Source organism: Salinarchaeum sp. Harcht-Bsk1 (genome assembly GCF_000403645.1).
In the GTDB taxonomy this organism is placed as follows: Archaea; Halobacteriota; Halobacteria; order Halobacteriales; family Salinarchaeaceae; genus Salinarchaeum.
Genome location: NC_021313.1, coordinates 280,369 through 391,500, shown reverse-complemented (window position 1 = coordinate 391,500; position 111,132 = coordinate 280,369). Strand labels below are relative to the sequence as shown.

Below are 111,132 nucleotides of genomic sequence, written 5' to 3'. Positions count from 1 at the left end.
ATGATGTCGTCGTGGATCAGCGTGAACGACTGGATGACCTCCACCGAGACGGCCGAGGACAGTACGTCGATTTCGGGGACCTCCGCGGAGAGCGTCGGGAACGTCCGGTAGTCCGTACTCCCGGGTTCGACGTCCGCGAGCGCCTCGGCGACGAGGAGCGAGATGGTCGGACGCAGTCGCTTGCCACCGGCGTCCAGCAGGTAGCGCGAGGCCTCGTAGAGGCGTTCGGGCGTCTGGATCGGGATCTCTTCCGGGATGGCCTCGTTGACGATCTCGCGTCGCTCGCGGATCGTCGCGAGCACGGCCGCCTCTCGTGCCTCCGGGTCGGACATCGCTAGTCGACGAGCTGGATGAGGTTGCCGTTGCGGGAGATGTGGAGGTCCCGGTCCATGCGGTAGCCCTCGTCCTCACAGAGGTTCACGTAGTCAGAGAACCCGCTGAGGTCCTGGTGAGCGGGGATGACGTTCTGGGGCTGGAGCGCGTCGAGCATCTCGTAGTGGCCCTCCTTGTTGAGGTGGCCGGAGACGTGGATGTCGTCGTAGATCCGGGCGCCCTGCATGCCCAGCAGCTTCTCTGCCTGGTAGCGCTGGCCCTCGTTGGTCGGCTCGGGGATGACGCGCGCGGAGAAGACGACCTTGTCGCCGGCGTCCAGTTCGTAGGGCGTCTCGCCACGGGCCATCCGGGTGAGCATCGCGCGGGGCTCGCCCTGGTGACCGGTGACGACGGGCAGGTAGTCCTCCTTGCCCTCGTTCATGATCCGCTTGAACGTGCGGTCGACGGACTTCCGGTGACCGAACATCCCGAGGTCTTCGGGGAAGTCAACGAAGTCGAGCCGCTCTGCCGTGCCGGAGTACTTCTCCATCGAGCGGCCGAGCAGCACTGGCTGCCGGCCGATGTCTTTCGCGAACTCCACGAGGGAGGTGACGCGGGAGATGTGCGAGGAGAACGTCGTGGCGACGATGCCGCCGTCGTAGTCTTCCATCGAGTACAGCGCGTCCTTCAGGTGTTTGCGTGCGACGGACTCGCTGGGCGTTCGGCCCTTCTTGCCAGCGTTCGTACAGTCCTCGATGTAACACAGCACGCCGTTGTCCTCGCGACCGATCTCGCGGAACCGCTTCATGTCGATCGGGTCGCCGATGACGGGCGTGTGGTCCATGCGCTTGTCCAGCCCGTAGACGATCGACCCCTCCGGCGTGTGGAGGACGGGGTTGATCGCGTCGATGATGGAGTGGGTGACGTTGACGAACTCGAGTTCGACGCCCGAGTCGCCGATGGACATCGTGCCGCCCGCGTCCATCTTGACGAGGTCGTTCTCGACGCCGAACTTCTGCTCGCTCTCGATCTGCTGCTTGACCAGTTCGATCGTGAACGGCGTCGCCACGACGGGGGCGTCGTAGCGATGGGCCAGCTTGGAGATGGCGCCGATGTGGTCGAGGTGACCGTGCGTCGGCACGATAGCCTGCACGTCGCCCTCGAGGTCGCTCATGATGCGATCGTCCGGGATCGCACCCATGTCGATCAGGTCGAGGCTGTGCATCCGCTCGGTCTCGACGTTGTCGTGGATGAGGACCTTCGACAGGTTCAGGCCCATGTCGAAGATAACGACGTCGTCGCCTGCTCGCACCGCAGTCATCTGGCGGCCGACTTCCTGGTAGCCGCCGATCGTGGCAATTTCGATTTCCATGATTGGTGTCCGAGGCGGACACCCCGTGCGAGCGACCGGCGCCCTGCAGCACGGTTGGCTCCGCCAACCGACCGCGGGTCCCGACTGCGTCGAGTCGTCCGCCGTCGGCCGACGTGGGCAGCGGTGCCCGACGCCGACGTCTCCCGGCGGATCGCCGGTCGCCCACGTGTGCCCGGGGCGACCGTTTGCTCGGTTACCCAGATCTATTGGGCCGAGCGTGATAAAGGGCGTGGATATTCGCGTGTGAACGGTTAGCGACGCTGGCGTACTGCTGCCCGCTCAGCATTCGATTCCCGTCGTTAGATCTCGACGTCGGTCTCGTACTTCACATAGTTGCCGAGCCACCCGCCAATCGCCGCCCCGCCAACGAAGTAGAGCACGCCGAACGCGAGGGCGACGACGAAGAAGATCGTACCGGCGATTCCGGGGAGTACCTCGCCGGCGAACAGGCCGAACAGGCCGAAGAGGCTCGAGACGAGGAAGGCGAAGACGAGGACGGGAATCAGGGAGATCAGGCCGGCGTAGACGCCGACGCGCACGCCGTCTTCACGCGACCCGCCTTCGAGGTAGCCCGCGATGCCACCCCCGACGACCGGCGCGAGCGGAATGAGATTCCCAGTCACGATCGTGAACCCGCCACCAATCACCGCGTTGAGCAGCGTATCTCCTTCGCCCATACGCGAGCCTCACCCCCGTTCCTGTTAGGCGTTACCCACTCCGCCGAGCGACTGACGTGCGTCTCGTCGAATCAGCATAGTCGCTGCGTCAGGTGGAAGGAGGCTACCACCGAAACTGGACCAGGAAGAGGGCTGTCAGCGCCCCGCGCGACGGTACCGGACCACCGCCAGTAGGGAGCGTTGCCCGCGTAGAACCAACCTGACCACACAACGTTACTGCTCGCCGTAAACCCGGATTTCAACCGACGGTCGTCCCGGGCCGATCGCCGGCGAGGAACGCAGGGAGGTCGTCGAGGCCGAAAATCGAGGCCGTGCCCTCGAGCGCGAGTAGTTCGCGGACTTTCGCGGCCATCCCGCCGCTGACGTCCGTGGCCTCGCTCCCGCCGAGGAGATCTTCGACGGCGTCGTAGGCCGGAATTCGATCGACGACGTCGTCTTGCTCGTCGAGCACCCCCGGGACCGTCGAGCAGACGCCGACGCGCTCGGCACCGAGCGACTCGGCGAGCGAGACGACGACCTCGTCGCCGCTGAGCACGGAGACGCCCTCCCCGACGTGGGCGACGCCGTCGCCGTGCAGGACGGGCACGAACCCCTCGCCGAGCAGGGTCGCGACCTGCCCGGCCGGCAGGGTGAGGTCGCCGGCGCTGTTGCGGTGCCCCGCGGAGGAGGGGTGGACCGGCACGGCGGGGACCTGCTGCTCGCGGAGGCGCTGAACGACGAAGCGGTTCAGCGTCGTCATCGCACCGTGAATCGCGAGGACGGCCTCCGGATCGTGGGTCCCGCTGGTCGTCGAGACGCCGTGCGCTTCGGCGTGGTGGTGGCCGAAGCTGCCGCCGCCGTGGACGACGACGAGGTCGGCCGGCTCGAGGCTCTCGGGATCCGACGGACGGACTGAGGCGGCGACCTCTCCGATCGCCGCCGCGGCAGCGTCGAGCGCGGGACCGTCGAGCGTTTCGGGGCGGTCTTTGTCCGTCACGACACTCCCGCCGAGCTTCAGGACGGCCGTCACGGCGACCACCTCCGCCCTGGCGCGGCGTGGTTGGAAGCCAGTCGCGACCGCCGATCGCTCGGACTCACTTCCGACGCACCCCTTCTTCGGCCAGCTCCGCGCGGAACGCCTCCTCGCAGCCGGGCGTATACTCGAGGGCCGTCTGGCTCTCGTCGCTCTCGTCGAGTGCGACGATGCAGCCACCGCCGCCGGCACCCGTCAGCTTCGCACCCATCGCGCCGGCGTCCCGGGCGGCCCAGACCATCGCGTCGAGCGATCGCGACGAGACGCCGAGCGCCGAGAGGAGTCCGTGGTCGGCGTTCATTAGCTCGCCGAGCGTCTCGACGTCGCCGTCGTCGAGCGCTCGCTCTCCCTCGTCGACGACGTCGCCGATCGTCTCGACGGTGTCCGCCGCGAAGCCGTACCGTTCGCGGAGGGAACGGACGTCCGCCACCAGCTTTCCGGTGTCCCCCGCCCCACCGTCGTACCCGATCACGAGCGGTAGCTCCGGTGCCGGAATCGAGTGACCGCCGTCGCCCTCGACGCGGACGACGCCGCCCATCGTCGACGTGAACGTGTCCGCGCGGGAGGCTTGCCCGTCCTGGACGGCGTGTTCGACCCGGTACGCGCGGTCGGCGATCTCCTCGCGATCGAGTTCGACGCCCAGTTCTCTCGTCGCCGCGTCGATCGCTGCCGCGACCACTGCGGCCGAGGAGCCGATCCCCGCCCCGAGTGGAATCTCGCTCTCGATCGTCACCTCGAAGCCGGCGTTCGGTGCATCGGCAGCGTCGCGGGCCTGCGCGACCGCCTCGTCGACGTACCCCGTCGCCGCCTCGAGGAGGTTCTGTGGGACGTCGACGTTCGGATCCGTCGCCGCGTCTTCGCCATACTCGATCGTGAACCCGTCCAGCGTGAGGTCCTCCGAATCCACCCGGAGCCCGCCGTCGGACCGCTCCTCGACGGTCACCCGCGCGCGCCGCTCGATGGCGGCCAGCAGCGCGGGCTCCCCGTAGACGACTGCGTGCTCCCCGAGGAGGAAGACCTTCCCTGGGGCGCTCGAGGTTGCCATGGGGCGCGTTTGTGGCGGCGAGGGTATGAGGCTTTGCGATCGTCCGCAGCCCCGTCCTCGGAGGGTCGGTACTACGCACCGCAACCCACGGACTTTCGGTCACGGCCGCCCCAGTCAGCATCATGTCGCTCCCGATCGACCCGTCGCAGATCGACCCCGCGGACTACGGCGAGCACCAGACCGTCCTCGAGATGGACCACGATGAGGCGATCGAGCACGTTCGCGAGGTCTGTCTCGACGTCGGCTTCGGCGTTCCCGTCGAGTTCTCGCCCTCCGAGTTGCTCAACGAGAAGGTCGACGCCGACCGCGATCCCTACTACGTCCTCGGGGCGTGCAATCCAGCAGTCGCGGATCGCGTGCTCGACGTGAGCAAGGAAATGGGCGGGCTCTTCCCCTGCAACATGGTGATCTGGGAGGAAGCACCCGGCCAGCAGCGCGTGTACCACGTCTCCATCATGAAGATCGCACGGCTGCTCGGGATCGTCCCGGACGACGACGAGATGCAGGCCATCGTCGACGACACGGGCGAGATGGTCGCCGAGACGTTCGAGCGCCTGGAAGCGGCCTGAGCACGCGAATCCATCGTCACTCGTCGCCCGCCTCAGAGCCGCCCGTCGAGATTCCAGCCGAGCCACTCCTTCAGCAGGAACTCCACCGCGTTCACGACGTAGTGAGCGATCACGACGAGCACAAGACTGTTCGTCAGGACGAAGGCCACGCCCAGCACCCCGCCGAGCAACCCGGTCACGGCGATGCCGCCCTTGCCCTGGACGCCGTGTCCGAGCGCGAACGCGATCGAGGAGAGTACGACGAACAGCCAGGGCGATAGCCCGGTCGCTGCGGCAGCGCCACCGATCAGGACCGCGCGGAAGAGCAACTCTTCGAAGCCGGCCACGAGTGGGAGGATCAGGAGGAGCAGGACGCCCCACCCGAGTGCCGAATCGGGCGCGAGTGCGGCCCGGAGCGCCTCGCTGTAGTCGACGCCGATGCGGTCCAGCGATGCGGCGAGCGCGACGTTGAGCGCTGCGAGCGCGCCACCGAACGCCAGTCCACCGCCCACGGCGAGCGCGCCGGTACTCCAGGCCGAACCGTCGACGCCGAGCGTTGCGGCTGGGATGCCTGTCAGTGCAGCAGCGCCGAGCACCAGCAGGCCCAGCCCACCGTGGGTCAGGAGGACGTTCGCCAGCAACGCCGCTGTCGGAATGGAGTCGAGGCCGTCGCCGTCCGCGGGCCCGCTACGCACGGCGGCAGTCTCGATCGCTCGGTCTGGCTCCGTTCCCGCGGAATCTGACTGGGTCGTCCCGGAATCGGGTTCGAAGGTCCTGGCATCGGACTCGGTCACTCTGGCATCGGGCTCTCTCGCCCTTGCATCGTCCTCCGACGTTGACGCTGGGCGTTCGTTCCTTGCCGAGCGATCGTTCGGTGGCGCGCCTCGGTTGGTGGATCCCCACTCGTTCTCTTCGCCACGTTCTGTCGATGCAGTCCCGATCGATGCGGTATCGTTCGATGCAGTTCCGGTCGGTGCTCCATCAGTCTGGGACGATACATCCTCACTCGGCGCTTCGTCCGCGCTCGGTCGACCGTCGTCCTCGACCGGTCGTCCGTCGGCGTCGTTCGACGGCTCCTCGCGCTCGCTCCGTTCGGGTTGTGTCCACTCCTCGATGCGCGGGTCTCGACGACCGATGCGACCGCTCGTGAGCCACGAGAGACCGAGTACGAGAAACAGTACGAAGCCCACGACGGCCCAGAAGGCCGTCCAATCGGGCACGCTTACTGCGGGCTGGGGGAGCCGGACCCGCTACCGACCTGCTTGTCCAGCGCGCTCCCAGTGATCGACTTGAGGCGTTCGACGAGGCCGTCCTTCTCGGTCTCGCCGATGAGCGCCACGTCGAGCACCTCGCTGATGTGCGAGACGGGGATGATCTCGATCATCTCCTTGTACTCGTCCTCGATCATCACGTCCTGCTCGTTCGCGGCAGGGATGATGACGCGGTCCATGCCGGCCTTCGCGGCGGCCTCGATCTTGTGGGTGACGCCGCCGACGGGCAGCACGTCACCGCGGACCGACAGCGAGCCGGTCATCGCGAGGGACTGGTCGATCGGCATGTCCTCCAGCGCGGAGATCACTGCCGTCGCGACCGTGATCGACGCGGAGTCGCCGTCGACGCCCTGGCGACCTGCCTGGACGAACTGGATGTGCACGTCCTTCTCGGAGAGGTCCTCGTCGGAGAACTTCTTGATGATCGCGGAGACGTTCTGCACCGCCTCCTGGGCCATCTCCTTGAGCTGGCCCGTGGCGATCGTCTCGCCGGCACCGTGTGCGGGCGTGACCTCCGCCATGACGGGGAGGACGATCCCGGAGTCCCCGCCCATGACGGCGAGGCCGTTGACGCGCCCGACGACCTCGCCTTCGGAGACGCGAAGCTCGTAGTCCTTGCGGCGCTCGATGATCTCGTCTGCGAGCTGCTGCTCGATCGAGCGCGAGCGCTTCTTGGCCCGGAGTACGTGCTCGCGGGTGACGACATCGGCGTCTTCCGCGCGTGCGATGTCACCTGCGACCCGCACCAGTCCACCGAGGTTCCGCAGCTTGAGCGTCAGGTGGTCCTTGCGACCAGCCCGGCGCTTGGCCTCGAGGACGACCTCCTCCGCGGCTTCGCGAGTGTAGTGGGGCAGACGGCCGTCCTTCTCGACCTCCTGGGCGATGAAGCGGCCGTACTTCCGGCGCATCTCCGGGGTGTCCTCGATGGTGTCCTCGAAGTACACTTCGTACCCGTAGCCCTTGATTCGCGATCGGAGGGCAGGGTGCATATTCTCCATCGCGTCCATGTTCCCCGCGGCGACCATAACGAAGTCCGTCGGCACGGGCTCCGTCTGGACCATAGCCCCCGAGGAGCGCTCGGACTGGCCCGTGATCGCGAACTCGCCCTCCTGGATGGCCGTCATCAGCTTCTGCTGGGTCCGGATGTCCAGGGTGTTGATCTCGTCGACGAACAGGACGCCCTTGTTCGCCTTGTGGATCGCCCCTGGCTCGACGCGGTCGTGGCTGGGCGTCTCCATCCCGCCGGACTGGAACGGGTCGTGGCGGACGTCGCCCAGCAGCGCACCGGCGTGTGCGCCGGTCGCGTCCTCGAAAGGCGCGACCGTCTGGTCCGCGTTGTTGACGATCATGTTGGGGATGTTCGCGTCGGATCCCCGCTGCATGTAGCGGAAAACGAAGTAGACCGCGATCGCAGCGATCAGGCCGAGGAGGATGTTCGTCGGCGTCAGGATGGTGTACCCGAGGATGATCGCGACGATGATCAACATCAGGAACATCCGCATCTGATTCCGCTTGTTCGCCTCCTCTTTGTGGGCGTCGATGATCTGGTCGCCCTTGCCCGCCGGGACCGTCCGGACCTTCGGCTCGTTGCCGTCGTCGGGGTTGTGGTAGACCAGGACGTCCTGGAGCTCCTCCTTGGGGAGCAGCTGGCTCATCGCCTTTGCCAGCATGGACTTCCCGGTGCCGGGCGGCCCGATCATCATCACGTGGCGGCGCTGCTTGGCCGCCTTGATGACGATGTCGCGTGCGTCGTCCTGTCCGATCACCTGGTCGACCAGGCGGTCGGGGATCGGGATCTCGTCGGTGGATTCGATGTCGAGGCCGCCGAGCAGATCGTCGTCGTCGGGATCGAACTCGTCGGCGATGAGGTCCTGCTCGACGTCCTTGCCGAGAGCCTCGCCGCCGGCTTCGGACATCTTCTCGGGGCCTTCCTCTTGCGGGAAGGCGACGCCCTCTTCGAGATCTGTATCGTCGGCGTCGCCGAAGCGCTCTTCCCACGTCGGGAGGTCCGAATCCTCCTGCCCGTGGTTCGTCTCGTCTGTCGCTCCGCCGTCGCCGTGTTGCGCTGGCTGGTCGGTGCCAGGGGCATCGGCGCCGTCGCTGGTGGGGGCCCCGCTGCCCTCGCCGCGCTCGGCCTCGCTCCCGTCACCGCTGGGACCGTCGGCCTCCTCGGCGCGATGCTCGTCACCACCTCCGTCCGGTTCGTCGGCGACTGGGGCCGCTCCCCCGTCGTCTGCCCCGGGATCGGAGGGCTCGTCCTCGGGTTCCGTATCCTTGCTCATAGACCGTTGTCGCTAGATCGGAGGAAGGTAGCGCGACTGATATACTTTCTCCCCCAGTGCGCTATTTGCGACCGAGTGATTACGGGCGGGAGAGGCGGTCTGGCGGCCGATTCGGCCGACGACACCCTCTCGCCACCCTTATAAATGCAGCGTGCACACACGGTACACATGCCACGCGGATTCTACGTGGGTCGGTTCCAGCCCCTGCACGAGGGCCACGAGGCCCTCCTCCGCGAGATCGCCAGGGAGCGGGACGAACTCGTCGTCGGGATCGGGAGCGCCGACAAGTCACACAGCGTCGATAACCCCTTCACTGCGGGCGAACGCCACGTCATGCTCACGCGCACGCTGGAGACGATCGACGTCGATGCGTACGTCGTTCCCCTCGTCGACGTCGATCGGAACGCACTCTGGACCAGCCACGTGCGTAGCCTCTGCCCGCCATTCGACGACGTCTACTCGAACAACCCGCTGGTCACACGGCTGTTCGAGGAGTCGGGGACCGACGTACACGACCTTCCGATGTTCAATCGGCAGGAGTACGAGGGTACCGGCATCCGCGAGCGGATGCTCTCCGGCGACCCCTGGGAGGACCTGGTGCCGGACCAGGTCGTCGACGTGATCGAGGAGGCCGACGGGGTCGGCCGCCTGCGCGACGTCGCAGCGGACGACGTGGCCGAGGACTGACCGCGACCCGCTTTCCCACGGTCACTTCCAAGTATGCTCACGCTCGCTTCGGACTTCGGCTCGCCCTACCCCGCCGCGATGCGCGCCGCGGTTCGCCAGTACAGCGACTGCGAGATTCTCGACGTCGCACACGACTTCCCCCGCCAGGACGTCCGAACGGCAGCGTTCTGGCTCCGCGAGGTTTTGCCGTACGCTCCTGCCCCGGCCGTTCACTGTGCGGTCGTCGATCCAGGCGTCGGCTCCGATCGTGCAGCGGTCGCACTCCGCGTCGGCGAGCACGCGCTGATCGCACCCGATAACGGACTGGTGGTGCCGGCCGCACGACGGCTGCGCGAACGAATGCCCGCCGCAGGAAGCGGCCTCCGCGGCGTCGACCCATCCCCGGACGGCGACGAGATATCAGCTGTTGCCGAACCAGCAGCCATCGAAGCCTTCGAGATCGCCGTCGACGACCCGGCGAGTTCCACGTTCCACGGCCGGGACGTGTTCGCACCTGCAGCGGCCCTGATTCACGAGCGCGGCGTGGCCTCGATGGAGACGTGCTCCTTCCTCGACCCTGTCGACGAATTCGTCGATCTGCAGTTCCCGGTGCCGATCGAGCGTGGCGACGGCGCCGACGGCGAGGTACTCGTCGTCGACGGGTTCGGCAACGCGATCACGAACGTACCGGGCGACCTGCTCGACGGTCGGGATCGAATTCGCGTCGATGGCACGGCCTGGCCGGTCGCCGATCACTACGCCGCGGTCGACGTCGGAGACGGCCTCGTTACGGTCGGCAGCCACGGCAACGTCGAACTCGCCGTGAATCGCGGCCGCGGCGCCGACCGCTTCGAGGTCGGCGTCGGCGACGACGTTGCGATCCGCTTCTCGTGACTCGGTCGGTGCCGATCTGGACTGTGGCCGACCAGCCTGCTCGTCGACGCATTCCGTCAGTCGCACCCCAGCCGCGAGAGTGAACGCGACCGGAACGAGCAGGGCGCCAGCGACCGCGGCGAACGTGCTGTGCGCTATCGACTCGTCGCCCCCGGACGTCGGCCCCCGAGGGGAAGAACGGAACCGGACCAGTACGAACCGTGCTACCCGTATGAGGGTGTCGAAAACGAAGTGCTCGCAGGTCGCTACGACGTCGATTAGCTCGCGGAGATGACGTCGTCGATGCGGACGATCATCGTCGCGGCCTCGGTCGCGCTCTCGACGGCCTCCTGCTTGACGGCGGCGGGGTCGAGGACGCCGTGCTCGACGGGGTCACCGACCTCCGCTTCGCGGTCCTCGGCGATCAGGCCGGCGCGGCCCTCCGAGTCGTGGAGGGCGCGGAGGTCCACGAGCGTGTCGATCGGGTCGGCGCCAGCGTTCTCGGCGAGCGTACGGGGGATGGCGTCGATGGCGTCGGCGAAGGCGTCGACGGCGAGCTGCTTGCGCCCCTCGACGCTCGCGGACTCCTCGCGAACGCGGTCCGCGATGGCGATCTCTGCGGCACCGGCACCGGGAACGACCTCGCCGGACTCGGCGGCCGCGGTGACGACGTCCAGCGCGTCCTCGATGGCGCGCTCGACCTCGTCGACGACGTGCTCGGTGCCGCCGCGGCAGAAGATGGTGACGGCCTTCGCGGCTGCGCCGCCCTCGACGAACGCGAGCTCGTCGTCCTCGTAGGTCTCGGCACGGACGGTCTCGACGTGGCCGAGGTCGGGCTCCTCGAGGTCGTCGAGGTCACCGACGCGGGAGGCGCCGGTGGCGTTGGCGACTGCGGTCGCGTCGGAGCCGCTGAGGCTCTCGAAGGCGAGGATGCCCGCGCGGCCGAGCTGTGCGGCGACGCGGTCGTCGATATCTTCCGTCGTGAACACGACGTCGACGCCGGCGTCGGAGAGCGCCTCGACGTGCTTGCGGAGTTCGCCTTCCTCGGCTTCCATGGCCTTCGTGAGCTGGTCGACGCTCTCGACGGTGTACTCCGCGTCGACGTCGCCGGTCCGGACGCCAAGTTCGACGTCCAGGACGGCGACGCTCGCGTCCTCGACCGTCTTGGGCATCTGCCCGTGGGCAGCCTCCTCGTCGAGGACGATGCCCTCGACGAGTTCGGTGGCGGCAGAGGAGGCCCCGGCCTGCGTGTGGACCGTGATGTTCTCGCGGGAGACGTCGTCGCCGTCGCGTACCTGCGTGACGGCGTCGACGACCACTTTCGCGAGAGATTCGGCGGTGACGCCGCCGGTGCCCTTGCCGGTCATCGAGGACTCGGCGACCGTCCGGAGCACGTCCTCGTCGATCGCGGCGTCGATCGCCACGTCGTCGATGGCCTCGGCCGCGATTTCGGCGGCCGCGTGGTATCCTTCGACGATCGTCGTCGGGTGGACGTCGTCGTCGAAGAGGTCCTCGGCCTGCGCGAGCAGACGTCCCGTCAGGATCGCGGACGTCGTCGTGCCGTCGCCGACCTCCTCCTGCTGGGTCTGGGCGACCTCGACGATCATGTCCGCGGCGGGATGCTCGATGTCCATCTCTTCGAGGATGGTGGCGCCGTCGTTCGTGATGACGACGTCGCCGTCGCTGACGAGCATCTTGTCCATGCCGCGCGGGCCGAGTGTCGTCCGGACGGCCTCTGCGATGGCCTTCCCGGCGGAGATGTTTGCCTGCCTGGCGTCCCGACCGCTCGTTCGCGAACTGTCCTCGTTGAGGATGAACAGGGGCTGTCCGCCCATGCGTCGCTGCTGTGATTCGGCCATTGTGAGTCGGTAGAATGTACTTAGCAATTCTATATAAATCTTTCTCGTTCGGTGGCACGACGCCCGACTGTGACGCGATCGCAGGATTCGGACGCGGCGGGTACAAGAGGGGAACTCGGCAGCGCTTCGCGGGCGTGCGGGGGAGCGAACGGCTGATTCGGCGCTGAAACTCGTGGCGGATTCTCCGACGGAACTCGTTGCAGATCCGGTGGCGAAACTCGTGGCAGATTCGCTCCTTGCTCCAGCGCGCGCTGAAGCCTCCGGAACTGTTGTATGGGGCCACGACGAATCACCTGGCAATGCTGCTGGTCCTCTGCGTGGACCTCGACGACGACATCGGCCGGAAGACCGGGATCGAGACCCCTGTCGTCGGTCGGGAGTGCGTCGAAGAGGCAGCGGTTGCGCTCGCGACCGCCGATCCGGAGGACTCCGACGTGAACGTCCTCTTCAAAGGGGTCAACGTCGACACGGAGGTGACCGACGAGTCCGTCGTCGTCGCAGCCGTCGCTGGCGAGAACGGCGACGACGTTCGCGCAAATCGCCGCGTCGGTGAGGAGGTCGACGAGATTCTCGCCGGCCTCGAGACGGGCGAGGAGGTTCGCGCGCTCGTCGTCACCGACGGCGCCCAGGACGAGAGCGTGATGCCGGTGATCCGGTCGCGCGTGCAGGTCGACGGCGTCCGCCGGGTCGTCGTTCGCCAGGCCCAGGACCTCGAGTCGATGTACTACACGATCAAACAGGTGCTCGACGACCCGGAGACGCGTGGCACCCTGCTCGTTCCCCTCGGAATCCTCCTGATGATCTACCCGCTCGCGGTCGTCGCGAGCTACTTCGACATGCCCGGCGTCGTGCTCGGACTCACGAGCGGGCTCATCGGGCTCTACCTCCTCGGCCGCGGGCTCGGTCTCGGCTCGACGCTCGATCGCACGGTGGATCGGCTCCGGACCGGCCTCTACGACGGGCGCGTGACGATCGTGACGACGATGGTGGCCCTGGTGATCATGTTGGTCGGTGGCATCAATGGGCTCGAACAACTCGACGCGACCCGCGCCGACAGTGACACCGCGCTCGGTGCGATCGAGATCGGCGCTGCGATCGCCTACGGCGCGATCACGTGGTTCGCAGCCGCCGGATTGACCACCAGCTTCGGCCAGATCACCGACGAATACCTCGCCGGGACGATGGAGTGGCGCTATCTCAACGCGCCCTTCTACGTGGGCTCGATCGCGATCGTGCTCTACGCTGCAAGTGGCTACGTGATCGACCAGGTGAGCCTCTCCTTCCTCGCCGTGGCGCTCGCGGGCGGCTTCTTCCTCGGCGTCGCGAGCACGCTGACGTTCGCCATCGCCGAGTCGCGGTTCCCACGCGACGCAGATCCAGCGTCGTAGCCACCATTCTCGGGACGACGACGGCACCGGATCCTCGTCGCAATCGTTGCTATTTCCTAGCCAGTGCAGTGCAAAAGCAGTCGGCGGTGAGTGACGCGGGGCTACCGCTCCCGGACGACCACGAACTCCGCGAGATCCCGGAGGTAGCCCTCGGCGGTGTCGTTCTCCAGTTCGACCCGGTCGAGTGCCGCGAGCGCGAGGTCTGCCTCCTCGCGAGCCCGGTCGTTGGCCGCCTCCGGATCGAGGTCGGTGACGTGGACGATCGACGGGCGGTCCATCGCCGCGTCCTGGCCCGTCGGCTTGCCGAGGTCGTCCGCGGCTGCCGTCGCGTCGAGCACGTCGTCGCGAATCTGGAAGGCGACGCCGACCCGCTCGGCGTACTCGCCGAAGGCGTCGATCGCCTCCTGGTCGGCGTCGGCGGCGATCGCTCCGAGCTCCGCGGCGGCCCGAAAGAGGGCGCCGGTCTTTCGGCGAGCGAGTTCGAGGTATTCCGCCTCGCCGTCGGGGATTGCTTGCAGCTCCGTTGCCTCGCCCTCGCCGAGTTCGACCATCGCGGCCGTCACGACTTCCGTCGCCTGCCCGTCGTTGGCGAACTGTGCGAACGCCTCGCCGAGCAACCCGTCGCTCGCAACGATCGCCGGACCGTGTCCGAACGCGAACCACGCGCTGTCGGTCCCGCGGCGCACCTCGGAGCGATCGATGATGTCGTCGATGACGAGCGAGGCGTTGTGGACGAGTTCGACGCCGACGCCGAACTCGACGGCGTCCTCGGGCTCCCCACCAGCGGCTTCACAGGCCAGAATCGTGACCATCGGCCGGACGCGCTTGCCACCGGCGAGCGCGACGTGCTCCATCTCGGCGGAGAGTTCGGCTGGGTCGACCGCCGAGACGACCTCGGTAAGTCGGTCCTCCACGAGTGACCGGCGACGCTGGAGGAACTCCATCTACAGTCGCTTGGGGCAATTCAGGCAAGAGAGTGTCGAAAGGAGATCGGCGCTCGACCGAGGGACCTGCTATCCTTCAGGACCCGCTCGGAGGCTGCGGACCGAAGCGGAGTCGTCAGGGCGCCTCGCCGCCGAACTCCTCGATCAGCGCTGGCACGACGTCGAAGAGGTCGCCGACGATGCCGTAGTCAGCGATGTCGAAGATGGGGGCGTCGGGGTCGGTGTTGATCGCGACGATCGTGTCCGAGCCCTTCATCCCGGCCACGTGCTGGACGGCGCCGGAGATACCGATCGCGATGTAGACGTCCGGCGTGACGGTCTTCCCGGACTGTCCGACCTGTCGGTTCTTCGGGAGCCACTCGTTGTCGACGACGGGCCGGGAGGCCGACAGCGTCGCGCCGGTGGCCTCCACGAGGGCCTCGATCAACTCGATGTTCTCTTCTTCCTCGATTCCGCGGCCAATCGAGACGATGAAGTCGGCCTCCGAGATGTCGACGTCGCCTGCGCCGACCTCCTGGAAGCCGGTGACGGTCGAGCGGATCCGAGACTCGTCGATCTGAGGATCGAAGGCCTCGATCGCGGCGTCGCCGACGCCCTCGGCTGGCGGCCACTCGCCGTCGCGGACGGAGACGACCGCTCCGCCCTCGGCTTCGACGTCAACGGCGATCGTGGTCTCGACCTTGGAGCCGTACCGTTCGCGAGTGACCTCGAGCCCGTCGTCGAGGGAGACGTCGATCGTGTCGGTGACGAGCGGGAGGTCGAGGCGCTGGGCGATCGCAGGGACGTAGTCGAGGCCGTTGACCGAGTTCGGCGCGAGGAGGTAGGTCGCGTCGAGGTCGGCCCAGAGCGCGTCGAGGCTCTCGACGGTGAGGTCGTGGTTGAATTCCTCGCCGTTCGCGATCGTGTGGATCGCGTCGACGCCCTCGCGGTTCAGGTCCTCTGCGTACTCCTCGACGGTTCCGCTGATGACGGCGACGTGGAGGTCGCCACCGCTCGCATCTGCGACCTCGCGACCGACGGTGAGCAGTTCGTGGCTGACCGGTCGGAGTTCGCCTCGTCGATGCTCGGCGACTGCGAGGACGTCGCTCATCCCTCGATCACCCCCGAATCCCGCAGGAAGTCAGCGAGCTGCCCGGCGGTCGCCTCGGCGTCGCCCTCCCAGAGTTCGGCGTCGCTGCTGGACTCGGGCTCGTACATCGCGGTGGTCACCAGGGAGCCAGCGATGGCGTCGGCCGGGACGCCCAGCTCCGCCAGGTCCAGGACGTCCAGCGGTTTGGACTGCGCCTGACGGATCCCCCGAAGGCTCGCGTACCGGGGCTCGTTGATCCCGGTCTGGATGGTCAGTACTGCGGGAAGTTCGACGTCGGTGAGCTCCTCGATGCCGCCCTCGAGCTCCCGGTGGACGGAGGCCGTACCTGCGTCTGCGTCGATTTCGAGGTCGTTGACGACCGCTGCCCACGCGGTGTCGATGGCCTCTGCGAGCGCGACGCCCGTCGAGCCGAAGGTGGCGTCTGCGGACTGGACGCCCGTGAGGACGAGGTCCGGCTCCTCGCGCTCGACGACTGCGGAGAGGAGCTCCACGCGGGTGCGCGTGTCGAGGAGTCCGTCCCCGTCGTCGTTCGCGATGGCGTCGTCCCAGATGCGGACCGCCCGATCTGCGCCCTTCGCGAGCGCCATCCGGATCGTCTCCTCGCTGCGCTCCGGGCCGATGGTCGCCGTCACGACCTCGACGTCGTCGAGCGTTTCGGAGAGCTGGACGGCGGACTCGAGCGCGTACTCGTCCCACTCGTTCAGGTCGTACTCCAGGGCCGATTCGGCGACGTCGCCGTCGTCGATGACGACTTCGTCGCCGAGCTGGCCGACCTCCTTTACCGTGACCAGAATCTGCATACTGGATGGTGGACCGGTTACAAGATAAATCCTTGCGGAACTACTAGCAACGCTCCGAGAGTTCTCGCTTCGCAGAGAAATCGAGGAATATCGAGGGGTTGCGCCCGTTACAATCGCCCGGTTGGTTTGAGTAAACTCGCGTTCTGTTGCTTACTCGTCGTCAGTCACGTCCACGTCCGGCAGCGTGATCAGGTTCTCGCGACCGATCCGGAGTTTGTCGACGCGGTCCTCCTCGTCGAGTCGCGAGAGCAACTGGGAGACTTTCGCGTTCGACCATCCCGTCTCCGTGACGATGTTCGCCTGTTTCATGCGTCCCCCGTTCGCTTCGAGCAGGTGTTCGACGCGCTCCCCGTCGCTGAGGAGTTCGGGGTCGACCGTCTCCTCGCCATTCGCAGTGTCCGCCGACGGGGCTTCGTCGGCCGCGGATGCAGCGGCCACGTCGGCAGGAACTGCGGTGCCCTCGGAGGCTGCCGAGCCGCCGGTGCTCGTGCCCCCCTCGGCGTCGGGGACGTCGTCTCGCTCGTCGTCCGACGTCGAACTGCTGGCAGCGACGAGCGTCCCGATCCGGTCGCCGATCGACGTCTCGTCGGACTGTCGATCGGCGATACGCCAGCCGACGACGGCGAGGAGTCCTGCAAGAACGATGCCGAGGACGGCCAGCAGCGCCGTCATCGGGAACGCCGATCCGCCCTGGGACTCCTCGAAGGTGGCCTCGAGATCACCGGGCCCAAAGGTCGCCGGTCCCCTCCAGATGAGGGAGTCGTCGACGATCTCAGGTCCGGAGGGGCTCTCCGCGACGGTGTATCCGTCGGGCGCTTCGATCACGAGGCGATCGCCGTCGCCCAACCCGTCGAGCCAGAGGCCCTCACCAGTCCGAAACGCGTCTCCCACGGTGACGTTGTCGCTGTTGACCTGTGCGAAGTTCGTCCAGGTGAACCGGTACTCGAGTCGACCGACGTCACCGTCGACCGTGGTCGCGGGCCCAGCGTCGGTGAGGGTCATCTCACGTCCGGTTTCGGCGGCGACGTCGTCGACGATCGACTCGAAGGTCCCGTACCCGAGTCGACCGTACTGACCGCTTTGAAAGTCCTGAGCGAGGCGCTCGAAGGCCGCACGTTCACTCTCAGTACCCGCAGGGAACGTCTTCGAGAGCACGAACCGCGCGTCACCGTCGTTCTGGATGGTGATCGTGATCGTCTCCGGACTCGAACCGTTGAACTGTTGTGCCGGTTGGGTGTCAACGAGGTCGGCCGTGGCGTCGCTCGCGCCGGGGGCCTGCGTGGAGGGCGTCCCCGAGACGGCCGCTGCCCCGGTGAGGGCCGCGACCAGGAGGAAGCAGGTCAGGGCGGCAGCGGTCGTCCGCATACCACGGCTTCCACGATGCGGGGAGAAAATGTTTTCTATGCCAGATAAAACGTCTCAGGGCATTTGAAACGGTTTCGACGCTTCTCGTGGCCGCTCTCTGGCGTGAACAGTCTGTGCGGGTTCGGTCGAGCCTCGCTTCGACTCGCCGTCGGTTAGCTTATAGTGGGAGTCTACATACGTGCCGACCATGCTGCCCTCCACTCGGCTCTCCCTACCCCTCGCACTTTGCCTCGCAGCGCTACTGATCGTGACGGGCGCTGGGGCGGTTGGACTCCAGTCTGCGGGCCAGAACGATACGGCCCAGGACGTCCAGCCACAGCCGGCGCCTGGCGATCTCGCGCTTCCCGAACGCGTCGTTCTCCCGGGGGATCTGCGATCAGGAACGACGGTGGTCGATACGAACGTTCGCGCCTCGGTCGATCGATCGGGAAGTCGTCTCGACGGCGCTTACGATCGGTACCTCCTCGACGCGCAGCTAGCGCAGGCCGACAACGATACCCGACGTCAGCAGCTTCTCGCGGAGACGGTCAGCGGGATGAACCGATCCATCGAGCGCCTCCACGCACGCGAAAAAGAAGTACGGAGAGCGTATCTCAGAGGTGGAATGAGCACACAGACGTTCCTCGCTGAACTTCGGGCGATCGACGAGGAGGCGCGACAACTCGAACGGTTGGCAGACGACATCGACCCGATCGATCCACAGAGCGACGGCCACGCAGACGTATACTCGGCGTCAGATGCGTCGATCGAACTCGGTACGCTTCGGGGCGACATCATCGCACTCCGGGGGCCCGTGCGACAGCAGGTCGGCGACGCGATGACGGGTTCGAGTTCCCCACAGCGGCTCTACGCGTTCGCGTCGGCCAACGGAACCGTTCTGTCGACGATCGACGGTGACACGTACCACCGCGAAGCATATCGGAGCGACCTGCTCGTGGGCGGTTCCGAGCGCGGCATCTCACCGACGGAGGTCGCCGATCTCACGGTCGAGGAGCTGTACCCGGTGTACCGGTCCAACTACGACTTCGGGTCGGTTGGCCAGGGCGTCTCCGGTCAGTTCTATCTCGTCCTCGGCGAGGGTGCGCTGAATTACGAACACGGCGCACTCCGTAGCTACGTCGACGCCGTCTCGGAGAACGTCTTCTGGGAGTACCAGCGGATGGCACTCGACGAGACGCTTCCGGTGGGCGCCGCCAGCACGAACGAAACCGGGAATCTGACCGTCTCGGTCCGGCCGACGTACGACACCGGCCCCGCACGCGTGACCGTCACCGAAGGTGGAGAACCAGCGTCGAACGTAACGCTCGCCGTCGAGGGCACCGTCGTGGGCGAGACGAACGCCGACGGCACGGCGTGGGTCGTCCTCCCGCGAAACGGCTCGGACGTATCGGTTTCGACGGGGGACGCATCGGCGAGCGTGTCCGTGACCTGGGCGTAACGACGTTGTCAGGAACGCGACGTTCGTCCTTGGACCCGAATCCCGCCGTTCCCTGGTGCTATAACGACGGAATCTGATGCAGTAGCGGGAGAAGCGAATGGACGGGCAACGGATTGTCGGGGGTTACTCGGGCACCTGCGCCATCGAGATGACTGCGACGTCCGGCTTGTGTGAGGGGCCGTCCGTCCAGTGCTCGACCGACTCGTAGCCAGCGGCCTCGAACATCCGATCGGCCTCCGCCGCGCCGTAGAAGAGCATGATCGCGTCCGCAAGTGCCTTGCCGATGCGAGATTTCGGCTCGTTGGGACCGACGACGAGGACCGTGCCACCGGGTTTGCAGACGCGCCGCATCTCCCGGAGCGTCCGGACTGGTTCGGGCCAGTACTCGATCGAGCCTGACGACCACACGGCGTCGAAGCTGTCGGTCTCGTAGGGAAGCCGCTCGGCGTCGCCGAGGTGGAACTCCACGCGGTCGTCGTCTCCGAGCTTGGCGAGCGCCCGTTCGAGCTGGTGGGGACTCTGGTCGAGCCCGTAGACGTCGTCGGTCCGTTCGACCAGTGCCTGCGTCGCGAATCCGGTGCCACAGCCGACGTCGAGCACCCGGTCATCGTCGTCGACGTCAAAGCGGTCGATGGCGTCGTCGCGCATCGTCTCGGTCCAGACGTAGGGATTGATTCGATCGTAGATCCGCGAGAGGTACTTGTAGAACAGGCGCGCGCGGGCCTTGTCCTCTAAGAATCCCATTTGACGGAGGTTCGTACGTCGCTGGCATAACGCTGGCTATGCACGTTCGTCCATCGGGCGGTTTCGCAACCGGTTTAAGCAGGTCCTGACAACTCTCCGCTGCGTATCGCATATGCCGAGGCCAGAAGTTCTCGAACGTGTCAAGGAGGCCGAGCGGGAGGCCGACGATATCGTCGCGGAGGCCGAGGCTGATCGCGAGGAGCGCCTCGCGGAAGCCCGCGAGCGTGCCGAGGAAATCCGTGAAGAAGCGGAGACGGAGGCGCGCGATCTGCGCGAACGACGACTCGAGGCTGCCCGCGAGGAGATCGAACAGGAACGCGAACAAATTCTCGAGGACGGCCGCGCCAACCGGGAGGAGCTCGTTGCCGACGCCGAAGAGCACCTCGACGACGTGGTCGATGACGTCCTCGAACTCGTAGAGACGGCGGTGCATGCTCAGACCTGAGCGAATGAGCAAGGTCTCGGTGACCGGCTCCAAGTCCATCTTGGACGAGGTCATCGACGCCCTGCACGAGCTGAACCGGGTTCACCTCACGGACTACGACGGGTCCTGGGAGGCCTTCGACAACGGCGACCCAAGCGAGGGAGCCGACGAGGCCTCCGAGCGGCTCGTCACCGTCCGCGGACTCGAGAGTACGCTCGACCTGGACGACGAGGAGCTGCCACCCGAGCGCGGATTCGACCCGTCGACGCTCGGCGAGCGCCTCGCAGAGGTCAGGTCGTCCGTCAACGATCTGGACGACCGCCGCCAGGAGCTCCGTCAGGAGCTTCGGACCGTCGAGGAGCGAATCGGCTCGATGGCGCCCTTTGCCCGACTCGGAATCGACCTCGACCTGCTCACCGGGTACGACGCAATCGAAGTCGTGGTCGGTGAGGGGGACGAGGATTCGATCCGGTCGGCGTACGAGGCGTCCGACGACGTCCGCGCCGTCGAACTGTTCGGCGGGGACGGGGTCGTCGCAGCAGCAGTCGCCCCTGCAGAGGGGGTCGACATGGAGGACGCCGCCGCGGATCCACTCGTCGGCGTCGACTTCACCCGCATCGAGGTACCCGACTCGGAGGGCTCCCCCGAGGACGCCGTGGAGAATCTCCGTACGGAGAAGCGTCGACTCGAAGCGGAAATCGAGAGCCTCAACGCCGAACTCCGGGAGCAGAAACTCGAGGTTGGCGGCTTCCTCCTCGCTGCAGAGGAGTACCTGACGATCCAGGTCCAGAAGGGCGAGGCACCGCTACGCTTCGCAACGACGGAGAACAGCTTCGTAGCCGAGGGGTGGATCCCTACGGCCGAACTCGAGACGGTCGAGGCATCCATCCGCGACGCGGTCGGTGACCACGTCGAGTTCGAAGAACTGGAGCGTGCGGCGTACGACCGCCACGGTGAGGTCGCTCACCACGACGACGTCGCCGAGGAGTCCGGCGGCGACGGTGTGGCAACCGCCGGCGCGTCCGCCGGTGCGGAAACGACGGCAGACGCGGCCGAGGAATCCGACGAGCAAGTCGCGGCGGACGGCGGTGTCGTCACCGTTCGGGACGACCCGCCGACCGTCCAGCGCAACCCCGAACCGACGACGCCGTTCGAGGTGCTCGTCCAGGCCGTCGGTCGCCCGAACTACGGCGAACTCGACCCCACGATCGTGCTCTTCCTGACGTTCCCCGTCTTCTTCGGCTTCATGATCGGGGACGTCGGCTACGGCGTGATTTACGCCCTGATAGGGCTGTTCGCCATGCGCCGGTTCGACAGCGACGCCATCCAGCAGTTCGGCGTGGTCGTCGTCTGGGCCGGCATTCTCACGATCGCCTTCGGCGTGTTCTACGGCGAGATATTCGGGCTTCACCAGCTCGGCGAGTGGATCTGGGGCGGCCACCCGCCGCTCCGGAAGGGACTGAGCTACGGCGAGTGGGCAACGGGCTGGCTCGTCGTCGCGGTCCTCGCCGGCTGGGTCCACCTCACGATCGGGTGGGCGCTCGACTTCGTCGACAACTACACGCTCCACGGCCTGACGGACGCCGTCCTCGAATCGGGTTCGTGGATCGCGATGCTGACGGGCATCTGGCTGTGGGTGTTCAGCACTCACCTGGAGGGCACCAAGCCGGAGCTCCTCTTCGCCACCTTCGACGGCGAGCCGTTCGCGTTCGGGTTCGCAGGATTCTCGCCCACGGTGGGCTTCCTCGGACTCGGGCTGCTCGCACTCGGGATCGCCCTGCTGATCGTGGGTCCCGTCTACGAGCTGCCGGAGGTCGCACAGCCGTTCGCGCACACGCTATCCTACACCCGGCTAACTGCAGTACTGCTCTCGAAGGCCGGGATGGCACTGGTCGTGAACATGCTGTACTTTGGCGCGTATCAGGACGAGAAAGGTGCCTACCACTACCTCATCGATCACGGCCCCCACTACGTCGAGACGCACGAGGGCGCGGAGATGGTGTTCTCCGGGCTCTACCACACCGGCCTCGCCGGCCAGATCGGCGGGCTGCTCGTGCTGCTAATCGGCCATCTCGTCGTACTCGCGATCGGCGTGAGCGCCATGATTCAGGCGGTTCGCCTGGAGTACGTCGAGTTCTTTGGGAAGTTTTATGAGGGCAGTGGGAAGAGATTCGACCCGTTCGGTTACGATCGAGACAACACCACAGAGGATTAACTAAACTCAACAATGTTCGACATTGCAGCAGACACGGCGAGTATCGTACTGCAGCAGGAAGGCATCCAGAAGCTCATGCTGAACAACTCCGGTGCAGCGGCCATTGCCGTCGGCCTGGCCGCGATCGGTACCGGGTACGCCCAGCGTGGGATCGGGTCGGCCGCCGTCGGTGCCGTCGCCGAGGACGACGACAACCTCGTCCCTGGGCTGATCTTCACGGCACTTCCGGAGACGCTGATCATCATCGCGCTGGTCACCATCTTCGTCGTATAGCCGTCCTCTTCCACAAATGAGTCTTGACACGGTCGTCGAAGACATCAAGGGGCAAGCCCACGCGCGCGCCGAGGAGATCGAAGAGGAGGCCGAGGAGCGCGCGGAGGAGCTCCTCGAAGCGGCCCGCGAGGACGCCGATCGGATCCGCGAGGAAGCCGAGGCGTCGGTCGAGCGCGAGATCGAGCAAGAGCGCGAGCAGCGCATCTCCGCAGCCCAGCTCGAGGCCAAGCAGGAGCGTCTCGAAGCCCGACGAGAGCTCCTCGAGCGGGTCCACGACCGCGTCGAGGCCGAGCTGGCGGAGCTCGAGGGCGAACGCCGCGAGGAGCTGACCGCCGCGCTACTCGAATCGGCAGCGAACGAACTCGACGTCGACGACGACGTCGAGGTCTACGCACGCGCTGACGACGAGGCACTCGTCTCCGAACTCTGTACGGAGTACGACGGCTTCGCATACGCGGGCGAGTACGACTGCCTCGGTGGCGTGGTCGTCGAGAGCGACGCTTCGAGAGTTCGCATCAACAACACGTTCGATTCGATCCTCGAGGCCGTCTGGGAGGACAACCTACAGACCGTCAGCGAACGACTGTTCGAACAATGAGTCCAACCAGCACGACTCGCGACTCCACGGGCAGCTCGAACCCCGAGTTCGTCAACGCCCGCGTCCGGTCGCGTCGTGCGGCGCTGTTCGACGACGAGGACTATCGGAAGCTCGTCCGCATGGGCCCTGGCGGCATCGCCCGCTTCATGGAGGAGTCCGAGTACGAGACGGAGATCAACGCACTCGCGTCCCGCCACGACGGGGTGGACCTCATCGAGTACGCACTCAACCGAAACCTCGCGAAGCACTTCGACGACCTCCTTCGGTGGGCGGAGGGCGAACTCCACGAGCTGATCGCGAAGTTCCTGCGGCGCTATGACGCCTGGAACGTAAAAACCGCCATCCGTGGCGTCTACTCGGGCGCGTCGCCCGACGAGATCAGGGTCGACCTGATACAGGCCGGCGCACTCGACGACGCGACCCTCGACCGGATCGTCGAAGCCGACTCGATCGAGGAAATCGTCGAGACGCTCGAGGGAACGATCTTCGGCGAACCACTCGAAGCGGCCTACGACGAGTTCGAGAGCCGTGACGTGCTGGTTCCACTCGAGAATGCCGTCGACCGCGCGTTCTACTCCGACCTGCTGGCCGGCGTCGAGAAGGGCCAGCAGCGCGAGGGGCCGACTGCGCTGTACGAGGAGTTCCTCGTCGCCGAGATCGACTTCCTCAACGCGCGGAACGCACTGCGGGTCGCCCGCAGTGGCGCAAACATCGATCCGGAAGAGTACGCAATCGAGGGCGGCGAGCTGTTCGGCGCTGACGAACTCCGTGCGGTCGGGGGCGACCTCGACCAGCTCGTCGAGTTGCTCCGCGAGAGTGACTACGGCGACCAGCTCTCAACAGCTCTCGACGGGCTGCGAGACGCCGACAGCCTCATCCAGTTCGAACACGCGCTCGACGCGGCGCTGCTCGAATACACTGACCACCTCTCACACGTCTACCCCGTATCGATCACGGCGGTCATGTCCTACGTCCTCGCGAAGACTCGCGAGGTCGAGAACATCCGCGCGATCGCCCGGGGCAAGGAGGTCGGCCTCGACCAGCAACAGATCGAAGACGAGCTGGTGATCCTATGAGCCAGGAGATCGCTGTGATCGGCAGCCCCGAGTTCACGACCGGCTTCCGGCTCGCTGGCATTCGACGGTTCGCGAACGTCCCCGACGACAAGAAGGAGTCCGACCTCGACGACGCCGTCGAGGACACGCTCGCCGACGACGGCGTCGGCATCGTCGTCATGCACCAGGAGGACCTCGAGTACCTCTCGCGGGACGTGCGGGAAGCCGTCGAGACGAGCGTCGAACCGGTCGTCGTCACCATCGGCGGTGATGCGGGCGGCGGCGCGCTGCGCGACCAGATCAAACGAGCCATCGGTATCGACCTGATGGACTAACACACTATGAGCACGACAACTGACACTGACACCGTTCGCGAGGACGGGCAGATCGAGAGCGTCAGCGGACCGGTCGTCACAGCGACCGGACTCGAGGCCCGGATGAACGACGTCGTCTACGTCGGTACCGAGGGCCTCATGGGCGAGGTCATCGAGATCGAGGGCGACGTCACGACGATCCAGGTCTACGAGGAGACCTCCGGCGTCGCCCCAGGCGAGCCCGTCGAGAACACGGGCGCACCCCTGTCGGTCGACCTCGGTCCCGGTCTGCTGGACACCATCTACGACGGCGTCCAGCGCCCGCTCGACGAGCTCGAGCACCTGATGGGCTCTGCGTTTCTCGACCGCGGCGTGGACGCTCCCGGGATCGATCTCGATCGAACCTGGGAGTTCACGCCGGTCGTCGAGGAGGGTGACGCGGTCGAGCCCGGCGACGTCCTCGGAACGGTTCCCGAAACCGAGAGCATCGAACACAAGGTACTGGTCCCGCCCCGATCCGAGGGCGGCGAGGTCGTCTCGGCCAAGTCCGGCTCCTTCGACGTCGAGGAGACCGTCGTCGAACTGGACACGGGCGAGGAGATCTCGATGCGCCAGGAGTGGCCGGTCCGCCGCCAGCGACCGGCCGAGGAGAAGCGCACGCCCCGCGAGCCCCTCGTTTCGGGGCAGCGGATCCAGGACGGCCTCTTCCCACTCGCCAAGGGCGGGACCGCCGCGATTCCCGGGCCCTTCGGCTCCGGGAAGACCGTCACCCAGCAGCAGCTGGCCAAGTGGGCCGACGCGGACATCGTCGTCTACATCGGCTGTGGCGAGCGCGGCAACGAGATGACCGAGGTAATCGAGGACTTCCCGGACCTCCAGGACCCCAAGACAGGGAAGCCCCTGATGGCCCGGACGTGCCTCATCGCGAACACCTCGAACATGCCCGTCGCGGCCCGCGAGTCCTGTATCTACACGGGGATCACGATCGCGGAGTACTACCGTGACATGGGCTACGACGTCGCGCTGATGGCCGACTCCACTTCCCGGTGGGCCGAGGCCATGCGCGAAATCTCTTCCCGACTGGAGGAGATGCCCGGCGAGGAGGGCTACCCGGCCTACCTCGCGGCGCGGCTCGCGGAGTTCTACGAGCGCGCCGGCAAGTTCGAGACGATCGGCGGCCGGGAGGGCTCAATCTCCGCGATCGGCGCGGTGTCGCCGCCCGGCGGTGACTTCTCCGAGCCGGTCACCCAGAACACGCTCCGTATCGTGAAGACGTTCTGGGCGCTGGACGCCGACCTCGCAGAGCGCCGCCACTTCCCGGCGATCAACTGGAACGAGTCCTACTCGCTCTACCGAAATCAGCTCGACGACTGGTTCGTCGAGAACGTCGACGAGAACTGGCCGGACGTGCGCCAGTGGGCGATCGACACGCTCGACGAGGAGGACGAACTTCAGGAGATCGTCCAGCTCGTCGGTCGCGACGCACTGCCGGAAGACCAGCAGCTCACGCTGGAGGTCGCCCGGTACCTGCGCGAGGCGTTCCTGCAGCAGAACGCGCTCCACGACGTGGACACGTTCTGCCCGCCGGAGAAGACGTTCCGCATCCTCGAGGGGATCAAGGCGTTCAACGACGAGGCCTTCGAGGCGCTCGACGCAGGCGTTCCCGTCGACGAGATCACCGAGATCGACGCCGTGAACCGGCTGAACCGCATCGGGACGACCCCCGACGACGAGGCCGACGAGTTCGTCTCGGAGATCGAAGACGACATCGCTGCGGAACTCAGGGAGCTGTACTAACCATGAAGGAATACCAGACGATCACCGAGATCAGCGGACCGCTGGTCTTCGCGGAGGTCGACGAGCCGATCGGCTACGACGAGATCGTCGAGATCGAGACACCGGAAGGCGAGACCAAGCGCGGCCAGGTCCTCGAGAGCAGCACGGACCTCGTGGCGATCCAGGTGTTCGAGGGCACGGAGGGCATCAACCGCAAGGCCTCCGTTCGCTTCCTCGGCGAGACCATGAAGATGCCCGTCACCGAGGACCTCCTCGGACGGGTGCTCGACGGTTCCGGCCGACCGATCGACGGCGGCCCCGACATCGTCCCCGACGAGCGCCGCGACATCGTCGGCGAGGCGATCAACCCGTACTCCCGGGAGTACCCCGAGGAGTTCATCCAGACCGGCGTGTCCGCCATCGACGGCATGAACACGCTGGTTCGCGGCCAGAAGCTGCCGATCTTCTCCAGCTCCGGTCAGCCCCACAACGACCTGGCGCTTCAGGTCGCGCGGCAGGCCAGCGTGCCGGAGGAGGCCGACGGCGAGGGTGACGGCGACTCCGAGTTCGCAGTGATCTTCGGCGCGATGGGGATCACTCAGGAGGAGGCCAACGAGTTCATGCAGGACTTCGAGCGCACGGGGGCACTCGAGCGCTCTGTCGTCTTCATGAACCTCGCGGACGACCCCGCAGTCGAACGGACGGTCACGCCGCGACTCGCGCTCACCACGGCGGAGTACCTGGCCTTCGACAAGGACTACCACGTCCTCGTCATCCTCACGGACATGACGAACTACTGTGAAGCGCTCCGCGAGATCGGTGCCGCCCGCGAGGAGGTCCCGGGTCGCCGGGGCTACCCCGGGTACATGTACACCGACCTCGCCCAGCTGTACGAGCGCGCGGGCCGGATCGATGGGGAGGACGGGTCTGTCACGCAGATTCCGATCCTCACGATGCCGTCCGACGACATCACCCACCCGATCCCGGACCTCACCGGGTACATCACGGAGGGGCAGATCATCGTCGACCCCGACCTGAACTCTCAGGGCATCGAGCCCCCGGTCAACGTCTTGCCCAGCCTCTCACGGCTGATGGACGACGGGATCGGCGAGGGCCTCACCCGTGAGGACCACGGCGACGTGTCCGACCAGCTCTACGCGGCGTACGCGGAGGGCGAGGACCTGCGCGACCTCGTGAACATCGTCGGTCGCGAAGCACTGAGCGAACGGGACAACCGCTTCCTCGACTTCGCGGACCGCTTCGAGGAGGAGTTCGTCCAGCAGGGCTTCACGACTGACCGCGACATCGAGGAGACGCTCACCATCGGCTGGGAGCTGCTCTCGATGTTGCCTCGCGACGAGCTCAACCGGATCGACGAGGAGCTCATCGACGAGTACTACGAGGAGTCCGCAGCCGAGGAAGTCGCCGCGGACTGAGGAGTTCGCCGTCGTCGGTTTTTTTTTTTTCGTTTCGATCGTATGCTGACGGCGATCGTCCTCGAGTCGATTCTCTTCAGCGACACCGATCGATAGCGTGGACGTCGACGCCCGCCAGTCGGTCGCCGAGTCACCGGCGTCGGGTGCGGCCCGCCGTCGACCGGCATCGGGCCGTTCGGCGGCCAGTTCGTCGGAAGGAAAAATCAGCCGATAGAATCGCCAGCCAGCTCCGTGGGGGACGATTGATAATGCCGTTTTTCCTGCGAGCTACTCGAGAGTAAACTATAATACGGTCCCTGTGAATCGTTCGCGTGATGCGAAGCCGAACGGAGGCGCTGCGCGAGTACGTCACCTACACGCTCCTCCTGTGGGTGGTGATCAATTTCGTCGTGTTCCGCTTCCTCGTCGGGAGCGACCTCTTCGTCGAGTCCGCCGCCTCGCTCGCGCTCGCCGGGCCGCTCGGCTACCTCGTCTTCGACTACAGCAACTCGCGGCTCCCTGACTGCGAACCGACGTCGCGGCGCCGATAAGCGATCCGGGCGACGACCGGGTCGTCACTCTTCGAAGTCTGCCGTCGGCGCTCGCTCCTTCCCGGGCAGCTCGATCACGTTCTCGCGCCCGATCCGGAGCTTCTCGACCCGGTTCTCCTCCGCCATCCGGGAGAGCACCCGCGAGGTCTTTGACTTCGACCAGTCGAGCTCCTCGACGATCTGGGACTGCTTGCACCGGCCGCCGTGGGCCTCGAGCACCTCCCGAACGCGATCCTCGTCGGTCAGCGGTCCGGGCTCTGCGGCCGTGGCGTCGCCGCCTTCGGGCTCGTCGCCGGCGGACGCTGCGGCAGTTTCGGACTCGTCCGCCCGCCCGCCGATGCTCCCGCGGCGCCACGCGATCGCGAGTGCGAGGAGTGCGGCCAGGACAACGATCGCGGCGACGAGAATCCACACCAGCGAGAGGCCGTCGTCGCCGGTGGTCGTCACAACCCGGGGCTGGCCGTCTCCGAAGCTGGCCGGACCCTCCCACTGCATGGTTTCGCCGGATCGGCTATCGGGGGACGGCGAGACGGTCTCGACCTCGTGGCCCTCGGGGAGGACGAACTCGAGGACGCTGTTCTCCTCGATGAAGAAGTTGCCACCGAAGACGTCCCCGACGACCAGCCCGTCCCCCTCCGTCGCCGCGAAGCCCTCCCACCGGAAGGTGTACGTGACGACGCCCCACCGCTGGGGCGCCTCCTCGATGCTGGTCGACGCGGAGAACGCCGTCGCACGCATCGGCCGGTCGAGGGAGCCGTTCGCGCTCTCCACGACGCCGGTCATCCGCGCCTCGAACTCCTCGCGGAACCGGCTCCGGTTCGAGCGGAACCGCTCCTGGAAGGACTCGTAGGCCGCGACCTCCTCGGCGCTGGTGAGCCGCGTGCGGACCTCGATCGTCCAGATCGCGGAGCCGTTCTCGTGGAGGACGATCCGCGTCACGGTCGCGTCGGCCTCCGGCTGGTCCTGGAGGGAAACGAAGGAGACGTCGTCCGATTGGGCGGCCAGCGTGGAGGCTGGCGAGTGCTGCGGGAGCGTGGAACCGTCGGCAGCGGTACCGACGGCCGGAAGACCAGCGACGGAACCACTAGCGAGGGAACCGCCAGCGACGGGACCGCCGAGCGCCACGAGCAACAGGAGGACGACCGCGCACGCCGGAACGGTTTGCAGCCTGGGACCCCCGCGTCGCATTAGCGGTAGGAATCGGCGGCTCGTTGATAAAGGGGCCGGTCCCGGCCAGCGCGTCGTGGTCGGGCTGTGTGTCGCGTCGCGGTTGGGCGGTGGGTCGCGGTCGCGTTTCGCGGGCGAGCGCCGAACGGTGAGCGCGAGCGGGACTCCGACGGTTCGACGGCTCACGATCGTTCGGTCGGTGCATGCGGGTGTAATCGAATCGCAACGAGTGCGAGTCCAGCCCCGGTGCGGCCCCTCGATTTCACCCGCACAACGGACTGCAACGGTTCGGCCGAGCCGTGCAACGGTCCAAAATCGAGCCACAACTGTTCGCAACGGTCCGCAACGGGCCGGGAGGGTCTTCCCCCTTTACGAGGGAGCGGGGGAGAGGAGTGATCGATGTCAGTGCGCAACTCGACCACCGTGCTGCTCGCGCTGGTCGCACTCGTGGCGCTCGCCCCGATCGTGGGCGTCGTGGGTGCGGCTGATGTGGGCGTCGGCACGCAGGACAGTTCGGCGAACGACGGTGCGGCGACCACCAACGCCTCGACTGGCGCGCAGCTCGCGACGGTCATCCAGGTGACCGACGAGGAGGTCCGCCACGACGTGGAGGTCGGGTCGCTCGAGGCGGAGCTCGACGCGGAGAACGACTCCGAGCGGGCGGCCGCGATCGCGAACCTCTCCGCGACGCTGCAGGACCGGGCGGGCCAGATCGCCGCGGACTACGAGGCGGCGACGATGGCCTACGACGAGGGTGAACTATCGGCGGCCGAGTACGGGCAACGGCTCGCGGTACTCCACGCCCGCGCTGACGCCATCCAGAACGGGTTCGACCGCGTCTCGGTCGCCGCGGCCCAGACCTCGCCCGACGCGCTGGAGGCTGCCGGCTACAACGCCGCCGAAGTCGCGGAGGCCCGTCAGCAGCTCCGGTCGGTCTCCGGAAGCGGCACCGCCGCACTGCTCGCGCAGTTCACCGGGCAGTCCGACGGCGAGTTCTCCGTCGAGACCGAGAACGGCCTCGAAGTCGAGGTCGAGTCCGAGGACGGCGAGTACTCCCGCGGGTTCGAGGGCGAGGAGCCCGAGCACGGTACCTTCGAGGTGAACCGGAGCGAGGCGCAGGCCACGGCCGAGGCGGCGCTGTCCTCGCCTGACGACAACGGGACCTGGACCCTCGACGAGGCCGAGACCGAGGACGACGGGTACTACGAGTTCGAATTCGAGTACCAGGGCCCGTCCTCGAGCGGGGAAGCAGAGGTGAGCGTCGACGCTCGCGAGAACGCGGTCTTCTCGCTGGAGGAGGAGATCGAGCGCGAAGCCGAGGACGACGGTGACGACGAGGAAGACGACGAGTCCGAGGGCGAGCTCACCATCACCGTGGTCGACGGCGACCCCGCCACGGACGACACCGTGACGATCCGCGTCACCGACGCCGAGGGTAACCCCGTCGCTGGCGCCGACGTCGAGGTAGACGACGGTGCGGGCGGCACAACCGACGAGAACGGCACCGTGACGGTGCAGGTCGGCGAAGACGGGTTCGACGTCGAGGTCGAGCACGGCGACAGCGAGGGCGAACTCGAGATGGAGTTCGAGGGCGACGACAGCGACGACTCGTCGGACGACTCGGGCAGTGATGAGGACGACGGCGACGACAGCGACGACTCGTCGGACGACTCGGACAGTGATGAGGACGACGGCGACGACAGCGACGACTCGTCGGACGACTCGGACAGTGATGAGGACGACGGCGACGACAGCGACGACTGATGCGAGCGACGCTACGCGCCGCCGCGACGCTCGCCGCGGTGGCAACGCTGATCGCGCTGGTCGGGGCGACGGGTGCGGTTGCTCAGGACCGTCCTCAGGAGCGGGTGAACGTCGACTTGCAGGCGGACGGTGACGCCATCGTCACCACCGTCTACACGTACGACCTCGAAGACGACGCCCAGCAGCAATCCTTCGCCAACCTCGAGGACGAGCGGGAGAACCTCTCCACCAGATACGAGGCCCGACTCTGGGGCGTCGCAGAAAGCGTGAGCAACGAGACCGGCCGCGAGATGGCGATCCAGGACGTCGAGGCGACGTTCGACCGACGCGACGGCGTCGGGGTCGTCCGGCTCTCAGCGACCTGGACGAATCTCGCTGCCATTGACGGCGACGAACTCGTGCTCTCCGCGCCCTTTGACGACGGCTTCGATTCGGGCCGACCCCTCGTCGTGCGGGCCCCGGAGGGCGAGGAGATCGTCGACACGTCGGTGACGCCCACGGAGCAGGCGGACGGTCAAGCGACGTGGTCGGCGGAAGCGGATCTCTCCGGATTTGAAGTGACGATGACGACGTCCGGCGGCGGTGGCGACGGGCAGCTGGCACCCTCGGCGGTCCTCCCCGGGATCGCGCTCCTCGTCGCGGGCGGACTGCTTGCGGTGCGCCGGCGATCCGCTCGCTGATCGCCGCGGCCTTCCTTTCCACGCGGTCCGTTCCTACGACCCTCCAGAGCCACACGTCCCCCGCCACCAATCGTAAGGACTACCCCCATCCGTGGGCAAGGCTCCGCCAATGGCCAAGGACGTCAAACCCACCCGGAAGAACCTCATGGAGATTGAGGACCGGATCGAGCTCTCCGAGCGTGGGCACGACACCCTCGAGAAGAAGCGCGACGGGCTGATCATGGAGTTCAAGGAGATCCTCGATCAGGCCCAGTCCGTTCGGGAGAACGTCGAGGCCGACTACGAGCAGGCCCAGCAGACCATCGACATGGCTCGCGCCATGGAGGGCGACGTCGCGGTCCGTGGGGCGGCGTCCGCGCTCAAGGACCACCCGGAGATCACGACCGAGGCCAAGAACATCATGGGCGTCGTCGTGCCCCAGATCGAGTCCTCCAGCGTCCAGAAGAGTCTCGACCAGCGCGGCTACGGCGTCCTCGGCACTAGCGCGCGCATCGACGAAACTGCGGCAGCCTACGAAGAACTGATCGAGTCGATCATCCTCGCCGCAGAGGTCGAGACGGCGATGAAGAAGATGCTCGACGAGATCGAGAAGACCAAGCGCCGCGTCAACGCCCTGGAGTTCAAGCTCCTGCCCGAACTCCACGAGAACAAGGAGTACATCGAGCAGAAGCTCGAGGAACAGGAACGCGAGGAGATCTTCCGGATGAAGAAGATCAAGGCGAAGAAGGAAGCGGCAGAGAAGGCCGAAGCCGCTGCTGAGGAGGCAGCCTCCGAGACCGAGGAGGCCGTCGCTGCCGGGACGTCCGATTAGCGTTCGCGCTGCTCCGATTTTCTCTCTTCGCTGCCCCCAGTCGGATCGCCGTCGATCCATCTCCTGGCCCTTTTCACTACCCCTCCCGACTCGGCGAGTATGTCATGTACTCGCTGTGACGAGCCGACCGTCGATCTCGTCGTTCCGGAGTCGCTGCAGCCCTACGCGCAAGGCGCCACTGTCTCGGTCTGCACGAACTGCTTGACCGTCGAAGCTGGGGAGGGAGGCAGCGGTCACGATCTCGACGCGATCAGCGAGGACCTTCCGGAGGGCGACGCCGGCGTGGGTACGCTCCTGCTCGTCGATCTCCTCGACTCGCTGGCGACGAACCGCGCCGACATCGAGGGGCTCATCGACGAGATAGAGGCCGACGGCGCCGACCCGATGCTCGCGCTCGATCGGCTGGCGAACGATCCGGGACTCGACCCGGCAGTCGACATCGATCGGCGGCGGACGCAGCTGGAGCAGCTGGTGTTGTAGTTCCGTACGTCGACGTCGTTCCTCTCTTCACGTCCGTTCCTATTCCTGGCGGTCGTCGTCCGGATGACCCGATACGCTCGGTATAGTATTAATTCGCATAGCATCTCGTTTCCACTCCTCGCCCGACTGTTGTAACGGAAGTTGTCACTCGTGGAATCTGTACTGACCAGATAGTATACCACTACTACCCCGGCCGAAGACGGATTATTACAAACACACATTTGTTGGTAGAGAACAATGTATGTCGACCGACATACCACGGCTCGATCGACGGACAGTGATCAAGGGAGTCGGCGGTGCGGGCGCTGCAGGGGTAGTCGGCGGCCTGGGTCTGTTCGCCTTGAGCGGAACGGTTGCAGCAGCCGACACCAGCCTCGAGGCGTCGAATCCGAGCGCGGTTACGACCGACGACGGCGAGATCCAGTACGTGGCCTTCGGCGGCCGACTCCGCTTCGAGTGGGACGGACTCGACGAGGAAGCCACCTACGGCTGGTACCGGGTCGAATCCCGCGTCAACACGGGTGGTGGCTGGAGCAACTGGCGGAGCCACGGTTCCGACTACGGCGAACTCGGCGCTAACTGGGGCGGTTCCAACGATTACACCCAAGACACTGGGACCGACGGCATCTTCCAGTTCAAGTACGGCGCACCCTACGGACAGCAGAGCTACGCGATCGCTGGCAGTGGCAGCAACCTGCTCGACTCTGCCAACAAGTACGACGTCTCGGTATTTGAGGCCGACTCCGACGGTGGCACGCAGGAGACGGACGTTCACATACGCATGACCTGCCGTGTCTACGATGGCGAACCCGGCAGCGGTGGGAGCGTGCTCATCGAACAGGCCGACGGGGCGACGTTCACGGTGACGGTCAACAACCGGACCGCGATGGCCACGACGGGCGGCGAAATCACGCCAACCGTCGGTGCCGACGAATCGTAGTCCGATTCAGCGGCACTCTTCAGACGGTCTGCCCCTTCACCGCTTCCAGCTTTTCCACTCCTCACGTCCGTTTCTCGCGGCAGGAAGGTCCGGGTGCGAGAATCGAACCTGAGGAAGACGGTCCGACTCGCTCCCTTCGGTCGCTCGTGGGCTGCGTCTTCCAGGGTTCGATTCTCGCCTTCCGGCGTCACCGCTCGTCACTACGTTCCTCGCGGCAGGAAGGTCCGGGTGCGAGAATCGAACCCGCGTCTCAGCCTCCACAAGGCTGAAGGATAACCACTACCCCAACCCGGACGCGCATTCGATTGTACCCCGCGGTGCGGTGTTATAGGTTACGACTGTCCCCGACGCGTGCCACGGATTCCCGTCCGCGATACCACACGCTCGAGCGTCGACCGCGGCTGCGGCAACGGGACGAGTCGCTTTTTGCGCTCCTCCGTCTATCCGCTTCCAACGTGGCGATCACCGACAAGATCTACGTCAAGAACCACCGGCAGCTCTCGAGCCAGCTCGAGACCTCGATCCCGCGTGGTGCCTTCTCCGGCGCGACCCTCGACCTCCTCTTCCAGGGCGACGGGCTGGAGAAACTCGACGAGGCGACGCGCGAGAAGGTGCTGGACTTCGCGCAGGACTTCCTCGATTGTGACTGCGATTCGAATCCCTACTGCGGCTGCCCGGAGGAGAAGTTCCTCGTCTACCTGCTGGAACTGCGAGAAGAGGGGCACTCCCCGGAGGCCATCGTCGACGTCATGTCCGCCGAGTACATGGTCTACGCGTACTCCGGCGACGTCCTATCCTTCCTCGATCGCGCGGTTCGGATTCTGGAGGCCGTCGAAGACCTGGCCGTCGTCGAGGGGAACGACGACGCCCGCCGTCGGGCAGCAGCCGCGATTCGTCGGCTCGAGGGGTAGTCGAGGTTCGGTCCGCTTCCTCGGAGCGACGCACGTCGGAGCGATCCTCCTTCTCGGAGCTGTCTCCAGCGAGACGGCCACCGTAGCCGCCCGCCTCAGCCGAGACGAAAGGGCTCCTCTGACTCACCTCGGTCCTCGTCGAGCTCTTCGAGGTGGATGACGTCGTCGGCGTCCGCCGAGGAATCGAGCTCCTCGCGCAGCGCGGTCACGTACTGCTTGTGCTCGTCGAGCTGCTCGCGGAGGTGTTCGGCCTCGAGTTCGAGGCGCTCGTGTTCGCGAACGAAGCTCTTCGGCACGGTGACCTTCGGCGGGAACTCCGCGGTCGCCTCCTCCGCGCTGTCCCGCACCTCGTGCTCGGGAACGACCTCGACCTGCCCGTCGTGTGCGACCAGCATGTCGACGTAGTCGCGGAACACGGCGGAGAGGGAGATGTCGCGCTCCTCGGCGATCTCCCGCAGGGTCTCGAAGGAGTCCTCGTTGACCCGGAAGGAGATCGTCTTGTTCTTGTTGCCCATGGTGTCATCGATATGGGTAGTGCTCGTACTTAATCGTTCGTCAGACGCGCGTCTAGCGCTTGAGAGGTTCAGCATCGCATACGCAGCAGATCAATTTTCAAATTGTAGCTTAGCATGGATCGCCTTGGAAGCTCATTCGTTTGGCTATGGAGGGCTTCCAGAGAACCGACTAAGGGCCTAATCCTCTTATCTCTAAACTGACCCGTTCACATGCAGCCGTTTTACCGGTCTGTTCTCTCGGTAGTTTCAGGAAGAAATCACGAGGGCTACTGAATACCGGGATACCGAACTGTCCGGACTCCACAAAATATATCTGTAATAAATATGAATTAACTATGGCGACAATGGATTGTGACGGCGACAGATGTACGGTGGATCTGTCTGTCGGACGGCGTCGGTTTCTTTACGGAAGTGCTTCGGCGGGCAGCCTCGCGGTTTCCGGTTGCACAGCATTACCGTCCTCAAGCGATGAGGACGTTGGCGACACGGAAGCTACCGATGCCAATGACGAGTCCCCTTCCGATGACCGGGGCGTCGCCCTATTCGACGCGGCATTGGAAGATCTCCCCGTCACAGCCTACGACTTCAACCCCTTTGTGGATGTCCGGCCTGACAGCAGCCGTGGAGTGTTCGCCCAATGGACGCAGTACCTCGTTGGCGCTGATCGGTTTCACCCACACCTCGTCCAGTCCTGGAGACACAGCGAGGGTCAGCTCAACATGGACCTTGCCGAGGGGTTCACGTGGTCAAATACGGGTGAACCAATCACGGCTGATAACCTCGCGTTCCAGTTGGAGGTCTACGAAGTTGCCGAACACGCCGCGACGAGGTTTGTTCACGATGTGTCCGTATCAGGCGATTTCAAACTCTCTATTTCCTACCCCACGGATCTGAATCCCGACCTTGTAGAGTACACCCTCCTCCCGCTACTCGCAGATATCCCCCCGATTCCTGGGAGGGCCAAGACTGGAGGGACGACCCGAGTGCTGTTGAGGTTACGTCACCTGATGCATCTGGTCCTCTCGCTGTCACCGAATTGAGCCGCGACGATGTGAGGTTCACCGTCCGGAACGACATCAATGAAATCTCCGATCATACACTCGCACGCCACTACAACTGGTCTGGATATGAGGTCAGCTCGGGCTCCAGCGAGGTCAGCGTCTATGACCTCCTCATCGCGGGCGAGAGTGACGGCATTTCCGACCTCTTTACGACATCTGAGACCCGGGAGCAGTTCCCCGAAACGATGCGGGAAATCACGTTTCCGGCGGGCACCGGCCTGGGTCTCTGGTTCGATCCCGACAGCGAGCCCTGGAACCATCGTTCGGCCCGACAGGCGTTGCTCCACGCAATCGATCGGGACGCGGTCCTCGACGAGATAGGCTCATCCACGAGCCTCGTGGATCCGACGCCAACTGGGCTCTCTGCAGCGACCCGTTCGAACTGGTCACTTCCCTCCGACGAGTCGTCGTTTCTCACGTACGACGGCGGGATGCAGCGGGCAGAATCACTTCTGACGGAGATCGGGTACGAGCCTGACGAGCTCGACGTGACGATCGCGTTCCCTGAGCAGGAGACTTCGTGGGGACTCGCTGTGCGGTCGATCGAGGACCAATTCGATGATACGGATTGGACGGTCACCGCCGAGGCGAAGCGAGGAGATCCCGCCGACCTGATCGCTCTCGACGGTGTCGACCTCGTCGCGGCACGGACTGGTCCAGAACCACGAGTGCAGCGCTATCACCCGTTTTTCGCCTTCGAGTTTCTCATCCGTGGCGATCCCGACGCCGACGAACACTTCGCCGGGTACGAGGCCGAGACTGTTGCAGTCGACGATACCGAAATTGACGCGAATGAAGAGCTTTCCCGACTGCGAACAACGGCCTCGCGCGCCGAGCAGCGGCCGATCGCAGAGCGCCTCGCACTGACCGTTAATCGCGATCTCCCGTGTGCGTTCGTATTCGAGGACCGGGTGCAATCGTTCATCGACACCGAGCGGTTCGCAATCCCGGACTCGTCCGAGCATCTCCACTGTCACTGGCCGCAGTGGTGGCTCCCAAAGGTGTCTGAAACGCTGCCCGAGTACGAAACTCCAGGTCTGCTGAAGTACCAGCGGAGCTGATTGAGCACGATCGCAGCTGAGCAAGAGGCTTCATGGGTACTGTATGCCGGGAACCGGTCCCGGCGGAGCGTGTGAGAATCGCGGGGACCTAGGGCGTCGGCGCGGGCTCGCCTTCGATCGTCTCGAGCGCCTCGATGGCGGCCTCGAGGTAGTCGCTGGTGTCGTCACCGTACTCCTCGCGGGCCATCGTGGCGTACTCGCTGGTCTCGTCGTCGAAGGCCTCGATGCGCTCGATGGTGCGCTCGGCGGCCTCGACGACCCAGCGGTCGCGGGTGCCCTCGTCGACGACGGTGATCGACTCCGGTCGTACGGAGACGTTCACCTGGCCCTCCTCGGTCTCGTAGGTCCGGGGCTTCCCAGCGACGGCGACGTACTCGGGAGCTTCGAGCTCCCGGAGCATGGACGCCGCCTCGGGCTGGTACTGCCCGGCGTAGACGAAGAACGTGCCGGAGGGGTCGACGATGCGGCCACGCCAGTACTCGCTGTCGTCGCCGACGTCCTCCTTCTCGGTGAGGGTGCCGACGAAGAACACGCGATTGGCGCGTTCGCCGGTCGGCAAGAGCGCGTAGTTGGGCGCGCGCTCGTCGTCGGACTCCTTGAACGTGTAGCTGGCGTCGTTGAACTCGCGCGCGAAGACGCGGCGGGCGACCTCGCGGGTGGGTGCGCTGGACATTCAGATCGACCTCGCTTTGATGAGCGTCTCCTCGATTCCGTCTGGCGCTCCGAGGCGCTCCATCTCGTCGACGAGCAGGTAGCGCCCGAAGGTTGGCCCGGAGACGCGGTAGTAGCGCCCGAGCACGTCGGTGGTCATCTCCTCGGCGACGACCTCTGTGTCGAGGGCGTCCATGGCCATGTCCTTGGCCTCCTCCAGCTCGATGCCGGTGAGGTCCTCGGTGGCCTCCTGGTTGAAGATGACCTCGCGGGCCTCGTTGCCGTCGTCGAGAACGCCCTTGATGCGGAGGTCGAACTCGCCTTCGACGTCGCCGTGCTCCGAGCACCGCCCGTTCTGGAGGACGCGGGTGCAGTCCTCCTCGGGACAGCGCTTGATCAGGCCGGAGCCGGACTGGACGTCGATGAGGGCGCCCTCGATCTCCTCGGAATCGTCGCCGACCTCGATCTCCTCGTCGAGTGGCTGGATCGTGGTCGTGCGATTCAGTTTGACGGAGAACTGGCCCTCGTACTCGTCGGTGACGACGTTGCCGAGCCGGTAGGACTGGCCCTCCTCGAGTTCCTCGAGGTCGGAGGTGTCCCACTTCGTGAACTTGATCGTGCCGGATGGGTCGCCCAGCAGCCCGACCTGTGCGATCGAGTCGCTGCGGGGTTCCCAGAGGTCGGCGACCGTCGCCTCGACGGTCACCCACTCCTCGGGGGCGTCGATCGCCGCGAGTTCGACGAGGTCGCTGGACCCGCCAGCGACGTCCTCGCGCTCGATGCCTGCTTCCTCGCGATACGTGCTCTCGACGCTGCGTCGGGCTTCCTCGACGGGGACCGCGTACTGCTCGACGAGCGTCTCGAGTCGTTCCTGTACCTCCTCGACGTCGACATCGAGGTGATCCTCAAATCGGTCGCGGATTTCCTCCGCGTGCTGGCGTAGATCTGCCATGGTTGCGTTCGCCTCCTCTTGTGTTTGGGGTGGGAGGCACGCAGGGCTAGGTCGCTATCGTACTTAAACCAGAGGCATGCTCGGCGGAAGTGAAGCGAGAGCGTTCGACCATCCGAGCTCCTCGAATTTGGGTGCCTACAAAAATACCCACTACGGGGGCGCGGTCAGTAGTCGTACTCGCTCTCGACGGTCAGTTCGGCCTCGAGGTCGTCAACCCGGAGTTCGAAGACGCCATCCTCGACGTGGTGAGGCGTGTCCGGTCCGACGACGCCGAGCTCCTCGCCGGAGAGTTCCAGCGTGACGGTCGCCGTGTCGCCAGCGTCGACCTCGACGCGCTGGAAGCCTTTGAGTTCACGAATCGGGGTGACGCGCGTGCTCCACTCGTCGGTCACGTACAGTTGGACGACCTCACTGCTCGCCCGGTCACCGACGTTCTCGACGGTGACCTCGACGTCGACGGTCTCGCCAGGGCCGATCGCATCGGCGGACAGCGAGAGGCCGGTCGTCTCGATCTCGGAGTAGCCGAGTCCGTGACCGAACTCGAACAGTGGGTCGTAGGAGTCGGTGTGCTCGTCGTCGCCGATCGGGCGCGGGTGGCGGAGGTAGTTGAAGTACGTGGGCAGGTGGCCACTCGACTTCGGAATGGATACCGGAAGCCGGCCCGCGGGCTCGATCTCGCCGGTCAGCGCTTCGGCGACGACCTCGCCGCCCTCGCTGCCAGGGAAGTAGGTCATCATCAGCGCGTCGAGGTGCTCGGCCATCCACGGGATGGCGAGTGGTCGGCCGGTGACGAGCAAGCCGATCGTCGGCGTACCGGTCTCCTGGATCGCCTTCACCAGTTCGATCTGGGGATCGGGCAGTTCGAGTTCCGTCCGCGTCGGGAACTCCCCGGTTGGGTGGCCAGCGTCCTGCTGGGGCCCGAACTCGTGGATGTACCAGTCTTCGCCGACGGCGACGACGGCCACGTCGGCCTCGGCGGCCTTCTCGGCGGCGGCTTCGACGTCGTCGTACTCGGCGACGCCGGCGCCGCGCTCGTACGTGATCTCCGCGTCGGTGACGGACTCGAGCCCCTCGCGGATCGTCTTGCCGGGCACGCCCTCCTCGTCCATGATCGACCAGCCGCCGATCTGGGCGATGAGGTCGTCGGCGTTCGGACCGCCTACGAAGATCTCGTCGGGATCGTCCAGGGGCAGGACGTCGCCGTCGTTCTGGAGCAGGGTGATGGACTTCTGGATGCTCTCGCGGGAGAGCTGGACGTGTTCCTCGTCACGGAGCGTCGCTTCTGCCTCCTCGGGATCGGCGGTCTCGCCCTCGAAGAGTCCGAGTTCGAACTTCGCGCGGAGCACGCGACGGACGCTCTCGTCGATGCGGTCCTCGGAGAGTTCGCCGGACTCGACGAGGTCGACCGTGTGCTCGGCGTGACGGCCCATGCCGACGGAGATGACGTCGAGACCGGCCTGCCGGGTCAGCCGCGAACTCGCCTCGTCGTCGGGCGTAACTTTGTGGTCGTTCTGCAGGTGATCGACGCCGCCCCAGTCCGAGACGACGTGGCCGTCGAAGCCGAGTTCCTCACGGAGGAGTTCGGTGAGGAAGCGTCGGGAGCCGTGGACTGCCTCGCCGTCGATCGAGTTGTAGCAGGGCATCACGGACCAGACGTCTGCTTCGACGGCTGCCTCGAAGGAGGGGAGGAAGACCCGACGGAGCGTAGAGTTCGAGATCTCGACGGGTGCGGCGTCTTCGCCGCGACGCGGTTCACCGTAGGCCGGGAAGTGCTTGGCAGTGGCGATGACGGACTCGTCGTCGACGTTTCCGTGCTCGCCCTGGAGGCCAGTGACTTCGGCACCGATCAGTTCCTTCACTAGGTAGGGGCTCTCGCCGTAGGTCTCGTGGGCACGGCCCCAGCGGGGGTCGCGGCCAACGTCGCAGGTCGGACCGTAGTTCTGGTGGATCCCGGTTGCACGAAGTTCGCGGCCGGTGACTTCGCCGGCGCGTTTCGTCAGTTCAGTGTCCCACGTCGCGGCCATCCCGAGTCCGTTCGGGAAGGTCGTCGCGCCCTTGACGTAGGCGTGGCCGTGTACGGCGTCGGCGTTGAACAGCAGCGGAATCCCGAGGCGCGTCTCCTCGCGGGCGTACTCCTGCAGCTCCCGGGCGACCTCGGCACACTCGTCCGGGGTCCAGTAGAACGCGCCGCCCCAGCCGAAGGGCGCGACGGACCCGAGGTGGTGCTCGTCGACGAGCTCCTTGGCTTCGTCGACGTCGCGTCCCCGCTCGAAGTTGCCGAGCGGCATCCCTACCAGCTGGCCGGCTTTCTCCTCGAGCGTCATCCGGTCGAGGAGGTCGTCGATCCGCGCTTCGGTCGACAGCGAGGGATCCTCGTAGGGATGCCTCGCCTCGGATTCTGACATGGCTGTGAGGAGATACCACTGGGTAAAAAGGCTTTCTTGCTAACGCGAGTGAATCCATTACTGGCCGTGTCATTGCGGGTACCTCACGACGGGATGGGGTAGTCTCCTCGGCCGGCGAGCCGCCATCTGGTAGCCACGCGTACCCACCATCTTTTGGGGGTGCCGCGCTACGTGCCGCTCATGAGCGAGTGGTCACGATGACGGACGCGGACGATCCGGAACCCAACGGGGATGCGGCCACGCCGCGGGACTCCACGGACGCAGAAGACGCGGAACGTGAACCATCCACCGACGAGGAGTCCGGATCCAGCGGATTCCTCGGGAACATCAAGAACGCACGCAGCCAGCTCGGGGACGCGAAAGACGCCTTCTCGAACGCCCGCAGCGCCGGGTCCCTCCCGACGGACGAGGAGGGGCGCGTTCGGCTCGTCTGCAGGCGCTACGAGGAGCGACGGCTCGCACCGCTTGACGACAAGGGTCGGCCCTCCTGTTACGAGGCTGGCAACGAGGACTGTGAGGATTGCGTCGAGGCCGTGCGCGAGGGTAGCGTCGAGACCTGGTGAACCGTCCGTCTAGACCGATCTCGCCGATACGCCCTAGCTCCGCGTCCGGCCGCCGTCGATGGGAATCGTCGCGCCCGTGACGAAGCTGGCCCGCTCGCTCGCCAGGAACGCAACGACGTCGCCCAGCTCCATTGGGTCGCCGATCCGGTCGAGCGGGATCGGTGCGGCCCAGTCAGTCAGTCCCTCCTCGTAGCTGTCGTACTCGCCGCGATCGAGCGCCTGCTCGATCAGCTCCTCGATACGGGGCGTCTCGTGGGCGCCCGGCATCACGACGTTGGCACGGATCCCCGGCGCCCACTCTCGTGCGACCGTGTCGATCGTGCCGACGACCGCGCGCCGGACTGCGTTCGAGAGTACGAGCCCGTCGATCGCCTCCTGTACGCTGGTCGACGTGATCGAGGTGATCGAGCCCGCGTCGCTCTCGACGAGATGGGGGTGGGCGGCACGCAGCGTCCAGACGTGACTCATCACGAGCGTGTCGTAGGCCTGGTACCAGTCCCGATCCTCCATGTCGAGGAAGGAGCCGCTCGGGACGCCACCCGCGGAGGTCACGACGTGGTCGATGCCGCCGTACGCCTCGGCGGTCGTCTCCACGAGCGCGCGTACCTCGTCGGGATCCGTGACGTCGACCTGCCGAGCCATCACGTTGCCTGCGGCGTCGGCTTCGATCGTCTCCTTCGCCTCGTCGAGTCGCGACTCGGTGCGTCCGCAGATCGAGACGTTCGCGCCCTCGCGTGCGAGGGCGTGTGCACTCGCGAGGCCGAGGCCACTCGTGCTCGCCGTGACCAGTGCAGCGTTGCCGTCGAGTCCGAGGTCCATGCAGAGTCAATCGGTGGCCCGTCCCATATCTTTCCGGGTCGCGGGGGTTCCGCGCAGACCGCGCTCTCGCCCCGGCCGATCGTGGAGCGTCAGCCTTACCGAAGGCCGGATCCGAGGCGAGTGCATGCAGTCGCCGTGCGTGACGGTTCCGCGAACCGAGGGCGAGGCGGTCAGGCAGCGCCTCGAGGCGGCCGACCTCCTCGATCACGATCGCCAGATCGCCGTCGAGGGCGACGCCATCTTCGTTCCCGTCATGGATCCCGGCGCCATCCCGGACGACCTCGACGTCGTCGATCACGCCACCGGCGAGCGCGACACCCAGACGGTCCCGAACGACCTCGTCGAGTTCGAGGCAAGCTACGAGCGCATCGGCGACGTCGTCGTGGTCGACGAGGACGATCCCGAGCGAGCGCGGGCCCTCGCCGACGCGATCGTGGACTCGGACATCCCTGTCGAGACGGTCCTCAACCGCGCCTCGAAAATCGAGGGCGAACTGCGGGTCCGCGAGTGGGAGGTCCTCCACGGCGACACGACAGAGACCGTCCACCGCGAGTACGGCTCTGAGTACCTCGTCGACCTCGCCGAGGTGTTCTTCTCGCCGCGTCTCGCGACCGAGCGCCACCGCGTTACCGAACAAGTCGAAGCGGACGAACACGTGTTCGACATGTTCGCCGGCGTCGGGCCGTTCGTGATCCCGGCCGCGAAGCGCGGTGCGACGGCCGTCGGCGTCGACAAGAACCCGGTCGCGATCGAGTACCTCCGCGAGAACGCCGAGCGCAACAGCGTCGCAGAATCGGTGACTGCTCTCGCCGCGGACGTCCGCGAGACGACGGATGGGTACGGCGACTGGGCCGACCGACTCGTGATGAACCTCCCACACAGTGCCGACGAATTCCTCGAGACGGCGATGTTGCTCGCCGGCGACGAGTGCGTCCTCCACTTCTACGATATCCAACACGAGGACGATCCGTTCGGCCCCGGGACCGAGGCGATCGAGGCTGCCGCCGACGCTGCCGGCTACGAGGTCGACGTCGAGACCGAGCGCGTCGTCCGTTCCTACGCGCCACATGAGGTGAACGTCTGTCTCGACGTTCGCCTCCGCCGTCGGTGAGCCCGCACGGAGTTTCGGAACCCTTAACTCTCGAACTTGGATACCAGTGAGTGCACGCCGGTGTAGCTCAGACTGGCTAGAGCGAATCCTTCGTAAGGATTAGGCCGAGGGTTCAAATCCCTCCACCGGCTTCCTGCTGTCTCCGTCCCGGCGACGACTGACGTGATTATTCTGAGTCACCGCCGTTCGATTCCCACGATCAGCGAGACCGCTACGCTCCCAATTTATTGAGCAGCAGTCGAGACTACGTGACGAATGACTGCGTTCACGTCCGTCGAAGCGACCACGCTCCTGTCGGGGACGTCCGAGTGGATGGGAACCGAGGAGGCGGCAGCGCTCGCCCACCACCCGCTGGAGTCCATCGAGACAGAGTTTCCCCACTACGTCGGGTCGGTCGACGCCCCCGACGACGAGGTCCAGCCGAAAGCCGACCACCCGGTCTTCTACGGCTGCTTCGACTGGCACTCCGCGGTGCATAGCCACTGGGCGCTTGTCCGGCAGCTCCGACTGTTCGAGGACCACCCAGAACGGGAGCGGATCGTGGCGTCGATCGACGACCGTCTCACGCCGGCGGCGATCGAGGCCGAGGTCGGCTACTTCGAGGAACACCCAACCTTCGAGAAGCCCTACGGCTGGGCGTGGTTGCTACAGCTCGCCGCGGAGCTGTCGCTGTGGGACGACGACCTCGCCGATGGGTGGCAATCCACGCTCGCGTCGCTGGAGGAGCAGATTCGTGCGCTCGTCGAATCCGAGTTTCTCACACAGGACGAGCCGTTCCGCGTCGGCACGCACCAGAACACGGCGTTCGCGCTCGGCCTGGTCCTCGATTACGCGCGGACGGTGGCGGACGAGTCGCTCGCGAGTGCCGTCGAGGACGCTACGCGGGGCTTCTACCTCGACGATCGCTCCTATCCGGTCGAGTACGAGCCACTGGGCTGGGACTTCCTCTCGCCGGCGCTCGCGGAGGCCGACCTCCTACGCAGGGTTCTCGCTCCCGACGAGTTCGCCGCCTGGGTCGACGACTTCTTCCCCGATCTGACGATCGAGCCCTACGATTCGATTCTCGATCCGATCGAGGTCGACCCGGATCCCGACGACGGCCTCGCCCTCCACTTCGTCGGGCTGAACGTCTCGAAGGCGTGGGCCCTCGCGGGGCTGGCCTCGACGCTCGAGGCGCACCCCTATTCCGGTCTGTTCGATCGGAGTGCACAGCGCCACGCCGAGGCCGGCCTCGAGGTGGCTTTCACCGACGACTACGCCGGCGCACACTGGCTCTCCTCGTTCGTGCTCTATCTGCTCACCAGGGACGAGGGCGGCATCGCACCGGCGCGATAGCGACCTGCGGCAGAAGGCGATCCGAGTTGACGATTACTGGCGATCCGCGACGTCGACGACGTGCTCTGCGTCCATCGAAATCCACGCCGTCGTCGCACCCCGACGCTCCAGTTCGTCCCGCTCCGCGACGGTGACGACGTCGTCGGAGGCGATCGTCACGACGCGCTGTCGGTCTGGATCGGTGGCCGGCCCCGGGTCGCTCCCCCATTCGATTTCCTCTTCCCCCGGATACGCATCGCTCCCCTCTGGCATGTACCTGTGTCCATGCGTTCCGTGATTATCAAACGGTAGTGGCGGTTTCAGAACGCGAAGTAGCCTCCGTCGGTGGGTTCGGTCGCGCCCAGCGGCAGTCAGGGCACTCCGACTGCCCCGACCGTGGCGTCGCTGGACCTCGCGTGCTCGCACGAGTGATCGCTCCACCGCGTCTCACTCGGCCGGGCCGAGTCGCCACACCGTCCCGCCGTTCGCGCCACTCCCGAGTGCGTAACATTCGCCCTCGCCGTCCTGCCCGAACGCGTACAGCGACTCGACGGAGGCTCCATCGATCGCGATCGTCCGAATCGGCCAGGTCGACCCTCCCTCGCCGGGCGCTGAAGCGAACAGTTTGCCCCGCGGAGCGAAGTCACCGAACACGTAGACGCCGCCGAGGCCGTCGATTGCTGCCCCGCGGTAGACGTGACCGCCGATGACCGAGACGCCCGTGACCTCCCCGCCGCTGTGTGGGTACTCGACGACTGGATCGAGCAGTGGTTCGCCGCCTCGGACGTCGTCCGGCGTCCTCGAGGGGCAGGACTCCGTCTGGAAGCAGTGCGCACCCTCGCGGACGTTCCAGCCATAGTTCCCACCGGCCTCGACCAGGTTCACCTCTTCGTAGCTCGATTGGCCGACGTCGGCGACGTAGAGATCGGTACCGTCGCCGCCGGCGTCGAAGGAGATCCGCCAGGGGTTCCGGAATCCCCAGGCGTAGTGTTCGTCCCGGCCGGCCTCTCCGACGAGCGGGTTGTCGTCCGGAATCGCGTACGGATCGCCACCGTCGATATCGAGGCGGAGGAGGCTCCCGAGGAGGTTCTCGGTCACGTCCTGGCCGTTCCCGCCCGCGACCTCGCCGTACCAGTCGTCGACGTGGCCGGCGCCCTGGTCGTCGCCAGCGCCACCGTCGCCGACCGGGACGTAGAGGTATCCGTCGGGCCCGAACGCGAGGTCACCGGCGTTGTGATTGCTCTGGGGTTCGGGAATCTCGAGAATCGTCTGCTCGCTCTCGCGACGGAACGAGGTGCCGTCCTCGGTCGCCTCGAAAGACGCGAGCACGAAGGTGTGGTCGTATCCGTCGGGCGTGCCCTCGCGTGACGGCGCGCTGTATCGGACGAACGCCTGCCGATTGCTCGCGAACTCGGGGTGCAAGGCGAGTCCGAGCAGGCCGCGTTCGCCGCCCGCGACGATCGGCTCTCGAAGGTCGAGCACTGGCGAATCGAGCAGCGAACCGCTCCCGTCGAGTGCCAGGATCCGACCGCCCTGCTCGAGCACGTACGCGCGTTCGGAATCGGGTGAGAATTCGATGCCAACCGGTGCCTGGAGGCCGTCAACGAGCGTATCGAGGGCGATCGAGTCCGGGACGTTCTGCAGTGGCACCTCCGCGTCGGTCCCGTCGTCGCTTCCATCCTGTCCACCACCGGCCCCGTCCGGTGCGCCGTCGCCCGTTCCGTCTCCATCGTCGTTGCTCTCCGTCCCGTCGTCTGTGCCGATACAGCCGGCGATGCCGACGGCTGCGCCCCCGAGGAAGAGTGCTCTCCGGCGCGTCACGGACTCGTCCATGCCGCTCTTGTTGGGCATACCGACTCCTAATTCCTCGCCTGTTCGGCGGGCCGGACCGCCGACTCGTGGATCATACGTCGCGAAAAAGCAAGGAGCGCCACCACCAGGGCTCGAACCTGGGACAACCACGTTAACAGCGTGGTGCTCTACCAACTGAGCTATGGCGGCCCGCTGCAGGCACAAATAGCCCGGAAGCATTTGATTAGGCTTTCGCTTTCCCCGGATTACGCCAGGGCGTAGCACGGTCTGCCCCGGACACCCCACCTCGGACCGACCGGAACCCTTTCGGCCCAGACAGGTGAACGCTCGGGCGAGATGGACGACCTCGACGCCGTGCTCGACCGGGCACGGGAACTCGTCACACCGGACGAGGCCGAACGCTCGGCACTCGCGACGGCGACCGAGCGGCTGTGCGAGCGCGCCGAACGCGCCATCGCGGACCGCGAGGTCGAGGCCGAGATCGCGCTCGTGGGCTCGACTGCCAGATCGACCTGGCTGCCCGGCGAGCGTGACGTCGACGTCTTCCTGCAGTTCCCGGCGGACCTCGGTCGCGAATCCCTGGAAGAACACGGACTCGCGGTCGGCCACGCGGTCCTCGGAAACGGCCACGAGGAGTACGCCGAGCACCCGTACGTCACCGGGACGGTCGCCGAAGGCTCCCTCGACGCGATCGCCGTCGACGTCGTCCCATGTTACGACCTCGAGGACGCGACGGAGATACGATCCGCCGTCGATCGCACGCCGTTCCACACCGAGTACGTCCAGGATCGCCTCGACGACGACCTCGCGACCGAGGTCAGACTCGCCAAGGCGTTCGCGACCACGATCGGCATCTACGGGAGCAACCTCCGCACCCGCGGCCTCTCCGGTTACCTCACCGAGTTGCTCGTCCTGGTGTACGGCGGGTTCCGTGGCCTGCTCGAGGCGGCTGCCGACTGGCAACCGCCGGTGGTCCTCGACCCCGTCGATCACGGCACCGCCACGTTCGACGATCCGCTCGTGGTCATCGATCCCACCGATCCCGAGCGGAACGTCGCGGCGGTCTGCTCGGCGGCGAACGTCGCGCGGCTCCAGCACTACGCCCGCGAGTTCCTCGACGACCCGGATCCGGCCTACTTCGAGACGGAGAAGGTCCCACCGAGCGAGGTGCCGGCGATCACGGCGGAGGGGCTCTGCGAACACGTCGAGCGCAGGGATACCACGCCCGTGGCGATCAGGTTCACTGCGCCGGACCTCGTCGACGATGACCTCTATCCGCAGCTTCGGGCGTCGCTGGGCGGCGTCGTCGGACTCCTCGAGCGCAAGGGCTTCGACGTCCTTCGCTCGACGACCGCCGTCGCCGAGGGCGAGGCGATCCTCCTGGTCGAACTCGAGGTCACTCACCGACCGGCCGTCGAGCGCCACGAAGGACCGCCCGTCCAGGTCCGCGAGCACGCCGACAACTTCTACGACGCCTACGCGGACGATCCCGACGTCTACGGCCCGTTCGTCGAGGAGGATCGGTACGTGGTCGAACGACCACGCGAGGCGACGAACGCGATCGACCTCCTCGACGGCGACTCGCTCTTCGACGTGCGACACGGCGCCGGCGTCGAGCGACGCCTCCAGAGCGAGTACGAGGTGCTGGTCGGCGACGACCTCGTCGACTTGCTCCCGGCGTTCGCCGATCCACTCGCGGAGTACTTCGACCCGAGTCCGTGAGCGGTCGCCGCGGACCGCTCCGCGAATCGTCACTCAGTCGCCCCGCACCGCCTGGTGTGCCGTCGCGATCGCGTCGATCCGGGACCGGACGGCCTCGCTCGGCTCCTCGTCGGGCTCCACCGGCTGGTAGCCGTCACAGACCTCGTGGACGGTGCGCACGGACTCGGCGAGCACGTCGAGTCCGTAGCCGCCCTCGAGCACGAATCCGAGGCCTGCACCGACGTCGTCCGCGATCGACCGCGCGAGCGTCGCCAGCCAGCCGTAGCCCTCCGTCGAGACGCTCATCCGCGAGATCGGATCGTGGCGGTGGGCGTCGAAGCCCGCGCTGATCAGGAAGCAGTCCGGCTCGACTCGTTCGAGTGCGGGTCGGACCAGCGACTCTATGGCGAGGCCGTACGCGGCGTCACCAGCGCCCGGGGGCATCGGGACGTTGAGGGTCGCGCCTGCTCCGGCTCCGGTGCCGGTCTCGTTGCTGTCCCCGGTGCCCGGGTAGATGCCCTCCTCGTGGATGGAGGCGAAGAAGACGTCGTCGCGATCGTAGAACAGGTCCTGCGTACCGTTGCCGTGGTGGACGTCCCAGTCGAGAATGGCGACGCGGTCGGCACCGGCTTCGAGGGCGGTCTGGGCGGCGATCCCGGCGTTGTTCACGAAGCAAAATCCCATCGCGTCGTCGGCCACGGCGTGGTGGCCTGGCGGTCGGCCGATCGAGAATGGCGTGTCGCGGCCGTCGTCGCCGGCCATCACGCGCTCGGCGGCCCAGCGTGCCAGTCCGGCGCTCTTCAGGATCGCGTCCCACGTTCCGTGGACGACGACGGTGTCGGGATCCCACTCGCCGCCGCCGTCTTCGCAGAACGACTGTAGTTCCTCGACGTAGTCGGGGTCGTGGAGCTCCCGCACGGCGTCGAGGTCGATCGGATCTGCGTCGACGTACTCCACGCCGTGCTGGCGTTTCAGTCCCTCGCGAATCGCCCGGAGACGGTCCGGCGACTCCGGGTGCCGCCGCCCTGGATCGTGCTCGAGACAGAGGTCGCTGTACCCAAACTGCATCTCACGTGGCGTCGAACAGCGCGAAGTAGGTCTCGACGTCCTCGGCTTTCACCGTCCGGCGATCGGCGTGCCGGGCGAGGATCGCCGCCGCTTCGGCGACGTTGTCTGCGTAGTCCTCGAGGATGTCGGCGAGTGCGATGCGGGCGTCCATGGAGACGCGGTACTGCCCGTCGATCTTCAGACGGGCGATGCGATCGACCGGCGCGACGGGTAGCTCCAGCGCGTTCTTGTCGATCGTCGCCTCGACGCCGAAGTCCTCCGCCATCAGCGTCTTCCGCCCGTCTGCCGTCGCGTGCTCGGCCGCGTCCACGGCGAGGTCGGCACCGCGGTCCTCGACTCGTCTGGCGAGCTCCTCGGCGGCCTCCGCGCTCACCCGGAGGTCGCCGGCGTTCCGTCGAATGATCGTATCGACTGGTGCGAAGGGGAGCTCGACGCTCATACCTGCTTTCGGGGGAGCGCTGCCGTTAACGTTTTGCTCTGCGTGGCGTTCAGATGCTCTCCGTCTGGCTCGTCCCGCGAGCGAGGATCGCTGCACTCGCGACCAGCCGACGGAGTATCGCTCGTCGTCCTCGGAACGCGAGAGCGGTCAGAAGACGTCGGCGGCGGCGATCCGGTCGTCCTCGACGCCCTCGCCCCGGACGGTGATTTCGTCGCCGAGGTGGATGTCGGCGTCTGCGTCGACGCGGACCGTTTGCTCGCCGTCGTCGAGGATGATCGGATCGCCAGCCTGGACCACGACGCCGGTGAACTCGACAGTCTCGCCAACGGCGACGACCGCGTCGTCGTCGGCGTCGTCGACCGACTCCGAACTGGTGCCCCGTTGGGCGCCCGGCCCCTCTGCGGTCGCGTCCGCTGCCTCGGCCACCGGTCGTTCCGCGCCGCTGGATTCGGCGTCGTCCGTCGCGCCCTCGCTCGCCGCTTCGTCGCCACTGTCGCCCGAGCCGTCGTCTCCGAAGGCCGAGAGGTCCGCGTCGCCGTCGGCGGTCCCGCCGCCACCTGCGGGGAGGCCGTCGTCGCGCTCGAGCACCGTCACCGCTGCCTGCCAGCCTGCAGATGCTTCGAGGTCGTCCTGCCAGCCGTCCTGGATCTCCACGTCCGCAAGCGCGAGTTCGTCACCCGGTGAGATGTCGAGGTCCGCCTTGTCGCCCCAGAGGGCCACGCGAATGTCTCCCGAGTCGTCCTGGACGCGAACGTTTCGGACCTGGCCCTCGGACCCGTCGTCCCTGTCGAAGGTGCGTTTGGGATCGGCCGAACGGACGACGCCGACGAGGTCGACCTGCTGGTCGATCTCGACCTCGCCGATCGGCGTCGAGTCCGGTTCGTACTCGACCGACTCGTCGATTTCCTCGACTGCGCCACGTTCGCCGACGTGGAGTTCGAGGTCGCCGTCGCGCTCGCGAACGTAGCCGTCGACGACCTCGACGGAGGTGCCGGGTTCGAGTTCCTCGGCGCGATCGGCCATGCCGTCCCAGAGCGTCGCCCGGATGCGCCCCGAGGGATCGCCGAGTGCGAGATTGGAGACCTTCCCCTCCGAGCCGTCGTCGCGGTCGAAGGTACGGACGGACTCGGTGTCGAGTACGAGGGCCTCGACGTTGACGTCCGACCGGCCCAGCGTCAGGTCGTCGATGCTGGTCGTGCCCTCCAGATCGACGTCGACCTCGACGCCTGGATCCGGTTCTGCCTTGTCGACGTTCACTTCCAGGCCCCGGTAGCCCTCGGCGGGCCGGCCAGCGATCCGGACGACGTCGCCTCGTTCCATCCGCTCGGCGGCGTCGGTGGCGAGTGCGTCCCAGAAGGCGACCCGGATCTGCCCGGTCTCGTCGGCTACCTCGGCGTTGAGTACGCGGCCCTCGTTGGACTGTTCGTCCTGGGCTGCTCCCTCCTCGCGGGCAGCCGGTTCCTCCTCTGCTTCGGTTTCGTCGACGTCGTCGTTCTCACTCCCGTCGTCGTCTCGCTCGAAGGTCTTCAGTTCGCCCACGGAGACGACCTTCGCGACGAACTTGACCTCCTCCATGCCCGCTTCGATCTCCGCGACGCCCTCGACTTCGCCGCCGTCCTCGTCGAGTTCGTGCGCGACGAGCATCGCCGCGGTCTCCTCGTCCGCGAGTCCCCCCATCCGCTCGACGCGTTCCTCGACCGCGTCGCGGAACTCCGCTAACTCCACGTCGGCCTCGAGGTCCTCGTGGATCTCCTCGATGACGCCCATTCTATCGCTCAGCATGGTAGGCCGCCGTTTAAGCGTTGTCGTTGGCGCGGAATCGCCGCGCTGGCTGTCGGTTTTCGACTCGCGTCGACTGACGATCGTCGCCGGGGGTTCGTCGGTACACGGGCCCGGCTTGCCCCGGCTTCCGACAAGAAGGTGTGGCCCGCGAATCGATCGCGCCGGTGCTCGAAGGGCTCCCCGCTAGTCGAGTTCGCAGGAATGCTCCTGGCCGCCGACGTGGCGCACCTGCACTCCGTCGATGGCGTCCACGTTCGTCACGCCGATCGTGGCTCTGTACGAGATTTCTGCAATACACTGGGCGCAGACTCCGTCGCGAGGAGTGACGTCGACGGTCACCCGGAGCTGACCGTTCTCGATCGACGCGTCCGTGAGTACCGCGTCGTGGCATGGCGTCGACGCCGACAGCGTTCCTTGCACCACGACGTCGTGATCGTCGACGCGCGCCGACGCTTCGGACGTGTCCTGACCGTCACAGGTCGTGGAGGTCGTTTCGATCGACTGCTCGCCGATCGCCGGTGTTTCGCAGGGATCCGAACAGCCCCCACTTCCGCCGTTGGTGACGTTTCCACTGTCGTTCGTGACGTCACTGCCGGAATCGCCGTCGGTAGCGTCGGAATTCGAGTCGCCGTCGCTATCGTCCGACCCGTCGTCGCCACGCGAGAGACATCCCGCCACTCCGGCGGCACTGGCGGCTGCAACGGTCGAGAGGACCGTGCGTCGCTTCATACACTCAATTCGTTCCCCACTCAAAAGGGAGTACCGAACGTTCAAACGAGTCCTTCACCCACGCCGGCACCGATTCGTAACTCCTTTAGTGCGCTCTGCTCCTATCATAGAATGAGTTCTGGTAGGGTAGTGGACTATCCTCCTGGCCTGCGGAGCCGGGGACCGGAGTTCAAATCTCCGCCAGGACGCTCACTTCGTTCGTTACACTCACTACGTTCACGTCCTGGCGTGCCCTGCGCTCGCTCCGCTCGCGCAGGACTCCGCCAGGACGCTTCTGCGATTCGACGACGCTGAGCGGCGTGAACCGTCTGCCTGCAGAAGTCACCCTCACCGGACCTGCGTACGATAATTCTAGCCCCCGCAGGCGGACGGCCGAGTGAGCCGATTTGTCCGCTGTTCACGATTCGGTCCGGGGGTCTCCATCTGACCCCAACGCCGAGCGATGCCGCTGACGCTGCCTGTAGCTATTGCTTCGACGGCAGCGGCGATCGAGGAGCCGTGAGAACAGTCAGATCCGGGTGGTCACTGGGCCGCCCGGTATTCACCGAACTGCACGCCGATCGCGAGGCAGATGAGCCCGAAGATCGCCATCGACGGGGCGACCATCATCATCGTCGTCCGGAACGTCATGAAACCCATTCCCAGCAGTCCACCGATGCCGACGACGATCACGGCGAGGAACGCGACGGCGGTCGTGACTGCGTTGAATTCGACCATGATCGGTGGAAGGCGCTCCGACCTAAAAATACCGGGCGTATCGGTGTGACTGGCCGGAAAGACGGGATCGCATCGTCGGGTGCGATTAGGCTGATTCCCCGCTCGGGCGGATGACGCCCGCGAGCGAGACGACGAGGCCGAGGAGCCAGCCCAGTGGGATGGAGATGCCCAGCCACATCAGGACGTAGCTGAATCCCTCGAGTTCGAAGGCGTCGCGAATCTGCTCGTTGAGTCCACCGACGAACAGGACGTTGTCCAGTAGCCAGATCGCGAGGTCCTCGCTCCGTGGGAAGAGTGCGTCACCGACCACACCCGAAAAGAGCGCGGCGACGATCGGCGGCAGGAAGATGGCCGTCATCGCCGCTGGATAGGCGATGCCGATGGTCAATCCCCGGCCACCGTAGCGCGTGCAGAGCGCCGCGATCCCCGCCGATATCGTGGCGACGCCGCCCGCCGCGGCGACGGCGACGAATCCATTCCAGGAGAGTCTGAAGTGTGCTGCGATCGCGAGGCCGCCCCAGACGACGGCGGCGACGAGCACCACGCCAAGGATGCCGATACCTGCGATCATCGTGTCGATGCGACGGGAGTAAAAGCGCGTGACGACGCCGAAGAGGGCGAGCGGATAGAGGATCCCGACCATGAGGATGCCGAGCGCGCCCCAGATCTTGTAGAGGATCTGCCCGGAGGTCGTGTTCGGGGTCCATCGACCGAGGACGGAGTGCGCCTGCCGCTGGCGGGGGAAGATCAGCTCCATCCACGTGTCGTGGAGCCGTCGGAGGTCGATCTTGACCCCGTCGAGGACGCCGCCGCGCGCAGAGCCGGCTGCCATACTAACTGCCTGCGCGCCGCCGGGAATTGAATGTTGGGGAACGACGGCGGAATCCTGCTCGCCGAGGTGGGGATCGGTAAGCCGAACGTACCACCGATCGTGCCACCGGTCGTAGCACCGACCGTGCTGCCGAGCGAACCGGGCCTAGTTCCAGGGGCCGAAGCTCGGATCGACCTGCCGTTCGCGGTGCTCGATCGATTCGATCTGCTCGACGTCCTCGTCGTCGAGGGTCAGGTCCAGGCTCTTCCAGTTGTCGTGGACGTGTTCGGCGCTGGTAGCCTTCGGAATCGTCACGACGTCGCGCTGGCGCAGCCAGGCGAGGCTGACCTGTGCCTCGCTGACGCCGTGCTTCTCGGCGATGGCACCGATGGTGTCGTCGTCCAGCACGTTCCCGCGTGCGAGCGGGGAGTAGCCCACGACGGTCACGTCGCGGTCCTGGCAGTGCTCGACCAGGTCGTACTGTGGCAGGTACGGGTGGAGTTCGACCTGATTGGCGACGATGGGCGCCTCCGAGACCTCGATGGCGCGATCGACCTGCTCGGGCAGGAAGTTACTCACGCCGACGTGGTCGATCAAACCGCGCTCGCGGAGTTCGGCGAACGCCGAGAGGCTGTCCTCGGGATCGTACGCACGCGCAGGCCAGTGGACGTAGAGGAGGTCGACGCGGTCGACGCCGAGTTTCTCGAGGCTCTCCTCGGTCGTCGCGATCACGTCGTCGTGGTCGAGGTTGTCGATCCATACCTTGGTCGCGAGGAAGATGTCCTCGCGATCCACGTTGGCAGCGGCGATGCCGTTGCCGACCGCTTCTTCGTTGCCGTAGATCTGTGCGGTGTCGACGTGGCGATAGCCCGCTTCGAGGGCCGTCCGGACGCTTTCGGCACACTGTTCTGGGTCCTCGTTCTCCCAGGTCCCGATGCCGAGCGCTGGGACGCCGTCGATTGTCGGACAATCAGCCGCTGCTGGAAGCTGCTCACTCATCGGCCGACACTTGCCACCGTCAGATGAAAGGCGTTGGGAAGCCGGCGACCGCGGTACCGTCGAGTGAGAGTCACGCTCGGCAGCCAGCGAAATCTGACCTGCGGCAAACGCCGGGATTCGCCGGCATGGCCACTGCATTCAGCAATATTCATAACCGTCAGGGCGGACCTTCGCCCATGGACGACCACTACGACGTGGTGATCGCCGGCGCGGGCCCGGCTGGCGCGCAGTGCGCTCGGGACGTGGCCGCGCGGGGATACGACGTGGTGGTCCTCGAGACGGAAGCCGAGGACGAGTTCCCCGCACAGTCGAACAAGTCCACCGGGGGCACCTTCCCCTCGATGATGGCAGCCTTCGGGATCCCCGACGACGTCGTGATGCAGTTCACCGACGAGGTAGTGCTAGAATCTCCGAACGACTTCTACGTGCAGGACCAACCGGGTGCCGTCCTCGAGTTCGCCGACTTCAAACGATTCCTCGTGGCCGACAGCCAGGAGAAGGGGGCCGACTACATCTGGGACGCGCGGGTGACGGCGCCACTCACGGAGGGCGGCGAACTGGTCGGCGTCACCTACAACGGCGACGAGGAAGTTCGCGGCGAGGTGATCGTCGACGCGACGGGGCCGAGCGCGCCGCTCGCCAAGAAGTTGGGCGTCAGCAACCTCGAGCGACGGAACCAGGCAATCGGGATCGAGTACGAGTTCGAAGGCGTGAATCTCGACGCCGACGGCCACGCCGACCTCGCCGACGCGATGATGCTCCGCCTCGACCACGACCTCGCGCCGGGTGGGTACTCCTGGATCTTCCACACGGGCGACGACACGGCGAAGGTCGGCCTGTGCTACATCCAGAACGAGAGCTACCAGCGTTACGCCACCGCCGACCGGACGATCGACGGCTACCTCGACTACTGGGTCGGGAAAGATCCCCGGCTCCAGGACGCCACCCGACTCGAGGGCAAGCAACACCGTGGATCGGCTCACATCCAGCCCCCGACGTCGCTGTCGACGGACTCGTTCATGGCGATCGGCGACACCGTTCCGACGATCGATCCGCTCTGGGGAGAGGGCATCCACAAGTGCATGAAGTCCGCTCGCTCGGCGGCGATCGTCGCAGACCACGCGCTGACCGGCGAGGTGAACACCTCCGCGGAGAAGCTGTCGATCTACGACAAGCTCTGGCACCAGGACGTCGCCCCGAACGTCAACAAGCGGCTCCTGATGACGAAGCTGCTCTACCTCGCTCCGAACGGTCGCTACGATCAGCTCATGAACGACCTCCGGAGCGCTGCGAAGAACACCCTCGCCGAGGCGAACGAGGGGAACAAGCGCGCGATCGCGAGCCTGCTCCATCTCCGGGACGTTCCGACGCTCGCCCGACTGGCGAAACTCCACTACTCCGGCTAGCTGTCGTCGTTGCTTCGTACGCTGTCCTCCGCCCACCGACTCGGTAGGCTCGGCCTTCGCCCCCCGGAAACCCTTTATCGGCTGGTACCAATTGAACGGGCATGAAGCGGCAGGGGCTGCTCGTCCTCGCTGTCGTCGGGTTACTCGTCACGACTGGTTGCGTCGGACTGGTGCTGGGCGACGGTCTCGAGATGGACTCCGAGCCGGCGGCAGTGAGCGACGAGGCACTCGCTGAAACCGGTTTCCAGTTCTCGGACCATCGGACGCTCTGGCTCAACGAGACGGTGGCAGTCGCAGGCCAGGAGCGCGAGATCAACGCCTCGGCGCACGCGACGATCTACAACCGGACCACGAATCTGGAGCGTTTCGAGCGAGACACCGGCGGGTTCGTCGTCATCTCGACGCCGGACGTCTCGGTCGCCGGGGAGTCTGCCAACCCCGCCGCCAGGATGTCGAACCGCGAACTCGTGGAACGCTTCCAGGGGGAGCTCGAATCGGAGGTCGGCCAGCTTGGCAATCTCACGAAGGTCTCTGAGCGAACCGAGCCGGTCCTCGGCTACGCCGCGGCGGTCAGCGTCTTCGAGACGACCACCACCATCGAGGGTCGGGAGGTCACGCTCTACGTACACGTCACGAAGGTGCAACACGAGGACGACCTCGTGATCGGTATCGGCGTCCACCCGGAGGCGCTCGCCCAGCAAGCGCCCGAGATTCACCGTCTCCTGCGCGGGATCGAGCACCCGGCGTCGATCTGATCGGATCCGTTGCTGCCGGATCGGCCGTCATTCCTCTTCCACGGCCAAACCGTGTCGAAGCTACGAGCAGGGTAGCGAGGAGCGCGCAGAACAGCGGTGACTGACTGCCCGGTACCGAGGACGACGCGTCCGCGTGACGATTCGCGGTGCTATCGCGGACCGAACGGCATGTCGAGCGTCTGGTTCTGCTCCTCGTCGATGTTCGGACGTTCCGTCTTGTACGATCGGTAGTTCCTGTCGAGTCCCCAGGCGAAGAGATAGGTCGCGAGGATGAATACGCCACAGGCTGCCAGCAGGTACTCTGCCGGCGGGACCGGGTACCCGAAGAACGGACCCCTGATCACGTACCACCCAGACGCGACCGTCCCCACCATCCCGAGGGTGCCGACGAGTAGGCCTCCGAGATCTGTCATGGTAATCTATGGCCGTTAGTGGCCACTTGGACTCACCCAATGGCCACAAGCTATTAAACTGATCGTAATAACTGCACCATATATTTATACATACAACAACGATAATCAGTGGAAGTAAGGTATCTTCCCGTGGCTTTCGTGAAGACGGTTTGCGAGTGAACGCTCCGATTTCGGACCCTGGGAAGGATCGACTGCTTTCGTCGGATTCGAAAAATTCGCTCTACCCGTCGCTCTGCTTGGAGGCCCCGTGTCAGAAAGTAGCGGCGCAGTGCGTCAGCGAACGGACGAGCGCTCAGGCGTCCTGCTGGAGTTCCCGGGCCCGGTCGACGTTCCACTCGAAGCTCTTGCCGTTCTCCGTCGGCGTCTCGAGGACGAACGGGAGGTCGCGTAGCTCTGGGTGGGAGAGGACCGCGGTCATCCCCTCGACGCCGATCTCGCCTTCGCCGACGTGGGCGTGCTCGTCCTTGTTGGTACCGCGCCCGTGCTTGGAGTCGTTGAGGTGGAGCGCTTTCAAGTGCTCCAGGCCGACGACGTCGTCGAACTCCGCCACTGCCTCCTCGACACCGTCCTCGGTCGAGAGATCGTAGCCCGCCGAGAAACTGTGAGCGGTGTCCAGACAGACGCCGAGGTCCTGCTCGCTCCGATCGAGGACGCCAGCGAGGTGTTCGAACTCGCCGCCGAGCTTCGTGCCGGAGCCCGCGTCGGACTCCACGAGGATCTGGACCCCGTCGGGGACGTCCAGAGCGTCGAGCGTCTCGGCTGCGTTGTCGAGGCCGCCCTCGACGCCCGCGCCGGTGTGGGCTCCGAGGTGGACGTTGACGTATTGGACCCCGAGTCGTTCGGCCGCGTCGAGTTCGGCCTGCATGCTGGCGATCGACTTTTCGCGGAGGTCGTCCTTCGGCGTCGCGAGGTTGACGAGGTACGACGAGTGGATCAGCCAGGGGCCCTCGAGTTTCTCGGCGGTCTGCTCCCGGAACGACGCGGCTTCTTCCTCGTCGATGCTCGGTTCCTGCCAGACCTGCGGCGAGGTCGTAAAGATCTGGCCGCAGTTCCCCCCGACGTCGAGTTGTCGATCGACGGCGTTGTCAACGCCGCCGGCGATCGAGACGTGTGCTCCGATCTTCATGCCAGATGGGAGCCAGTCGACCAGCAAAGGGACTTCGATGTGGGCTGCCCTGCCGTCGTCGAGGAAGACGCTCGACGCGACGCTTCAGTCCTCCGCGACGACCCGCTCTCGGAGCCAGGACTCGCTCGCGTATTTCGTCTCCGCGAGTTCTCGGGCGCGATCGAGTTCGGCGTCGGTCCACTGGCCGACCTCGGCGTCGGCCCACTCGGTCAGGGCCGCTTCGAGGTGGTCGACCGCGTCGGCACGCGAAACGCCGGCTTGCTCACGGAGCGACGTCACTCGTTCGCGGAATCGCTCCTCGTCGATGCCCGGATCGGCGAAGACGCCGAGGTGATGATCCGTTGCCAGTGCGTAGGACAGGGAGCCGTGCTGGATCACGGCCTCGCGTTGCCGGTACTGGGCGTTTCCGCTGAGTTTCTTCGGCGTGGCTTCGGTGGACGCGCCGTCTGGATCGTTCGATGGCGTCGCCACGATGTCGTGTGCCGGATTGATAGCCCGGAGGTAGCAGGTTGGCTCGTGAATCGCCGGCTGTTCGGCGTCGGCGAATGCCGCGTCCACGCCCATCCGATCGAAGGCGTGGAGGACCGGAGAGCAGAGCATCGCGTAGGTCTCCATGAGGTCACCGGGGAGTTCGTCGGCCGGTGCGATCACGCTGTAGGAGATATCTGCGTCGTGATCGTGATAGATTCCGCCGCCGCCGGTCTGGCGCCGGGTGACGTCGATTCCCTCGGCCTCGCAGTAGTCCCAGTCGACGGTGTGGGGCTCCTGCCGGTAGCCAAGCGAGAGGGTACTGGGCTCCCAGCGAAACGCGCGGACCGTCCGCGGGCCGCCCGCCACGGCCGTCTCGGCGGCGACTTCCTCGAGGGCCATCTGCATCGGCCCCGTGCGAGATTCTTCGGGAATCAGCCGCCACTCTCGGTCGGCGAGCGGGCCGAGCTCCGTCGTCATGCCAGATCCTAACGGTAGTCGACCCAAAGCGATTGCGCTCCAGCGGGTGTTCCGAATCGGTCGATCGGTTCGCGGTCCGCGATTTCGCCCACGACACTTGGGTAGAACCGACTCTGGTTATATAGGTATATGTATGGTTGTGTATGTGGGGGACGTCATATATACGTGAAATAGCACGGTATTAGTGCTATCTGTGGGTACGAACTCCCAATGCCTCGCGGCACATCGTCCGATCGGCGGACCGTCACGCGTCGGGATGCCCTCGCTGCCATCGCGGGGGTCGGCGGCGCGGCACTCTCTGGCTGCGTCGAGTTCCGAAGCGCGCAGGCCTCGGGATCCGGGCTCTCGGGGTCCATTACCATCCGGGGAAGTTCGACCGTGTACCCGCTCATGGACCTCATGGCCCAGCGCTTCGCGGGAAACAACGACGCGGTTAGCATCAACATCGCCCCAACGGGCTCAGGAGCAGGCTTCGCGGACCACTTCTGTACCGGTAACGCCGATTTCAACAATGCGAGCCGCGCGATCCGGGACCCAGAGGTCGAGCAGTGCTCCAGTAACGGCGTCGAGTTCGTCGAGTTGAAGCTCGCGACGGACGCGGTCACCGTCGTCGTCAACAACGACGCCGACTTCGTCGATTGCCTCACCGTCGAAGAGCTCGCGTCGATCTGGCGCGAGGACGGCGCGACCCGCTGGAGCGACGTCCGGTCGTCGTTCCCCGACGAGCGAATCGCCCGTTTCGGCGCCGCGGACACCTCCGGAACGTACGATTACTTCAAAACGAACGTGCTGGGAGAGGACGCGACGCACACGCTCGACTACCAGGCAACCGAGCAGGACAACAACATCATCTCCGGCGTCCAGGGGAACCGGTTCGCGATCGGCTACCTCGGCTTCTCCTACTACTACAACAATCCGGATTCGGTGAAGGCCATCGGCATCGACAGCGGGGACGGCTGCACGGTTCCGAGTCTCGAGACCGCTGCTTCTGGCGCCTACGACATACTATCCCGGCCCCTGTTCACCTACGCAGCCAAGTCCTCGCTCCGCCACGATCACGTCGCGGAGTTCGCCCGCTACGTCGTCCAGCAGAGCGCGAACCGGAGCCTCGTCGCCGACGAAGTCGGGTACGTCCCCAACTCGGCCGAACAGATGGGCGTCGAACTCGCGGAACTCAACGAGGCAATTCGGGAGGTTCAGGAATGAGCACGGAGTCCGACGTTCCTGATCTCACGCGCGACGATCCGCTCACGGATCTCACGGAGTCTGGGTGGGCGGCCTTCTTCGTCGCCTGTGCGGCCGTGACTCTCGTCACGACGCTCTCGATCGCAGCGATGTTGCTGTACCGGTCTGGCCAGTTCTTCACGGAGTACTCAGTGAGCGAGTTCCTGACCGGAACGACGTTCAGGGCGGCAAACGAGGTCTTCGGGATCGTCCCACTCGTGATCGCAACGCTGTCCGTCACCGTCGTCGCCGGGTTCATCGCCCTTCCCGTCGGAACGCTCACTGCAGTGTACCTCAGCGAGTACGCGAGCACGCGCTCCAGAGCGGTCCTCAAACCGATGCTCGAGATCCTCGCCGGCGTCCCGACGATCGTCTACGGTATCTTCGCGCTGATCTACATCACGCCCGCCCTTCAGGTCGTCTTCCCTTCCCTGCCGACGTTCAACGTCCTCTCTGCTTCGTTGATGATCGGGGTCATGACGATCCCCATGGTCTCCTCGATCAGTGAAGACGCGATGAGCGCAGTGCCGGACGACTTGCGCCAGGCCGGGTACGGCCTCGGCGCGACGAAGTTCGAGGTCTCCACTGGCATCGTCGTGCCGGCGTCGATGTCTGGCATCGCCTCTTCGTACATCCTCGCCGTCTCCCGAGCTATCGGGGAGACGATGATCCTCGCGGTCGCCACCGGGACGCTCGCCAATATGCCGGAGGTCCGGGAAGCTGCGGGTGTGTTGCCGTACATCCACCCGGCTGACGTCCTCATGGAACCCGGGATGACGATCACGACGGCGATGATTCACTCGCGGGGCGGCGAACTCACCGGTGGCTCGATCGCCTACGACGCGCTGTTCGCGCTCGGACTGACGCTGTTCGTCGTCACGCTCGTCTTGAACGTCGTGAGCGACGTTATCGCCGAACGCTACAGGGAGGAATACTGACGATGGCGACCGATCACTCGACCGACTTCGGTCACGTGAGCCGCCTTCGGGGAACGCTCTTCGAGGCGCTGTCGCTGGGATCCTCGCTCCTCGGTATCGTCACCCTTGGCATCCTGCTTGCCATCGTCTCCGTCGACGCGCTCGGGCTCGACGCCGCGGATGGCGGCTGGATCCTCACGATCGTCGGGCTGGTCGTCGTACCACCACTCGCGCTCTGCACCGTCGGTCTCGACGACGCCGCGGTTCGCGTCCGGGCGGCTGCCGCGCTGGTCCTCGGCGTCCCGGCGGCGTTCGCCGCGGAACTGGCGTTCGGTGCGATCGGTGTGAACGCGGCGCTCCTCGAGTGGCAGTTGCTCTATCTCTTTACCGTCGTGCTTCCGGTCGCGGGCGTCGTGCTCTCCGCTGGTACGCGCAGTCCCGTGGGTTCGGTGGCGATGGGGTTCCTCGGGCGGGCGATCGGCGGTCTGGTGCTCGGCGCCGCGATCCTCATCCTCTTCGTCGTGGTCGAACCTCAGCTGTGGTTCCTGCTCTACACGCTCGGCGTCCTCCCCTTCGTCGCTATCACGGTTTACGCACGCCGGCATCCCGACACGCGTCTCGGGATCGCCCGGGTGCCCGCGGCAGCAGTGGGTGCGGCTGCGGCGATAGCAATCCACCAGTTCCTGATCTTTTACACCCCGTACTGGGTCTTCCACGTCTGGTCGCTGGCTATCCCCGCAGCGGTCGCCGTGGGGCTGACCTACCGCAGCGCTCGGCCGGACGCCTCCGGCGTAATTGCGGGCGGCGTCACTGCTCTCGCACTCGTCTTCGGGAGTCTCGGAATCGGGGCCCTGGGACTCCCTCCAAGCTACGCGCTCTTCGTACTTCTCGGGTTGATCCCCGCCGGGCTGTACGCCGAACGCGCGGTCGGCTCACATCCGAGTCGGCTCGGACTGGCCGTGCCACTCGTTCTCATCGCGGGCGTCGCGCTCGCGCTCGGTCTCGTGGACGTGCTGAGCCTCGCCGGGCCCGAGCCCTGGCTCGACTGGCAGTTCTTGACGAGCGTGAAGGGGAGCCCTGCCGAAGCAGCTGGCTTCTACCCCGCTATCGTCGGTTCCGTCGTCGTCATCGCACTGGTCGCGCTCCTCTCCTTCGCCTTCGGTGTGGGAACGGCGGTCTTCCTCGAAGAGTACACCGCCGACGAGGGGCTCGTTGGATCGATCACCAGGCTCGTACAGGTCAACATCGCGAACCTCGCGGCCGTACCGTCCGTCGTCTACGGGCTACTCGGTCTCGCGGTCTTCGCCAACATGCTCGGGCTCGGCCTCGGGACGATCGTCACGGCGAGCCTCACGCTCTCACTGCTGATCCTTCCGATCACGATCATCTCCGCACAGGAAGCGATCCGCTCGGTCCCGGACGACCTCCGGCGAGGCTCGGACGCGATGGGCGCGACGCGCTGGCAGACGACCAAGAACGTCGTCATTCCCCAGGCTCTCCCCGGGATCTTCACCGGTACGATCCTGGCGCTGGGCCGAGCGATCGGAGAGACGGCGCCGCTCATCCTGATCGGCGCCGCGTCCTCGACGACGTCCGCCCCCTCGGAACTCTTCGACACTGCCATCGCCATGCCGCTGCAGCTGTTCGCCTGGTACAACAATCCTGGCGCGTTCCGCGAGGGGGTCGTCCCCGCTGGCGTCGTGACGCTGCTGGCGATCCTGCTCGTGATGAACGGGACTGCGATCGTGCTCAGGAACAAGTACGAGCGGGCCGACGGCTGACGATTTAGTCGTCGCTCATGTGGATTGCTCCGATCCGGATTCGTCCATCAACGCTTCGGACTGGTCCGGATCGACCCGGTTCTCGAGGAACCGCTCGAGCGTCTCCGTGTAGCGCTCGGGGTCGTCCAGATTCGACGCGTGGCCGCTCCCTGGTAGTCGTTCGACGGCGACGTCCGGGAGCGTCGCTGCGAAACGGGCGGCATGCTGGCGAACGAACCCGGGTTCGTTCTCGCCGTAGAGGACGAGGGTCGGCATCGTGATCGCGGCCAGGTCGACGTTCGACCTTCGGAACGAATCGACGGACCGGATCACCTTCACGAATTCGTCCGTCGTCATGGGTGGGGCGTCCGCTCGGAGCGCTTCGATGGCGTCGTAGTCGCCGCTCGCTTCTCGCTGGAACAGTTCGGTGAGGCCGACCATCGCCTTCTCGACGCGTTCGTAGCCGAACACTCGGACGGGTGGAACGGTCGACCGCAAGCCGAGCGAGCGCTGGAGCCACTCGGACCGACTCAACACCGGTGGTCCGAACGTGCTCGAGAGGACCAGCCCCGCGACGCGCTCTGGGTGCCTCGCGGCGTAGACTTGAGCGATGCACCCGCCCATCGAGTGGCCACAGAGCACGGGCTGCTCCAAGTCGAGTCCGCCGAGGAGTGCCCCGAGGTCCTCGGCGAACAGTTCGATAGAGTAGGGGTTTCGTCGCGTCCTACCCGTGCGACCGTGGCCGCGAACGTCGTAGGTGATCGTCGTGAACTGCTCGCTCAACGCGTCGACCTGCCGGTCCCACTGCGAGTGATCGAGGATCGCTCCGTGGAGGAAGACGATGGGCTGTCCACTGCCGCGTCGTTCGTAGTAGGTCTCCGCGTCGTTGGTGCGGATCGTCGGCATGAGGTACCGGTACGGTCTCTGCGGTGGTAAGATACGTGTTGACTCGGGTCACACCGGGAGCGGGGGCGGTCGAGTGATCGAATCCCGTCCCTTCAGCGACTGGGCCGTGAGAACATCCCGAGGAACTTTCGGGATCGTCCTCGCGTGAGAACACATGACCAACTGGATCGGCGAGGCGTTCACGAGCGACGCGGGCTGGAACCACCTGGAGACGCTCGTCGACGTCGGCGATCGGATGGCGGGGAGCGAGGGCGAACGCGAGGCAGCGGCGGCGACGCGAGACGCGCTCGCCGAGGTCGGCGCGCGAGACGCCCACCTCGAGTCCTTCGACGTCCAGGGCTGGACCCGCGGCACCTCCGAACTTCGCGCCGGCGACACGAGCCAGGAGTGCATCGCCCTGCCCCGGAGCCCCTCCGGCGAAGCTACCGGCGAACTGATCGACGTCGGGTACGGCCTGCCCAGCGATTTCGAGCAGGATCTGGAGGGCGCCGTCGTCATGGCCGCGAGCAACGTCCCCGGCTGGTACGACCGGTTCCTCCATCGGCGGGAGAAGTACTACCACGCCGTCGAGGCCGGTGCCGCTGCGTTCGTCTTCCGAAACCACGTCGAGGGCTGCCTGGCACCGACGGGCAGCGTCGGCACGGAGGACGATCCGATCGGCGACGTGCCTGCCATCGGCGTCTCGAAGGAGGTCGGGGACCGGCTGCTCCGCCGTTGGGAGGGCGATTCCGTGACGGTCGACGTCGAGGCGGAGATTTCGGACGCGACCAGCCGGAACGTCCACGCGACGCTCGGCCCCGACACCGACGAAGAGGTCCTCCTCACGAGCCACGTCGACGCGCACGACATCGCGGAAGGCGCGGGCGACAACGGTGCCGGAACAGCAGTGGTCGTCGAGGCCGCCAAGGCGCTCGCGGCGCGGGAGGACGAACTCGATACGAAGGTCCACTTGCTCGTCTACGGCGCGGAGGAGGTCGGCCTCTGTGGCTCGGCCTACGACAGCGACCAGCGGGACCACGACGATATCAAGGCGATAGTCAACAGCGACGGCGTCGTGAGAGGCCGGACGCTCCGCTGCTACACGCACGACTTCGACGAACTCGAAGCGGCCGCCGAGACGGTCGCGGACCGCTTCGACCACCCGATCGAGACCACGCCGAAACTGAATCCACACAGCGACCACTGGCCCTACGTCCAGTGGGGCGTCCCGGGCTTCCACCTCATGAGCGAGACCGACTACGAAGGACGGGGCTGGGGCCACACCCGCGCGGACACCCTCGACAAACTCGAACAGCGGACGTTGCGAGAGCAGTCGATCCTGATCGCCGACCTCGTCGATCACCTCGCCGATAGCGACACGACGATCGAGCACCGGACGCCCGAGTCGATCGCGGCGCAGCTCGAGGACGACGACCTCGCGGAGGGGATGAAAGTGATCGGCGACTGGCCGTACTGAAAGCGGGTTAGCGGACCCGCTTCGCGGAACTTGGCTCCTGCAGTTACCCCAGTTCCGCCGATCGGAATCGCAGGTAGCCGATCGCGAGCGGCACGACGACCCAGCCGACGAGCAAGAGTACGAGGAACTGATCGGAGAGGTACAACGGCGTATCTGCAGCCGCGGGATCGAGGTGGTTGGTTCCCGAACTGCCGCCCTCGGGCGGGCCAAATACGATCGCGTCGACGGCGTTGCCGTAGGCGAATACTGGACTGAGGTTCTGGACGAACTGGTAGAGCTCGGGCGTCGCGTCCATCCCCAGTAGATCTTCGACCACGAACGCCACGCTATCGTTGGGGTTGATCCCCGGCACGACCCAGATGAAGCTGAAGAGCACGTAGGTCCCGATCGTCCCGGCCATCGCCTTCCCCCGAGTATCGGCGAGCGCGGACAGCCCGACGGCGATCGCGATGAAGACGACGGCGAAGAGGCAGGTCAGTGCGCTGTAGGAGAGGTACTCCACGGGGACGGTCCCGAACTGGAAGAGCAGCATCCCGGCTCCCACCACGAGCGAGATACCGACTGCCGTCAGCGCGAGCGCCGACCGTCCGACGAACTTTCCGATCAGCACCTCGCGGCGGGAGTTCGGGAGTCCGAGCAGGTACTTGATGGAGCCGGACTCGCGTTCGCCGGCGATCGCGAGGTACCCCATCGAGATAATGACGAGCGGGAGCAAGAACGCGCCAGCGAAGATCAGCCCGCCGATCGCGTCGACCGCAGCTTCGTCCGCGGGCTGTCCTCCCTGCGAACTCGTCAGGAGGAGGACGGCGTAGAAGAACAGAAAGATCCCGGTAGCGCCCCAGAGGATCTTCGCGCGTCGGGCGTCCCGGAAGTCCTTCCTCGCGATGGCCAACCAGCTCATCGTGCCACCTCCGCGGGCTCGGCGGCCTCGCTCGTAGCGCCGTCGGCTGCTGAGTCGCTCTCCTCCACCGAGCCGTTCGTATACCGCTCGAACATCGATTCGAGGGACGTCTCCTCCGAGATGACGTCGGTCACGTCGTGGTGGTCGTCGACGTACCGGACGACGTCGGCTTTCACTCGCGGGTGCTCGCAGGTCACGATGATCGCGTCGTCCTCGACGGCCGTCTCGACGACGCCGTCGACGGGTGCGAGATCGACGCCTCCCGCCGGCGGTTCGGCGACGTCGAGCGTAACGTCGCACTCGCCGGTGAACTCCTCGCGGAGCTCGTCGAGATCGTCGTCGGCGACGAGTCGCCCCTCGTTGAGGATCGCGACGCGGTCACAGACCTCCTCGACCTCGTCGAGAATGTGGCTCGAGAAGAACACGGCCGTGCCGTCCGCCGCCTCCTCGCGGATGAGGTCGCGCATCTCGGCCATGCCGGCCGGATCGAGCCCAGTGGAGGGTTCGTCGAGGATGAGGAGGTCGGGGTCGCCGACGAGGGCCATTCCGAGGCCGAGTCGCTGGGCCATCCCTTTCGAGTAGCCGCCAGCCCGCCGATCTGCGTCCTCGCCGGAGAGGCCGACCCGATCGAGGACCGCGTCCACGTCGCCGTCGACGTCCTTGCTCTCCATCGCGAACTCGACGTGCTCGCGGCCGGTCAGCCGATCGTAGGGCTCGGCGCCCTCTGGCAGGATGCCGATGTTCTCTCGAATCTGGAGGGAGTCGGTTCGGGTGTCGTAGCCGAGGACCTCCGCGGAGCCGTCCGTCGGATGGATGAAGTCCAGCAGGAGGTTGATCGTCGTCGACTTCCCGGCCCCGTTGGGACCGAGGAACCCGTAGACGTCGCCGTACTCCACCGTGAGGTCGAGGTCCTGGAGGGCGGTCACGGACTCTCCGTACGTCTTGGAGAGTCCGTTCGTTTCGATAGCGGGCATACGGGAGAAACTGTAGGCGAACGTCCCTTCAAGCTTTCCGACTTCTGCAGGCACTGCAACGCGCCGAAACCGACCGATTGCGAACGGTGACGGCGGATTCCGCTCGGGGTACAGATAGCATCCGGTGGCCACAGATGCTGTTCGGCGCCTCAACAAACCATCACTCGGTACCGCGGAGTACGCACGGCAACGAACGGCTTCGTTCGAGGCGGGGGCGCCTGACGCTCGGCGTTCCCTCGGTCGAACGGGGCGCTCCCTTATTCGACGACGATCGTCCCGATCATGCCGGACGCGACGTGTGGTACGCACACGTACGTGTACTCACCCGCCGTCTCGAAGGTGTGCTCGAACGTCTCGCCCTCCGAGACGGTCTCGTAGGCGTCGCCGCCTTCCTCCATCGTCCCGAACCCGGACGCACCATCGGGGATAGAGATCTCTTCGCTCATGTCGGGGTACGCAGAGACGTTGTGCGTCGGACTCTCGAACTCCCAGGTGACCGTCTCGCCCGTCGAGATCGTGATTTCATCCGGTTCGAACACCAGGTCGCCGCCCGGTCCAACTGCGACAATGTTGTCGCCGCCTCCCCCTCCGTCGGAGCTACCGTCGCCGTCGTCACTGTCGCCGTCACCGCCACCACCGCCAGAACAGCCGGCAAGGGCCGCGATGGTCACAGCACTGGTGCCTGCCACGAACTGCCGCCGCGAGTAGCTCTCGGGCATTTCGTTCGAAGCAAGTGGCGACCGACGCTTAAGCGGATATCCGTCCCCCGGATCGCGGGAATCGGGCGAACATCTTCGGCGGGACGTCCACCGGTGACGTGCGCATCGCCATCTCGACCGGCGGGCGTCGCCGGGTCGATTCGACCGTGACTCCCAAATCAGTGCGCACGTCTCCTCGGACGCTCAGACGTGCTCGTCGAGGAACGCCGCGATGCGTTCGGTGGATTCGATGCGGTTCTCGAGTTTGCTGAAGCCGTGGCCCTCGTCGTCGAAGACGAGCAACTCGACGGGGACGCCCTGCTCCCGCGCGGCGTCGGCGACCTGCTCGGCCTCCCCGAGTGGTACCCGAGGATCGTTCGCGCCGTGGGCGACGAACAGCGGTGCCTCGATCTCGTCAATCGAGTTGATCGGGCTGATTCGCTCCAGGAGTTCCCGATCGTCCTCGAGACTGCCGTACTCGGCCTCCCGGAGTTCCCGACGCCAGTCGCCGGTGTTCTCGAGGAAGGTGACGAAGTTCGCGATCCCGACGACGTCGACGCCGGCAGCCCACAGATCTGGGTACTCCGTCATGGCCGCGAGCACCATGAACCCGCCGTAGGAGCCGCCCTTGACCACGATGCGATCCGGATCGATCGCCGGTCGCTCGGCGAGCCAATCGTGGGCCGCCGCGAGATCCGCGACGGAGTCCATGCGGTTCTCGACGTCGTCGAGGTGGGTGTACTCGCGGCCGTACCCTGTCGAGCCGCGGACGTTCGGCTCGAACAGGGCGTACCCCCGAGCGAGGAAGTACTGCTGCACGGCGCTGAAGGACGGCCGGCGTTGACTCTCGGGACCGCCGTGGACGTCGACGATCACGGGCAAACCATCACCGTCCGTTGGGTCTGCCGTCGCGTCCGCCGCACCGTCTGGCAGCGTGAACAGCGCAGGGATCTCCCGGCCGTCGAACGTCTCGTAGTGGATCAGGTCCGGATCGCGGAACGTTTCACGTGGGATCCCGGCCGTCGGCGCCGCCGTCCAGCGCTCGACTGGAGCGTCGCCCGCCTCACTCTCGCCAAAGCCGGCGGCACTGGCGTCCGCCGCTGCAGCCGCAGAACCGTCCCCGACGTCCACGACCCAGACGTTCGCGTTGTGGCTCCGACCGGTCGCGGTAATCGAGAACCGGTCGCCGTCCGGCGCCACGTCGACGCCGCCAGCGATCGGGCCCGGGAGATCGGGCACGGGGAGCGGATCGATCTCGGTCCTGCCAGCGAGTCTCCCGACGGCGAGGTCGGTCTCGCCGTCGACGTTCCTTGACGCGACGACCAGGTCGCTGTCCTCGTCGACGACCACGCCGTCGACCTCCCAGTCACCGCCGTCCCAGAAGGTCTCGATTTCGCCGCTCGCGAGGTCCAGATAGCACAGTGAGCGGGTGTCAACGTCCTCGTCCGTCGCGAGGTAGATCCCCTCGCCGTCGGGCGCCCACTCCGGGCTGGAGTAGCGGATATCGTCGTCGTGGTCGGTGACCTGCCTGAGATCGCCGCTCTCGACGTCGCAGAGGTGGAGTTCGTGGTCGAAGCTGGAACGGGCTTCGTGGACGAGCAGCCGGTCGTCCTCCGGGCTCCAGCCCGCCAGCGAGAGCCAGCCGTCGCCCTCCGCGATCAGTTCGGCGTCCTCGCCGCGGGCATCGCGGTCCTGGACGTACAGGTCGAAGACTGCCTCGTCCCGGCGATTGGAGGCGAACGCGAACCGCTCGCCGTCGCTCGCCCAGCCACCCCACCGGTGCTTCGCGTCCGGGTGCTGGGTCAGGTTCTCGATTTCGCCGCCGTCCACGTCGAGCAGGTGGAGTTGGGCGCGCTCGTTGCCGCCTTCGTCCATCCCGAAGACCAGTTCCTCTCGCGTCGGCGAGTAGTCCACGAAGGTCACCCGCTCTTCGAAGGTCGTGTGCTGGGCCGGCCAGGCACCGGGGTCGTCGACGGTCCAGACCTGCGGGACGCCGGTCGTATCGAGGAGGAATGCCAGTCGATCGCCGGCTGGCGACCAGGAGGCGCCGTAGGCGCTTCGCACGTTGAGGTATCGCTCGAGGCTGAAGGACATGGGCGCGATTTCGCCGCTGCGTGCAAAAACCCCGCGTCCGGGTGGCAGTCTGCCGGTACGTGCTGGGCGTGGACCGGGGCCAGCCTCTGCTCCCGTCCCGTCGCAGGCCAGTGGGATTTTTACCCGGGCTGTGCTTCTCGGCGAATATGCGCGTGGCCGTCGTGTCGCCCGAGACGATCCACCACCGGGACGCCGACGACACCCGGCGACTCCAGCGGCTCGTCCGTGGGCTCGACGACCGTGGCCACGAGGTCACCGTCTGCTGTGGACGCTGGTGGGACGGTGAGGACGCTGAGACCGGGGACGGACCTGTCGCGGACGCCGATCCGGACGAGACGTCGCCTGCGGATACTGACGACCTGCCGACGGGGGATCCGGACCAACTGCCGCCTGCCGGAACGCCCGCTGCTGGCGAGGATGCGGATCGCGCTCCTGATGAATCCGGCGTCGCAGCCTCCCAGGGCGACGCCTTCGCGACCGAAGACGACGCCAGATCGAACGACGACGTCGAATCGACAGTCACCGTCGACGGCATCACCTATCGTGCCGTCGTGGCCGACGCGACTGATCATCGGTCGTTCGCGACGTGGACGCCGCTGGCGATACGGAAGTGCAACCCCGACGTGATCCACGCCGTCGCCACGCCGCCCTCGACGGTCGTCGCCGCTCGCGTCGGTGCGACGATCGCCCGGGCACCGGTGCTCGCGGAGTGGTACGACCCCTCGCTCTCGGAGGGCGGTAGCTGGACGACGAGCCAGGCACTCAAGCGCCCTGGCCGCATCGTGACGCCCTCCCGGCTCACCCGTCGACAGCTCCTCGAACTGGGAGCCGACGACGCCAAACTCCAGGTGATCCCGAACGCGATCGATCTCGACCAGATCGAGTCCGTCGATCCGGCCGACGAGGGCGACGTCGTCTACGCTCGCCGACTCGACGAGGACGCCAATCTCGAGAGCCTCTTTCTCGGCCTCGCGGAACTTCGTGATCGCGGGTGGTCGGCGACGATCGTCGGCGACGGCCCCGCTCGCCACGAGTACGAACAGCAGGCGAAGGACCTCCGGATCGACGACCGCGTCACCTTCGTTGGCGCCTGCGACCGCGAGGAGCGCGTCTCGATCTACAGGGGCGCTCACGCCTTCGTGCAGACGGCTCGCCGGTGCGTCTTCGCGACAGAACTCTGCTGGGCGCTTGCCTGTGGCTGCGTCGGGATCGTCGAGTATCATGCCGATTCGAGCGCGCATGAACTCGTCGAGGGCCGCGATCGCGGATTCCGGACGACGAATCCTCGCGAGACCGCGCAGGCGATCCGGGACGCCGGCGGCCTCGAACGGCTAGCGATCGACGAGTCCTTCGCGTCGTTCGACGAGTCGACGGTGCTCGAACAGTACGAGTCCTGCTACCAGGACCTCCGCGAGCAGTGGGGCATTTTCTAACGCCAGCGCCTGCTACGCGGTCCGAACCCGGATCTCGCCCTCGGCAGTCACTGCGATCGTCACCGGATCGACGAGTCTGCGTCCTTCGAACGCCCCGCCTGCCGCCTCGGTGACGATCGAAATGAGCTCCGGTGTCGCGGCGTCGACCTTGACGCCAGCGTCGTCACAGGCGGCGTATACCCGATCAGGGATCTCGTAGACGTCGGTACCGGGCTCGAACTGCAACCGGACCGGTGCCTGGAGCGCTTCGGCGACGGCGACGGTCGCCCGTGCCTTCTCGACGTTTCGACGAGCGCTCGATTCGACGCTCGAGACGTTCGCCCGCGAGGTTCCGAGTCGCTCGGCGATCTCGTTCTGAGCGAGGCCCCGTTCCCGGAGTGCCAGCACCTCTGCCTGTCGTGGGGTCAAGACGCTCGCCTCGGCGTCGAAGCCGGCGTCTGCGAGAATGTCGGCCGCTTCCGAATCGGCGACTGCTCCGACCGACGCTACGGTCGATCCGTCTCCTCGATCACTGTCAGTCATCGTCTCTGGTCGTCGGTAGTCATGGCGATGCTACCCGGAACGAGGCGGTGGTTAGCTGCCCCAGAAGTCTTCACGGCTGCCGAGGTGTGGCCGTCGCTCGTCCTCGTCCTCCGCGTCCTCGGCTTCGTCCGTCGCTTCTGCGTCCTCGGCGGTTTCCTCCTCGTCGGGTTCCATCGGGAGCCGTTCCAGTTCGTCGGCCTTCGCGTGATTCGAGTGGACCTTCGTGATCTCGACTTTCGCGCGTGCGTCGGGCAACACGCCGTCGACGAGGACGACGAAGCCGTCGTCGGTCCGCCCGACGCCAGCGCCGCTCTCGTGGATGTCCTCGACGTCGACGACGACTTCCTCACCCTGCTTTACGGGCTGGGTCTTCAGGTCGTCGATGGGCTGGCTGTAGTGGTTGCACCACTCCTTGCCACCCCGGTCCCCGTAGTGAGTGCATCCCATGCCCTCGATACGCTCCGAGAAGCTGGGACACTCGTCCGCCAGCGGACAGTTGGCCATAGGGCATCTTGGCGTGGCGGCAGTGTAAACGCTTGCGGCTTCGCCGCCGCGGTCACGTGCCGGAATTCACTACCGGCGAACTCGCTTGCGACGGGGTCTGCTCGCACCGCGATTGGATCGCGACGACAGCAGCTACTGCTGGGAATCGGTCCGGGGGCTCTCTCGGCTGACACTCGCTAGCGCCCGGCCACACCCCCGCTGAGCCCTACGGCCGACTGGACTAGCCATCGAATGGATCCCACCGAGAGGCCCGCGCCTACGCCCCACCGCTACCCTGATCGGGAATCGCCGAGTCAGATTGCATCCCTCCGCCATCGGAACCGATCTTGGACGAAATCCTCGAAATCGACGCCTCCAGAGCGCCAGTTTTTATATTACTCCGACAAACGTATCGAATGGAATGAGCGCAGTCACCGACGACATCGACGAGATATCGGGTGTCGATCTCGACGACGACGAGTACGAGATCGTCCAGTCGCTGGTCCGGAACAAGTACGAGGCCTACGACTCGAACGGCGATCTCGTGTTCAAGGGCAAACAGAAGATGTTCAAGATGAAGGAGGAGTTCCCGTTCGTCGACGCAAACGGAGACGAACTCTTCACCGTCACGGCCGGCGGGATCCTCGACGTCGCGGGCGACTACACGCTCACCGACGCCGAGACCGGCGAACCCATCGTCGTCCTCGACAACAACTGGTCGTTCCTCAACGACGTCTGGAAGATCCGGCATCCACAGAACGAGGCGCTCGTCGCGACCATCGAACTCCAGAGCGTCGTCTCGGAACTGGTTCGCCGGTTCGTCCCGTACGGCACGTTCCTGCCCCACAAGTACGAGATCACCGACGTCGACGACGATCACGTCGGCGACATCGAGGGCCAGTTGAGCCTGAAGGACACCTACGAGGTCAGCATCGACGACGCCACGGACGTGCCGCGGGACGCGGTGGTTGCCGCTGCTTGTGTCATTGACGCGATTGAAGGGAACTGAGGAGCCAATCCATCAATATTGTTCACATAAATCGAGAAACAACAGTTTCTGAATAGCTCAGGTATTATGGTGTAGAAAAACACCGATTACAACGGCTGCAAGCAATAGGGCTCCTGGCGCGTCATTGACAAGGTGTGGGATTTTCTGATCATTGTGCTTCGGGTTGTGGTCATCGATGTGAACTGTCCAGTGATCTGGGTATTCGATGATGTGAACGCTGTCCGTCTTCCGTTGATCACGGTACGAAGCTTCGGCTCCATCTCTCTGCATTCCATTGGCCGGATAGTGTTCTTCGAATTCGCAGGGTAATGCAGGTAGTTCGCTTTTCGGAATTTCGACTTTTTCGTCGTCAGCATTATCCAGCATTTGAAGGTACCGGTTCAGCACTGCGGTGTGCCTATCTTCGAGGACCGAATCTACAAAACTCTCGCAACTGCCTGCCATATGATGAAGAATACAGGCACCGGTTAAACGGTTTAGTGGAGGGCGGTGGAAGTAAACATATTCGACGTCAGTCGAACATTCAGCCCAGATCGATCCGCTCGGTTTCCTCCCAGGTGTTCTCGTTCACGACGACGACCTCCTCCGTGCCGAACACGTAGAGGTGGTCACCGATGTACCGGGCGCGCAGCGCGGGACCGTCGGTCTCGACCGTCGTGACCCGATCCAGCGATCCGTTCTCGTAGTTCACCACGTGGCCGCCCTGGCTACCGGGCAGGAAGAACACGCCGTGGCGCTGGTCGATCAGGAACGCGTGATGGGTCTGGGAGATCGCGGTCCCGTAATCCTCGAAGTGGATATCGTCCGCGACGACCGGATCGTTGGGGTCGCCGACGTCGAACAGCGTCGCCTTGACCTGGCCGTCCTCCTCGCCGATCCCGAGTAGCTGGTCGTCACCGATCGGGTGGAGGTAGTCGGAGTAGCCAGGGAGCTGTAGCTCGCCCTGGAGTTCGAGGTCGGTCGGGTCGGAGATGTCGATCACGTGGAGTGGATCCACCTGCCGGAACGTGACGAGGTACGCGCGATCGTCGACGTACCGGACGGAGTAGATCCGCTGGTCGGTGCCCATGCCAGTCACGGAGTCCTCGATCTCGAGGCTGGAGTCGAGCGTGTAGAGGTCGTTCTCCCACTGGCCGCCCATCGGCGTGACGGAGGTCGCGACGTGGAGGTAGCCGTTCCGCTCGGAGAGCGAGAACTGGCCGTGGACCCGTCCGGGAACCTCGCCAGTCTCCTCGACGGCGAGCGAACTGTCGTCGATGCCGACCCGGACGATGCCCGTCCGGACGAGTTCGCGCTTGTGTTCGGAGACGTAGGTCTGGTAGTCCTCTTCGATCTCGCGCATCGCCTGCTCGCGTTCGTCCTCGGGCAGGCGCTGGATCCGGCGCTGGATCGTCGTCTCGATCTCGATGCTGGCAGCCTGCGGCGAGAGGTCGTAGCTCGCGATCTCTTCGAGGCGATCCTTCGCCTGCTGGTCGAGGTGCTCGCTCCCGGGACCCTGGAAGAAGGCGAGCCGCGTCTCGGAGCGGGTCGGCGAGTCCTCGAACGTCAGGTAGATCGAGCCCTGCGAGACGTAGACGACGGTGTTCTGCGCGCTGCCGACGAAGCTGACCCGATCCTGCACGTCGCCGCTCTCGGGGTCGAGCGAGAGCGCGGTGTAGGTCGTGTCGCCGCCAGCCCCGCCGCCGGGGTGGTACACCTCGGTGCAGGGGATGGAGGCGCGGCCGTCTCCGAGTGGCTCGATCGGGCAGGGACCGTCCGCCGTCGGCTGGTCGCTGAGGACGAGGTAGACGGAGCCATTGGCGAGGCGGGCCGTCTGCACGGAGTGGTTCAGCGGCACCCGCCACTGCTCTTCCGGATCCTCCGGGTCGCTCACGTCGATGCCGTAGAGCGTGTCCGACTCGATAGCGACCAGCGTGTCCCCGGACCGGAGAAGCTGACCGCCAGCCGGAATGGCACCCGAACGGGCGGGATGGGCAGTGTCGCTGGCGTTGAGCACCTGCGTTCGCTCCGATTGTTCCCAGTAGCGTCCGTTCGAGCCGGCGTAGTAGACCCACTCTCCGTCGGTCTTGACGATGTCCGGCTCGTCGATCCCCTGGACCTGGACGTTCGTCCCTGACGTCCGGCGATCGTCGGTGGAGCCGCCGCCGTCCGTTCCGGACTCTGCACTGCTGTCGCCGGTCGGTGCGGTCTCCATGCCTCCATCGCCGCCGGCGTCGTCCCTTTCGACGGCGACGTCGGTCAGTACGAGCGGCCCGCCCCAGAAGTTGTGGACAGACTGAGAGGAACCACGCTGGATGTACTCCCGGTACTCCGCGGCGGAGTCGAACGTTTCGACCGACCCGACCGAGCCGTCCTCGAACGGGTCGGTGCTGCTCGGTGCACCGTCGCTGTCGCCGGCGTCGGTCAGGACCACCGCACCGCCGAGCCCGACGGCGACGCCGAGGACGACTGCGACGAGGAGGATCGTCCCGGCATTGCTGGTCGACATGCTCGGTCTGACCGACGGTAGCCGTGATAAAGCCCGTGCCGATAACTCAAACAGTCGTTGCACACTTCGCGCGCCCCTCGAGGCGGGCGAGTGGCCCGGCCCAAGTGGTGTGAAGAGCTACGGGGTGCGAAGCGCTGTACGAAAAACCGCAACCAGGATCGACAGCGTCCCTACGCCACTGGCGTCCGCTCGACGACGTGGCCGTCGTAGTTCGGGTACTGTTCGACGATTTCCCCGCGTTCGAGGTCGCCGTCCGCGACCATCTCTTCGAGGAGCCACCAGGCGACCTCGACGTGGTCGGACTTGACCGTGTAGAACTCCTCGGGAACGCCGAGCGCCTCGAACCGTTCGGGATCTGCCCACGTCTTCCCGTAGACCAGCGTGCCGTCGTCGGTCACGTCGTCGAAGGGGCGCCGGACGTTGCGCGCCATTCGCTTCAGGCGGCGGCGGTGCTGGGCCGCGTCCTTGAACACGGAGGTGCAGAAGTACACCCGTTCGTGGTCGCCCATCACATCGAGGATTTCGTCGCGGGTGTCGGCGACGGCGCTCATGTGGTCTTCCTTGCGCTCGAACCCTTCCTCCTGCATCCGGCGGAAGTTCCCGTCGGACATCTCGAACTCGTTGACGTTACAGAAGTCCGCTGCGCCCTCGTCGAGGAACTCGAGGAACTCCTCCTCCGCACGGATGCCCGGAATCTCGAAGGCGGGCGTGAGACCCTCTTCGCGGGCGATGTAGAGGATGTCCTCCCACTCGGTCCCGTGGAGGTCGCCCCACTGCTCGAGCGGCGGGTGGAAGCGAATCTCGTCGAGACCGGCCTCGCTCAGGCGGCGCATGTTCTCGCGGCCGCCGGTGATGCCGGTATAGAGGTGGGTGTGGTGCTCTTCGCCGAACTCGTCCTTGAGCAGTTCCAGGTAATGACAGGTCCGCCCGAGGGCTTCCTGGGGTTCGCCCCCGGTGATCGAGGAGCCTAGCGCGTCCATCCGGTGGGCCTCTTCGAGGACGTCCTCGTCGGATTCGACTTTCCGCTCGTTGGCGTAGACGTCGGTGACGTTCTTCCGGTTCTCGCCGAGGGGGCAGTAGAAGCAGTCGCGCTCGTCGCAGTAGCCGTAGACGAAGAGGACGAGCTTCCCGCCCTTGGCACACTGCTCGCAGCCCTCGGAGATCATTCGAACAATCGTACCCCTCGCACGGGCAAAAGCGCCACGAAGCCAGGACGACCGGAACGGCGCCTCGTCGGGTGACCCACAGAGTATTCAAGGATCGGGCAAGTAGCCGGGGTAATGCAATCACGCCGCTCTTTCCTCGCGACCGGCACAGTGGGTGCGATCGCAGCCACTGCTGGCTGTCTGGACTTCATCCTCGGTGACGACCTCAGCTTCTCGGCATCGGAGGCAAGCGTCTCCGACGCCGCGCTTCGGGAGACCGACTACGAGCAGCGCCGGACGAAGAAGCAGAGCTTCGAGAAGTCGTTCGAAGTCGGTGGCGAAAGTCGGTCGGTCGAGGTCACCAACGTCTACGCCGAGTACGACCGCAGCATCGACCTCTCGGTCGTCGGCCTCGGCGATCAGCGAGCGGCGACGTTCACGGCCGCCGCGACCCCGAAGGTGGATGTCCTCGGCCAGTCGTTCAATCCGATCAAGGACATGTCGCCTGCGGAAATCATTGGCCGGGCCCAGAACCGCTACGACGGGTTCGGCAACCTCCGGCAGCGAAGCGAACTGACGGTCAGCCTGCTCGGCAAGGAGGCGAACGTCACCCGGTTCACTGGCGACGCAGAGCTCTCCAACATGGGCCAGACCGTCGAGATCGAACTCCAGGTGTCCGAGGCCGTCGGCTCCGGCGACGACTACGTCCTCGCCGTCGGGGGCTATCCGCGACGGCTCTCCGATCGCGGGCGAGCGAGCTACGAGACGCTCGCCGGTGGCGTCCAACACGACGGGTAGTCGCCAGGAAGTCGGCTGTTCGCTGGGCGCTCAGGCGTCGGCTGTTTTCTCGATCTCGCCCTTGAGCAGTGCTGCGTCGAACTCGTGGTCCGGTCGGAGGTTGACGAAATCCAGGTACCGGCTCGCGTCGAGTACCGTCTCTACGTCGTACGACGCCGCTGCGATCTCGACGGTGCGCGCCGCGCCGATGCGTGGCTCCAGTACCGCGAGCAGGCAGGCGAGGTCGTACGCTCTGGCGTCTGCGAGCCCCGCCTCGTCGACGAGCGTCGCGTCGATGAAGTGGGGCGTCTCGTCGACGACCAGCACGTTCTCCTCCCGAAAGTCACCGTGAGCGAGACCGTGCTCGTGCATCGTCGAGAGGGCTGCGGCGGTCGATGTAGCGACGCCATCGAGCGCCTCGACGTCCAGGTCCTCGAGCGTCCGATAGTCGTCGAGGTATTCGAGGACGACGACCCCGAGTCCTTGGGCCTCGAATACCTCCAGTGGCTCCGGGGCGTCGAGGCCGATCTCCCGCATCCTCCGGGTCGCTTCGATCTCGTGTTCGCCCATCTCGACGGGGCCGTCGAACCGCGAGAAGAAGCCCTCCGTTCCCCTCGAAAACATCCCCAGGTTCCGCGCACCGGTGAGCACGCCGTGCACGCGGGCGTTCTGTGGCGTGATCACCTTCACGAACCACTCTTCGTCGACGACCAGCGGCGTCGAGAGCCAGTTGTCCGCCTCCATGAACTCGATCCGGACGACGTCCCGGTCGGAGCGCTCGGCGAGTTCCCGTGCGATCGCTTCGAGCGTCTCCCAGTCGACCGTTCCGCGGACGAGTTCGCGCAGGTCCACACCCGGAAAATGTGGGGTGGCTGTAAAATGCTTGCTAGGGCGTCCGATCGGCCGCTGCGTGGGGACGGTTATCGTCGGTCTGGCGGGCCTGAACCGTTCGAGAAGGCGAACACCTCGCCATGATTCGCCTCCTGATCGGCAGTCTTTGTCGGGTCGGGCACTTGCCGATTTCCATGGTCGCAACTATCTAGCTGTGTGATCTTAGGGTTGCAGCCAAAACCGCCGAATCAAATTAATGTTCTTAAGTGTCTGCCGTTCTCTCGCTACAACGTGCATGTCCGCTGACGATACGTCGCACCCGGACCTTCGCGGCTATATCGAGAGTTCTCCGGACGCGATCGTGATCGCCGACCCCGAGGCGGCCTCGATCGTCGAGGCGAGTGAAGCGGCAGAGACGTTCTTCGGCTACTCCCAGGCGGAACTGCGAACGATGTCCGTACTCGATCTCCATCCCCCGGACGAACGGGACCGCTATCGCCAGCTCTTCGAGGACCACCTCGAGAATCAACCCGCCGTCGTGTCGCAGTTCGATGACGGCGATCAGGTGTTCGTCCAGACCGCCGACGATCGACGCGTTCCCGTCGAGATCAACGCGTGGACGATCGACCACGACGGGCGCGATTCATCGTTGTTCCAGGGCATCTTCCGAGACGTCTCGGGGCGACTTCGGCGGCGCCGCGCGCTGCAGCGACAGAACGAGCGACTCGAAGAGTTCGCGACGGTGATCGCACACGACCTGCGAAATCCGTTGAACGTGGCACGTGGCCGTGCGGTGCTCCTCGCAGAGGAAGGCGATGGCGAACATCTCGAACCGCTACAATCGGCCCTGGATCGGATAGAGACGATCGTCGATGACACCCTTACCCTCGCACGGAACGGGAAACGCGTCGGGGATCTCGAACCCGTAAACGCCGTCGACGCCATCGGTGAGTGCTGGCGGTCCATCGAGACCGACGACGCCTCCCTCGAGATCGACGACGAGTTCACCATCGCGGCCGATCCTGACAGACTGCGACACGTCTTCGAGAACTTGCTTCGCAACGCCGTCCAGCACGGCGGTGATGGCGTTACCGTCAGTGTTGGGCGTGCCGACGAGCGGACGATGTACGTCGAGGACGACGGCGTCGGCGTTCCCGACGGCGAACGCGACGACGTGTTCGCCTTCGGCCACTCCTCGCGACCGGACGGGACCGGAATGGGTCTCACGATCGTGCGACGTCTCGCCGATGCCCACGGCTGGACCGTTTCGGTGACGGAGAGCGACGAGGGCGGTGCCCGTTTCGAGTTCGGCGACGTGGATATCGAGTGACTGCGGGGTAGTTCGCTCCTGCGCTCTCTGCGACGAAGAAGCGACACTACTGACTCGATGTGTGCATCGGCGCGGGTTTCCCCGGCGCTGTGCCTGGGATCGCGAGCCATCGGTCGACTCGCCGTCGCTGCCTTTTTGCTCTCGCCCTCCAACGATCGATCATGAACTTCTCGCTGCCGGACGAGCACCGCATGATGCGCGACAGCGTCCGCGATTTCTGCGAGGCCGAGATCGAGCCGATCGCCCAGGAGATCGAGAACGAGCACCGCTTCCCGGCGGAAATCTTCGAGCAGCTCGGCCAGCTCGACGTGATGGGCATGCCGATCGCCGAGGAGTACGGTGGGCTCGGCGGTGACCAGCTGATGTACGCGCTCGTCTGTGAGGAGTTGGGCCGGGTCTCCGGATCCGTCGGGCTCTCCTACGCCGCCAACGTTTCGCTGGGATCAAAGCCCATCGAACTGTTCGGCACCGAGGCCCAGAAGGAGGAGTGGCTCGAACCGCTCGCGACCGGCGAGGGGATGGGAGCGTGGGCGCTCACCGAACCGGGCAGCGGTTCGGACGCCTCCGACATGAACACGACCGCCGAGAAGGACGGCGACGAGTACGTCATCGACGGCACGAAGCAGTTCATCACCAATGCGAGCGAGGCCAACTCCGTGCTCGTCAAGGCCGTTACCGATCCCGACGCTGGCTACGACGGCATCTCGACGTTCATCGTCTCGCCGGACGACGACGGCTTCTCGATCTCCAACGTCTGGGACAAGATGGGGCTGAATGCATCGCCGACCTGTGAGATTCAACTGGACTCGGTTCGGATTCCCGAGGATCGGCTGCTCGGCGAGGAAGGGGAGGGCTGGAAGCAGACGATGAAGACGCTCCAGGGCGGGCGGATCTCGATCGCCGCGCTCTCGGTCGGCCTCGCCCAGGGCGCCTTCGAGGCCGCGAAGTCCTACGCGACCGAGCGGGAGCAGTTCGACCAGCCGATCTCGAAGTTCGACGCCGTCCGGGACATGATCGTCGCGATGCACCGCAAGACCCACCGCGCCCGCCTCCTGACCCACGAGGCCGCCTGGCGGTACGATCAGGGCGAACGCGTCGTCGAGGAGTCCGCGATGGCGAAACTCGACGCCTCGGAAGCTGCCCGGGAGGTCGCCGAGGACGCCGTGCAGGTGCTCGGCGGCTACGGTTACACCGAGGACTTCGCACCGCAGCGCTTCTACCGGGACGCCAAACTGATGGAGATCGGCGAAGGTACCAGCGAGATTCAGCACCTCGTGCTCGGCCGCGAACTCGGGCTCTAGCCCGAGATTCCATTCCACCGAGCGAGCCCAGGACAACACGCGAGCCACGAAGACGCATAGAACCAGGGAGAGACAGCGTCCCTCACGGCCTCCTACTCCGCGAACTCGCAGTTTCGTTCAGGTGTATTGCCGTATGTGGCCGTCGACATTATATAACCTAGTTGCGAAACCGAACGAGTGCCCCACCGGAAGATCTGGGACATCGATCATCCGCCGGTCGCGCTCCTCGTCGGGACCGACGCGCGGACGAGCGACCTCGCTACCGCCGTGGAGGGTTCGGTGGAGCTCCAGATCGAACGCGTCGCCGACAGGAGCGCGGCACTCGACAGGCTCGCAGAGCGGCCGGTGGTCGACTGTTGCTGGATCGCTGCGGACTCCCCGACGGAACTCTGGCTCGAGTTCCTCGAGTCGGTCGCGAACGAGGCGCCGCTGACGAGGATCGTGTACGCTCCCGAAGCGGGCGACATCGACCTCGCGGATCGTGCGACGGCGCTCGGTGCTGCCGACGTGGTCGCACCAGCCACGACGATCGACGAGCGAGCAACGCGCCTGGTGGACGCCGTCGACCAGGCAGTCGACAGGCGACACGACGCCGTCGAGCGAAGCATTCTCGACTCGATCGTCGACGGACTCGACGTCAGCGTGTTCGCGAAGGACGACAAGGCTCGTCACCTCGTCTACCCCTCGGACACGACGACGGGCGAAGGCCGCGAGCTGTTCGGGCTGACCGATCTCGAGGCGTTCGGCACGAATGACGAGACGCTCAGTGACGCCTATCAGGACGACCTGGCCGTGATTCGTGAGGGTCGCAACGTCCTCGGGAAGGTCGAGCGGTACCCCGACTTCCAGCAGGGCTGGCAGTGGACCTCGAAAGTTCCCTGGATCGAGGACGGGGAGACGCGCGGCCTCGTCGGGCTCACGATGGAGATCAGCGAGTGGAAGAATCGCGAGCGGGCGCTCCTCCAGCAGGTCGGCTACCTCCAGCGCATCCCGAAGTACCTGACCCACGACCTGCGCAATCCGCTGGCGATCGCACGGGGGTACGTCCAGCTGGCCAGAGAGGGCGAACCCGGGGCGCTGGACACGGTGGAGGAAGCGCTGGATCGGATGAGCGACAAACTCACCGAGTTCCACGGGCTCGTCGACGGCAGTGCGTCCAGCGAGCAGGCCCGATCCCCCGTGCCGTTCGCCCGCACCGTCGAGGAGGTCTGGGATCACGTCTCCCTCCCGGGGACGGAACTGATACTCGAGGCCGATCCCGACGCGCGATTGCTCGCGGACGAGGACCAGCTTCGCCCGCTCCTCCAGAACCTCTTCCGGAACGCGATCGATCACGCAGGGCCCCGCGTCACCGTCCGGGTGACGTTGACGAGGGATGGCTTCGTCGTCGGCGACGACGGCCCAGGACTCGGCGACTGGTCGGACGAAGACGTGTTCGCGACCGGGACGACGTCGGCGTCCAACGCCGCCGGACTCGGACTCGCGATCGTCCGCGAAGTCGCCCACCTCCACGGCTGGCAGGTCGAAACAGGCCGAAGCGACCTCGGCGGTGCCAGCTTCACGTTCTCGGGGTGTCTCCTCGGCAGATTATCCGGTGCCGACGTCGGCGACGAGCGCTTCGAACTCGAGGACTCGCGGGACGTCGGCGACGTTTCGGTCGCTGGATCGACCCGGACCGATGGCGACGTCGCGACGCTGCGTGGAGCCGGCGCCAACGTCTGGGGTAAAGTCAACGAGTTCCACTTCGCCCACGCGACCGTGACGGACGACGTTCGCATCGAAGCGAGGGTGACCGAGATGGACGTCGCCAGCGAGCACAGCAAGGCCGGCGTGATGATCCGCTCCGGACTCGACGAGGACGCGGCCTACGGTGCCATCTGTCGGATCGCGGATCAGTGCCCGGAAGTCCTCTGGCGGGACGCACCTGGCGAACGGGGCTACAGCGTCCAGGCAGAGGGCGTCGAGCAGTCGTTCGACTGGATTGCGATCGACCGGGTCGGTGACGAGTGCTACACGTCGATTTCGGTCGACGGTGACGTGTGGATCCCCATCGACGATCGCTCGCTCGACCTCTCGAGCGAGGTGGCGGTCGGTCTCTTCGCCTGCAGCGCCGCCGAAGGCGAGGCGATCGAGGCCCGCTTCGAGGACCTTTCGATCCGTCGCCTCGAGTGATCGGTGTCTCACCCGGCAGCGTCTCCCGGGGTGAACGTGCCAAGAACTATTGGACCGGCGCGTGCCTACCCCAGCATGGTCTTCTTGCGTGCCGGCGTCGTGATCGCCATCTTCGGCGTCCTGATGGTCGCGTTCCCAGAGCAGATGCTCGCGTTCCAGCGGTGGCGCTACCCGGAGGAGGTGCTCGAGACGAATCCCACCCGCATCGGGTACGTCCGCTACGGTGGCGTCGCGTTCGTAGCGATCGGTGCCGCGTTCGTCGCGGGCGCACAACTGGGAATCCTGTAACGGACGCCACTTTCTGCGACGCGAGAAAGCGCAGCGAATCGAGGTGTGTTCTGACCGCGCTCAGGGCCAGGTACCGGCCTGGTCGTAGGCGTCGACGACGCGCTGGATCGCGACGACGTAGGCGGCGGTGCGGAAGTTCGGCAGGTCGTGGGTCTCGTAGGCCTCGACGAGGTCGTCGAACGCGTCGACGATGATCGTCTCGAGTTCGTCGTTGACCTTCTCCTCGGACCAGTAGAAGCGCTGGCGGTTCTGGACCCACTCGAAGTAGGAGACGGTCACGCCGCCAGCGTTCGCGAGGATGTCGGGGACGACCAGCACGTCCTCGTCCACGAGGACGTCGTCGGCGTCGGGCGTGAGCGGGCCGTTCGCGGCCTCGGAGATGACGTCCGCGGAGACGTCCTCCGCGAGGTCGGCGTCGATGGCGTTCTCGAGGGCCGCCGGGACGAGTAGGTCGACGTCGAGCGTCAGGAGGTCGTCGTTGCTGATCTCCTCCGTGGCGCCGTGGAAGCCGACGACGCTCCCGGTCTCGCGCTTGTGGTCCTTCGCGGCGACGGGGTCGATCCCGTCCTCGTCGTAGATACCACCCGAGGAGTCAGAGACGGAGACGACGGTGGCGCCCATCTCGTCGGCGAGTTTGGCAGTGATCCAGCCGGCGTTCCCGTAGCCCTGGACGGCGACGGTGGCGTCGGCGATGTCGCGGCCGAGGTACTCGAAGGCCTCGCGGGCCGCCAGGACGGTCGAGCGACCCGTCGCCTCGACGCGACCTTCGCTTCCACCGCTGTCGATGTCCTTGCCGGTGATGACGCCCGGCTCGGTGGTGTTCTCGAGGGTCTCGTACGTGTCCTTGATCCAGTTCATCTCCCGCTGGCCGGTGTTGACGTCCGGGGCGGGGATGTCCTTGTCCTCGCCGATGAGCGGCCGCAGTTCGACGGCGAAGGCCCGGGTGATGCGTTCGAGTTCCTCCTCGCTGTAGTCGCTGGGATCGATCGAGATGCCGCCCTTGCCGCCGCCGTAGGGAATGCCGACAGTCGCGCACTTGTAGACCATCCAGCCGGAGAGCGCCTTGACCTCGTCGCGGTCGACGCCCGGGTGGTAGCGGATGCCGCCCTTGTACGGCCCGCGATCCCCGTTGAACTCCGAACGGTAGGCGCGGAGGGTGTCGAGGCTCCCGTCGTCGAGTTCGACCGTGAGGTTCGTCTCGAGGATCCGCTCGGGGTTCTTGAGGCGCGTGATCAGCCCGTCGGACACGTCGAGGTGGGCTGCCGCGTCGTCGATCTGTTCTTGCAGGCTCTCGAACGGATTGACGTCGTCCGACATACCCGTTGGGTCGCATAACAGATTGATAAGTGTGCCGAACTTGTAGTCAATTGTCCCAAAATAGCGGGCAGTCGGCCCTAATTGCTGGACATTCATTACCTAATATCGTATAAGGAGTTTAATTGCGGTGGGTTCAGGCCTGCTCTGGACGGCCGTTCGCCGAGAATCCGGAATAGAGCGCCTGATGCTGTGCTACGGCTACTGCCCTCGGAGAATCAGGATCTGCACGTACGTTCAAATCGCAGCGACGCACGACGCGGCCCGACCAAAATCTGTACGAACGGTCACTCCTCGGTGGCGGCCCCGACGGAATCGAACCCTGCTGCGCGAGCGCGCTCGGCGATCCGCTCGGCGCGCGCCAGCAACGGTGCGTCGATCATCTCTCCATCGACGGCGAACGCCCCTCGATCCCCCGCTTCTTCACGCGCGGCGAGCACGCGATCCGCCCAGTCCCGCTGGGTTTCGTCCGGCGTGAACGCCTCGTTGATCGGTCCGACCTGTGCGGGATGGATGGCGAGTTTGCCGTCGAAGCCGAGTCGGACTGCATCGGCCGCATCGTCCCGAAGGCCGGCTTCGTCCTCGAAGTCGGTCCAGAGCGTGTCGATCGCGTCGACGCCGGCTGCGGCCGCGGCGGTCACGACCCGTTGTCGAGCGTACCTGCTCTCTGTTCGGTCTGCACTCGGCGAGGCGCCGACGTCGGCGGCGAGGTCCTCGGTTCCGAGGACGAGTCCAGTGGTTCCGCCCGCACTGGCGATCCCCGGGGCCTCCTGCACGCCAGCGGCCGTCTCGACGAGTGCCAGTATCGATCGTGGGAGGCCGTGCGTCCGGAGCAGTCCGCCGAGCCGCCGGACGTCGCCGGCGTCGCTCGTCTTCGGGAGCACGATCCCGTCGATCGCGTCGGCTGCCGCTGCAATCTCCCGAAGGTCCTCGCGGACCGCGCCCTGTCCGTTCGGTCCACTACCACGCTCGAATTCGATCGGATTCACGCGCACGAAGCACTCGGCGTCGGGAGCGAACGCGTCGTCCGCGAGCACCGATCGCACGGTTTCCCGCGCTTCGGACTTGCGCGCGGGTGCGACGCCGTCCTCGAGGTCGAAGACGAGGGCGTCGGCGTCGCTGTCTGCCGCACCGACGAGCATCTCGCGGCGATCCCCTGGGGTAAAGAGCACGCTCCGCCGTGGCATGTCGGGGGAATCGTCAGCGAGAACCGTAAGTCCCCTCCCCGCTGGGTCGGGCCTCGTCGCGCGATCAGTCGGGGAGCGTTAGTTCGCGCCGGTTCGTGCGAACTCGAGCAGCCGGTCGGCTCCGACGACGCCGTCGGCGAGCGTCCCGGCCGGTTCGCCCTCCTCGAAGCGGACGAAACTCGGCGTGCTTCGGATGCCGTACTCGGAGAGCGCGGAGAAGTCCTCGCCGGGGTCGACCATCGCGACGACGCCCTCGTACTCGCGGGCGACGCCGCCGAGGATCGGCTCCTGTGCGTCACAGGCCGGACAGCTCCGGGAGTAGAACTCCGCGAGGACTGCAGGCTCCGCTTCGACGAGCTCCTCGAGCTCCGGGACGGTCACGCGTCGTGGTTTCGTGGTGGTAGTCATACAAATCGGTACGCACTGGGGCCTCTTGGGTCCGTCGCGAGCCTGGGTGACACGGTGTACTTCGACATGGCCCTCGCTGCGAGCGGACCCGAACCGGCGGCGGACTCCCGTCTCGGCACCGTAGACGTGGCTCCCCGTCCACCGGAATCACTTTCCCGGATCCGGTCGACGCCTCGACCATGCCCGGGCGCTACTTCGAGGAGTTCGACGTCGGCGAGACGATCCGGCACGACAAGCGCCGCACGATCAGCGAGTCCGACAACCAGCGCTTCTGCGACATGACGATGAACCAGCAGCCCCTCCACCTCGACGCCGACTTCGCCGCGGACACGCAGTTCGGCGACCGCCTCGTGAACGGCCTCTACACCCTCTCGCTGGCCGTCGGTCTCACGATCCCCGAGACGACGGACGGGACGATCGTCGCGAACCTCTCCTACGACGACGTCGAGCACCCGGCGCCGGTCTTCCACGGCGACACGATCCGCGCCCAGTCGACGGTTACCGACGCTCGCGAGACCAGCGACGGCGAGCGGGGCATCGTGACGATGCACGTAGAGGCGTTCGTGGTCGATCCGGTGCGGGACGAGGCCACTGCCGACGCGAAGCGGCCGGTTCGCGATCCGAACGACGACGGCGAGGTGCTGGTCTGTTCCTTCGAGCGGACCGTGCTCTCCCAGAAACGGCCCGACGATCCGGACTGACGCAGTTCACGGGCGCCGAAAGAGTCCCGAATCGAGCGCAAGCGATTAGGCGGAGCGCACGGACTGTTCGCCAATGACGCAGCCGCCGTCCTCGGGGACCGGTCACTCCGGCGACGCGTCGGTCGACGGCGACTCGCTCGGTGGCGATTCGACCCGCGGCGCCTCCAGCGGCGACGAGTCGTTCACCGACACCGCACGCGATCGTCTCGCGGGGAGCGGTGTTCTCGACGACCTCCGGGACGACGACGGCGAGATCGCCCTGGGCCGTCGGGAGGCGCTGGCCTACGCGGGCGGCGCCGGGGTGGGTCTGGGCGGCTGGAAAGCACTGCACAACGTCGTGCTCGGATACGGCGTCCTCGCTGGAACGAACGTCCGCGACCAGGACACCGCCGCCCTCGTCGACCAGCACTTCGAGGTCCGCTCCGGGGTGACGGCCGTGAGTGGGTACGAGGTCTGGTCCGACGGGGATTCCGTCGGGGTGTACACCGACGGTGAGCGACTCGATGGGGTCACGATCGACGACGATGCCGGCACAGCCGAGCGGATCGACGCTACGTACGGTCTCGACGGATCGCCGGTGGCGCAGCTACAGGCCGACATGCGAGCGCTCGCCGATAACGAGGTGTCCTACGAGTTCTTCCAGACGGACGAGTTCCTCGAGCGCGTCACGAGTGCTGCAGCGCGGCCGTTCACCGTCGACGCTCTCCGTGGCCCCGTCTTCGACAGCCCCGACGCCGAGTTCGTCGGGGAGTTCGCCGACGTGGATCCTCGCGACGCCGGCGGTCTCGTCCAGGGCCTCAAGGACGGCTTCCGTGAGTACAGCTACTACGACGTTCCCCGGTACGCCGCGGGCTCCGTCGAGGACAATATCCTGCTCGGCGCCGTCGACCTCCGCAAATTCTTCGAGTCGCCGACTGACTTCCACGCGCTCGCCAACGGCGAGAACTCGGGGCTCTTCTGTACGGAACTGGTCAACCGTTCGATCGAGGCGTTCCACACCGTCCCGGCGACGGAGCAATCGCCACCGATCGTTGCCGGGTGCGTCTACGACGAGCGGCACAAACACTCCTACACCGTCCTCGCGAGCGCGATCCGTGACGACGACCAACTCGTGATCCCCGCGACCTTCGTCGACTACACGCACTCGACGCTCTACGACGACCTCCACCTCCGCTGGCTACTGGGCGAGGGCGTCGAGGCCTACAACGACCGGCACCGCGTGACCGAAATCTTCTGGAACAGCTACGCGTCGGTGTAACGGCCGGACGCGAGCAGGGACCCGCTGTTCCGTCCGTCGCGTCGGTGATTCCATCGTCTCATCGGAGAAACGCCTATACGCATCAACGTGTCATACTCACGCATGGTAGTCCAAACGGAGCGCGACGACATGACGTGGTACGAGTGTGAGAAGTGTGGACTGCTGTTCGACGACCGGAGCGACGCGAAACAACACGAGGGCAACTGCGACTCCGAGGACCCTTCCTACATCCAGTAAGGTCGTCGTTCCTTCCGCTCGCACCGTCCGACGCCGGCCCGTCTGCGACCCGTCCGGTCGTCGCTCGTCCGCTCCTGTTGACCCGTCCTCCCGGTTGCTTCCGGGTTAGATCCGCTCGCGATGCTCGGCAGCCAGTTCCTCCGCTCGTTCGAGTGACGGGGTCGGCTCCCAGCGGACCTGCTCGCCGGCGCCGTAGGCCAGTGCCTCTTTGAGTTCGTCCTTGAGCACCCCGGCGCCGACCTCGAGGACCTCCCCGTCGGCGTCGCCCACTTCGTAGACGCCGTAGCGCTCGGGTGCCTTACCGACCGTCGTGCGGGTGAGGTCGTTCCAGGCTTTGCGCAGGGGCATGAGTTACGGTTCGGTCGCGTCGCCCGGCTCCTCGGTGGACTCGTCCTCCTCCGGCGAAACGATCTCGTAGGATTGCTCGGCCATCTCGTCCTCCGCGAACACGAAGATTCGCCCTCGTGCGACCTCGGGTTCGCCCTCGATCACGATGGCGTGTCCGTCGGCGCGGGCAGTCACGCCGGGGAACAGTTCAGTCTCTTCGCCGGGTTCGACGAACACGCGGCCGACGCCGGTCTCTTCGAGGATGTCGTCGTGCGTCGAGCGATCGTTGACGTACGTCAGCACGCCCTCGCTGTCGGTCGGATCGGTGACGAGCACCTGCACGAGCACGCCGGGGCGAGTGCGGACCGACCCCTCGCGTTTCTGCGGAACGCCGCGATAGAAGGCCTCCCGCTCGTCGAGGTACTCGACGACGACGCCCTCTTCCCGGAGCTCGACGGGGAGGGTCGCAGGGGAGACTGTCGAACGATGGGACATGCGCGACGATTGGGCGTAGCGTGGGAAAAGCGCCGCGTTCGCGGCCGCCGTTGGCTCAGGAGCGTTCTCCGCTCGCGCCGCCACACCGTCAACGGTATGTAGTGGCATCCGGAGGGACGGATATGGACGGTCGGGCACGGGCACCGGGTGCAGGGACGGTGCTCAACGCACTGGCGACCGGGCGCGGATCGGCGTTCGCCATCGAGGCCTATACCACCGCCAGCGTCTCGCTCGATACGGAACTGGAGGTCGTGACGGGCGAGATCGCCGGGGCACCAGACGCGGACACGGCGTTAATCGAGCGCTGCGTCGAACTCGTCGTCGAGCGGTTCGGCGATGGCGAAGGCGGCGCGGTGCGGACCGAGAGTGACGTGCCGATGGCAGCCGGGCTGAAGTCCTCCAGCGCGGCGGCGAACGCGACGGTCCTCGCCACGCTCGACGCGCTCGGCGTCGCCGACGAGGATCCGACGCTCGTCGAAACGGGCGCCATCGATCGCGCCGACGCCTGTCGCATCGGCGTCCAGGCCGCACGCGACGTGGGCGTCACCGTCACTGGCGCGTTCGACGACGCCTCGGCGAGCATGCTGGGTGGCGTGACGGTGACGGACAACACCGAGGACGACCTGCTTGCCCGAGAGGAGCGCGACTGGGACGTGCTCGTCTACACGCCCGACGAGCAGGCCTTCACCGCCGACGCGGACGTCGATCGCTGCGAGCGGATCGCCGCGACGGCGGACCTCGTCGCCGAGCACGCTCTCGAGGGCGACTTCGCCCGGGCGATGACGGTCAACGGGTTCGCCTTCTCCGCGGCGCTCGAGTTCCCCACGGAGCCGATGATCGAGGCGCTGCCCCACGCCGAGGGCGTCTCGCTGTCGGGCACGGGCCCGAGCGTCGTTGCCGTCGGCGAGCGAACGGAACTCGAGGCCGTCGAGGCGATCTGGCAAGAACGGCCGGGGACGACGCGACTGACGACCACGCAGATCGAGGGTGCAACCATCCAATGACAGAGCACTCGAGGACGGACGACGCGAATGGTGAACAGACCGAACCGATCGAGCGACTGCTCGCAGATGAGGGTGAGTCGAGCGGTGCGAGGCCATCCTCGCCGCAACTTCGATCCGACGGCGGTGAACACGAGGGCATGCAGGACATGTCCCTCGACGAACTTCGCGAAGAGATCGAGTCGATCGATCGCGAACTCGTCGAGCTGATCGCCCGGCGGACGTACGTCGCGGACTCGGTCGCGGCGGTCAAGGACGAGCAGGACCTGTCCACGACCGACGAGGAACAGGAACAGCGCGTCATGGATCGCGCTGGCAAGAACGCCGAGCAGTTCGACGTCGACGCCAACCTCGTGAAGGCAATCTTCCGGCTGCTGATCGAACTGAACAAGGTCGAGCAGCGGGAGAGTCGCTGACGATTTTCCCAATCTCCTCGGTCGAACCCACCAGCACCCAGCGATTCGTCCAGCATCCCGTGGGCGATCGCACGATTACACCGAGACGGCGCCGACGATGAACCCGACGAGCGGCCCGGCGACCAGCAGGTGGTACAGGACGAGCAGTCCCTGTCCCGTGGCAGTAATACCCGACGGTGGTGCCAGAAAAACGGGGAGGAGCATGACGGCGAACACAGCTACCTCGACGGCGACGAAGTTCCGCACTGGCCGGTTCGTGAATCTGACCATCGCTGCGTAGGCGATCGCAGCACCGACGCCGGCCACGACCGTGGCGCCGATCAGCGGAGCGGCTTGGAACGGTGACGTGGAGCCGGACGCACCGAGTTCGACGCCGAGTGCGTCGACGATGGCCTGGACCACCAGTGCGAGGATCGCAACGCCAGCAGCCGCTGTCGTCCGTCGCGCGAGCGAAGCGCCCGAGTTCGGGACGGGATACCGTGCTTCTGTATGCTCCATCGAGTTAGCATACTATGCGGGTGTGACACGTAACAGTGGTCGAAGGTAACGGTAGTCGAAGGTCGAGTATCAGGAAGAGTCGGTTGCTCCTCGGTTGGGATCGCCAACCGACACACCACCGATGCGCCGGTCAGTGCTGGTGGTCGTGGTCGCCGTTCTCGCCGTGATCGTGGGCCTCACCAGCATCGTGCACGTGCTCGTGGGGATGGGGATGCTCGTGCTCGGCGCCGTCGGGGATGACCATCACTTTCACGCGCCTGACGGCGTCGAAGTCCCTGAGTTCGTTGGTGAGTCCGTGGATTCGGTCGGCGTCGCCCCGGCAGAAGAGTGACTCCAGACAGAGGTCGCCCTGGTGGGTGTGGCTGGTGTTGATGATGACGTCCTGGAACTGGTGCTGGACGCCGTGTAGCTCCTGGATGACGTCGTGGTGGCGGTAGTCGAACCCGACGAGCGCGACGAGTTCGTCCTCCACGTCCTCCAGCCGGGTGTGAGCCTCCACGTACTCGAGCATCGCCTCACGGACGGCCCGTGAGCGGTTCTCGATGCCCTGGGCCTGCCAGACCTCGTCGAACTCGGCGAGCAGGTCGTCGGGAACGTTCAGACTCGTTCGCACGCTCGCACCCTCGTACCGCGCGACCAAGAGCCTGCGGTATGACGATGTCCCTGCTGAGGTCATAACAATCGCTATAGGGCGAGTCGACGACGCCGATACCACGGTCGATGATTCACGTCGATGCACCTGGGGTGCTCGCGGGCGCGATCGTGCTGGGTCTGGTCCACGGCGTCGAACCGGGTCACGGCTGGCCGGTCGCCGCCGCGTACGCGATGGACCGATCGAACACCTGGGGCGCGGGGCTCGCGGCGAGTCTCCTGCTCGGCGTCGGGCACCTGATCAGCTCGATCGCGGTGGTCGTCGCGTACTTCTTCGCGATCGCCTACTTCGATCTCACCAGCCTCGACGAGCCGATCGTCGTCGCTGGCGTCCAGGTCGGCGGCCCGCTCGGGATCGTCGCCGGCATCCTCCTGATCGGACTTGGAATCCGGGAGTATTACGGCGGCGGACACGGTCACGCACACGGATCTTCGGAGCCACACGACGAGCACTCCCACGGCGGCGGTCACTCACGAGGGAACGCTCACGCCCACGATTCGGGTCACTCCCACGGTGACGACCACTCCCACCAGCATGGGCAAGCCCACGAGGACGATCATGTCCACGAGCATGGACACGCTCACGCGGACGATCACTCCCATGACCATCACGAAGACGGGGATCCCTCGGGCGTGCTCGGGCGCCTCCGCGGCGCGCTGCCGATCGGTGGCGGCGGGCACGAGCACCTAGACGAATCCACCGCCCATGACAGGGGACTCATGGGCATCGCGTGGGTCGCGTTCGTCCTCGGGTTCGCTCACGAGGAGGAGTTCGAGATCATCGCGCTCTGTACCGGGTCCGCGCACTGTCTGGAACTCATGCTCGCCTACGCGCTCACGGTCATTTTCGGCATCGTCGCGCTGACGATGGCGCTCCTCGCGGGCTATCAGCACTTTGAGGACCGCGTCGAGACGATTACACCCTATCTCCCGGCCTTCTCGGCGATCGTGCTCGTCGTTATGGGCCTCGGGTTCCTTCTGGGGCTGCTGTAGGCACCCCAGCCAGGCCGCTCCCCCGACGAGCGTCACTCTGGCTGGCTACCGCCCGTGGCTGACTCGTTGCTGGGGCCGCCCGACGGCGCCGTCTCCTCGACTGGCTCGATCGGCGCGTCCCGGAACCGATCCTCCGGCCGATCCGCTCGCTCGGCGAGGTCGTCCAGCAGGCGGCTGGCGATCGTCTCCCTGAGCTCGGCGGCGACCTCGCGATCGACGTCCAGCGCTTTGCTGTCGTCGCTGACGAGACTCCGGGACCCGGCGACGTCGACGTGTAGCGTCGCGAGTGCACGACGACGCTGAAAGATCGTCTGCGTATCTGCGACGGTCTGCACGCGGTGATACGGCACGATCTTCGTCGTGCGACTCCAGAACCCGTTGCGCGTGACGACGTGGTCGTCGGTCAGCGCGTAGCCGAGGTTGCGCCACTTGAGGTGAGCGGCGACGGGCACGAACGGCGCGGCGAGCAGGACGAGCCACCACTGGCCGCCCCACCAGCCCGCGGCCACCGCACCGTAGCTCACGGCAGTCAGGATGCCCAGGACGATCGAATAGCGGGCGACGTAGCGCGTTCGCGCCCGCTTCGGCGGCCGTTCGAACGTCGGCAACTCGACGGGTTCGATCGATTCGGCGAGGTCGACGACCCGATCGCGGCGAGCGATCGGGATCGCTGCCTCGCTTCCGCCTTCCTGGCCCGGCGAGAAGCCAGCGGTCTCGGCAGTCAGGGAGGCGTAACCGAATCGGCGGGCGAGGACGTTCTCGGTGATCGTGACTGCCTGGACCTTCGGGAGGGGGATCGTCCCGGAGAACCGCTGGAGGAGCCCGCGCTCGTAGCGGAGTTCGTCGCCGATCTCGTAGAGTCTGAACCCGTAGTAGTTCGTCACGGCGTAGGCCGCGCTCACGACCGCCGTCGCGAGGTAGATCGCGAGCACGATGGCGGGAAGGACGAGTACCGCGACACCCGCCGAGCCGCCGAGCAACTCGCCGATCTCGGAGAGGAAGGGCGTGAGCGCGAAGAACACGAGCGGCAAGATCCGGGAGTCCAGCGAGACGATGCCGAGGACGACCAGTTCCCGCGACGTCATCTCGAAGAGGAGTTCCCGTCGATCGGCGGGCCTAGCCTCGGCCTCCGCAACGCTCGCCTGGGTTCCGGTTTCCGCCGCTCGTTGCTCGCGACTGTGCTGCTTCCGCTCGCTGAGTTCGTCCTGCAGGCGGTCGGCCTCGGCCTTCCCGACGAACTGCAGGTGGGCTTCCGATTGGCTCCCACCAGCAGTTTCGACCCGCACCTCAGCGAGTCCAAGTGCTCGCTGCACGATCGTCCGCTCGATCGAGACGTTCTGAATGCGGCCGTAGGGGATCTCGCGGGACCGGCGGGAGAGTACGCCGGCGTCGATGTCCAGGGTGTTATCGGTCAGCGTGTACTCGAAGCGTCGGTAGTAGGCGTACTGCCAGCCGACGATCGCGACCAGTCCCAGGATGATCAGGACGCCCGTGACTGCGACGGCGAGCGCGCCGTCGAGGAACTGCGGAATCCCGAAGAACGCGAAGATGAGGACGACGATCAGGTTCCCGACGGTCCTGGCCGCCCGGTAGGGGACCGAGAGCGGGTGAAGCTTCATACGGCGGTGTCGTCCTCCGCAGCGATCGCGAGCTGTTTGAGCCGGCGCTGGTGCTCGTCGGCACGATCGGCTTCGATGCCGGGAATCGTCACGTCGGCGCCCCGGGAGCCGGCAGTGTACACCACGAGCGTCGAGAGCCCTGCCACCCGATCGACCGGACCGCGGGCGGTGTCGACGTGCTGGATCCGAACGAACGGGACGACGGTTCGGACGCGAGTCAGGACGCCCCGTTCGAGGTAGATCGCGTCCTCACGGAACTCGTACTGCCAGGCGCGGTAGCGGAAGATCGCGTGGGTGACGGAGAGGACGAGGATCACCGCGGCGAGACCGGCTGGCGCGAGCAGGGTGACCTCCAGCCACTGCCAGGTCGCTCCGACGGCAATCGCACCGAGGAACAGTGACCAGCCCAGCGCCCTGACGATCCAGATCGTCCGGATGCGCGGATGGAGCGACCGTTCGGGGACGGTCAACTCGGCAGGATCGATCTCGCCTGCGTCCGGTGCGTCGTCGGGCGCTTCAGGTGTGTCGTCAGTTGCGCCCGACGTGTCGCCGGCCACATCATCGGCAGCACGCTCCGTGGGAGTCACCGGTTCGTCCTCGGCGCCGTCTGGCGCGGCGGTGTCGGCGTCGGGACTGGTCGATCCGTCCGTCTCCTCTACCCCGTCGATTTCCGGCGGGTCGTCCGCCGGATCCGGATCGTCACCGGAGGCTCCTCGCATACGTCCACTCGTCGGCACCGGACGGTGAAAAAGGGCGGCGTCGCGTCGCAGGGCCTGCTACGGGGAGATCGTCTCGACTACAGTTCGATCCACTGGCTGTCGACGTTCTTGTCGAGCAGTCGCCAGCGGTGCTGGGCGCCCGCCCCCGTCGTTCGGACCTCGACGACGGCGTCGAACAGTGGTTCGAGTAGCTTGATGTGGTCGTCGTCGGGTGCGAGCCGGAGGTGGAAGTGCCCCATGCCGTTGACGTCACGGACGCGTGCCGTCACGACGTGCACCAGCCGAAACACCGTCTCGGGGTCGTGCTCGGCGAACAGTGGGCCGAGAGCGTCGAGGCAGACTCGGAACTCGGCGGGTTCGGGCCCCTCGCCGGCGGTGACGGCGTCGATCTTGTCGGCGACGGCCTGCCCGAGCGGCCCCAGCAGGTCGCTGTCGACGATCGTCGCGTCGCGCTCCTCGCCTGGATCGCCGTAGGTAATCAGGTGCGTCTCGCCATCGGCGTCGGTTGGCGGGAGCCAGCCACAGGTCCCGCCGGGCGTCGTTCTGACGACGAGTCTGGTGCGTGGTGCGTCCGTTCCGAGGAGTCGCTGACAAACGCGCTCGTGGGCGGTCCGGTCCTCCGCACCGACGACCACGACGTTCGATCCGTTGCGTTTGAGCGTCGCGAGCGCCTCCGAAAACGCCGAGCCGTCCTGTGTGCCGCCGGCCTGCTCGGACCGCATTCTTACATAAATCTCTGTGCAGGATCCAATAAGCATTGTGGCCAAATTTCTATTGACACGTTCACAGAAAAAGCAAGCAAGCGACAGGGTGGCTGTCGTTCGTGTCGGATCGTCAGCGCTCGGGCTGGCGACCGTGCTTCGGTACCACCTGGCGATCAGAGACGCTTCGAGACGTAGGGGCCGTCCTGGCGATAGCCGAGTTGCTCGCGGTAGTACTCGCGTGCGCCGATGCCGGCAATGACGGCCAGCTTCTCGTAGCCGCGCTCCCGCGCGATGGACTCGGCGCGCTCGACGAGGCGCCGACCGTGCCCCTGGTGCTGGAAGCCAGCGTCGGCCTCGTCCGCCTGCGCGGCATCGTCCTCGGTGCCTCCGGGCTCGCCGATGCCGAGTTCGCTCCCGTACACGTGGAGCTCCCGAATGATGGCCGCGTCCTGTAGCTCGCGACGGATCGGATCGCCCGGTTCGCGGAGCCGGCAGAAGCCGATCAGGAGGTCGCGATCGAAGTCCTCGATGGAGCAGAAGTGCTCGGTCCCGCCTGCGACCTCGTAGGTGTCGACGCGAAGCTCTGGGGATTCCGGCACCTCGTCGTTCATCCCGACCTCGCGACAGCGGATGCAGTCGCAGGTCCAGCCGTGCTCGTCCATCCGCTGTCGTGCGAGCTGGCGCAGGTTCGACTTCCAGACGCCGCCCTCGATGATCGTCGCCGGGATGTCGCGCTGGACCCGCTGGAGGCGGGTGTACCGGGGCAGCATCGACTTGATCTCCGCGACGAGTTCGGCGGCCTCGTCGTTCCCGAGGGGCTCGAACTCGCCGCGACGGAACATGTCGTACGTGACGGTGTCCTCGACGATCAGCGTCGGGTAGATCTTGAGGTAGTCCGGGCGCCACTCCGGCCGCTCGACGAGTCGGCGGAAGTCCTCCAGTACCATCTCCTTGGATGCACCGGGCTGCCCCGGCATCATGTGGAAGCCGACCTTGAACCCGGCGTCGCGTAGCCGCCGGTTCGCCGACACCGCGGCCTCCATGCCGTGCCCGCGGTGCATCTCGCGGTTGATCCGCTCGAAGGTGGTCTGCACCCCGACCTCGACCTTCGTGCCGCCGAGACGGAGCATCCGGTTCACCTGCTCGGGGTCACACCAGTCGGGCTTCGTCTCGAACGTGATTCCGATCGCGCGAACGTCGCCAGTCTCGTTCCGGGCGATCACGTCCTCCGTGTAGTGGTACTCGCCGGGAGTCCGGGCGACCGAGCGGTCGCGTGCAGCCGGCCGTTCGGGCGCGAAGCTCTCGTCCTCGGCGGGATTCGGCTCGGCGTCGGGATCGAAGTCGTTCATCGCCCGCAGCGCCTCCTTCACGAACCACTCCTGATAGTCGTGGCTCCGCGCGGTCATCGTTCCGCCCATGAGGATCAACTCGACCTTGTCCACGGGGTGACCGATCTCCCGAAGCTGGTTGAGCCGGAGCGTGACCTGGCCGTAGGGATCGTAGTCGTTCTGCTCGCCGCGCGCCGCGGCGGGCTCCAACCCGGTGTAGCTCTGAGACGACTCGAACTCCGAGTCAGGGCCGCCTGGGCAGTAGAGGCACTTCCCGTGTGGGCAGGGCGCCGGACTGGTCATGATCGCGACCGGCGAAACGCCGGACGCCGTCCGGACGGGCTTGCGGTGCAGCACTTCGGCCAGTTCGTCCCGACGGCCGTCGGGCGCCCGGTCGAGCAGCTCCGTGTGCTTGGGCACCTTCGAGGCGGAGTACTTCGAGCAGACCTCGAGTTTAGCAGACTCGACGTCGTCCCGCTCGAGTTCCCCGGCGAGGACTCTCTCGACCAGTTCCTCACAGGCCTGCTCGAAGCCGTCGCCGGTGCTCATCGGCTGAAGGATCGGGGAGGGCGCGGATTAAGGGTGACGCTACGGAGCACCGCCACCCGGAGCACCCGATTCCATCTCGTCCGCAATCGATCGGGGCCCACGCCTCGCTGGGGCGGGACACCGCCGAATTCCGGCCGATATCGGGCTCGGGGCAACCAACGGTTTAACGATCGGGTTCGTACCGCCGTCCATCGGCCAGCCATGGCGATAGAGAATCAACCGGGCGTCCGTGCCCTCATTCGCCGGACGCTCGACGCCCCAGCGGACGCTCGCGAGGCCGTTCCGGCGCTCGTGGACGCGCTCGACCACGACGATCCGGTGGTCCGCGCCGGCGTCGCCTGGGCGATCTGCGCCGTGGCAACAGCCCATCCAGCGGACGCGCCGGTGATCGTCCGCCGACTCGACGGTCGCCACGGCCACACCGCGGCGATGGCCGCGAACTGGATCCGCCGAGAGCTAGACGTCGACGCCGGGGCTTCGACCGCCTCGAGCCCTGCTCCCCCCTCGTCCAGCGCAGACGACTCCGCCGACGACCCGGCCGACTCCGCCGACGAATCGCCGTCCACCCAGCTTTCAGGACGCTCGGAGTCCGGGGCGGACGCTGACGACGACGTAGACCGACAGCGCGACGAAGAGTCGAGCGACGACCCGACCGATTCGGGCGATCCGATCCGCGAACGACCGGACGAGGTGGTCCAGAACGGCCAGTTCACCATCGAACTCGCACGGACCGACCTCGACGCCCTCGAGATCGTCGAGCCAGTCGAGTCCGATCGTCACTCCTGGACGTATGCCGGCATGGCTGGCATCGACGCGGAACGCCACGCCGTACTCGTGCGGACCTACCGGTCGCCTCTGGGCGCACGCCACTCGACGTTTTCCGGCGCCTTCGAGGACGTGCTCGCTGACTGGGACGGCGTCGACGATCACGAGAACGTCCTGACAGTCCACGACTTTGGCCGCCGACCACACCCCTGGATCGTTACCGGATATGCGCCGCGTACGCTCAGATCGGTCGGTCGCCTCCCGGTCCAGGCGGCGCTCCGGGTTGGCCTCGACGCGGCGAAGGGTCTCGCTCACGCCCACGAGAAGGGCATCACCCACCGGACGCTCGATCCTCGCAGCATCGCGCTCGATAGCGAGCAGGGCCGCCCGGTCGGCAAACTCGCGAACTTCGGGATCGTCGACGCGTTCCAGGCCGTGGACGGCCCGCTCCCGCTCGATTCCAGGTTCGCCGCACCGGAGCTGTTCGACTCGTCTCACGGTGCAGTCGACTGGCTCACCGACGTCTATCAGCTCGGAGCCGTGCTCTACACGGCCTTCGCCGGCCGACCACCGTATCGAGAATCCCTCGTCTCCCATGGTGGTCCGGCCGGCCTCTCCTACGAGCCGCCCTCAAGCGTCGTCGAGGACGTCCCCGTCGCAGCCGATCGGATCGTCGCCAAGGCGATGGCGACCCACAAGATCGCTCGCTACGAGAGCGCCGACGAGTTCGCCCGCGACCTGCAGAGCGCACTCTCGGAGGTCGAGGACGGGACATGACGGTCCTGGAGGGCGTACGATGATCGCCCCGGCCAGTTTCCAGCCGATCCAGCACGCCGGCCAGCCGCTGCTCGCTCCACTGCAAACCAGCCCAGCACCTGACGTAGGCACTGCCGTCGTCTCGATCGTCGGTGCCGCGATGCTAACGCTGCTCTCCCTCCGCCTCACGTTTCTCGCCGTCCGAACGCGTACCAGCGTCGCGCGTCCCCAGGCGGCGCTGTGGGAGTACTTCGGCTTCGCGGGCGTCGTCGGGGTGCTCTACGGTAGCTTCACACTGCTGCAGCACTGGCTCGACGTCCGCCTCGATTTCCTGAATGGACTCCTGCTCGCTTTCACTGTACTCTTCGCGTTGGCGATGCGGGAGGCATACTTCAACACGACGCTCGCGAACGCCGAACTCGATCGCCTCGGTGAGTACAGACTTCGCCGTGCGCTCGAGATTGGGTTCGTGGCGATCGTGCTCGTGATCTCGGTCGGGCCGCTCGTTCGTCGGAGTCGCATCTTCACGGTCCTCACCGCGGCAGCGGGCTTCACCGTCGTCGGATACGGGCTCTACTTCCAGTTCAGACGAAGTCGGACGCCTGCCACGCGCGGGACTCTCATCGACACGCTCCTCCGCCAGACCGTCCCCGTCCTCGTCTTCGCTGGCGGCGCACTCGTGGCACCGGCTCTCGCGCTGGGCGTCGCCTCTCCGACCGTCGCGAGCGCCGTCGCCGCCGTCTTCGTCGTGGTCACCGCGGCGTCGCTCATGACGGTCACGATCAAACTGAGCCAGCACCTCTCCTCGCGGCGCTGAGGCTGTTGGATTCGAGATCGGGAAGCGGTCGTGATCAGGAACGAAACGAAAAACGCGCCGCGTTCAGGCCTCGATCGAACTCGCCAGCACGCCCACGACTGCCTCGATGGCTGCGTCGCGGTCGCCCGGGAGGTACTCGATGTGGCCGTCGGCCCCGCCGACCGCTTCGATGGCGGGCGCGGAGTCGTCGGCAGCGGATGCGATTTCGCGGACGTCGACGGACTCGGTCGACCGGACGAGCAGTTCGTCCTCGCCAGCCCCGATCGTGACGACGGCGCCGGCCGCCGCGTCCCGTTCACGACGATGGAGTTCGTCGACGAGGAGCGCCGTCGGCGGGAAGTCGAAACGGTGCGTGAACGCGTCTGTGTCGAGCACGGCGAAGCGGACGCCGCCGGTCTCGCGCACGACCAGGTTGTCCCGGGCGGTCGCGACCTCGGTGTCGAGCTTCTCCCGGAACTGGCCGGCGACGTGCTCGGCGAGGTCGATCGCCCCGTCGAACAGCAGGTCGGCGACGAGTTCGCGCTTGTCGTTGTATCGCTGGTAGTGGGCTTCGAGCGCGAGCGCCTCGCGGATCGCGCGAAGCTCCTCGTGCGTGTAGCCTGCGTCCGTCGCTGCCGCGCTGTAGGCTTCTGGCACGTCCTCCCAGTAGCCGACGGCAGGAACGTGAGCGAGGTCCTGGGTGGCCGCAGGGCCGACAGTCGCACCGAGTGCTGCGCCGAGGGCAGCGTTCGAGAGGTCGACGTCGACGCCAGCGAGGTGAGGATTGACCACGACGTCGCCGACGCGCTCGACGCCCTCGTCGGGCTGGGCGCTGTCGAGCACGATCCGGTCGACGCCGTACACGTCGAGGAGTTCGACGGCTTCCTGGGCTTCGACGGAACTCCCGACGCCTACGAGCACGATGAGGGGTAGCTGCTCGCCGTGGCGCTCGCGGTCCTGGAGCATCCGAGTCAGGTCCGAGGTCGCTGCGTCCATCCCGTAGAGGGGGTCGTCGAGCGGACGTCGGTGGACGACGTGGTAATCTGGCTCGGCGCCGCCGGCATCGGTCCGGGCCCGGGCGAAGGCGCCTCGCTCGATCGCAGCGCCCGCGGCGTACCCGTCCGCAGTTGCGGGGTGTCGGAGTACGACGGGCCGTTCTTCGGCGAGGGCCTGGCGGACCGCGGTCGCGGCCTCGACGATGCCGTCCGCGAGCGGAGCGGCGGGATCGTCGTCCGCGACGAACTGCGCGTCGTCGGGGCGAACGGCGTCTGCCATCGCGGCGGCGACGCGCTCGGTGATCGCGGACGCCTCGTCGTCGACGAGTGTTTCCAGCGTTTCCGTCTCGACCTGAATATCGCCCCTGCGGCGCTCGACGGTGCCGTCGATCCGAACGACGTCCCCGACGTCGACTTCCGGGTAGGCGCGAACGCCCGCGCCATCGAATGCAGCGCAGTCGACGGTACCGGCGCCGTCCCGGAGTTCGATGATCGTCGGGCCACCCGTCTGGTGGATGCTCGTCACCTCGCCCTCGAGACGAACGAACTCGCCGACGGCGTCTTCGAGGTCACCGACGTCCATCGATTCGGGCTCGGCGGACGCGTCAGAACTGGTCGCCGATGTAGCACTGGTCGCTGCGGAAGTCGTCGCGGTGGCGCCGTCGCCACCGCTGCTGGTGGTCTCGGCGGTCACAGCGGCGTCAGATTGCTCGGTGTCGGTTACAGACTCGGTGTCGCTGGCGGGTTCGGCGACGCTCGATGACTGCTCGTCGTCTTCGCTCCCGTCAGCACCGCCGCTCGAGGCGTCCCGAGCGGGCGACGGCGTCTTGCCGCCGTCGCTCTGGCGCTGACGGACGTCTTCATTTCCCGACGACTCGCCCCCACTCGTCGCTGCGTCTGGACCAGCGTTCGAGTCCTCTGCTGACTCGTGTCGTCGTTCGCCATCGGGGCTGTCGACGAGAAGGCCGCGGAACTCGCGCTCGTCCTGTCGGATCGACCAGGCGAGGTCGACGTTGCCGTTGTCACGGACGCCCGTGACCTGGACGAAAACCTCGTCGCCGGGCTCCCAGGAGAGGCTCTCGAGGCGCTGGTCGAGTTCGCTCTGGTGGAGGAGGCCGGTGACGGAGTCGCCGATGTCTACGAACACGCCGAAGTCGGCGTAGCCGTCGACGGTGCCTCTGTAATATCGGTTCGGGGTCAGCTCGTTGGGGGAGGTTCCCTCGAAGACGAAGCCGACGTCCTCCTGATGGACGTCACAGACCTCGCCATCGACGGTCGTCCCGCAGATGATGCAAGAACCCATTTGCAGAAGAGGAATCACCCTGGCCTAAAACGGTTGTCGAAACGCTCGTGGGAGGAGCGGGCATTGCACAGTGCTATCGTGCTACAGTGGGGTAGTTCCGGGGACTGTGCTGACGGTCGTTGGAACCAGGCTACTCGGTGACGGCCGGTCGACGTGGTACCGACATCGCAGTGGTCGTCAATCCTGCCTCGTGCGTCACTGCTTCGTAGTCGTAGCACACCTGAGAATCGCCCAGGCCCGTCGAGCAGCTCGTAGCTCATCTGAGAGCACCCCGGGTCCTCGAGTAGCACGATCATTATCAGGTAGAAAAACCACTGTATCGATGATGATTGGGCCTCGGTGAGGCTCCCCGGAAACGGCCAGTATGTGCTTCCTATTGCAGTTAATCAGCTGATACGACTGGTTCTCAATCGATGAAATTCCGCGGATACCCTTATGTGGGACCTCCGGATTGTTGTGGTATGGCAACGACTGACAACTCGATCGATGGCATGACCGAGCACTGTGAAGCGTGTGATATGGACACGCTACACGAGGTCAACGTCCAGATCAAGACCGAGAGCACCACCTCCGAGAACGCGCACTACTCGCGCGAGCCCTACAGGGTCAAGGAGTGCCAGCAGTGCGGCGAGCGCTCGAGCCAGCGGATGAACAACGCGTAACGCCAGTCGTTTCTCGGGAACGCGATCCACCGAAGGGGACTACTCGATAGCGGCTTCAATCGCTTGTTGCAGATCCGCCTGGAGGTCCTCCACGTGCTCTAGCCCGACGGACAGACGGACTAATCCATCCCGGAGGCCCGCCTCGATCCGCTCCTCGCGTGGGATCGCAGCGTGGGTCATCGCGGCTGGCTGCTCGATCAGGCTCTCGACGCCGCCGAGGGACTCCGCGAGCGTGAACACCTCCGTCGCGGCGACCAGCTCCGACGTCTCGTCGAGACTCGCGTCGAACTCGACGGAGACCATCCCGCCGAAGTCGTCCATCTGCTCGGCGGCGATCTCGTGTCCTGGGTGGGAGTCCAGTCCAGGGTAGTAGACCTGGTCGGCTGCGTCGTGGTTTTCGAGCCACGAAGCAAGCTGTGCGGCGTTCTCGCAGTGGCGGTCCATCCGGACGGGGAGCGTCTTCGTCCCCCGAAGGACGAGGAAGCTCTCGAACGGCCCTGGGGTCCCGCCGGCCGCGTTCTGGACGAATCCGAACTGGTCGTCGAGGCCTTCGTCGTCGGTGACGATCGCACCGCCGACGACGTCCGAGTGACCGCCCAGGTACTTCGTCAGCGAGTGGCAGACGAGGTCGGCGCCGTGGTCGAGCGGACGCTGGAGGTAGGGCGTCGCGAACGTGTTGTCGACGGCACAGAGCGCGTCGTACTCGTCGGCGATTTCCGCAGCAGCCTCGATGGCGACGACGGAGAGTAGTGGGTTAGTCGGTGATTCGAGCCACAGGAGCTCCGTGTCGGGCGTCATTGCAGCCTCGAGGGCGTCGAGATCTGTCACGTCGACGAACTTCGTCTCGAGGTCGTGGCGGTCGTACACCTGGGTAAGCAGCCGGTGCGTCCCGCCGTACACGTCGTTGCCTGCGACCACCCGATCGCCCGCTTCGAGCGTGTGGAGGATCGCGTCGATCGCAGCCATCCCGGAGGCGAACGCCCTGCCGAACTCCCCGCCTTCGAGGCTCGCGAGGTTGGCCTCCAGTGCCGCGCGGGTGGGGTTTCCCGTGCGCGCGTACTCGTACCCTTTGTCCTCACCGGGTGCGTCCTGCTCGAACGTGGTGCTAAGCTGGATTGCGGGCATGACGGCACCCGTCTCGTCGTCCGGGGCCTGCCCCGCGTGGATCGACCGCGTCTCGAACCGTTCCATGGTCGACACCTCGACTGCCTCAGGGTAATCCTTGGTGGTCGTCCTTGCCAGGGATCTGTACATCGCTCACCAGGTCTGGCGTCGGCTGGGGCGTCTTTCGGTCGCGCCGGTCGGTGGCCGATGTGGTGGTCAGTCCCGCCCGCGGACCGATCCTGCCTCGGTCGGTCCTGCTCCGGACGGTCAAGCCCCGACGGTGTTGCCCCGGACGGTCCGGCCCTGAACGGTCCTGCCTCAGTCGGTCCAACCCCGGACGGTTCGGCGCTCGCGGACGAGCCGAGAACGCACCTTTTATACCCGCGGCCGGGATATCACTCGCCAGAACTATGCCCGACTCTCATGGACCTCGCCGGGGAACCCGCGAGAAGCTCTCGAACGATCCACGCGACCGCGGGACGTCCCCGCCCCAGCGCGCTATCGCCGAGTTCGAAGAGGGTCAGTCCGTCCACCTCCGACTCGACCCGAGCGTCTCGGACGGCCGCTTCCACCCCCGCTTCAACGGTCACACCGGCGTCGTCGTCGGCGAGCAGGGCTCCGCGTACAAGGTTCGCATCGACGACGGTGGCAAAGCGAAGACGATCATCGCGACGGCTGCGCACCTGACGGCACAGGAATGACGATCTTCAAGGAGACGATCGACGAGGAGTACCTCACGATCTCGGAGGCCAAGCAGCTCCTCGAGGACATCGAGGACGAGCGGGCCATCGAGGAAGACCGCGAGATGCGCTACGAGCTCGCACGGGCCGTCGAGCACGTCAACCGCTTCGCCGTCCTCGACGCCGAGGAGTCCGTCGAACTCGTCGAGGAACTCAAAGACCTGGAGAAGGTCGACGAGAAGACGGCTTACAAGATCGCGGACCTCCTTCCCCAGAACCGCGACGAACTCCGCTCGGTCTTCGCCCAGGAGCGCTACACGCTCGACGGCGACGAACTCGACGAGATCCTGCAGGTCGTGGCGAAGTACGCCTGACCGCTCCGCGGACCTGGTTCTTCGATTCGATCCGTTCGATTCTCTTCGCTGGAGTCACCTGCCATCCCCGGCACCCTCCACGAGGCCGTGGCCGATTCTTTAAGTATCCACTCGCCGTACGGAACGTATCATGAGCGACTCCAAGAGCGACGAGACGGTTCGTCGCGCGGTCGTCCTGGACTATCTCCCCCACGGTCGGAGCGATGACGACCGACCCCAGTACCGCCGCTCTGCGGTCGGGTACGGCGTCGATACCGAGGATTTCCACCTCTACGAGTTCGCGCTCGCCGACGACGGGGAGACGTCGATCGGCGACGAGATCGACGTCGCTCCCGCCGACGCCTGGGACGACGTCGATCACGTCCGCGAGATCGAGTACGACGACCTGCCGAGCGGCGCGAACTCGGAACTCGACTACGTGATCGACGAACTGCTCGAAGACGAGTCGGACCGGTTCGTGAACGTCTACAACGAGGCCGGACCGATCACCCTCCGGCTCCACCAGCTCAATCTGCTGCCCGGCATCGGCGACAAACTCCGCGATTCGATTCTCGAGGAACGCAAGCGCCGGGGCCCCTTCGAGAGCTTCGACGACGTCGCAGACCGCGTCGACGGGCTGCACGATCCGAAGGGCGTGATCCGCGAGCGCATCTTCGAGGAGATCCGCGGCGACGACCTGAAGTACCGGCTGTTCGCGGTCCGTGACGACGAGTAGGCCGTCGGTTGGTGGCCGGGCACCCACTCCCGACTCCGTGCCGGAGCTTTAAGGTGGGACCACGGCCAATCCGGCGACGATGAGGGATCCAGACGGGCTGCTCGCTCGCGCCGGGGTATCGGGAAACCCCGACCGCGATCAGCACTTCCTGGTCGACGACCGGGTGCTGGACAGGCTGCCCGACCACCTCGATCCTGCCGCCGCTGACAGCGGCCAGATCGAGCACGTCCTCGAGATCGGTGCGGGAACCGGTGCGCTCACCGACCGATTGCTCGAGCGGTTCGACCGCGTCACTGCGATCGAACGAGATCCCACGCTCGCAACGTTCCTTCGTGAGGAGTTCGCCGACGCGATCGAGGCGGGACGACTCGACCTGATCGAGGGCGACGCCCTCGCGGTCGAGTACCCCGACTTCGACGCGTCGATCTCGAACCTTCCTTACGGCGCCTCCAGCGAGTTCCTCTTTCGGCTGCTTCCCACCGGAAAGCCGCTCGTACTGACCGTCCAACTCGAGTTCGCCGAACGGCTCGCCGCCGAACCCGGCACCCCGGAGTACGGCCGCCTGACGGTGAGCGCCGGCCACTACGCCGACGTCGACCTGGTCGAACCGGTTCCGCCGGAGGCGTTCTCCCCACCGCCGGCCGTCGAGAGTGCGATCGTCCGCGCGACCCCACGGACGCCGACGTACGACGTCGCAGACGACGAGTTCTTCCTCCGATTCGTCAAGGCGGTGTTCACCCAGCGGCGGAAGACGATGCGAAACGCGATCCGGAACACCGCCCACATCTCGGACCTCGACGACCCCGATGCAGTGGTCGCCGCCGCGGACGAGGACCTCATGAGCGCACGCGCTGGCGAACTGCCGCCGGAGCGGTTCGCCGAACTGGCGAGTCTCGCACTCGCCGAGGGGGTGGCCTGACCGTGGCGCTCGGTCTGGGGGACGCGGTGACTTCCGTCGAAGCGCGGATCCTCGTCTCACTGTCGATCGCGTTCGTCGCGTTGGCTGGTGCGTATCTCGTCCGGCGGCTTCGCCAGCGACTCTCCGACCGGATCGCGCCGATCGCTGTGGACCTCATCGGCTCGGTCCTGTCGATCGCGATCATCGTCGGGGCGGTCGTCGCCGTCGCAGATCTCTGGGGCGAGACGGAGACGCTGACGAGCCAGTTCGGGTTGCTCGAACTCGAACGGCGCGCACCCCAGATCGCCGTCACCGTCGCCGTGCTGGTCGGCGTCCAGGTCTTCACGAGCGTCGCCCGCCGGCTCCTGAACGACGTGACCCAGGAGAGCGACGCGATGAGCGAACACGAGCGGGAGATCAGCTACCGGCTCACCCAGTTGCTCTTCTGGTCGGTCGGGATCGTCTTCGTCCTCGGCGTCTGGGAGGTCAACCTCGGTGGCCTGCTCATCGGGGCGGGGTTCCTCGGGATCGTGGTCGGCTTCGCTGCCCGCGAAACGCTCGGATCGCTGCTCGCAGGCTTCGTGCTCATGTTCTCTCGACCATTCGAGGTCGGGGACTGGATCGGCGTCGGCGAGGGCGCCGAGGAAGCCGAGGGCATCGTCACCGACATCACGCTGATGAACACCCGCATCCAGGCGTTCGACGGCGAGTTCGTGATGGTGCCAAACGACGTGATCGGGAACCGGATGGTCAAGAACCGCTCGCGGAAGGGCCGCCTCCGCATGGAGGTCGAGGTCGGCGTGGACTACGAGGCCGACGTCGAGCACGCTCGCGACGTCGCCACCGACGCCGTCTCCGACATCGACATGATCATGTCCGTCCCGCGGGCGGAGACAGTGGTCAAGGAGTTCGACGACTCGTCGATCACGCTCGGCGTCCGCGGCTGGATCGAACACCCCAGTTCGCGGCGCCGCTGGCGCGCGCGGACCCGGATGATCCGCGCGGTGAAGGATCGCTTCGCAGCGGAGGGCGTCAAGATCCCGTTCCCGCAGCGGGAACTCACCGGTCGCGAAGAGCAGGGCGGATTCCGCGTCCTCGGTGACGCCCAGGCACAGTCGGCAAACGCAGACGCGCCCGCCGCGGCACCAGATCGCGACAATGCACCCGCCGACGGTGGCGTCGAATCGGCCGACGGCGGGCCTGCCTCCGAGGAGGACGGCGATGACGCCGGAGCGTGACCTCGCGGCCCGCAGGGGCCAGACCGAGACGGTGTACCAGCCGGCGGAGGATTCCCGGTTGCTCGCGACCGCTGCGATCGAGCACCTCGGACCCGACGACCGCGTCGTCGAGGTCGGTACCGGATCTGGATACGTCGCAGCGACAATCGCCCAGGAGACCGGTGCGGACGTGATCGGCACGGACCTCAACCCGGACGCGTGTGAACAGACCCGAGAGCGTGGCGTCGAGGCGCTCCGGGCGAACCTCCTCGATCCGTTCGCTGCCGATAGCTTCGACGCGGTCGTCTGCAATCCGCCCTATCTGCCGACGGAACCCGACGAGGAGCGATCGGACTGGATGGAGGTCGCGCTCTCGGGCGGCGAGTCAGGACTGGCGGTGATCGAACCGCTCCTGGCCGACGTCGGCCGCGCCCTTCGACCAGATGGCGTCGTACTGCTACTCGTGTCGTCGCTGACCGGCGTCGACGACGTCGTCGAACTCGCGTCCGCTGCCGGTTTCTCGGCCGCCGCCGTCGCCGAGGATTCGTTCCCCTTCGAGACGTTGAGCGTCCTGAAACTCGTCCGGTGATTCGAACGCGGCCATACCGTCTCCATATAGCACTTTGTCAGGTCAGTTCCCATTAGCGCTCCGGTAGGTCCATTTCCATTCAGCACTCGCCCTCCTGTTTGGTCTGATAGTGGGAGTCATTCGCAAGCGGTGACCGAGATAGATTACTACAACGTATAAAATTGAAGAGCAAATATTAAAGCCCGTCATTACGTAGTCGGCGGTAGCATGACGGAACTCGTCTCGACGACGCCGGGACTGTACCCCTTGCCCGACTGGGCCAAGCGGGATCTGGAGGAACTGAAAGGGCATCAGAAGCACGATCTGATCGACGGCACCGAAGGTGCCGAGATCACGGGCGTGTATGAGGAGGCTCGCGAGGAGGTCGTAACGCAGCAACTCGACGCCGGGCTCGACCTGGTCGTCGAGGGACAGCTCCGCTGGGACGACATGCTCGCCCACCCGCTCGCGGTTGCCGACGCAGTTGATACGCGCGGGATCGTCCGGTACTACAATAACAACAACTTCTACCGGGAGCCGGTGGTCACGGACGACCTCGAGGCGAGCGGCGACGTCGCCGCAGAACTCGAGGCAGCCGCCGAGATCACCGCAGAGCACGAGTCCGACGCCGATCTCGCCGCCGTACTGCCCGGTCCCTACACGCTCGCCGACCTCGCGACGGACGAGCACTACGGCGACGAGGCAGAGTTCGTGGACGCCGTCGCCGCGTTCCTCGCCGACGAGGCCGAGCAGTTCCCCGACGTCGCACACCTGACTCTCCTCGAGCCGTCCCTCGTCGAAGCAGCGCCTGGAGAGGGCCTCGACGAGCGCGCGAGTCAGGCCATCGACACCGTCGCGACAGCGATCGACGCCGAGGTCGCCGTCCAGCCGGTCTACGGCGCACTGGATGAGCGCGTCTACGCGCACCTCCTCGACGCGGATATCGACGCCGTCGGCTTCGACCTCG

The 111,132-nt window shown here is 66.2% G+C and carries 109 protein-coding genes, 4 tRNA genes and 1 pseudogene (2 of these 114 cut by a window edge); 57 read left to right on the top strand and 57 right to left on the bottom strand.

The genetic code is table 11. From position 1 onward, the window contains the following. The 5 genes from idsA3 to mvk form a co-directional block, all read right to left on the bottom strand. Window positions 1-332, bottom strand: partial view of a geranylfarnesyl diphosphate synthase gene (gene idsA3 / locus L593_RS01935; protein WP_020445229.1) — the 5' portion only. 724 nt of this gene lie to the left of the window's left edge; only the first 332 of its 1,056 coding nucleotides appear in the window; its start codon is at window positions 330-332; the stop codon falls past the left edge of the window. Between the two features lie 2 nt (window positions 333-334). Beyond that, on the bottom strand, window positions 335-1,684 hold the full coding sequence (locus L593_RS01930; RefSeq protein WP_020445228.1) for a ribonuclease J: 1,350 nt from the start codon (window positions 1,682-1,684) through the stop codon (window positions 335-337). A gap of 299 nt (window positions 1,685-1,983) precedes the next feature. Beyond that, the gene (locus L593_RS01925) at window positions 1,984-2,361 is read right to left on the bottom strand and encodes a DUF5518 domain-containing protein (RefSeq protein ID WP_020445227.1); all 378 of its coding nucleotides are present in this window, start codon (window positions 2,359-2,361) and stop codon (window positions 1,984-1,986) included. 238 nt (window positions 2,362-2,599) lie between these two features. Next, window positions 2,600-3,370 carry an isopentenyl phosphate kinase gene (locus L593_RS01920; RefSeq protein ID WP_049894250.1) on the bottom strand — a complete coding sequence of 257 codons (771 nt, stop codon included), beginning with the start codon at window positions 3,368-3,370 and terminating at the stop codon, window positions 2,600-2,602. Window positions 3,371-3,434: 64 nt separating this feature from the next. Further along, on the bottom strand, window positions 3,435-4,418 hold the full coding sequence (gene mvk, locus L593_RS01915; RefSeq protein WP_020445225.1) for a mevalonate kinase: 984 nt from the start codon (window positions 4,416-4,418) through the stop codon (window positions 3,435-3,437). A gap of 122 nt (window positions 4,419-4,540) precedes the next feature. Between mvk and L593_RS01910 the strand changes: the two genes are divergently transcribed. Then, a complete protein-coding gene (locus L593_RS01910) occupies window positions 4,541-4,987 on the top strand; it encodes a DUF302 domain-containing protein (protein ID WP_020445224.1) in 447 nt (148 codons plus the stop codon). Between the two features lie 32 nt (window positions 4,988-5,019). On the opposite strand, the gene L593_RS01905 is transcribed toward L593_RS01910, so the two are convergent. Further along, a complete protein-coding gene (locus L593_RS01905; RefSeq protein WP_081638622.1) occupies window positions 5,020-6,186 on the bottom strand; it encodes a type II CAAX prenyl endopeptidase Rce1 family protein in 1,167 nt (388 codons plus the stop codon). Between the two features lie 2 nt (window positions 6,187-6,188). Beyond that, window positions 6,189-8,519: an ATP-dependent protease LonB gene (gene lonB / locus L593_RS01900; protein ID WP_020445222.1), complete on the bottom strand. Its 2,331-nt coding sequence runs from the start codon at window positions 8,517-8,519 to the stop codon at window positions 6,189-6,191. A gap of 168 nt (window positions 8,520-8,687) precedes the next feature. On the opposite strand from lonB, the gene L593_RS01895 reads away from it, so the two are divergent. Together L593_RS01895 and L593_RS01890 are read left to right on the top strand one after the other, a co-directional pair. Beyond that, complete coding sequence (locus L593_RS01895; protein ID WP_049893770.1) at window positions 8,688-9,206, top strand: nicotinamide-nucleotide adenylyltransferase; 519 nt, start codon at window positions 8,688-8,690, stop codon at window positions 9,204-9,206. Window positions 9,207-9,239: 33 nt separating this feature from the next. Continuing rightward, window positions 9,240-10,079 (top strand): S-adenosyl-l-methionine hydroxide adenosyltransferase family protein, encoded by an 840-nt coding sequence (locus tag L593_RS01890; protein WP_020445220.1) that lies wholly within the window; start codon window positions 9,240-9,242, stop codon window positions 10,077-10,079. Window positions 10,080-10,336: 257 nt separating this feature from the next. Here the strand turns inward: L593_RS01890 and thsA are convergent, their stop codons facing one another. Continuing rightward, entirely contained in the window at window positions 10,337-11,893 is a 1,557-nt protein-coding gene (gene thsA / locus L593_RS01885; RefSeq protein ID WP_020445219.1) for a thermosome subunit alpha, read from the bottom strand. A gap of 323 nt (window positions 11,894-12,216) precedes the next feature. On the opposite strand from thsA, the gene L593_RS01880 reads away from it, so the two are divergent. Next, window positions 12,217-13,305, top strand: coding sequence for a DUF373 family protein (locus tag L593_RS01880; protein ID WP_020445218.1), 1,089 nt, complete (start codon window positions 12,217-12,219; stop codon window positions 13,303-13,305). Between the two features lie 101 nt (window positions 13,306-13,406). Here L593_RS01880 and L593_RS01875 read toward each other — a convergent pair whose 3' ends face one another. From L593_RS01875 to L593_RS01860, 4 genes are all read right to left on the bottom strand, one after another. Further along, complete coding sequence (locus L593_RS01875; protein WP_020445217.1) at window positions 13,407-14,249, bottom strand: polyprenyl synthetase family protein; 843 nt, start codon at window positions 14,247-14,249, stop codon at window positions 13,407-13,409. Between the two features lie 115 nt (window positions 14,250-14,364). Beyond that, on the bottom strand, window positions 14,365-15,339 hold the full coding sequence (locus tag L593_RS01870) for an electron transfer flavoprotein subunit alpha/FixB family protein (protein WP_020445216.1): 975 nt from the start codon (window positions 15,337-15,339) through the stop codon (window positions 14,365-14,367). Further along, entirely contained in the window at window positions 15,336-16,139 is an 804-nt protein-coding gene (locus tag L593_RS01865) for an electron transfer flavoprotein subunit beta/FixA family protein (protein ID WP_020445215.1), read from the bottom strand. The genes L593_RS01870 and L593_RS01865 overlap by 4 nt, the downstream gene beginning before the upstream one ends. A gap of 150 nt (window positions 16,140-16,289) precedes the next feature. Next, window positions 16,290-17,504 (bottom strand): hypothetical protein, encoded by a 1,215-nt coding sequence (locus L593_RS01860; RefSeq protein WP_020445214.1) that lies wholly within the window; start codon window positions 17,502-17,504, stop codon window positions 16,290-16,292. 187 nt (window positions 17,505-17,691) lie between these two features. On the opposite strand from L593_RS01860, the gene L593_RS01855 reads away from it, so the two are divergent. Next, window positions 17,692-18,942, top strand: a complete 1,251-nt coding sequence (locus L593_RS01855; RefSeq protein WP_049893768.1) for a hypothetical protein — start codon at window positions 17,692-17,694, stop codon at window positions 18,940-18,942. Between the two features lie 123 nt (window positions 18,943-19,065). Here the strand turns inward: L593_RS01855 and L593_RS01850 are convergent, their stop codons facing one another. After that, window positions 19,066-19,686: a methyltransferase domain-containing protein gene (locus L593_RS01850; RefSeq protein ID WP_020445212.1), complete on the bottom strand. Its 621-nt coding sequence runs from the start codon at window positions 19,684-19,686 to the stop codon at window positions 19,066-19,068. A 112-nt stretch (window positions 19,687-19,798) separates the two neighbouring features. On the opposite strand from L593_RS01850, the gene ahaH reads away from it, so the two are divergent. The 9 genes from ahaH to L593_RS01805 all read left to right on the top strand — a co-directional run bounded on the left by ahaH (window position 19,799) and on the right by L593_RS01805 (window position 28,307). Further along, a complete protein-coding gene (gene ahaH, locus L593_RS01845; protein WP_020445211.1) occupies window positions 19,799-20,131 on the top strand; it encodes an ATP synthase archaeal subunit H in 333 nt (110 codons plus the stop codon). A 4-nt stretch (window positions 20,132-20,135) separates the two neighbouring features. Further along, the gene (locus L593_RS01840; protein ID WP_236608593.1) at window positions 20,136-22,325 is read left to right on the top strand and encodes a V-type ATP synthase subunit I; all 2,190 of its coding nucleotides are present in this window, start codon (window positions 20,136-20,138) and stop codon (window positions 22,323-22,325) included. Window positions 22,326-22,337: 12 nt separating this feature from the next. Beyond that, window positions 22,338-22,598, top strand: a complete 261-nt coding sequence (locus L593_RS01835; protein ID WP_020445209.1) for an A-type ATP synthase subunit K — start codon at window positions 22,338-22,340, stop codon at window positions 22,596-22,598. A 16-nt stretch (window positions 22,599-22,614) separates the two neighbouring features. Next, on the top strand, window positions 22,615-23,196 hold the full coding sequence (locus tag L593_RS01830) for a V-type ATP synthase subunit E (protein ID WP_020445208.1): 582 nt from the start codon (window positions 22,615-22,617) through the stop codon (window positions 23,194-23,196). Beyond that, the gene (locus tag L593_RS01825) at window positions 23,193-24,272 is read left to right on the top strand and encodes a V-type ATP synthase subunit C (protein ID WP_020445207.1); all 1,080 of its coding nucleotides are present in this window, start codon (window positions 23,193-23,195) and stop codon (window positions 24,270-24,272) included. The genes L593_RS01830 and L593_RS01825 overlap by 4 nt, the downstream gene beginning before the upstream one ends. Beyond that, entirely contained in the window at window positions 24,269-24,586 is a 318-nt protein-coding gene (locus L593_RS01820) for a V-type ATP synthase subunit F (protein WP_020445206.1), read from the top strand. The genes L593_RS01825 and L593_RS01820 overlap by 4 nt, the downstream gene beginning before the upstream one ends. Before the next feature lie 6 nt (window positions 24,587-24,592). Continuing rightward, window positions 24,593-26,362 carry an ATP synthase subunit A gene (locus tag L593_RS01815; RefSeq protein ID WP_020445205.1) on the top strand — a complete coding sequence of 590 codons (1,770 nt, stop codon included), beginning with the start codon at window positions 24,593-24,595 and terminating at the stop codon, window positions 26,360-26,362. Window positions 26,363-26,364: 2 nt separating this feature from the next. After that, a complete protein-coding gene (locus tag L593_RS01810; protein ID WP_020445204.1) occupies window positions 26,365-27,777 on the top strand; it encodes an ATP synthase subunit B in 1,413 nt (470 codons plus the stop codon). Window positions 27,778-28,091: 314 nt separating this feature from the next. Next, a complete protein-coding gene (locus L593_RS01805) occupies window positions 28,092-28,307 on the top strand; it encodes a hypothetical protein (protein WP_020445203.1) in 216 nt (71 codons plus the stop codon). A 24-nt stretch (window positions 28,308-28,331) separates the two neighbouring features. Here the strand turns inward: L593_RS01805 and L593_RS01800 are convergent, their stop codons facing one another. Next, entirely contained in the window at window positions 28,332-29,495 is a 1,164-nt protein-coding gene (locus L593_RS01800; RefSeq protein ID WP_049893765.1) for a hypothetical protein, read from the bottom strand. 378 nt (window positions 29,496-29,873) lie between these two features. Between L593_RS01800 and L593_RS15825 the strand changes: the two genes are divergently transcribed. The 5 genes from L593_RS15825 (at window position 29,874) to L593_RS01775 (ending at window position 34,149) form a co-directional block, all read left to right on the top strand. Beyond that, window positions 29,874-31,238, top strand: a complete 1,365-nt coding sequence (locus tag L593_RS15825; RefSeq protein ID WP_049893764.1) for an Ig-like domain-containing protein — start codon at window positions 29,874-29,876, stop codon at window positions 31,236-31,238. Then, window positions 31,238-31,918, top strand: coding sequence for a DUF4897 domain-containing protein (locus L593_RS01790; protein WP_020445200.1), 681 nt, complete (start codon window positions 31,238-31,240; stop codon window positions 31,916-31,918). Before L593_RS15825 ends, L593_RS01790 begins: the two co-directional genes overlap by 1 nt. 109 nt (window positions 31,919-32,027) lie before the next feature. Further along, window positions 32,028-32,729 (top strand): V-type ATP synthase subunit D, encoded by a 702-nt coding sequence (locus tag L593_RS01785; RefSeq protein WP_020445199.1) that lies wholly within the window; start codon window positions 32,028-32,030, stop codon window positions 32,727-32,729. A gap of 99 nt (window positions 32,730-32,828) precedes the next feature. Beyond that, window positions 32,829-33,209 (top strand): DUF6276 family protein, encoded by a 381-nt coding sequence (locus L593_RS01780; protein WP_020445198.1) that lies wholly within the window; start codon window positions 32,829-32,831, stop codon window positions 33,207-33,209. A 241-nt stretch (window positions 33,210-33,450) separates the two neighbouring features. Further along, window positions 33,451-34,149, top strand: a complete 699-nt coding sequence (locus tag L593_RS01775) for a hypothetical protein (RefSeq protein WP_020445197.1) — start codon at window positions 33,451-33,453, stop codon at window positions 34,147-34,149. Between the two features lie 222 nt (window positions 34,150-34,371). Here L593_RS01775 and L593_RS01770 read toward each other — a convergent pair. Continuing rightward, a tRNA-His gene (locus L593_RS01770) sits at window positions 34,372-34,443 on the bottom strand. A gap of 161 nt (window positions 34,444-34,604) precedes the next feature. Here L593_RS01770 and L593_RS01765 point away from each other — a divergent pair. Further along, entirely contained in the window at window positions 34,605-35,060 is a 456-nt protein-coding gene (locus L593_RS01765) for a DUF5814 domain-containing protein (protein WP_020445196.1), read from the top strand. A 95-nt stretch (window positions 35,061-35,155) separates the two neighbouring features. Here the strand turns inward: L593_RS01765 and L593_RS01760 are convergent, their stop codons facing one another. Beyond that, entirely contained in the window at window positions 35,156-35,575 is a 420-nt protein-coding gene (locus tag L593_RS01760) for a ribbon-helix-helix protein, CopG family (protein ID WP_020445195.1), read from the bottom strand. A 344-nt stretch (window positions 35,576-35,919) separates the two neighbouring features. Here L593_RS01760 and L593_RS15820 point away from each other — a divergent pair, with 344 nt between their 5' ends. Continuing rightward, the gene (locus L593_RS15820) at window positions 35,920-36,615 is read left to right on the top strand and encodes a hypothetical protein (RefSeq protein WP_187292630.1); all 696 of its coding nucleotides are present in this window, start codon (window positions 35,920-35,922) and stop codon (window positions 36,613-36,615) included. A gap of 11 nt (window positions 36,616-36,626) precedes the next feature. Continuing rightward, window positions 36,627-37,697: an ABC transporter substrate-binding protein gene (locus tag L593_RS01750; RefSeq protein ID WP_049893760.1), complete on the top strand. Its 1,071-nt coding sequence runs from the start codon at window positions 36,627-36,629 to the stop codon at window positions 37,695-37,697. Window positions 37,698-37,785: 88 nt separating this feature from the next. On the opposite strand, the gene L593_RS01745 is transcribed toward L593_RS01750, so the two are convergent. The 3 genes from L593_RS01745 to L593_RS01735 form a co-directional block, all read right to left on the bottom strand. Continuing rightward, a complete protein-coding gene (locus L593_RS01745; RefSeq protein WP_020445194.1) occupies window positions 37,786-38,370 on the bottom strand; it encodes an RPA family protein in 585 nt (194 codons plus the stop codon). Next, complete coding sequence (locus tag L593_RS01740) at window positions 38,371-39,300, bottom strand: replication factor A (protein WP_020445193.1); 930 nt, start codon at window positions 39,298-39,300, stop codon at window positions 38,371-38,373. It abuts the gene before it with no gap. A 164-nt stretch (window positions 39,301-39,464) separates the two neighbouring features. Then, window positions 39,465-41,705 (bottom strand): glycoside hydrolase family 3 N-terminal domain-containing protein, encoded by a 2,241-nt coding sequence (locus tag L593_RS01735; protein ID WP_020445192.1) that lies wholly within the window; start codon window positions 41,703-41,705, stop codon window positions 39,465-39,467. Between the two features lie 197 nt (window positions 41,706-41,902). Between L593_RS01735 and L593_RS01730 the strand changes: the two genes are divergently transcribed. Next, window positions 41,903-42,268, top strand: coding sequence for a hypothetical protein (locus L593_RS01730; protein ID WP_081638733.1), 366 nt, complete (start codon window positions 41,903-41,905; stop codon window positions 42,266-42,268). 33 nt (window positions 42,269-42,301) lie between these two features. Here L593_RS01730 and L593_RS01725 read toward each other — a convergent pair whose 3' ends face one another. Next, window positions 42,302-43,087, bottom strand: coding sequence for an SDR family oxidoreductase (locus tag L593_RS01725; protein ID WP_020445190.1), 786 nt, complete (start codon window positions 43,085-43,087; stop codon window positions 42,302-42,304). Between the two features lie 124 nt (window positions 43,088-43,211). Here L593_RS01725 and L593_RS01720 point away from each other — a divergent pair, with 124 nt between their 5' ends. From L593_RS01720 to L593_RS01710, 3 genes are all read left to right on the top strand, one after another. Next, a complete protein-coding gene (locus L593_RS01720; protein ID WP_020445189.1) occupies window positions 43,212-44,198 on the top strand; it encodes a class I SAM-dependent methyltransferase family protein in 987 nt (328 codons plus the stop codon). Between the two features lie 56 nt (window positions 44,199-44,254). Beyond that, window positions 44,255-44,329, top strand: a tRNA-Thr gene (locus L593_RS01715). A gap of 124 nt (window positions 44,330-44,453) precedes the next feature. After that, window positions 44,454-45,533: a DUF2891 domain-containing protein gene (locus L593_RS01710; protein ID WP_020445188.1), complete on the top strand. Its 1,080-nt coding sequence runs from the start codon at window positions 44,454-44,456 to the stop codon at window positions 45,531-45,533. Between the two features lie 33 nt (window positions 45,534-45,566). Here L593_RS01710 and L593_RS01705 read toward each other — a convergent pair whose 3' ends face one another. The 3 genes from L593_RS01705 to L593_RS01695 all read right to left on the bottom strand — a co-directional run bounded on the left by L593_RS01705 (window position 45,567) and on the right by L593_RS01695 (window position 47,513). Then, window positions 45,567-45,785 carry a hypothetical protein gene (locus L593_RS01705; RefSeq protein WP_020445187.1) on the bottom strand — a complete coding sequence of 73 codons (219 nt, stop codon included), beginning with the start codon at window positions 45,783-45,785 and terminating at the stop codon, window positions 45,567-45,569. Between the two features lie 174 nt (window positions 45,786-45,959). After that, on the bottom strand, window positions 45,960-47,363 hold the full coding sequence (locus L593_RS01700; RefSeq protein ID WP_081638620.1) for a sorbosone dehydrogenase family protein: 1,404 nt from the start codon (window positions 47,361-47,363) through the stop codon (window positions 45,960-45,962). Between the two features lie 77 nt (window positions 47,364-47,440). Further along, window positions 47,441-47,513 (bottom strand) — tRNA-Asn (locus tag L593_RS01695). A gap of 147 nt (window positions 47,514-47,660) precedes the next feature. Here L593_RS01695 and cca point away from each other — a divergent pair. Further along, window positions 47,661-49,046 (top strand): CCA tRNA nucleotidyltransferase, encoded by a 1,386-nt coding sequence (gene cca / locus L593_RS01690; protein ID WP_020445185.1) that lies wholly within the window; start codon window positions 47,661-47,663, stop codon window positions 49,044-49,046. 33 nt (window positions 49,047-49,079) lie between these two features. Here cca and L593_RS01685 read toward each other — a convergent pair whose 3' ends face one another. The 4 genes from L593_RS01685 to L593_RS01670 all read right to left on the bottom strand — a co-directional run bounded on the left by L593_RS01685 (window position 49,080) and on the right by L593_RS01670 (window position 53,043). Then, entirely contained in the window at window positions 49,080-50,093 is a 1,014-nt protein-coding gene (locus L593_RS01685; RefSeq protein ID WP_020445184.1) for a histone deacetylase, read from the bottom strand. 1 nt (window position 50,094) lies between these two features. Further along, entirely contained in the window at window positions 50,095-50,532 is a 438-nt protein-coding gene (locus L593_RS16470) for a histone family protein (protein ID WP_020445183.1), read from the bottom strand. Between the two features lie 147 nt (window positions 50,533-50,679). Continuing rightward, window positions 50,680-52,299: a single-stranded DNA binding protein gene (locus L593_RS01675; protein ID WP_020445182.1), complete on the bottom strand. Its 1,620-nt coding sequence runs from the start codon at window positions 52,297-52,299 to the stop codon at window positions 50,680-50,682. Window positions 52,300-52,497: 198 nt separating this feature from the next. Next, complete coding sequence (locus L593_RS01670) at window positions 52,498-53,043, bottom strand: hypothetical protein (protein WP_020445181.1); 546 nt, start codon at window positions 53,041-53,043, stop codon at window positions 52,498-52,500. A 115-nt stretch (window positions 53,044-53,158) separates the two neighbouring features. Here L593_RS01670 and L593_RS01665 point away from each other — a divergent pair. Further along, window positions 53,159-53,231 (top strand) — tRNA-Arg (locus tag L593_RS01665). A gap of 334 nt (window positions 53,232-53,565) precedes the next feature. Here the strand turns inward: L593_RS01665 and L593_RS01660 are convergent. The 3 genes from L593_RS01660 to L593_RS01650 all read right to left on the bottom strand — a co-directional run bounded on the left by L593_RS01660 (window position 53,566) and on the right by L593_RS01650 (window position 55,570). Next, window positions 53,566-53,760, bottom strand: coding sequence for a hypothetical protein (locus L593_RS01660; protein ID WP_020445180.1), 195 nt, complete (start codon window positions 53,758-53,760; stop codon window positions 53,566-53,568). Window positions 53,761-53,845: 85 nt separating this feature from the next. Beyond that, the gene (locus tag L593_RS01655) at window positions 53,846-54,592 is read right to left on the bottom strand and encodes a hypothetical protein (protein ID WP_020445179.1); all 747 of its coding nucleotides are present in this window, start codon (window positions 54,590-54,592) and stop codon (window positions 53,846-53,848) included. 144 nt (window positions 54,593-54,736) lie between these two features. Next, a complete protein-coding gene (locus tag L593_RS01650) occupies window positions 54,737-55,570 on the bottom strand; it encodes an aldo/keto reductase (RefSeq protein WP_020445178.1) in 834 nt (277 codons plus the stop codon). A gap of 176 nt (window positions 55,571-55,746) precedes the next feature. Here L593_RS01650 and L593_RS01645 point away from each other — a divergent pair, with 176 nt between their 5' ends. Continuing rightward, window positions 55,747-56,976 (top strand): digeranylgeranylglycerophospholipid reductase, encoded by a 1,230-nt coding sequence (locus L593_RS01645; protein ID WP_020445177.1) that lies wholly within the window; start codon window positions 55,747-55,749, stop codon window positions 56,974-56,976. 101 nt (window positions 56,977-57,077) lie between these two features. Then, complete coding sequence (locus tag L593_RS01640; RefSeq protein WP_020445176.1) at window positions 57,078-57,731, top strand: DUF6517 family protein; 654 nt, start codon at window positions 57,078-57,080, stop codon at window positions 57,729-57,731. A 149-nt stretch (window positions 57,732-57,880) separates the two neighbouring features. On the opposite strand, the gene L593_RS01635 is transcribed toward L593_RS01640, so the two are convergent. From L593_RS01635 to L593_RS01625, 3 genes are all read right to left on the bottom strand, one after another. Then, the gene (locus L593_RS01635; protein ID WP_020445175.1) at window positions 57,881-58,144 is read right to left on the bottom strand and encodes a hypothetical protein; all 264 of its coding nucleotides are present in this window, start codon (window positions 58,142-58,144) and stop codon (window positions 57,881-57,883) included. 292 nt (window positions 58,145-58,436) lie between these two features. Then, window positions 58,437-59,270 (bottom strand): deoxyribonuclease IV, encoded by an 834-nt coding sequence (locus L593_RS01630; RefSeq protein WP_020445174.1) that lies wholly within the window; start codon window positions 59,268-59,270, stop codon window positions 58,437-58,439. Between the two features lie 84 nt (window positions 59,271-59,354). Beyond that, window positions 59,355-60,218: a biotin/lipoate A/B protein ligase family protein gene (locus L593_RS01625; RefSeq protein WP_020445173.1), complete on the bottom strand. Its 864-nt coding sequence runs from the start codon at window positions 60,216-60,218 to the stop codon at window positions 59,355-59,357. A 210-nt stretch (window positions 60,219-60,428) separates the two neighbouring features. Here L593_RS01625 and L593_RS01620 point away from each other — a divergent pair, with 210 nt between their 5' ends. From L593_RS01620 to pstA, 3 genes are read left to right on the top strand one after another with little or no spacing between them, the layout of a single operon-like run. Beyond that, the gene (locus L593_RS01620; RefSeq protein WP_020445172.1) at window positions 60,429-61,424 is read left to right on the top strand and encodes a PstS family phosphate ABC transporter substrate-binding protein; all 996 of its coding nucleotides are present in this window, start codon (window positions 60,429-60,431) and stop codon (window positions 61,422-61,424) included. Further along, window positions 61,421-62,380, top strand: a complete 960-nt coding sequence (gene pstC, locus L593_RS01615; RefSeq protein ID WP_020445171.1) for a phosphate ABC transporter permease subunit PstC — start codon at window positions 61,421-61,423, stop codon at window positions 62,378-62,380. The genes L593_RS01620 and pstC overlap by 4 nt, the downstream gene beginning before the upstream one ends. Before the next feature lie 2 nt (window positions 62,381-62,382). Beyond that, entirely contained in the window at window positions 62,383-64,140 is a 1,758-nt protein-coding gene (gene pstA / locus L593_RS01610; RefSeq protein WP_020445170.1) for a phosphate ABC transporter permease PstA, read from the top strand. 15 nt (window positions 64,141-64,155) lie between these two features. Here the strand turns inward: pstA and L593_RS01605 are convergent, their stop codons facing one another. Continuing rightward, window positions 64,156-65,025, bottom strand: coding sequence for an alpha/beta fold hydrolase (locus L593_RS01605; protein WP_020445169.1), 870 nt, complete (start codon window positions 65,023-65,025; stop codon window positions 64,156-64,158). Window positions 65,026-65,179: 154 nt separating this feature from the next. On the opposite strand from L593_RS01605, the gene L593_RS01600 reads away from it, so the two are divergent. Next, window positions 65,180-66,481 carry a M28 family peptidase gene (locus L593_RS01600; RefSeq protein ID WP_020445168.1) on the top strand — a complete coding sequence of 434 codons (1,302 nt, stop codon included), beginning with the start codon at window positions 65,180-65,182 and terminating at the stop codon, window positions 66,479-66,481. Window positions 66,482-66,524: 43 nt separating this feature from the next. Here L593_RS01600 and L593_RS01595 read toward each other — a convergent pair whose 3' ends face one another. The 4 genes from L593_RS01595 to L593_RS01580 all read right to left on the bottom strand — a co-directional run bounded on the left by L593_RS01595 (window position 66,525) and on the right by L593_RS01580 (window position 71,148). Further along, a complete protein-coding gene (locus L593_RS01595) occupies window positions 66,525-67,382 on the bottom strand; it encodes an ABC transporter permease (protein WP_020445167.1) in 858 nt (285 codons plus the stop codon). After that, on the bottom strand, window positions 67,379-68,356 hold the full coding sequence (locus tag L593_RS01590) for an ABC transporter ATP-binding protein (protein WP_020445166.1): 978 nt from the start codon (window positions 68,354-68,356) through the stop codon (window positions 67,379-67,381). The genes L593_RS01595 and L593_RS01590 overlap by 4 nt, the downstream gene beginning before the upstream one ends. A gap of 257 nt (window positions 68,357-68,613) precedes the next feature. Then, entirely contained in the window at window positions 68,614-69,075 is a 462-nt protein-coding gene (locus L593_RS01585) for a plastocyanin/azurin family copper-binding protein (RefSeq protein ID WP_020445165.1), read from the bottom strand. A 183-nt stretch (window positions 69,076-69,258) separates the two neighbouring features. Continuing rightward, window positions 69,259-71,148: a S9 family peptidase gene (locus L593_RS01580; RefSeq protein ID WP_020445164.1), complete on the bottom strand. Its 1,890-nt coding sequence runs from the start codon at window positions 71,146-71,148 to the stop codon at window positions 69,259-69,261. 146 nt (window positions 71,149-71,294) lie between these two features. Between L593_RS01580 and L593_RS01575 the strand changes: the two genes are divergently transcribed. Beyond that, entirely contained in the window at window positions 71,295-72,581 is a 1,287-nt protein-coding gene (locus L593_RS01575) for a glycosyltransferase (RefSeq protein WP_020445163.1), read from the top strand. A 12-nt stretch (window positions 72,582-72,593) separates the two neighbouring features. Here L593_RS01575 and L593_RS01570 read toward each other — a convergent pair whose 3' ends face one another. Beyond that, complete coding sequence (locus L593_RS01570; RefSeq protein ID WP_020445162.1) at window positions 72,594-73,103, bottom strand: Tfx family DNA-binding protein; 510 nt, start codon at window positions 73,101-73,103, stop codon at window positions 72,594-72,596. A gap of 51 nt (window positions 73,104-73,154) precedes the next feature. After that, window positions 73,155-73,607 (bottom strand): TRAM domain-containing protein, encoded by a 453-nt coding sequence (locus L593_RS01565; RefSeq protein WP_020445161.1) that lies wholly within the window; start codon window positions 73,605-73,607, stop codon window positions 73,155-73,157. Window positions 73,608-74,007: 400 nt separating this feature from the next. Between L593_RS01565 and L593_RS01560 the strand changes: the two genes are divergently transcribed. Further along, window positions 74,008-74,595 (top strand): LURP-one-related/scramblase family protein, encoded by a 588-nt coding sequence (locus L593_RS01560; RefSeq protein WP_020445160.1) that lies wholly within the window; start codon window positions 74,008-74,010, stop codon window positions 74,593-74,595. Between the two features lie 57 nt (window positions 74,596-74,652). Here the strand turns inward: L593_RS01560 and L593_RS15465 are convergent, their stop codons facing one another. From L593_RS15465 to L593_RS01550, 3 genes are all read right to left on the bottom strand, one after another. After that, window positions 74,653-75,039, bottom strand: coding sequence for a hypothetical protein (locus tag L593_RS15465; RefSeq protein WP_144060681.1), 387 nt, complete (start codon window positions 75,037-75,039; stop codon window positions 74,653-74,655). A 79-nt stretch (window positions 75,040-75,118) separates the two neighbouring features. Continuing rightward, the gene (locus L593_RS01555) at window positions 75,119-77,083 is read right to left on the bottom strand and encodes a beta-propeller domain-containing protein (protein WP_020445159.1); all 1,965 of its coding nucleotides are present in this window, start codon (window positions 77,081-77,083) and stop codon (window positions 75,119-75,121) included. A gap of 170 nt (window positions 77,084-77,253) precedes the next feature. Continuing rightward, entirely contained in the window at window positions 77,254-78,249 is a 996-nt protein-coding gene (locus L593_RS01550) for a radical SAM protein (RefSeq protein ID WP_020445158.1), read from the bottom strand. 114 nt (window positions 78,250-78,363) lie between these two features. Here L593_RS01550 and L593_RS01545 point away from each other — a divergent pair, with 114 nt between their 5' ends. Beyond that, window positions 78,364-79,026, top strand: a complete 663-nt coding sequence (locus L593_RS01545) for a DUF6517 family protein (protein WP_144060680.1) — start codon at window positions 78,364-78,366, stop codon at window positions 79,024-79,026. 30 nt (window positions 79,027-79,056) lie between these two features. Here L593_RS01545 and L593_RS01540 read toward each other — a convergent pair whose 3' ends face one another. Continuing rightward, window positions 79,057-79,857 carry an RIO1 family regulatory kinase/ATPase gene (locus L593_RS01540; RefSeq protein WP_020445156.1) on the bottom strand — a complete coding sequence of 267 codons (801 nt, stop codon included), beginning with the start codon at window positions 79,855-79,857 and terminating at the stop codon, window positions 79,057-79,059. Between the two features lie 274 nt (window positions 79,858-80,131). Between L593_RS01540 and L593_RS01535 the strand changes: the two genes are divergently transcribed. The 4 genes from L593_RS01535 to L593_RS01520 all read left to right on the top strand — a co-directional run bounded on the left by L593_RS01535 (window position 80,132) and on the right by L593_RS01520 (window position 84,927). After that, window positions 80,132-81,166: a HAMP domain-containing sensor histidine kinase gene (locus tag L593_RS01535; protein WP_020445155.1), complete on the top strand. Its 1,035-nt coding sequence runs from the start codon at window positions 80,132-80,134 to the stop codon at window positions 81,164-81,166. 161 nt (window positions 81,167-81,327) lie between these two features. Then, window positions 81,328-82,467 (top strand): acyl-CoA dehydrogenase family protein, encoded by a 1,140-nt coding sequence (locus L593_RS01530; RefSeq protein ID WP_020445154.1) that lies wholly within the window; start codon window positions 81,328-81,330, stop codon window positions 82,465-82,467. Between the two features lie 177 nt (window positions 82,468-82,644). Next, on the top strand, window positions 82,645-84,639 hold the full coding sequence (locus tag L593_RS01525; RefSeq protein ID WP_020445153.1) for an ATP-binding protein: 1,995 nt from the start codon (window positions 82,645-82,647) through the stop codon (window positions 84,637-84,639). A gap of 75 nt (window positions 84,640-84,714) precedes the next feature. Then, window positions 84,715-84,927, top strand: coding sequence for a hypothetical protein (locus L593_RS01520; RefSeq protein ID WP_020445152.1), 213 nt, complete (start codon window positions 84,715-84,717; stop codon window positions 84,925-84,927). Between the two features lie 60 nt (window positions 84,928-84,987). Here L593_RS01520 and L593_RS01515 read toward each other — a convergent pair whose 3' ends face one another. The 3 genes from L593_RS01515 to L593_RS01505 form a co-directional block, all read right to left on the bottom strand. Then, on the bottom strand, window positions 84,988-86,244 hold the full coding sequence (locus tag L593_RS01515; RefSeq protein ID WP_020445151.1) for a Glu/Leu/Phe/Val dehydrogenase: 1,257 nt from the start codon (window positions 86,242-86,244) through the stop codon (window positions 84,988-84,990). Window positions 86,245-86,528: 284 nt separating this feature from the next. After that, complete coding sequence (locus L593_RS01510; protein ID WP_020445150.1) at window positions 86,529-87,428, bottom strand: CoA ester lyase; 900 nt, start codon at window positions 87,426-87,428, stop codon at window positions 86,529-86,531. A 78-nt stretch (window positions 87,429-87,506) separates the two neighbouring features. Next, window positions 87,507-87,836 (bottom strand): co-chaperone YbbN, encoded by a 330-nt coding sequence (locus L593_RS01505; protein ID WP_081638618.1) that lies wholly within the window; start codon window positions 87,834-87,836, stop codon window positions 87,507-87,509. A gap of 179 nt (window positions 87,837-88,015) precedes the next feature. Between L593_RS01505 and L593_RS01500 the strand changes: the two genes are divergently transcribed. From L593_RS01500 to L593_RS16350, 3 genes are all read left to right on the top strand, one after another. Continuing rightward, on the top strand, window positions 88,016-88,537 hold the full coding sequence (locus L593_RS01500; RefSeq protein ID WP_020445148.1) for a MaoC family dehydratase: 522 nt from the start codon (window positions 88,016-88,018) through the stop codon (window positions 88,535-88,537). Between the two features lie 73 nt (window positions 88,538-88,610). Further along, window positions 88,611-89,795, top strand: a complete 1,185-nt coding sequence (locus L593_RS01495; RefSeq protein ID WP_020445147.1) for a hypothetical protein — start codon at window positions 88,611-88,613, stop codon at window positions 89,793-89,795. Between the two features lie 102 nt (window positions 89,796-89,897). Then, entirely contained in the window at window positions 89,898-90,032 is a 135-nt protein-coding gene (locus tag L593_RS16350; protein ID WP_020445146.1) for a hypothetical protein, read from the top strand. 105 nt (window positions 90,033-90,137) lie between these two features. On the opposite strand, the gene L593_RS01485 is transcribed toward L593_RS16350, so the two are convergent. Both L593_RS01485 and L593_RS01480 read right to left on the bottom strand, forming a co-directional pair. Next, window positions 90,138-90,380: a hypothetical protein gene (locus L593_RS01485; protein ID WP_020445145.1), complete on the bottom strand. Its 243-nt coding sequence runs from the start codon at window positions 90,378-90,380 to the stop codon at window positions 90,138-90,140. Window positions 90,381-90,383: 3 nt separating this feature from the next. Then, window positions 90,384-90,854, bottom strand: coding sequence for a DUF5796 family protein (locus tag L593_RS01480; protein WP_020445144.1), 471 nt, complete (start codon window positions 90,852-90,854; stop codon window positions 90,384-90,386). 122 nt (window positions 90,855-90,976) lie between these two features. On the opposite strand from L593_RS01480, the gene L593_RS01475 reads away from it, so the two are divergent. Both L593_RS01475 and L593_RS01470 read left to right on the top strand, forming a co-directional pair. Beyond that, entirely contained in the window at window positions 90,977-91,858 is an 882-nt protein-coding gene (locus tag L593_RS01475) for a shikimate kinase (RefSeq protein WP_020445143.1), read from the top strand. A gap of 137 nt (window positions 91,859-91,995) precedes the next feature. Then, on the top strand, window positions 91,996-92,271 hold the full coding sequence (locus L593_RS01470) for a chorismate mutase (RefSeq protein ID WP_049894246.1): 276 nt from the start codon (window positions 91,996-91,998) through the stop codon (window positions 92,269-92,271). Between the two features lie 75 nt (window positions 92,272-92,346). On the opposite strand, the gene L593_RS01465 is transcribed toward L593_RS01470, so the two are convergent. Both L593_RS01465 and L593_RS01460 read right to left on the bottom strand, forming a co-directional pair. Beyond that, a complete protein-coding gene (locus L593_RS01465; protein WP_020445141.1) occupies window positions 92,347-92,769 on the bottom strand; it encodes a DUF6069 family protein in 423 nt (140 codons plus the stop codon). Window positions 92,770-92,995: 226 nt separating this feature from the next. Continuing rightward, a pseudogene (locus L593_RS01460) lies at window positions 92,996-93,382 on the bottom strand (CopG family ribbon-helix-helix protein); the annotation flags it as partial. Between the two features lie 107 nt (window positions 93,383-93,489). Between L593_RS01460 and L593_RS01455 the strand changes: the two are divergent. Beyond that, window positions 93,490-94,413, top strand: coding sequence for a hypothetical protein (locus L593_RS01455; protein ID WP_020445139.1), 924 nt, complete (start codon window positions 93,490-93,492; stop codon window positions 94,411-94,413). 32 nt (window positions 94,414-94,445) lie between these two features. Here the strand turns inward: L593_RS01455 and L593_RS01450 are convergent, their stop codons facing one another. The 4 genes from L593_RS01450 to L593_RS01435 all read right to left on the bottom strand — a co-directional run bounded on the left by L593_RS01450 (window position 94,446) and on the right by L593_RS01435 (window position 99,332). Then, window positions 94,446-96,032, bottom strand: coding sequence for a PH domain-containing protein (locus tag L593_RS01450; protein ID WP_020445138.1), 1,587 nt, complete (start codon window positions 96,030-96,032; stop codon window positions 94,446-94,448). Next, entirely contained in the window at window positions 96,029-96,502 is a 474-nt protein-coding gene (locus L593_RS01445) for a PH domain-containing protein (protein ID WP_049894245.1), read from the bottom strand. Before L593_RS01445 ends, L593_RS01450 begins: the two co-directional genes overlap by 4 nt. Window positions 96,503-96,828: 326 nt before the next feature. After that, complete coding sequence (locus L593_RS01440) at window positions 96,829-97,473, bottom strand: hypothetical protein (RefSeq protein WP_020445136.1); 645 nt, start codon at window positions 97,471-97,473, stop codon at window positions 96,829-96,831. A gap of 155 nt (window positions 97,474-97,628) precedes the next feature. Then, complete coding sequence (locus tag L593_RS01435) at window positions 97,629-99,332, bottom strand: tRNA uridine(34) 5-carboxymethylaminomethyl modification radical SAM/GNAT enzyme Elp3 (RefSeq protein WP_020445135.1); 1,704 nt, start codon at window positions 99,330-99,332, stop codon at window positions 97,629-97,631. Window positions 99,333-99,533: 201 nt separating this feature from the next. On the opposite strand from L593_RS01435, the gene L593_RS01430 reads away from it, so the two are divergent. Next, the gene (locus L593_RS01430) at window positions 99,534-100,874 is read left to right on the top strand and encodes a protein kinase (RefSeq protein ID WP_020445134.1); all 1,341 of its coding nucleotides are present in this window, start codon (window positions 99,534-99,536) and stop codon (window positions 100,872-100,874) included. 19 nt (window positions 100,875-100,893) lie between these two features. Then, complete coding sequence (locus L593_RS01425; protein ID WP_020445133.1) at window positions 100,894-101,670, top strand: hypothetical protein; 777 nt, start codon at window positions 100,894-100,896, stop codon at window positions 101,668-101,670. A gap of 63 nt (window positions 101,671-101,733) precedes the next feature. On the opposite strand, the gene L593_RS01420 is transcribed toward L593_RS01425, so the two are convergent. Then, a complete protein-coding gene (locus L593_RS01420) occupies window positions 101,734-103,947 on the bottom strand; it encodes an OB-fold nucleic acid binding domain-containing protein (protein ID WP_020445132.1) in 2,214 nt (737 codons plus the stop codon). A gap of 461 nt (window positions 103,948-104,408) precedes the next feature. Here L593_RS01420 and L593_RS01415 point away from each other — a divergent pair, with 461 nt between their 5' ends. Continuing rightward, on the top strand, window positions 104,409-104,609 hold the full coding sequence (locus L593_RS01415) for a hypothetical protein (RefSeq protein WP_020445131.1): 201 nt from the start codon (window positions 104,409-104,411) through the stop codon (window positions 104,607-104,609). A 39-nt stretch (window positions 104,610-104,648) separates the two neighbouring features. On the opposite strand, the gene L593_RS01410 is transcribed toward L593_RS01415, so the two are convergent. Continuing rightward, window positions 104,649-105,800 (bottom strand): cystathionine gamma-synthase, encoded by a 1,152-nt coding sequence (locus L593_RS01410; RefSeq protein WP_020445130.1) that lies wholly within the window; start codon window positions 105,798-105,800, stop codon window positions 104,649-104,651. Window positions 105,801-106,123: 323 nt separating this feature from the next. Here L593_RS01410 and L593_RS01405 point away from each other — a divergent pair, with 323 nt between their 5' ends. The 7 genes from L593_RS01405 to L593_RS01375 all read left to right on the top strand — a co-directional run. Further along, window positions 106,124-106,414 carry a 50S ribosomal protein L21e gene (locus tag L593_RS01405; protein ID WP_020445129.1) on the top strand — a complete coding sequence of 97 codons (291 nt, stop codon included), beginning with the start codon at window positions 106,124-106,126 and terminating at the stop codon, window positions 106,412-106,414. Then, window positions 106,411-106,767, top strand: a complete 357-nt coding sequence (locus tag L593_RS01400) for an RNA polymerase Rpb4 family protein (protein WP_020445128.1) — start codon at window positions 106,411-106,413, stop codon at window positions 106,765-106,767. The genes L593_RS01405 and L593_RS01400 overlap by 4 nt, the downstream gene beginning before the upstream one ends. A gap of 130 nt (window positions 106,768-106,897) precedes the next feature. Continuing rightward, window positions 106,898-107,482 carry a DUF655 domain-containing protein gene (locus L593_RS01395; RefSeq protein WP_020445127.1) on the top strand — a complete coding sequence of 195 codons (585 nt, stop codon included), beginning with the start codon at window positions 106,898-106,900 and terminating at the stop codon, window positions 107,480-107,482. Window positions 107,483-107,561: 79 nt separating this feature from the next. Further along, window positions 107,562-108,401 (top strand): 16S ribosomal RNA methyltransferase A, encoded by an 840-nt coding sequence (locus L593_RS01390; protein ID WP_020445126.1) that lies wholly within the window; start codon window positions 107,562-107,564, stop codon window positions 108,399-108,401. Between the two features lie 2 nt (window positions 108,402-108,403). Beyond that, window positions 108,404-109,618, top strand: a complete 1,215-nt coding sequence (locus L593_RS01385; protein WP_236608592.1) for a mechanosensitive ion channel family protein — start codon at window positions 108,404-108,406, stop codon at window positions 109,616-109,618. Further along, window positions 109,602-110,186, top strand: coding sequence for a HemK2/MTQ2 family protein methyltransferase (locus L593_RS01380; RefSeq protein ID WP_020445124.1), 585 nt, complete (start codon window positions 109,602-109,604; stop codon window positions 110,184-110,186). The genes L593_RS01385 and L593_RS01380 overlap by 17 nt, the downstream gene beginning before the upstream one ends. A gap of 207 nt (window positions 110,187-110,393) precedes the next feature. After that, window positions 110,394-111,132, top strand: the 5' portion of a protein-coding gene (locus tag L593_RS01375; protein WP_020445123.1) for a hypothetical protein. It continues 275 nt past the right edge of the window; 739 of the gene's 1,014 nt are visible here — the first part of the coding sequence; the start codon lies at window positions 110,394-110,396; its stop codon lies off the right edge, out of view.

Excerpts from the sequence above, each read along its gene's own strand:
- L593_RS01425 (WP_020445133.1), top strand. The coding sequence starts at position 100,894 with ATGATCGCCCCGGCCAGTTTCCAGCCGATCCAGCACGCCGGCCAGCCG.
- L593_RS15820 (WP_187292630.1), top strand. The coding sequence starts at position 35,920 with ATGGATTGTGACGGCGACAGATGTACGGTGGATCTGTCTGTCGGACGG.
- L593_RS01705 (WP_020445187.1), bottom strand. The coding sequence starts at position 45,785 with ATGCCAGAGGGGAGCGATGCGTATCCGGGGGAAGAGGAAATCGAATGG.
- L593_RS01635 (WP_020445175.1), bottom strand. The coding sequence starts at position 58,144 with ATGACAGATCTCGGAGGCCTACTCGTCGGCACCCTCGGGATGGTGGGG.
- L593_RS01620 (WP_020445172.1), top strand. The coding sequence starts at position 60,429 with ATGCCTCGCGGCACATCGTCCGATCGGCGGACCGTCACGCGTCGGGAT.
- L593_RS01730 (WP_081638733.1), top strand. The coding sequence starts at position 41,903 with ATGACGGACGCGGACGATCCGGAACCCAACGGGGATGCGGCCACGCCG.
- L593_RS01450 (WP_020445138.1), bottom strand. The coding sequence starts at position 96,032 with ATGAAGCTTCACCCGCTCTCGGTCCCCTACCGGGCGGCCAGGACCGTC.
- L593_RS01640 (WP_020445176.1), top strand. The coding sequence starts at position 57,078 with ATGAAGCGGCAGGGGCTGCTCGTCCTCGCTGTCGTCGGGTTACTCGTC.
- L593_RS01600 (WP_020445168.1), top strand. The coding sequence starts at position 65,180 with ATGACCAACTGGATCGGCGAGGCGTTCACGAGCGACGCGGGCTGGAAC.
- L593_RS01405 (WP_020445129.1), top strand. The coding sequence starts at position 106,124 with ATGCCCGACTCTCATGGACCTCGCCGGGGAACCCGCGAGAAGCTCTCG.
- L593_RS01685 (WP_020445184.1), bottom strand. The coding sequence starts at position 50,093 with ATGCAGTTTGGGTACAGCGACCTCTGTCTCGAGCACGATCCAGGGCGG.
- L593_RS01850 (WP_020445212.1), bottom strand. The coding sequence starts at position 19,686 with ATGGGATTCTTAGAGGACAAGGCCCGCGCGCGCCTGTTCTACAAGTAC.
- L593_RS01505 (WP_081638618.1), bottom strand. The coding sequence starts at position 87,836 with ATGACTACCACCACGAAACCACGACGCGTGACCGTCCCGGAGCTCGAG.
- L593_RS01880 (WP_020445218.1), top strand. The coding sequence starts at position 12,217 with ATGCTGCTGGTCCTCTGCGTGGACCTCGACGACGACATCGGCCGGAAG.
- L593_RS01780 (WP_020445198.1), top strand. The coding sequence starts at position 32,829 with ATGTCATGTACTCGCTGTGACGAGCCGACCGTCGATCTCGTCGTTCCG.
- L593_RS01575 (WP_020445163.1), top strand. The coding sequence starts at position 71,295 with ATGCGCGTGGCCGTCGTGTCGCCCGAGACGATCCACCACCGGGACGCC.
- L593_RS01775 (WP_020445197.1), top strand. The coding sequence starts at position 33,451 with ATGTCGACCGACATACCACGGCTCGATCGACGGACAGTGATCAAGGGA.
- L593_RS01555 (WP_020445159.1), bottom strand. The coding sequence starts at position 77,083 with ATGTCGACCAGCAATGCCGGGACGATCCTCCTCGTCGCAGTCGTCCTC.
- L593_RS01630 (WP_020445174.1), bottom strand. The coding sequence starts at position 59,270 with ATGAAGATCGGAGCACACGTCTCGATCGCCGGCGGCGTTGACAACGCC.
- L593_RS01585 (WP_020445165.1), bottom strand. The coding sequence starts at position 69,075 with ATGCCCGAGAGCTACTCGCGGCGGCAGTTCGTGGCAGGCACCAGTGCT.
- L593_RS01380 (WP_020445124.1), top strand. The coding sequence starts at position 109,602 with ATGACGCCGGAGCGTGACCTCGCGGCCCGCAGGGGCCAGACCGAGACG.
- L593_RS01415 (WP_020445131.1), top strand. The coding sequence starts at position 104,409 with ATGGCAACGACTGACAACTCGATCGATGGCATGACCGAGCACTGTGAA.
- L593_RS01565 (WP_020445161.1), bottom strand. The coding sequence starts at position 73,607 with ATGGCCAACTGTCCGCTGGCGGACGAGTGTCCCAGCTTCTCGGAGCGT.
- L593_RS01395 (WP_020445127.1), top strand. The coding sequence starts at position 106,898 with ATGAGCGACTCCAAGAGCGACGAGACGGTTCGTCGCGCGGTCGTCCTG.
- L593_RS01815 (WP_020445205.1), top strand. The coding sequence starts at position 24,593 with ATGAGCACGACAACTGACACTGACACCGTTCGCGAGGACGGGCAGATC.
- L593_RS01655 (WP_020445179.1), bottom strand. The coding sequence starts at position 54,592 with ATGGCAGCCGGCTCTGCGCGCGGCGGCGTCCTCGACGGGGTCAAGATC.
- L593_RS01465 (WP_020445141.1), bottom strand. The coding sequence starts at position 92,769 with ATGGAGCATACAGAAGCACGGTATCCCGTCCCGAACTCGGGCGCTTCG.
- L593_RS01855 (WP_049893768.1), top strand. The coding sequence starts at position 17,692 with ATGCTGCCCTCCACTCGGCTCTCCCTACCCCTCGCACTTTGCCTCGCA.
- L593_RS01480 (WP_020445144.1), bottom strand. The coding sequence starts at position 90,854 with ATGTCCCATCGTTCGACAGTCTCCCCTGCGACCCTCCCCGTCGAGCTC.
- L593_RS01865 (WP_020445215.1), bottom strand. The coding sequence starts at position 16,139 with ATGCAGATTCTGGTCACGGTAAAGGAGGTCGGCCAGCTCGGCGACGAA.
- L593_RS01725 (WP_020445190.1), bottom strand. The coding sequence starts at position 43,087 with ATGGACCTCGGACTCGACGGCAACGCTGCACTGGTCACGGCGAGCACG.
- L593_RS01440 (WP_020445136.1), bottom strand. The coding sequence starts at position 97,473 with ATGCGGTCCGAGCAGGCCGGCGGCACACAGGACGGCTCGGCGTTTTCG.
- L593_RS01605 (WP_020445169.1), bottom strand. The coding sequence starts at position 65,025 with ATGCCGACGATCCGCACCAACGACGCGGAGACCTACTACGAACGACGC.
- L593_RS01545 (WP_144060680.1), top strand. The coding sequence starts at position 78,364 with ATGCAATCACGCCGCTCTTTCCTCGCGACCGGCACAGTGGGTGCGATC.
- L593_RS01805 (WP_020445203.1), top strand. The coding sequence starts at position 28,092 with ATGCGAAGCCGAACGGAGGCGCTGCGCGAGTACGTCACCTACACGCTC.
- L593_RS01740 (WP_020445193.1), bottom strand. The coding sequence starts at position 39,300 with ATGGCAGATCTACGCCAGCACGCGGAGGAAATCCGCGACCGATTTGAG.
- thsA (WP_020445219.1), bottom strand. The coding sequence starts at position 11,893 with ATGGGCGGACAGCCCCTGTTCATCCTCAACGAGGACAGTTCGCGAACG.
- L593_RS01670 (WP_020445181.1), bottom strand. The coding sequence starts at position 53,043 with ATGAAGCGACGCACGGTCCTCTCGACCGTTGCAGCCGCCAGTGCCGCC.
- L593_RS01860 (WP_020445214.1), bottom strand. The coding sequence starts at position 17,504 with ATGCGGACGACCGCTGCCGCCCTGACCTGCTTCCTCCTGGTCGCGGCC.
- L593_RS01810 (WP_020445204.1), top strand. The coding sequence starts at position 26,365 with ATGAAGGAATACCAGACGATCACCGAGATCAGCGGACCGCTGGTCTTC.
- L593_RS01660 (WP_020445180.1), bottom strand. The coding sequence starts at position 53,760 with ATGGTCGAATTCAACGCAGTCACGACCGCCGTCGCGTTCCTCGCCGTG.
- L593_RS01890 (WP_020445220.1), top strand. The coding sequence starts at position 9,240 with ATGCTCACGCTCGCTTCGGACTTCGGCTCGCCCTACCCCGCCGCGATG.
- L593_RS01455 (WP_020445139.1), top strand. The coding sequence starts at position 93,490 with ATGATTCACGTCGATGCACCTGGGGTGCTCGCGGGCGCGATCGTGCTG.
- L593_RS01710 (WP_020445188.1), top strand. The coding sequence starts at position 44,454 with ATGACTGCGTTCACGTCCGTCGAAGCGACCACGCTCCTGTCGGGGACG.
- lonB (WP_020445222.1), bottom strand. The coding sequence starts at position 8,519 with ATGAGCAAGGATACGGAACCCGAGGACGAGCCCTCCGATCCCGGGGCA.
- L593_RS01625 (WP_020445173.1), bottom strand. The coding sequence starts at position 60,218 with ATGACGACGGAGCTCGGCCCGCTCGCCGACCGAGAGTGGCGGCTGATT.
- L593_RS01470 (WP_049894246.1), top strand. The coding sequence starts at position 91,996 with ATGCAGGACATGTCCCTCGACGAACTTCGCGAAGAGATCGAGTCGATC.
- ahaH (WP_020445211.1), top strand. The coding sequence starts at position 19,799 with ATGCCGAGGCCAGAAGTTCTCGAACGTGTCAAGGAGGCCGAGCGGGAG.
- L593_RS01495 (WP_020445147.1), top strand. The coding sequence starts at position 88,611 with ATGACGCAGCCGCCGTCCTCGGGGACCGGTCACTCCGGCGACGCGTCG.
- pstC (WP_020445171.1), top strand. The coding sequence starts at position 61,421 with ATGAGCACGGAGTCCGACGTTCCTGATCTCACGCGCGACGATCCGCTC.
- L593_RS01510 (WP_020445150.1), bottom strand. The coding sequence starts at position 87,428 with ATGCCACGGCGGAGCGTGCTCTTTACCCCAGGGGATCGCCGCGAGATG.
- L593_RS01820 (WP_020445206.1), top strand. The coding sequence starts at position 24,269 with ATGAGCCAGGAGATCGCTGTGATCGGCAGCCCCGAGTTCACGACCGGC.
- L593_RS01645 (WP_020445177.1), top strand. The coding sequence starts at position 55,747 with ATGGACGACCACTACGACGTGGTGATCGCCGGCGCGGGCCCGGCTGGC.
- L593_RS01785 (WP_020445199.1), top strand. The coding sequence starts at position 32,028 with ATGGCCAAGGACGTCAAACCCACCCGGAAGAACCTCATGGAGATTGAG.
- L593_RS01735 (WP_020445192.1), bottom strand. The coding sequence starts at position 41,705 with ATGTCAGAATCCGAGGCGAGGCATCCCTACGAGGATCCCTCGCTGTCG.
- L593_RS01870 (WP_020445216.1), bottom strand. The coding sequence starts at position 15,339 with ATGAGCGACGTCCTCGCAGTCGCCGAGCATCGACGAGGCGAACTCCGA.
- L593_RS16350 (WP_020445146.1), top strand. The coding sequence starts at position 89,898 with ATGGTAGTCCAAACGGAGCGCGACGACATGACGTGGTACGAGTGTGAG.
- L593_RS01570 (WP_020445162.1), bottom strand. The coding sequence starts at position 73,103 with ATGACTGACAGTGATCGAGGAGACGGATCGACCGTAGCGTCGGTCGGA.
- L593_RS01875 (WP_020445217.1), bottom strand. The coding sequence starts at position 14,249 with ATGGAGTTCCTCCAGCGTCGCCGGTCACTCGTGGAGGACCGACTTACC.
- pstA (WP_020445170.1), top strand. The coding sequence starts at position 62,383 with ATGGCGACCGATCACTCGACCGACTTCGGTCACGTGAGCCGCCTTCGG.
- L593_RS01520 (WP_020445152.1), top strand. The coding sequence starts at position 84,715 with ATGGTCTTCTTGCGTGCCGGCGTCGTGATCGCCATCTTCGGCGTCCTG.
- L593_RS15825 (WP_049893764.1), top strand. The coding sequence starts at position 29,874 with ATGTCAGTGCGCAACTCGACCACCGTGCTGCTCGCGCTGGTCGCACTC.
- L593_RS01675 (WP_020445182.1), bottom strand. The coding sequence starts at position 52,299 with ATGGGCGTCATCGAGGAGATCCACGAGGACCTCGAGGCCGACGTGGAG.
- L593_RS01500 (WP_020445148.1), top strand. The coding sequence starts at position 88,016 with ATGCCCGGGCGCTACTTCGAGGAGTTCGACGTCGGCGAGACGATCCGG.
- L593_RS01420 (WP_020445132.1), bottom strand. The coding sequence starts at position 103,947 with ATGGGTTCTTGCATCATCTGCGGGACGACCGTCGATGGCGAGGTCTGT.
- L593_RS01580 (WP_020445164.1), bottom strand. The coding sequence starts at position 71,148 with ATGTCCTTCAGCCTCGAGCGATACCTCAACGTGCGAAGCGCCTACGGC.
- L593_RS01910 (WP_020445224.1), top strand. The coding sequence starts at position 4,541 with ATGTCGCTCCCGATCGACCCGTCGCAGATCGACCCCGCGGACTACGGC.
- L593_RS01825 (WP_020445207.1), top strand. The coding sequence starts at position 23,193 with ATGAGTCCAACCAGCACGACTCGCGACTCCACGGGCAGCTCGAACCCC.
- L593_RS01560 (WP_020445160.1), top strand. The coding sequence starts at position 74,008 with ATGAGCGCAGTCACCGACGACATCGACGAGATATCGGGTGTCGATCTC.
- L593_RS15465 (WP_144060681.1), bottom strand. The coding sequence starts at position 75,039 with ATGGCAGGCAGTTGCGAGAGTTTTGTAGATTCGGTCCTCGAAGATAGG.
- L593_RS01430 (WP_020445134.1), top strand. The coding sequence starts at position 99,534 with ATGGCGATAGAGAATCAACCGGGCGTCCGTGCCCTCATTCGCCGGACG.
- L593_RS01800 (WP_049893765.1), bottom strand. The coding sequence starts at position 29,495 with ATGCGACGCGGGGGTCCCAGGCTGCAAACCGTTCCGGCGTGCGCGGTC.
- L593_RS16470 (WP_020445183.1), bottom strand. The coding sequence starts at position 50,532 with ATGAGCGTCGAGCTCCCCTTCGCACCAGTCGATACGATCATTCGACGG.
- L593_RS01830 (WP_020445208.1), top strand. The coding sequence starts at position 22,615 with ATGAGTCTTGACACGGTCGTCGAAGACATCAAGGGGCAAGCCCACGCG.
- L593_RS01745 (WP_020445194.1), bottom strand. The coding sequence starts at position 38,370 with ATGTCCAGCGCACCCACCCGCGAGGTCGCCCGCCGCGTCTTCGCGCGC.
- L593_RS01700 (WP_081638620.1), bottom strand. The coding sequence starts at position 47,363 with ATGCCCAACAAGAGCGGCATGGACGAGTCCGTGACGCGCCGGAGAGCA.
- L593_RS01720 (WP_020445189.1), top strand. The coding sequence starts at position 43,212 with ATGCAGTCGCCGTGCGTGACGGTTCCGCGAACCGAGGGCGAGGCGGTC.
- L593_RS01895 (WP_049893770.1), top strand. The coding sequence starts at position 8,688 with ATGCCACGCGGATTCTACGTGGGTCGGTTCCAGCCCCTGCACGAGGGC.
- L593_RS01930 (WP_020445228.1), bottom strand. The coding sequence starts at position 1,684 with ATGGAAATCGAAATTGCCACGATCGGCGGCTACCAGGAAGTCGGCCGC.
- L593_RS01530 (WP_020445154.1), top strand. The coding sequence starts at position 81,328 with ATGAACTTCTCGCTGCCGGACGAGCACCGCATGATGCGCGACAGCGTC.
- L593_RS01485 (WP_020445145.1), bottom strand. The coding sequence starts at position 90,380 with ATGCCCCTGCGCAAAGCCTGGAACGACCTCACCCGCACGACGGTCGGT.
- L593_RS01790 (WP_020445200.1), top strand. The coding sequence starts at position 31,238 with ATGCGAGCGACGCTACGCGCCGCCGCGACGCTCGCCGCGGTGGCAACG.
- L593_RS01840 (WP_236608593.1), top strand. The coding sequence starts at position 20,136 with ATGAGCAAGGTCTCGGTGACCGGCTCCAAGTCCATCTTGGACGAGGTC.
- L593_RS01595 (WP_020445167.1), bottom strand. The coding sequence starts at position 67,382 with ATGAGCTGGTTGGCCATCGCGAGGAAGGACTTCCGGGACGCCCGACGC.
- L593_RS01590 (WP_020445166.1), bottom strand. The coding sequence starts at position 68,356 with ATGCCCGCTATCGAAACGAACGGACTCTCCAAGACGTACGGAGAGTCC.
- L593_RS01435 (WP_020445135.1), bottom strand. The coding sequence starts at position 99,332 with ATGAGCACCGGCGACGGCTTCGAGCAGGCCTGTGAGGAACTGGTCGAG.
- L593_RS01390 (WP_020445126.1), top strand. The coding sequence starts at position 107,562 with ATGAGGGATCCAGACGGGCTGCTCGCTCGCGCCGGGGTATCGGGAAAC.
- L593_RS01400 (WP_020445128.1), top strand. The coding sequence starts at position 106,411 with ATGACGATCTTCAAGGAGACGATCGACGAGGAGTACCTCACGATCTCG.
- L593_RS01475 (WP_020445143.1), top strand. The coding sequence starts at position 90,977 with ATGGACGGTCGGGCACGGGCACCGGGTGCAGGGACGGTGCTCAACGCA.
- L593_RS01535 (WP_020445155.1), top strand. The coding sequence starts at position 80,132 with ATGTCCGCTGACGATACGTCGCACCCGGACCTTCGCGGCTATATCGAG.
- L593_RS01550 (WP_020445158.1), bottom strand. The coding sequence starts at position 78,249 with ATGATCTCCGAGGGCTGCGAGCAGTGTGCCAAGGGCGGGAAGCTCGTC.
- L593_RS01650 (WP_020445178.1), bottom strand. The coding sequence starts at position 55,570 with ATGAGTGAGCAGCTTCCAGCAGCGGCTGATTGTCCGACAATCGACGGC.
- L593_RS01925 (WP_020445227.1), bottom strand. The coding sequence starts at position 2,361 with ATGGGCGAAGGAGATACGCTGCTCAACGCGGTGATTGGTGGCGGGTTC.
- L593_RS01760 (WP_020445195.1), bottom strand. The coding sequence starts at position 35,575 with ATGGGCAACAAGAACAAGACGATCTCCTTCCGGGTCAACGAGGACTCC.
- cca (WP_020445185.1), top strand. The coding sequence starts at position 47,661 with ATGGACGACCTCGACGCCGTGCTCGACCGGGCACGGGAACTCGTCACA.
- L593_RS01410 (WP_020445130.1), bottom strand. The coding sequence starts at position 105,800 with ATGGAACGGTTCGAGACGCGGTCGATCCACGCGGGGCAGGCCCCGGAC.
- L593_RS01515 (WP_020445151.1), bottom strand. The coding sequence starts at position 86,244 with ATGTCGGACGACGTCAATCCGTTCGAGAGCCTGCAAGAACAGATCGAC.
- mvk (WP_020445225.1), bottom strand. The coding sequence starts at position 4,418 with ATGGCAACCTCGAGCGCCCCAGGGAAGGTCTTCCTCCTCGGGGAGCAC.
- L593_RS01835 (WP_020445209.1), top strand. The coding sequence starts at position 22,338 with ATGTTCGACATTGCAGCAGACACGGCGAGTATCGTACTGCAGCAGGAA.